The sequence below is a fragment of the Roseovarius halotolerans genome, assembly GCF_900172255.1.
Classification (GTDB): Bacteria; Pseudomonadota; Alphaproteobacteria; order Rhodobacterales; family Rhodobacteraceae; genus Roseovarius; species Roseovarius halotolerans.
This window is the reverse complement of sequence record NZ_FWFU01000002.1, coordinates 605,733-718,731: the sequence shown is the minus strand read 5'-3', so window position 1 is coordinate 718,731 and position 112,999 is coordinate 605,733. Positions and strand designations below refer to the sequence as shown.

Below are 112,999 nucleotides of genomic sequence, written 5' to 3'. Positions count from 1 at the left end.
GCATGGGCAAAGTGCGCGCGCAACAGGGCTTCTTCACGGTCGAACGCACCTGTCCCACCTGTTCGGGTCTGGGCCAGATCATCAAGAACCCCTGCAAGACCTGTCATGGCCAGGGCCGCGTCGAGAAAGACCGCGCCTTGAACGTCAACATCCCCGCCGGTGTCGAGACCGGCACCCGGATTCGTCTCGCCGGCGAAGGCGAGGCCGGGATGCGCGGCGGTCCTCCGGGCGACCTCTACATCTTCATCGAGGTTGCAAAGCACGACATATTCGAGCGTGAGGATAACAACCTGTTCTGCCGCGTGCCCGTCTCGATGACCGATGCCGCGCTTGGTGGCGACATCGAAGTGCCCACCATCGACGGTGGCCGCTCGCGGGTGAAAATCCCCGGCGGGTCGCAATCCGGTCGCCAGATGCGACTGCGCAACAAGGGGATGCCTGCGCTACGTGGCGGCGGCTATGGTGACATGTTCATCGAACTGGCCGTGGAAACGCCGGTGAACCTGACCAGCCGCCAGAAAGAGCTCCTGCGCGAATTCGACTCTCTCTCCGAGGACAACAACCCCGAGAGCAAGAGCTTCTTTTCCTCCGTGAAAAGCTTCTGGGACGGCATGAAGGGCTGAACGGGCGGTGCGCGGCGGCACTGCATTCGTCACCGTGATCCATTTGAAAGGGGCGTGCCACAGGCGCGCCCCTTTTGTTTTACCAGCCGCCAAACCGTTAACGCGCGCCGGGCCGACACGATACCGACACAATACAGACGTGATACCGACGCGACGCCGAAGCCGTTTTTCACTCTCCGTTAACCTTTTTCTAACCCTCTCGGCGCACCCTCTCCTCATGTCAGATCCACGCGCCTTTTCCGAAATGTCCCTACCCCTTTTCGGCGCCGACGAGGCCCCCTCCGGCCCCGCCCCAGCCCCCGCACGCCTGCCCTCCTATATCCGCGATCACCGCCAGCGCCTGCGCGAACGCTTCCTCACAGGCGGCGCCGATGCCATGCCCGATTACGAGCTGCTTGAGCTGCTCCTCTTTCGCGCCATCCCGCGCCGCGACGTCAAGCCAGTAGCGCGCCAGCTCCTTGATAAGTTTGGGGATTTCAACCACATCCTCTCGGCGCCAATCCACCAGCTGCAAGAGGTGTCAGGCATCGGCGATGCCGTCATTTGCGAGCTCAAGATCGTCGAGGCCGCCGCCCACCGCCTCGCGCGCGCACGGGTCATGCAGCGGCAGGTGATCTCGTCCTGGGATGCGCTGCTGGATTACTGCCACACCACGATGGCGCATCGCGAAACCGAACAGTTCCGGGTGTTCTTCCTTGATCGCAAGAACATCCTGATCGCCGACGAAGCGCAGGCCAGCGGCACTGTCGACCACGTTCCCGTCTACCCCCGCGAGGTCGTGAAACGGGCCCTTCAGCTGAACGCCAGTGCATTGATTCTAGTGCATAATCACCCCTCGGGCGACCCCACGCCATCCGAGTCCGACATTACCATGACCAACCGTATTCAGACTGCGGCGGACGCTCTCGGGATCACCCTGCATGACCATCTCATCATCGGCAGATCCTGCGAGCTCAGCTTTCGTGCCGCGGGCTATCTCTAGCGCACCCAGACCTCCACGCGCCGGTTCACCTGTCGGCCCCACTCGCTGTCGTCGCACGCCATCGGCATCGCCTCGCCAAATGCCTCCGTCTCGATCGCGATGCGCGACAGGTTCGCTGTCTCGGCAGCATCGCTCACCGCGCGCCGCACCGCCTCGGCCCTTCGCATCGCGATCGCACGATTGCTCTCGGCAGGTCCCTCACCATCGCTGAAGCCCACAAAAACAAGCCGCCGCGCGTCATAGTTCCCAACCTCCAGCGAACGCGCCAGTTGCTGGACATTCGAGCGCGACTGCGCATCCAGCCTTACCGAACCGGCCTCGAACCGAAAGGTCGTCGTCAACCGTTTCATCGGCGAAAGCACTCGCACCATGCGCTGAAGTTCCGCCAACTCCACCTCGTCCCCCGCCTGCGCAATCGCGTTCGCAAAACGGTCCCCCTGCAGGCTGATCGCGATCTCCTCGGGTGCCTGATCCACGAACCCGGCCCGGCGCACCACCAGCTGCGCCGAAGGATCGCGCAGATAGGTCAGAAAGTCGCGCATCAGACTGGGAAACCTCCGCGCCGGCAGGTAAAGAAACAGTGGAGTCGTCAGCGGGTAATCCTCGGTCTTCACAGCGCGCCGGGTCGCCCTAAGCGAGAAACCACAGGCGCCTTTCAGCGCCAGTTCCCATGTATTTCCCGTCTCCGACCGACTGGTCACGCCAAGCCCGAATGGGTCGCGCTCCAACGCTTGAACCAAAGCCAGACCGTCCTCATGCCGCTTCGCCTGATCGGTCAGAGCCGACCCCGTCGGGGTAAGCAGTCGGTCGACCGTGGCCTGCCCCAGTCCCGACCGGCCACTGACCACATGCACCGTGATCGGCGCATCCGGTCCGCCCAGATCGGCCCAGTTGGCAATCTCGCCCGACAGCACCTGCGCCAGCTCTGGTGTCGTGATTCCCTGCACAGGATTGCTGGCGGCAACCACCGGCACCAGCGCGTCCAATGCAACGATCCGGCTGCGCCCGCTTGCCGCCAGGTCGCCCATTCCGGCCGCACGCGCATGCGTGCGCTCGTCGCGTCGCACCTCACGCAGCGACATCACCATATCCGCCTCATTGGCCAGCAGGTCGGCAAAGCCCTCATCGGTATTCGACAGCTTGACAGTGAACTCGCCCAGCAACCTGTCTGACTCTGAATCCGTCAGCGAAAAGAGGATTTGCCGCTCGTCGAGATCGGTCCGTTCAAGATCATAGTCGTAGCGGATCGCAAAGGCTTCGAGCAGCGCGGGAATCAGCACGCGCCCGATCACCGGCGCCCCCGACAGCGTCACGCGCGCGACGTAGTTCTCAAGGTTGGGGCATCCCGGCCCCTCGCACAACACGCCCGATCCATCCACCGTCAACTCGCCATAAACGGTATCGACACGGTAGAACTCACCGTCATAGCCAAGCAGGTTTCCCGATATCTCGACATCGCCATCGCGCGAGATAAGGGTCACATCCTGCGCGACACCCGGCAGGGCGAAGGCAAACAAAAATAGTGCGGCGATGATCGCCGCACGCACCAATGGCATCAGACACCCCCCAGTTGCTGCGGATTACTTCCGCGCGATCTTCAAGTCATTGACGAGGTTTTTCAACACCAGAAAATCACCCGTAGCGTCGCAGCCCGGCATGGCAAGGACAAGATCCTGAACCAACGGCTTGCCACCGGCGGAAATCTGGATGGTCTGCGCCTCGACATCACGGTCGCAATTGTTCTGTGTCACCTCGGCCTCGACGCTGAGTTCCACATCGCCCTCGCGGTCCATAAGGCCCGCGGGAAAGGTATAGACCTCGGCCATCAGCGCCGTGTCCATGCCGCCCCGGCCATGGCGTGTCACGAATCCGCCCTTGCCTTGGGCGGCGGCGGCCATGTCGCGCGGTGCTCCGGCCCAGACATGCCCTTCATCGCCATATCCGGCGCCGTATTCCAGCGCGTGAATCTGCAAACCGCTCTGGCCCTTCCATTGAACGACAACGCGGTCGTAGTAATCCATCGACGTCACCTCGGTCGTCGCCACCGCACCTTCGCCATTCGCGAAAGACACCATGTAGACCGCGCTGCGCGTCAGTGCGGGAACCACCAGATGTTGCGCACCATCCTGGTTGGTGGCTTCGGTGAACATCATGCCATGATGGTGCAGCGTAAATCGTTCATTCGCCATGCAAGGCGCATCCAGTGTCAGTTCCACCAAGGCCGCGGCGACCGGTTTGGCCTCAAGCGATATCTCGCAAGAGAATGTCGGCGCCGGTTCTTCTCCCGGCAGCTCCGTGATGCGTCGCTCGTCAAAGGCGGCGGGGGCAATCTCGGCGCGCGCCACGGGTGCGCTTGGCAACAGCTCTGGTTGGGGAGCAACTTCCGGCGGGATCGGTGCCGAAGTCGAGACGACGTTGGTCACAGGAAGCGGCGCGTCTTCAGCCGTATGCGCCGCCGATTCCACGACAGGTGACGCAGCGGCCGGTTCGGGGCTGCCCGCCATGCTCTGCATGATGAAACCCACGCCAAGCGCGCTCATGAAAGTGCCACCGGCAATTGCGATACGCCTTGTCCTGGACATTCTCACCACTCCTGAATCCACATCAGACCAAGGAATAGTCTAGACAGGGAAAGCGGCGTCTCTATGGCGCGCTTGGGGTGGCAATGGGACGCCGAAACGCCCCGTTCAAAGCCCTATTGAGTGCCGGAAGACATCAGTCGGCGTCAGGCCAGGCGACCATGACAATGCTTGAACTTCTTGCCCGACCCGCAGGGACAAAGCTGATTGCGCCCCGGATTCCCCCAGGTGGAGGGATCGTTCTCGTCAAATCCGGCAACGGCCGCGCCCTCGACAGCACCCAGCGAAGAGTCATCCGGCCCTTGCGTTGTGGCCGCGGCTTCCATCGCCTGACGTTGCTGCGAAATCTCACGCATCATGGCCTGTTGCTCGTCTTCGGTCATCGGGCGGATCTGCGACAGCTTCTGGGTCACGTCCTGACGCAGACTGTCCAGCATGGTTTCAAACAGCTGGAAGGACTCGTTCTTGTATTCATTGAGCGGATCGCGCTGCGCATAGCCCCGGAAGCCCACAACGCTGCGCAAATGCTCCAGAGTCAGAAGATGCTCGCGCCACTTGGCGTCGATGGTCTGCAGCAGGATCTGCTTTTCGATCGAGCGCATGTTCTCGGGTCCAAATGCGGCGGCCTTTTGCGCCATCATCTCGTCGGCGGCCTTTTCCAGGCGCTCAACGATGTCCTCATCATCGACGCCCTCTTCGCCGGCCCATTCGGCAATCGGCTGGTCCAGGTTCAGCTGCTCCAGAACGGCGTCATGAAGACCGTCCGTATCCCACTGATCGGCATAGGTCTTGGGCGGCATATAGGTATCGACGAGGTCGTCGATCACCTCGTTGCGCATGTCCTTGACGATCTCGGACAAGTCGTCGGCCCTCATGATATCGAGCCGCTGCTTGAAGATCACCTTGCGCTGCTCGTTCATCACGTCGTCGAACTTCAAGAGTTGCTTGCGGATGTCGAAGTTGCGCCCTTCGACCTTCGCCTGCGCGCGCTCCAGTGATTTGTTCACCCAAGGGTGAATGATCGCTTCGCCCTCTTTCATGCCCAGGGTCGCCAGAACCTTTTCCAAACGCTCCGAGCCGAAGATGCGCATCAGATCGTCTTCGAGGCTGAGGAAGAATGCCGACCGGCCCGGATCGCCCTGACGGCCCGAACGACCGCGCAACTGGTTGTCGATGCGACGGCTCTCGTGGCGCTCGGTGGCCAGAACGAACAGCCCACCGGCGTCCTTGACCGCCTGCTCGCCCTCGGAGTGCTCTGCCTCGATCCGCCTGCGGATTTCTTCGGGATCAGCATCGGGATTGGCGTCCAGAGCCTCCATGATGGTGAAGTCGAGGTTGCCGCCCAACTTGATGTCAGTACCGCGCCCGGCCATGTTCGTGGCGATGGTGACCGCGCCCAGCTTGCCGGCATCGGCCACGATCTGCGCCTCTTTCTCGTGCTGGCGCGCGTTCAGAACATTGTGCTTGATCCCCGCCTGCGTCAGCAGCCCGCTGAGCATTTCGGATTTCTCGATCGAGGTGGTGCCCACCAGGATCGGCTGGCCATTTCCGTGCGCCTCGTGGATCGTTTCGACGATTGCGTCGAACTTCTCTTTCGCCGAGCGATAGACTGCGTCGTCCTCGTCCTTGCGCGCGATCGGCCGGTTCGTGGGAACTTCAACCACGCCCAATCCGTAGATTTCGGCGAACTCTTCGGCCTCGGTCGCGGCGGTGCCGGTCATACCGGCCAGCTTGTCGTAAAGGCGGAAATAGTTCTGGAAGGTGACGCTGGCCAGCGTGACGTTCTCGGGCTGGATGTTGCAGCCCTCCTTGGCCTCGATGGCCTGGTGCAGACCGTCCGACAGGCGCCGTCCCTGCATCATCCGGCCGGTGAACTCATCGATCAGCATCACCTCGCCGTCGCGAACGATGTAGTCCTTGTCCTTCAGGAACAGCTTGTGTGCGCGCAGACCCTGGTTGACGTGATGCACGATGGTCGTGCTTTCCGGATCGTAAAGCGACTGCCCCTCTTCCAGCAAACCCTTCGCGTGCAGGACCTCTTCAAGGTATTCGTTGCCTTCGTCGGTAAAGGTGACGTTGCGGGTCTTTTCATCGATCGTGTAGTGCTCTTCGGTCAGCTCGGGGATGAGCTTGTCGATGGTCACGTAAAGTTCGCTGCGATCCTGTGCGGGGCCCGAGATGATCAGCGGCGTGCGCGCCTCGTCGATCAGGATGCTGTCCACCTCGTCGACGATGGCAAAGAAATGCCCGCGCTGGTTCATTTCCTCGAGCGAGGATTTCATGTTGTCGCGCAGATAATCGAAGCCCAGCTCGTTATTGGTGGCATAGGTCACATCGGCGGCATAGGCCGCCTTCTTCTCGCCCTCAGGCTGCTGGGGATAGACGACGCCGGTGCTCAGCCCCAGGGCGCCGTAAACCTTGCTCATCCAGTCGGCATCGCGCCGCGCCAGATAATCGTTGACCGTGACGATATGCACGTTCCCGCCCGTCAGCGCATTCAGATAGGCAGGGAAGGTGGCAACCAGCGTCTTGCCCTCGCCGGTCTTCATCTCACTGATATTGCCCTGATGCAGGAAGATCCCGCCCATCAGCTGCACATCGAACGCCCTGAGGCCAAGCGCCCGCTTGGCGGCCTCCCGGCAGTTGGCGAAAGCTTCGGGCAACAGCGCATCAAGGGGCTCGCCATCCTGCAACCGCTTCTTGAACGCCTGGGTCTTTTCGATCAGCCCCTCGTCGCTCAGCGCCTCGAACTCGGGTTCCAGCGCGTTGATCTGTTCGACCAGCGGGCGGGTCGCCTTGATCTTGCGGTCATTCGGTGTGCCGAAGATCTTTCTGGCGACAGTTCCGATACCCAGCATATTCTATCCGTTCCGGTGTTTGTGCATATCCGTGAAAGGCAATTGCTTGCCCCGCCTCCCGCACCACCCTAGAACGGGCACAGAATGGCGGTTCCTTGGTCCAGAGCCGATGTAAGGGGCCGCCGTTGGAGTGTCAACGTCGCGCAGGCGCGCGGCACCCAAAGCAGCAATGCAAAGGAAGGACCGCATGGCCATTCGTCACACCCTGTTCCCGGCTCTCGCGCTGATCGCCGCCACGACCTTCGGGCAGTCCGCCACGGCTCAGGACAGCCCCGATTCCGCAACCGTGGTGGCCACCGTCAACGGTACCGACATCACGCTTGGCCACATGGTCGCCCTGCGCGCCAGCCTTCCTGCGCAATATGGCCAGCTGCCTGCCGAGACCCTGTTCAACGGCATCCTTGACCAGCTGATCCAGCAGACCTTGTTGATGCAGAATTTCGAGGGCGACCTTTCGCGCCGCAGCGAATTGCTGCTTGAGAACGAACGCCGCGCCATCATCGCCTCCGAAGCGATCGAAACCGTCATGAGCGACGAGTTGAGCGATGCCGAGATTCAGGCGGCCTATCAGGAGCAATATTCCAGCGCGGAACCCGAAACCGAATACAAGGCGGCGCATATCCTTGTCGAAACCGAGGAAACCGCGCTCGACCTCGTGGCTCAGCTTGAGGATGGCGCCGATTTTGCGACGCTCGCGCGCGAAAACTCCACTGGCCCCTCGGCCAGCAGCGGCGGCGACCTTGGCTGGTTCGGACCCGGCGTCATGGTCGAATCCTTTTTCGAGGCCGTTTCCGCACTTGAACCGGGCGACGTGTCGCAACCGGTTCAGACGCAGTTCGGCTGGCATGTCATCAAGCTGAACGAGACCCGGCTCACCGACGTTCCGACGCTTGACGACGTGCGCGCCGAGATCGAAGACAGCCTGCGTCAAGCCGCCTTCGACGCCCATGTCGAAGCCCTTACCGAAAAGGCACAGATCGAGCGCATGAGCACCGGCGAGATCGACCCCGAAAGCATCGGCAACCTAGAGCTTCTGGAGAACTGACAATGGGTGCGACCCCTCCGCTGTCCCCGCTTGCCCCGGCATCCTTTCCCAAGCTGCCGAAAATCGGCGGCGTACGTTTCGCCACCGTTCAGGCCGGGGTGCGCTACAGCGGCCGCGACGACGTGATGCTTGCAACGCTCAGCCCCGGCACAACTGTTGCCGGCGCTTTCACCCGTTCCTCCACGCGCTCCTCGGCCGTGCTGGACTGCCAGGAAAAGATCGGCGTCGTCAGCGATGCAGGCGCCGCCTTCCTGGTCAATTCGGGCAATGCCAACGCCTTTACAGGCCGTCATGGCACGGCATCGGTCAAGGCCGTAACCGAAGCTGCCAGCGAGACTCTGAAACTGCCGGAATCGCGTATTTTCACCTCTTCCACCGGGGTGATCGGCGAACCCCTCCCACATGATCGCATCACCGCGAAACTGGCGGATCTTTCGGGCGCGCTGTCGGCGGACGGTATCGAGACAGCCGCGCGCGCGATCATGACGACCGATACCTTTCCCAAGGGAGCCGGCACCACCGTCACCATCGACGGGCAGCAGATCCATATCGCCGGCATCGCCAAGGGTTCAGGCATGATCGCCCCGGACATGGCAACGATGCTGGTCTATATTTTCACCGACGCGGTTGTCGATCAGCCGGTGCTGCAATCGATGGTCTCGGCCCTGAACAACAGCACGTTCAACTGCATTACCGTCGATGGCGACACCTCGACATCTGACACGCTTCTGGTCGCTGCAACCGGGGCGTCCGGCATCCGCGTGACCGAAGACAGCGTCGGATTCATGCAGGGGCTTCGCGAAGTCATGCTGGACCTCGCACATCAGGTCGTGCGTGACGGCGAAGGTGCCACCAAGTTCGTGGAGATCTCGGTAACGGGCGCCTCCAGCGATACCGACGCGCGCACTCATGCCATGGCGATCGCCAATTCGCCCCTGGTCAAGACCGCCATCGCCGGAGAAGATCCGAACTGGGGTCGCATCGTCATGGCCGTAGGCAAATCCGGTGCCCCGGCAGATCGCGATACCCTCTCCATCTGGTTCGGACACATCCCTGTCGCGCGCGATGGCTGGGTCGACCCCGACTACAGAGAGGAAGAAGGCGCGCTCTACATGAAACAGCAGGATCTGACGATCCATGTTGATCTGGGCCTCGGCGGCGGCACATCTGTCGTCTGGACCTGCGATCTGACCCACGGCTATATCGACATCAACGCCGACTATCGCTCATGAAGACCGTTCTGGTCTCTGCCGTTGCCTTGATTGATGTCGACGGGCGCATCCTGCTGACGCAACGCCCCGAGGGCAAATCGATGGCCGGACTCTGGGAGTTCCCCGGCGGCAAGGTCGAACCGGGCGAAACCCCCGAGAACGCGCTGATCCGCGAGCTCGAGGAAGAATTGGGCATCGACACCTGGGCCAGCTGTCTTGCGCCGCTCACCTTCGCCAGCCATAGCTACCCGGATTTCCACCTTCTGATGCCGCTCTTTGCCTGCCGCAAATGGCAGGGTGCGCCGCAGGGACGCGAGGGGCAGGCTCTCAAATGGGTCCGCCCGGACGCGCTGCGCGATTATCCGATGCCTCCCGCCGACATCCCGCTGATCCCGATCCTGCGCGACTGGCTATAGGTCGCAAGCCTCGGCAGGCATGAAAAAAGGGGCTGCCCATGGCAGCCCCTTTCGTCAGTCTCTGTTCCGGCGCGGATCAGTCAAGCTTGCGCTCGATCTCCTCACGCTCGAAGATCTCGATCACGTCGCCGGGGCGCACATCTTCGTAGTTCTCGAAGGCCATGCCGCATTCCTGGCCCGACTGGACCTCGGCCACTTCATCCTTGAAGCGCTTGAGAGTCTTCAGCGTGCCTTCGTGGATCACCACATCGTCGCGCAGCAGGCGCACACCGGCCGAGCGGCGCGCAATGCCCTCGGTGACAAGACAGCCCGCCACCTTGCCGACGCCGGAAACCTTGAAGACCTCCTTGATCTCGGCATAACCGATGAAGTTCTCGCGCACTTCGGCACCCAGCAGACCCGATGCAGCGGCCTTCACGTCATCCACAAGGTCGTAGATCACGCTGTAATAGCGGATTTCCACGCCCTTCTGGTTGGCGCTGTTGCGGGCAGGTGCGTTGGCCCGGACGTTGAAGCCCAGAACCGGCGCGCCGGATGCTTCCGCAAGGCCCACATCGGACTCTGTGATCGCACCGACACCCGAATGCAGCACGCGCACGCGCACCTCGTCGTTGCCGATCTTCTCCATCGCCTGAACGATGGCCTCGGCGGAGCCCTGCACGTCGGCCTTGACGAGGATCGGCAGCTCGCTGACGTTCTCGTCTTCCTTGGCCTTTGCCAGAAGCTGCTCCAGCGAGGTGCCTGCACCGGCGGCAGCGCGTTTCTCCTTGGCCGCCTGCTGGCGGTATTCGGCGATCTCGCGTGCCTGCGCCTCGGTCTCGACGACGTTCAGAACGTCCCCGGCCTCGGGCGTGCCATTCAGACCCAGCACCTCGACCGGCACCGACGGTCCAGCGGTTTTCACCCGTTCGCCCCGATCGTTGATCAGCGCGCGGACCTTGCCCCACTGTTCGCCGACGACAAAGATGTCGCCCTGCTTCAGCGTCCCCTTCTGCACCAGAACGGTCGCCACGGGGCCACGGCCCACGTCAAGCTGCGCCTCGATCACAGCGCCCTCGGCGGCACGGTTGGGGTTGGCCTGGATTTCCAGGATCTCGGATTGCAGTGCGATCGCTTCCAGCAGGTCATCAAGCCCCTGCCCGGTATGCGCCGACACTTCGACATCCTGCACATCGCCCGACATCGCCTCGACAACAACCTCGTGCTGCAGCAGGTCGGTGCGCACCTTGTCGGGGTTCGCCTCGGGCTTGTCGCACTTGTTGATCGCCACGATGATCGGCACCTGCGCGGCCTTCGCGTGGTTGATCGCTTCGATGGTCTGGGGCATCACGGCGTCATCCGCCGCCACCACCAGCACCACGATGTCGGTCACCTGCGCACCGCGTGCGCGCATGCTGGTGAACGCGGCGTGGCCGGGCGTATCAAGGAACGTCAGAAGCGTGCCAGAGCTGGTCGTCACCTGGTAGGCGCCGATATGCTGGGTGATGCCGCCGGCCTCCCCCGACACCACCTTGGCGTCGCGGATCGCGTCCAGCAGCGAGGTCTTGCCGTGGTCCACATGGCCCATGACGGTGATCACCGGCGGGCGCGGCTTCAGATCGGCGGGCTTGTCCTCGACCTGGTCGATCACGTCTTCCACATCCGAGTCGCTGACCCGCACCACCCGGTGGCCGAATTCCTCGATGATCAGCTCGGCGGTATCGGCATCGATCGTCTGGTTCTGCGTGACCATCATGCCGTTGTTCATCAGCGCCTTGACCACATCGCCCACGCGCTCGGCCATGCGGTTCGCCAGTTCCGACACCACGATGGTCTCGGGAAGCTGAACGTCACGGACAACCTTTTCGCGCTCCTGGGCGCCGCCCATCGCCTTCTGGCGGGCGCGCTCCTGCTTGCGCTTCATCGCTGCAAGCGATTTCTGACGACCGCCTTCACCACCGGCCAGCGCCTGGTTGAGCGTCAGCTTGCCTGCGCGCCGACCACCGTCGTCGCCACGGCCCTTGCCGCGGCCACGGGTCTGGTCGCGATCCTTCTCGACCTTGTCCTGCTTGCGCGGCGGCTGCTTGGCCGGCCCGCGTGCGTCATCCCCGGCCGGCGGCGCGACAGGCTCGGGCGCCGGCGCTGCGGCCTTCTCGGCATCCAGACGCTTGCGCTCTTCTTCCTCAGCCTTGGCACGGGCGCGCTCCTCGGCCTCGCGCTGTTCGCGCTCCTTGGCCTCGGCCTCCTCGCGGCGACGCTGGCGCTCTTCCTCGCGCTGTTTCTCTTCGGCATCGCGGCGCGCGGCCTCTTCGACCTCGCGTCCCTTCGCTGCCTGCAACGCCTTCATTCGGCGTTCCATCTCCGCATCCGAAATCCCTGCCGGACGCTTGGCTGAATCGCCAGAAGACGCTTGCGAGCGCGCCGATCCCGCGCCGCTGGCAGCCGAGCTGCTAGACTGGGGCTTCACCACCCGCTTGCGCTTGGTTTCCACGACGACGTTCTTGGTACGCCCATGGCTGAAGCTCTGCTTCACGTTCCCCGAACGAGGACCGCCACGCACACCCAAAGTCTTCTTCTCGTCGTTGTCGCTCATCTGGTTCTACTTCCTTTCCGGCGGGTCTGTTCGCCGTTCAAGACGCGCAGGCCCTTCAACCTTGCCGCCTCATCTACAACACGTTGGGCCAAACCGCCAGCACCCAGTGCCGCGTGGATTGCTGATTGTCGCCCAAAGGCGCGCCCAAGTTCCGACGCCGTCAACCAGCCGATGAATGACCCTCGGTGAGGCGTGCTCAATTTCGTTTTGCCCCGTTCCGATCCGTCGCTTGCCTGGATCAGAACGGTGGCTTGTTCCTTCGAAAGCCAGTCCTTGACCTTCTCATAACCGGCCACCGCATTACCGCCCTTTCGAGCAAGACTGATAAGATTGACCACACGCTGCTCCAGCTGATGCTCGACCAGCGCCAAAAGATCGTCGGGCACGGTCACCGGCTGGCGCGCGGCACGGGCAAAAAGCCCCTTCTTCGCCGCCTTTTCCAGCGCGGCACGATCCGCGGACACCCAAATGCCCCGTCCCGGCAGCTTGCCCGCGATATCCGGGGCAATCTGCCCGTCGGGGCCAACCACAAAACGGATCAGCCCATTGGCTGGCTGTGCCTCGCCCGTGGCGATGCACTTGCGCTCGGGACCTTCACTCCGGTCCTTGGGTTGCCCACCGCGACCCATTCAGTGCTCCCGAGGCCTGACGGATCAGGCCCCGGCCTCCTGTTCTTCGCTCTCGACAGCGGCATCTTCTGCCTCGCCCTCGGCTTCGGCTTCCAGATCGGCGGGATCGACCCAGCCCAGCATCACGCGGGCGGTCATGACCATGTTCTGCGCCTCTTCCAGGGAAACGTCGAACGGCTCCAGGATACCGTCATCCTTGACGCGCTCGCCCTCAACCGTGGTCCATCCGCCCGCCAGCTCCCAGTCGGCGCAGGTGGCAAAATCGTCCAGCGTCTTCACGCCGTCCTCGGCCAGCGCAACAATCATCTGGGGTGTCAGGCCCTCGAAATCAATAAGGCTGTCCTCGGCGCCCAGCGCGCGGGCCTTTTCCAGTGCCTCGCGCGATTGCGCTTCCAGAACGTCGCGGGCGCGTGCCTGAAGCTCCTTGGCGGTATCGTCATCGACCCCGTCGATCACCAGCAGCTCGTCAAGCTCGACATAGGCGACCTCTTCGAGGTTGGTGAACCCTTCCGAAACCAGAAGCTGCGCAAAGAACTCGTCCAGGTCCAGCGTTTCCATGAACAGGCTGGTGCGTTCCTCGAATTCCTTCTGGCGACGCTCGGAATCCTCGGCCTCGGTCATGATGTCGATATCCAGACCGGTCAGCTGGCTGGCAAGGCGCACGTTCTGACCGCGGCGGCCGATTGCCAGCGAAAGCTGATCCTCGGGCACAACCACTTCGATCCGCTCGGCCTCTTCGTCCAGAACCACCTTGCTGACCTCTGCCGGCTGCAGCGCGTTCACAAGGAAGGTGGGCTGGTCCTCGTTCCAGGGGATGATGTCGATCTTTTCGCCCTGAAGCTCGTTCACCACCGCCTGCACGCGGCTGCCGCGCATGCCGACGCAGGCGCCAACCGGGTCGATCGAGTTGTCATACGAAATGACGGCAATCTTGGCGCGGCTGCCCGGATCGCGGGCCACGGCCTTGATTTCGATGATGCCGTCGTAGATCTCGGGCACTTCCATCTTGAACAGTTCGGCCATGAAATCCGGCGCGGTGCGGCTCAGGAAAATCTGTGGCCCGCGCGCCTCGCGGCGGACATCCTTGATATAGGCGCGGATACGGTCGCCATTGCGATAGCTCTCGCGGCCGATCTTCTCGTTGCGGCGCAGGATCGCTTCGCCCCGGCCCACGTCGACGATGACGTTGCCGTATTCCTCGCGCTTGACGACACCGTTTATGATTGTGCCCGCTCGATCCTTGAATTCCTCGAACTGGCGATCACGCTCGGCTTCGCGGACCTTCTGCAAGATCACCTGCTTGGCCGATTGCGCGGCGATCCGGCCCAGATCGACGGGCGGGATTTCCTCGATATATTGATCGCCGACCTTCGGATCGTCGAGATACTGCTTGGCCTGCTCGACGGTCAGTTCGGCCTGATAATTCTCAAGCTCATCATCCTCGACCACCGTGCGCACGCGCGTGAAGGTCGCCTTGCCGGTCTTGCGATCGATGCTGACCCGAATGTCCATCTCGGCGCCGTAGCGGCTCTTGGCTGCACGGGCGAGGCTTTCTTCCATCGCTTCGACCACCAGTGATGGTTCGATCATCTTCTCGCGGGCCACGGCCTCGGCGGTTTGCAGCAGCTCAAGCTGGTTTGCAGAGGTAATTGCCATTTTCAGTCCTCCTCAGACCGTTCGGTCTCGATCTCGTCAAACGCGTCTTCATTCAGTTCGCCGGCGGCCTTGCGGGCTTTCAGCATTTCCTTGATCAGCTCATCGGTCAGCACCAGCTTGGCGTCGCTCAGCCAGTCGAACTTCAGGCCGACGGTGCCTTCGTCGATATTGATCAGCACCTCGTCATCCTCGACCCCGGCCAGAACGCCCTTGAACCGTTTGCGTCCGTCAATCAGCTCGGATGTCTCCAGCTTGGCCTCGTAGCCTTCGTATTCCTCGAAATGCGACAGCCGGGTCAGAGGCCGGTCGATACCGGGGCTCGAGACCTCCAGCGTGTAGGTATCGGTGATCGGATCTTCGACATCCAGAACGGCACTGACCGCGTTCGAGATTTCGGCACAGTCGTCCACCTCGATGGCGCTGCCGGGTTTCTCGGCCATGATCTGAAGGGTGTGGGTCTTTCCCCCCATCAGACGCACGCGCACCAAAGCATAACCCATATCCTCGATGACAGGGGTAATGATCTCGGCAAGGCGCCGGTCGATTGCTGTTTTGGCTATCAGGTCGTTGCTCATGGGTCTTTCAGGCACAAAAAAACGGGCTCGCGGCCCGTCATACTTGTCCGGTGGAGCCTGCCGGTGTGGACCCGGAGGCGCCGCTGTTGAAAAGCCATATACGCCCCATGCGCCGAGTCTGCAAGAGCGCGCTACAATGAATCGCCGTCCGGCCCATGAATTTTTGACGTCTCGGCCCGGACCGCCCCGCGCACCGACAGGATACCGACGTCATACCGACGCGATACCGACAATTCGTTTTGGCTCCCTTTCAGGCAGTCAATTCTCCTGCGCCAGGTGGGTCATCACCTTGATGAGCTCCGCACTGATACCCGGCTCGGACAGCGCGTGCCCCGCCACCGGGATCATCCGCAAACTGGCCTTCTCCCACGCGCTCGCCAGTGTATATGCTGCCTGCGGCGGACAGATCATGTCATAGCGACCCTGCACGATCGTTCCCGGAATATGTGAGATTTTTCCTATTTGATCAATGATTTGGCCGTCATACTCCAGAAAGCCGTCATTGATGAAATAATGGTTCTCCAACCGCGCGAAGGCGCGCGCGTATTCCGGCGGGCTGTCACCGGCCGCGCCATTGGATTGCACCGTCGCCAGCGCGTTTTCCCATGCCGACCAGGCCCTCGCGTGGCGCACCTCCTCGGCCTGATTCCCCGAGAACAACCGCCGATGATAGGCCGCGATCATGTCGCCCCTTTCCTCGGCTGGTATACGCTCTTGAAACTTATGCCATGTTTCCGGCCAAAACCGCCCAGCGCCCCCGCCATAGAACCAGTCCAGCTCGGTCTGCGTCATGGTAAAAACACCCCGCAAAACCAGATGCCGCACATGATCCGGATGCGCCTGCGCATAAATCAGCGCCAGTGTAGCCCCCCAACTGCCGCCGAAGACGATCCAATCATCGATCGACAATGCCTCGCGGATCCGTTCGATATCCGCCACAAGATGCCATGTCGTGTTCGCCTCGACGCTGGCATGCGGCCGCGAGCGCCCGCACCCGCGCTGATCGAACAGCACGACCCGATAGACATTCGGGTCGAAATACCGCCGCATCGCCGGGCTGCTGCCACCCCCCGGCCCGCCATGGAGAACCACAACAGGCAAGCCATCGCGCTTGCCCGACTGCTCGACATAGATCTCGTGCCCGTCACCCACATCCATCATACGCCGGTCGAAAGGCTCGATCGGCGGATGCAAATACTGGACTGCGCTCTTTTGGCCTGAGAATTTATCCATGAGAGTCCTATATTGAGGGCGCAGAAACAGATGAGCATATGGAGAGCAGAATGCAAGCCGCTCAAACCACGATCGATCCCGCCGAAGTCGCCAAGTTCGAGGCGATGGCCGCCGAATGGTGGGATCCGAACGGCAAGTTCAAGCCATTGCACATGCTCAACCCCTGTCGGCTGGACTATATCACGTCGCAGATCGCTGCCGAGTTCGACCGCGACCTGCAAAGCGATGCCCCATTCAAGGGGCTGCGTATCTTGGATATCGGCTGTGGCGGCGGGCTCCTGTCCGAACCGATGGCGCGGCTTGGTGCCGACGTCGTAGGGGCCGATGCTGCCGAGCGCAATATCCCCGTGGCCGAAGTTCACGCCCGGCAATCGGGACTCGAGATCGACTATCGCCACAGCTCGGCCGAGGCGCTGGCCGATGCGGGTGAACGCTTTGATGTGCTCCTGAATATGGAGGTGGTCGAGCATGTCTCCGATCCGCTCGCGTTTCTGAGCGCCTGCCAAACCCTGCTGAAACCGGGAGGCCTGCATCTCTGCTCGACCATCAATCGCAATGCAAAAAGCTTCGCGATGGCGATCGTTGGTGCCGAGTATGTCATGCGGTGGCTGCCGAAAGGCACGCATGAATGGAAGAAGTTTATCACCCCGGAAGAACTTTACCGCCTGCTCGAACAGGCCGGGCTGAATCCGGTGGATCGCAAGGGTTTCGTCTTTAACCCCGTCGCCTGGAGTTGGTCACTGTCGGCCAGCGATTTGAGCGTGAACTACGTCACCGCATCCGTGAAGCCCGCCTGAGCGTCAATCCGTCTCAAGTTTGGCGCGCAACTCTCGCAGGACCGGAAGCGTCGCACGCACCTTTTCGTCGCCAAGCTCACCGACGAGTTCCGAAATCATCGGCGCGATTGCGGCGATGGCGGAGTCGCGCGCCTGTCGTCCCGCCGGGCTGATTGCTATCATCTTGCGGCGGGCATCATCCCAATCGGGGCGAATATGCACATATCCCGCCCATTCCAGTTTGCTCAGGGTGTTGGTCATCGCACCGCGCGTGACGTGAAAGCTCTTGGCCAATTGTGCAGGGCTGCGCTCGTCACCGGCACGCGCAAGGTGATTGAGGACCGAGAAATGGCTGATCTCCATCCCCTTTGGCAGAACCCGGCTCAACCGGTTCCGAATCAGCTGGTCGTTGGTCAGGATCTCACTGAACAGGGCCACGGCCAGGGAATTGCTGCTGTTGTCATTCATTCATGGGCCGTCGAATTCGGATGCCGCGTGTAGCGACGGGATACGTTGACGCGCTTGTGCCACCTGCGGGAGGTCAAGATCTACGTATACGACACCCGGCTCCTGACCACCATCGGCCAGTATGTCCCCCCACGGCCCGACCGCCATGGAGTGCCCGTGGGTCTTGCGTCGCTTACCACGTGTCGCGGGATGCTCCCCCGTCTGCGCGGGCGCAAGAATATATGCCCCGGTTTCAATCGCACGCGCACGCAGGAGCGATTCCCAATGCGCCGCGCCGGTCACGGGCGAGAATGCGGAAGGTATCGTGAGAATCTCCGCTCCTGCCTGCGCAAGGCCGCGATAGAGATGCGGAAAGCGGATATCGTAGCAGATCGTCATGCCAATCCGACCGAGCGGCGTCTCCACGAGTGTGCTTTTGCGCCCTGGACGGTAGCCAGCTGATTCGCGGTAACTTTCGGTTTCCGATACCTCGACATCAAACATGTGAATCTTGTCGTAGCGCGCCGCGATTCCGCCGTCCGGGGCGATCAGGAACGACCGGTTCGCAAAACGCCCGTCGCTATCGTCGGTCTTGAGCGCGAGAGACCCGATCAGCAGCCAGATGCCAAGCTCATGCGCCTGCGCCCTCAAGGCCGCCAGGGTGGCGTCGTCTTCCTCGGTCCGAAGCACTTCTTGCTGCCGCGTCCGGCTGGCCGAGACGCAATTTGTCACCTCAGGGGTCAGAACAAAGGTCGCTCCACCAGCGCTGGCCTGTCCAATCAGTTGCTGCGTGACCGGCAGGTTTGCAGCCGGGTCATCGCTGCTGTTGAGCTGAAGAAGCGCGGTCCGCATCCCGGTCAGGCCGCAAGCAGCGCATCAAGCTTACCAGCACGCTCCAACGCATAGAGTTCGTCGCAGCCCCCAACATGCGTGTCGCCGATAAAGATCTGTGGCACGGTTCGCTTGCCGCCTGCCCGCTGAATCATCTCGGGCTTGCGTGACGCATCGGCCAGCACGTCTACCTCGCTGAAGCTGACGCCTTTCTGTTTCAGAAGGCGTTTGGCCGCATGGCAAAATCCGCAAAGCGGAGAGGTGTAGATTTCAACTGGTTGCATGGTTTGTTTTCCGTAACGCTGTTTGGGATGAACTTATGCATCCTTCGCCACGCGCGCCAGTGCCAGCACGCGCACATCCGCTGCGCCTGCAGTGAAACATGCCTCGCTCGCCGCTGCCAGCGTCGCACCAGTGGTCATCACATCATCGACCAGAAGGATTGTTCTGCCTTCAATGTGATGTTGTCGGCCGGGATGCGCCTTGATCGCTCCACTCACCGCACCAAAGCGCCCATCCCGCCCAAGCCCATCCAGAACAGGGGTGCGCCGCCTGCGCACCAGCAGATCGGGACAGCAGGACACATGCAGAAGTTTCGCAACGGCCTGCGCCAGCAAGGCGGATTGGTTGAATCTCCGACGCAGGAATCGGGTCCAATGCAGCGGCACCGGCGCTATCGTCATGTCAGCGCACAAGAGCGGAGCAGCCGCGCCCGCCATCCAATGCGCGGCAGGGCGGACGATATCGTGCCGATCACCATGTTTGAGCGCAAGAACCAGCTTGCGCCCGTTGTCACGATAGAGAACCGCAGCGCGCCCCTTGCTCCAGGGGCGGGCAGTGGTCAGGCAATCGTCACAGAATTCGGCTTGCCCCGACCCCTCCCCTGGCAGCGGAACGCCGCAGGTTTCGCAGCATAGCCCCGATATCAGCGGCGTGTCCCGCCAGCACGGGCCGCAAAGCCCGAAGTCGCTTTCGACAGCTTCGCCGCATGTCGTGCAGCGCGGCGGGTAAAGAAGCCGCAACACAGTTTGAAAAGCCTGGCCGCGCATCCTATTCTTTCCGCATGATGAACCATATCACCGACCGAGCCGCGCTTGTCCGCAACCGCCAACGGGCCTTGCGCGCGCCGACGCTTTTCCTTCATGAAACCGCCGCCGACGAGATCGAGGATCGCCTCTCTCTGGTTAACAGGTCGTTTACGGATATCGCGGTGATCACCGGTTTCCCCACTTTCTGGGAAAATCGGCTACCCCAGGCCCAGTTTTATACGGATGACGAGACGCTTGCGATTTCCGAAGGCAGTGTCGACCTGCTGGTTCATGCGATGTGCTTGCATTGGGCAAATGATCCGGTGGGTCAGTTGATCCAGTCACGCCGCGCACTTCGCCCCGATGGCCTGTTCCTCGGCGTGTTTTTTGGTGGCACCACCCTGCATCAGTTGCGCAGCGCACTGGCTCAGGCCGAATCCGACATCTCCGGCGGGCTCTCGCCGCGCGTGGCGCCAATGGGTGAGATACGGGATCTCGGCGGATTGCTTCAAAGAGCCGGGTTCGCGCTGCCGGTCGCAGACCATGTGCAACTAACGGCGACATATCCTTCGGCGCTTGATCTGATGCGCGACCTGCGTGCGATGGGAGAAGCGAGCGCGCTTTCGGCCCGCCCCAGGAAACCAATGCGCCGCGACGTGATGCGCCGCGCCTGTGATATCTACGCCGACAGCTTCGGTCATGCCGACGGTCGGATCCCTGCGACCTTTGATCTGATGATGCTGACAGGCTGGGCGCCGGATGCAAATCAGCCACAACCACTCCGGCCGGGCTCGGCTTCGGCGCGACTTGCCGACGCACTTGGCACGAAAGAAACAGCGCTCAAGGATTGACGATACTATTAAGCCGCTATCTTGATGCGTAATCCGCCACAATGAGGTACTGAGAATGCTTGACGCAGGCACCAACGCGGCGCGCCCGGACAACGCTCCGGCCGATCATCCCGCCATCGCGGCACCCAAAACGGGTGTTCTTCTAGCCAATCTGGGAACTCCGGATCACTACAGCTATTGGCCGATGCGCCGGTACCTTAACGAATTCCTCTCGGATCGTCGCGTGATCGACTACAGCCCGTGGAAGTGGCAGCCGCTTCTCCAGCTGATCATCCTGACGAAGCGCCCCTTCACCAGTGGCGAAGCCTACAAATCCATCTGGAACGAGGAGAAAAATGAAAGCCCGCTGATGACCATCACGCGCGACCAGACAGCAAAGATGGCCGACGCGATGCGTGAACGCTATGGCGATCAGGTGATGGTGGATTTCTGCATGCGCTACGGCAACCCTTCGACCAAATCGAAGGTGCGCGAGATGGTCAAGGCAGGCTGCACGCGGATCTTGTTCTTCCCGCTCTATCCGCAATACGCGGGTGCAACCTCAGCCACCGCGAACGACCAGTTCTTTCGTGCGCTGATGGACGAACCCTGGCAGCCGATCGCACGCGTGGCAGAGCCTTATTTCGACAAGCCGGAGTATATCGAGGCACTCGCGAAATCCGTCGAGGATGCCTATGCGCAGACCAGCAACCGCCCGGATATCCTGGTGGTGTCATATCACGGGATGCCCAAGCGCTATCTGATGCAGGGCGATCCCTATCATTGCCAATGTCAGAAAACGACACGCCTGCTAAAGGAAAGGCTTGGCTGGGACGACACCCAGATCACGACAACGTTCCAGTCAGTCTTCGGCCCTGAAGAATGGCTGAAGCCCTATACAGTGGAACACGTTGCCGAGTTGGCGCGGCAGGGCAAGAAGAAGATTGCCGTCATTGCGCCCGCCTTCTCTGCCGACTGCATCGAAACACTGGAAGAGATCAACGAAGAGATCCGTGAGAGTTTCGAGGAAGCAGGCGGCGAACAATTCACCTACATTCCCTGCCTGAACGACAGCGAGGCGCATATCAAGGCGCTTGCCTCGGTGGTCGAAACCAACCTCAAGGGATGGCTTGACTGAGTCGGAGGCGCGCGACCTCGGACTCGACAAGATCAAAAACGAAAAGGCAGTGGAACATCCACTGCCTTTTCATAATTTCAACCGTGGCTGAAAAAATCAGCTGTCAGCAGCAATCGCTGCCACAACGATGGCCAGGATCGTCAGCGGAATCCAAACGCCCGCTGCGGACGAGCTTGCAGTGGTTTCCTCAACAACAACCGGTGCTTCCATGACCGGCTCTTGCATGTTGCCGGCGAAAGCGGTCGAAGCAGCAGCAGTCAATGCGGCGGCGAGAACGAGTTTCTTCATTTTATCCTCCTGATACAGGCTTGCTGCCGTTCAGTATGACAACAAGCACCCAAGACTAACCTCGTGAAATTCTCTATGCAGCAATCCAGTTGATTTGCAAATGCAACATTACCCTGCACAGAAAAAGACAAAATCCATTTCGTCAAATTAGCAACACTTGTGTGCCAATCTTCGCCATCTTGAAAAGTTCGGAAATATGTTCGTTGTAGAGTCCGATGCACCCATTCGACGAGCGCCGTCCGATTTTGCGCGTGTCGTGGGTTCCGTGTATCCGATAGTAGGTCCAGCCCAGATAAAGCGCGTGGGTACCAAGCGGGTTATCAGGGCCAGGGCCCACATATTCCGGCCACTCCGGGTTACGCTTGAGCATGGCCGGCGTCGGCCGCCAGCTTGGCCCTTCGACCTTACGCACGACACTGGTCCGGCCACGGCGCGTAAGATCCTCGGAAAGCGGCACACTCGAAGGGTAAAGCTTGTAGGTTTGACCGTCTTCGGACCAATAGTGCAAGGCGCGAGACGAAATATCTACCAGGATCGCACCGTTGTTCAGATTGGAGAAATACGGTTGCCAATCCAGCGCCCGGAAACTCGAGATATTCCGGCGGACCGCGTGCTTGACGCTTTCTTCGATTTCAACTGTTTCGTCGCCATCAAGGTTCTGCGCGAAGGCGGGCACCCCTGCTGCTGCTGCGCTTCCGGCCAAGAACATTCGGCGGTTTAGCGACTTTGCGAACTTGGAAGCCATTTCTCAACTCCGGCTTGGATTCTGTCATAGACTCAAGAATATATGGCGCGCGGGCCGCAGTCGCAATTCAAAGCGGCGCGATTTCGCAAATCGTATGGGATGTGGGTTTGAAACCCGCCGCAACCCGCGCTAGAGCTTGTGAACGGAAATTTGGCAGGATGGCAATCATGGTGCGCGTTTTTATATTGCTTCTCTCGGCACTTCTGGCGCTTTCGGCTTGTGCCGCACCGCCCCCTGAGCCGCAACTTGGCCCTGATGGCAAGCCCCTGCCCAAGGTTTATCGTATCCGTGACAACGAGACTGCGCAGATTCAGTATCGCATGCTTGATTCGGTAAATTCATTGCGTCAGGCCGCAAATCATCCGCCCGTGCAGCTCAATTCCAAGCTCACCGCGGCAGCGGCGACACATTCTCGTGATATGTCTATCCAGAACCGGCCCTGGCACTTCGGGTCGGACGGGTCTTCGCCGATCGACCGTGTGCGCCGCGTCGGGTACGAGGGCGAGCTGGTCGGCGAGAACATATCGGAGACTTACGAGACCGAACTGGAAACTCTCGCCGCGTGGATGGAGGAATCCACGACTCGGGATGTCATCCTTGCGCCCGATGCCAGAGATATGGGCTTTTCCTGGCTACAGGAAGACAGCGGCAAGATCTGGTGGACCCTCGTTCTGGGCAAGTGATCCTGCCCGTCAGGGATAGATCGAGATCATCGTCCCGTCGCGAACCATCGCATAGATATCCTCCATCTCGTGATCCTTGACCGAGATACAGCCGGCGGTCCAGTCGCGCTGCCTATTGCGCGAATCCTGCGGACCCCCATGAATGAAGATGTCTCCGCCCGGGCTCATTCCGACGGAAGCGGCTCGCGATACATCCATCTCGTTGGGGTAGGAAATCCCCAATGACAGATGGTAGCTGCTGTTGGGGTTGCGACGGTCTATGACATAGTCGCCCTCGGGTGTTCGCCCGTCGCCTTCGACTTCCTTGTGACCATCCGGGGCGAAACCGAGATCGATGTCATAGGCCTCGAGCACCTTTTCGTGGTGCAGCAGATACATCCTGCGGTCGCCCTTGTTTACAATGACCCGTGTCACCTCGGGTCCGTTGTAGGTCTTGAATTTGGACGCGCTGCAACTGGCCAATGCTGCCAACAAAAGCCCGCCAGCAATCAAACGGATCACATTCATTTTCTTGTTTCGCCTGTCTTGTCTGCTCGCCGCCGATTTTACCGCATCTGTCGATTTTTCAAAGCAACGTTTTGATGTCTGGCACATCAGCGCCGAAATGCGGCGACAAGCTCGACATGTGCGGACCAGCGGAACTGATCGACTACCCGGACGGCATCCAGCTGATAGCCGCTTTCGACAAGTGTTCTGGCATCCCGCGCGAAGCTGGCGGGGTTACACGACACGTAGGCGATTGTCGGCACCGATGCGGCGCACAGCTCGGCGACCTGCGCCTGCGCGCCTGCGCGGGGCGGGTCGATCACGACAGCGTCGAACCGGGCAAGCTCGTCCGGCAGCAACGGCCTGCGGAAAAGATCGCGTGCTTCATGGGTGACCGCCTTCAGCCCTTCGCTTTTGCGCCAACCCCTGTCGAGCGCCTCAATCATCGCCTTCTCGCCCTCGACAGCATGCACCGCGGCGTGGCGAGCGAGGGGCAACGCGAAGGTTCCACATCCTGAAAACAGATCCGCCACCTTTGTGGCCGTGCCGACGATAGCGACTACGTCCTGTCGCAAGGCGTCTTCGCCCTCCTGCGTGGCCTGAAGAAACGCGCCAGCCGGCGGCACAACCGCCACCCCGTCGAAACGCTGCTCCGGTGGCAGGCGGGTCGCTATAACCTCATCCTCCCATGACAGCCGCGCCAGATCCTGTTGCCCGGCCAGTGCCGCCAACTCTAGGCGCAATGGTCCGTCCAGCGGCTTGCCGCCCGAGATCGATATGTCCAAACCGTTCAGCGACGTCGTGGCCGCGACCGAAAGGCTATGCTTGCGACTGGCGCCTGCACAAGCAAGCATCTCTGCCACCGGCAGGGCCCGCATCAGATCCGGGTGCAGTAGTTGGCATTCCGGTATTTCGACGATCACATCCGAACCGCGCATGTGAAATCCAGCCATCGCGCCCTTTTTGGTGCGCCGCGCGGAAAACGTGGCGCGCCGACGCGAGCGCGGCGGCGAAACGGCAATCGGAAGAAACTCGGCCGTAAGGTCGTTCGCGGACAGTGCAACCCTCACGACGTCCTGTTTCCACGCAGCCAGAAAATCATCCGAAGCGTGCTGCAACTGGCAGCCGCCACAGGACTTGAAATGCCGACAGGGCGGCGCGACGCGATCAGGGGAAGGCTCGATAATGCGGATATCACTCAAGCGGTCATCGTCGCCCTCTGCCTCGATCACTTCTCCGGGCAAGGTCAGCGGTGCATAGACCGGTCCGTCGCCGATCCCGTCGCCATGATGCCCCAGCCGATTGATCTGAATGCGTTTCATCTCGCCACCTTATCCTGCAAGCAACTCATCGCGGGACAGGCGAAAGCCCGAGTCGATCCAGCGCCGCTCAAGCTCTGCCAGCCGCATCCCGAGCGCTGGCCCGCTATAGGCGGGCATCAGGTCATGCGGCGTGACCGGCAAAGTTGCTTTTGCCGCGTGGGCAACGCGGGCGCAAAGGGCGGGATCAAAGGGAACCTCCAGCAAGGCAGAGCGCAGAAGCAGGACATCCACACCAGTTTCGGCCCCGTGACGATAGCCAAGCTCGTCGGCGCTCGTGATGCTTGACGCTTCCCTCCGCAGCAGGGCCAGACGCTTGGACTGCGCCTTGCTCAGACGCAGGCGGTCGGCCACGCCATCCCCACCAAGCGCCGCCAGGCGGCGTATCGGCTCGGGTGTGATACCAGCCTGTTGCTCATGATGTACAAGCGGCGCCACCCCCCTGTCATCCGACCCCGGCAAAACCGCCACAAGCACACCGCACGCACGCATCGCCGCCACTGAAGGTGCCGGGTCGGGCGCGCTCAGCAACTTTACGATCTCGGCGCCGACCCGTTCGCGCGATAGGTCCGACAGTCGGTCGGCATGCGTCGCCACTGCCGCCAGCCCCTCGAGGTCGAGCCCCGCCACCGGATCGCCATACCAGGCGTGAAACCGAAAGAACCGGAGGATCCTGAGGTAATCCTCGCGAATGCGCTGCTCGGGATCGTCGATGAACCTGACATGACGCGCCTGCAGGTCCCTCAACCCATTCAGTGGGTCGATCACCGTGCCGTCAGGGCGCGCATAGAGCGCATTCATCGTGAAATCGCGGCGTCGCGCATCCTCGGCAACATCCTCGGAATAGGCCACGACAGCATGCCGTCCGAAGGTTTCGACATCCCGGCGAAACGTGGTCACCTCATGCGGAACATGATCCGAAACCACCGTGACCGTGCCATGCTCCAGACCGGTCGGAACAGGTTTCAACCCCGCGGCCTCGGCAAGGGAAATGACCGTTTCGGGATGGGCATCCGTGGCGATGTCGATATCGTTGACCGATGCGCCCAGGATGGCGTTGCGCACACAGCCGCCGACGAACAAGGCTTGATAACCACCTTGCTCGATCATCCGGCACACCGCCTGCGTGGCGGGTCGTTCAATCCAGTCGCCGGTCAGCTTCATCTTGCCTCCGCCGCATCGGCCATCACGCGCAAGATGCGCGCGGTTGCCCCCCAGATGTAATAGGGACCGAAGGGAACCGTATAGTATTTTCGCCAGCTTCCCCGCCAGCGCCGCGCCTGAACGCTGAACTGTGCGCGGTCCAGGAGATGCATCAATGGAACCTCGAAGACCTCGTCGACCTCGCCCGGCTCAGGCCGGACTTCGAACGGTGCCCGGACACGCGCCACCACTGGTGTGACCATGAAACCCGTGACCGTTTCATGTGCGGGCATCATGCCCAGAACCTCGACATTGCCGGGGTCCAGCCCGATTTCCTCATGCGCTTCGCGCAGCGCGGCCGCGATGACATCCTTGTCGGTGTCGTCCTGCTTGCCGCCGGGAAAGGCGATCTGGCCGGGATGATGCCTTAGCGCCGAAGATCTCTTGGTCAGGAACAGCTGCGCCCCTTCTCCCTCAAACAGGATCGGCACCAGAACGCCCGCCGGCCGCAGCTTGCGGTCCGGCGGCAGCTTGGTGTCGGGGTTGAGATCATAATCCGACGACGCGGTGCTGGCACGCTCAAGCGCCTTGGAAACCAACCTCAGCGGATCACGCATCGTCACCCGGCGCCTGCTCGGACTCGAATCCCAAGGTCTTGGGGTCCAGCCGGTAATGCGCGCCGCAAAACTGGCAATCAGCGGTCACGATCCCCTCGTCAGTGGTCATCCGGGCGATATCCTTGGCCGAATAGATCGAGAGGCTGTTTCGCACACGTTCTTCGGAACAGGTGCAGCCAAATCGCACCGCCTGAAGATCGAAGACCCGAGGCATCTCCTCGTGAAAGAGGCGCACCAGAAGGTCAGTGGGCGCGACCGAGGGGCCGATCAGTTCCAGATCGTCAACGGTGTCCAGAAGCATGTTGACGCGATCCCAGTTCTCTTCGTCATCCTCGTCTACGATGTCCGCCATCCCAGACACGCCGTTCTCGCCGGTGTCGTCCTGTACATGATACGGCGACATCTGCGGCATGTGTTGAAGCATGACGCCCCCCGCGCGCCAATGTTCGGCGCTGTCGGTCTCGGTCGACTTGCCGAACGAAAGGGCGAACCGGGTCGGCAGCTGCTCGGACTGATCAAAGTAGGACTCGGCACAGGCGCTCAGTCCACCCTCCGCGAGTGCGGTGATTCCCTGGTAAGGTTCCGAGCCCTTGCCCTGATCGATGAGCACGGCGAAATATCCCTCGCCGATATGCGAATAAGGCGTGCTGTCGGTGATGCGATCACGGTCGAAGCTGGCATAAGCCCGAATCCTGGCGGGTTCGCCTTCGACCTCGGGAGCGAAATAATCGGTGGCGATCATGCGAACCGGCCCCTTGGATTGCACCTGAAGGGACAACTTCCATCGCAGCTTGATCGTCTGGCCGATCAGCGCGGTCAACAGAGCCATCTCTGCAACCAGCGCCTCGACCGGGGCGGGATAATCGTGCTGCTTCAGGATTCCGTCGAGAACCCCGTCAAGGCGCGCGACACGCCCTCGAATGTCCGCATTGTCCAATTGGAACGGCAGGATCGTATCGTCCCACGCGATTTTCTGTCCAAGTGTCATGGAATTTCCTTGTGTGCCGAAGTTGGCATATCGCGTCTATATAGGCAGGGCAACACGCCGTCCAAGGGCGCGGCACGCAAGCGTGACTGCAATCGCCGCGCTCAGAGCCCCGCCACTGGCGGTTTGAATTCCAGGAGAACCGCCGAGACGTCGTCTTGGAAATCATCGGCGCCCGAGAACTCCGTCAGCTTCCAGATCAGCGATTCCAGCAAGGCCGGCCCGTGCGAGTGTCGCATGTCGCGCAGGATGGCTTCCAGCCCGTCATCCCCAAGAAGCCTCCCTTGTGCATCGGAGCATTCCACGATTCCATCCGAATGGATCAACAGTCTTTCGCCCGGCGCCATATGGAATTTCACCTGGTCGTACTCCGCATCGGGCAACAAGCCGACAGGAAGCCCGCCGCATCCCACCAGACATACCGCCCCATTGCGCCGCTGCACGGCAGGGTGCGGATGGCCAGCCTGTGCAAGGATCACTTCGCCACGGGCAAGGTCGACATCCGCCAGGACCATCGTGAAGTAATGCTCGGTGTCCATTTCATCCAGGATCAGCCGGTTCAGTGCCACAATCGTTTCAGCGGGTGGGCGCATTTGATAACTGCCCCCCCTGGTGCGGAAGAGGGCAATGTTCTGATCGGGCGCCGAGGCCGAGAGATACCCGGCGAGGCGCGCTGTCATCAGGGCTGAGCTTATGCCATGCCCCGACACATCGATCCCATAGAGACCGATTCTGGATTCCCCGACGGGAAACATCCCCACAAGGTCGCCACCCACATGCCCGCTGGAACGCAGGAGAAGCGAGACATCGGCCACACCAAGGTCGCGATACCTGTCACTGACAAGCGATTGCTGCAGCTTGCGGGCCTCGATCAGGTCACTGTCGAGGGAGTCATAGAGCTTCTGCAGCTCCTCCAGGGTCGAGGCGATCAGACGGTTCTTGTCGATCAGCTCCCGTTCCATGCGGAGGATTCGATCTCCGGCAGCGATCCGCGCCCGCAGTTCGGCGGCGTTGACGGGCTTGGTCAGGAAATCATCGGCGCCCGCGTCAAGCCCGCGCGCGATTTCCTCCTTTTCACTCTTTGAAGTCAGAAGAATGAAGTACCCGTAATCCTCGCGCGGAAGACCGCGAAATTCCCGGCAGAATTCAAGCCCGGTCATGCCCGGCATCATCCAGTCGCTCAGGACAAGGTCAGGTGGCTCCAGGCGGCAAATTTCAAGGGCTTCTGCGGCGGAATCCGCCTCTCTCACGCTGAAACCCCAGCGTCTGATGGAGGCGCTGACGATCTTGCGCTGGACGCGACTGTCATCGACGACGAGAATCCGGCGGATGGCCTGCCCGCCGGATTGGAGTTCTTCGATCGTTTCGACGGATTCGCCCAATTGTGCCACCTTTTTGCCTTTGCAATCCTCGGTAGCGCATTGTGCTTTAACGCGGTGTGAATGCTAAAATTGCAGTCTTCTTTCCGCTCGCTTTTGCGATGCATTAACGGGTTCGCCTGCATTCTCGACCTGCCCGGAGAGGGGATGACATCATGATCGATTGGAACAGAATCAGTGAACTGCAGGCCGATATCGGCGCCGATGAGTTCGACGAGATCGTCGGCCTGTTCCTTGAGGAGGTCGAGACCGAGATCGACGACCTGCGCAGCGGCGCGGCCCGCGACAACCTCGAGGCGCAATTGCATTTTCTGAAAGGCAGCGCCCTTAATCTCGGGTTCTCGGATTTTGCGGGCCTGTGTCAGTCGGGCGAGACCGCGGCAGCACAAGGCTGCGCGGACCAGGTCGATCTGAACGCTATCGTCGCAAGTTACGAACAATCCCGCGTGGTCTTCGCCGCCGGATGCAAGACGCCGATCAAGACGGTTTAGATCAGGAACTCTGCCAAGACCTGATCGTCGGTAATGTCGCGATACTCGAAGCCCGCAGCCTCAAGCTTGCGCTGGATGTGCGCGAAGTTCTCGGGCTGCGTGGTTTCGATACCGATCAGGACCGAACCGAAATTTCGCGCTGATTTCTTGAGGTATTCAAAACGCGCGATATCGTCTTGCGGCCCCAGGATCGTCAGGAAATCCCTCAGCGCCCCTGGCCGCTGCGGCATCCGCAGGATGAAGTACTTCTTGACCCCTGAATAGCGTTGCGCGCGTTCTTTCACTTCGGGCAGGCGCTCGAAATCAAAATTGCCGCCCGAGGTTACGCAAACCACGGTCTCACCGCGGATGACATCGGCAAGATCCTTGAGCACATCCACGGCCAGCGCGCCCGCGGGCTCAAGAACGATCCCCTCGATATTGAGCATCTCGAGCATGGTCGTGCAAAGCCGGTCTTCGCTGACGGTCAGAACATCCTGCGGATCTATCCCGGATAGGCGGGCAAAGGTCTTTTCCCCGATCTGCGCGACGGCGGCGCCATCGGCGAAACTGTCCACATGACCAAGCCGCGTTGGCTGCCCGGCGCGAAGGGCGGCCCCAAGACAGGCGCCGCCCGATGGCTCGACCAGTGTCAGCGCGGCGCGGTGACCGATGTAGCTGCGCACACCGGCCGAAAGTCCGCCGCCGCCAACCGGCATGATGATGCGATCGGGCATGACCTCCGACTGTGCCTCGATCTCGACCCCGACCGAAGCCTGACCCTCAATGACGTCCTCGTCGTCGAAGGGTGACAGGAAATGTCCCTTTATTTCAGCGCAATAGGCCTGCGCGGCGGCCAATGTATCGTCGAAGTAGTCGCCGGTCAGCCGGATCGTCACCGCGTCTCCGCCGAATTTCTCGGTCTTGCCGACCTTCTGCTGGGGCGTTGTGACGGGCATGAAAATTACGCCCTTCACTCCGAAGTGCCGACACATGAAGGCGACACCCTGCGCATGATTTCCAGCGCTTGCACAGACGAATTGCGAGACCTCGGAATCCTGAGCCAGGCATTTGCGCATTGCGTTGAAGGCACCGCGCAGTTTGTAGGAACGCACCGGCGAGAGGTCTTCGCGCTTGAGCAGGATGTTGGCACCGTAACGCTCGGACAGGTGATCGTTGCGCTGAAGGGGCGTGGGCTCGAACACGTCGCGCATCGCGGTTTCGGCGGCTTGGGCAAGGGTGCGGAAATCTGTCATGGTCCTTGCTTGGCGCAATGTTTGCGCGCTGGCAAGGGTGGGGCGCAAAGCATACAAGGGAATACCGGAGAGCGGGGGCGGCATCTTGCCCCTGCGGGCAAAACCGGCTAAGCGCCGAGCGCATATTTGACGGAAGGAAAAGCGATGTCCGCGCCCAAGAAAGTCGTGCTGGCCTATTCCGGGGGGCTTGATACCTCGATCATCCTGAAATGGCTGCAAAGCGAATATGGTTGCGAGGTGGTGACCTTTACCGCCGATCTGGGCCAGGGAGAAGAACTTGAGCCGGCGCGCCAGAAGGCGGAACTTCTTGGAATCAAACCGGAAAACATCTTTATCGAAGATGTCCGTGAAGAGTTCGTGCGCGATTTCGTCTTTCCGATGTTCCGCGCGAATGCGGTCTATGAGGGGCAGTATCTGCTGGGCACCTCGATCGCCAGGCCCTTGATTTCAAAGCGTCTTGTGGAGATTGCCGAGGAAACCGGCGCGGATGCGGTGGCGCATGGGGCGACGGGCAAGGGCAACGACCAGGTGCGGTTTGAACTGGCGGCCTATGCGCTCAATCCTGACATCAAGGTGATCGCCCCCTGGCGTGAATGGGATCTGACCAGCCGCAGCAAACTTCTTGATTTTGCTGAGAAAAACCAGATCCCCATCGCCAAGGACAAGCGCGGCGAGGCACCGTTCTCGGTGGATGCGAACCTGTTGCACACGTCGAGCGAAGGCAAGGTGCTGGAGGACCCGGCGGTGGAAGCGCCGGACTATGTTTATCAGCGCACTGTGCACCCCGAAGATGCGCCGGATACGCCGGAATTCATCGAGATCGGGTTCGAGAAAGGCGACGCGGTCAGCATCAATGGCGAGGCGATGAGCCCTGCTAACATATTGACAAAGCTCAACGAATTGGGCGGCAAGCACGGGATCGGGCGGCTTGACCTGGTCGAGGGCCGCTTTGTGGGCATGAAGTCTCGCGGGATCTATGAGACTCCGGGCGGCACGGTGTTGCTGGAGGCGCATCGGGGGATCGAGCAGATCACGCTGGACCGGGGCGCGGCGCACCTGAAGGACGAGCTGATGCCGCGCTATGCGGAGCTGATCTATAACGGGTTCTGGTACAGCCCCGAACGCGAGATGTTGCAGGCCGCCATCGACAAATCACAACATCATGTGACCGGGACGGTGCGTCTGAAGCTCTACAAAGGCCTGGCGCGGACGGTCGGGCGCTGGTCGGAGCACAGCCTTTATTCCGAGGCGCATGTGACCTTCGAGGATGATGCGGGCGCCTATGATCAGAAGGACGCGGCGGGGTTCATCCAGCTGAACGCGCTGCGGCTGAAACTTCTGGCTGCGAGAGACCGCCGCCTGAAGGGCTGAACACCGTACAAAACAGACGTTTTGTACGCCGCTTTTGTACGACCTTCGGCCAGCGCGCCGAAGGTTTCGTACAGAATGCGAAATACGGCTCAGATGGCGACGGCGCTAAGGGCTTCGTAGGCGGGCATCGCATCGCGCGCGAGCGTGGCCGCCGACCCCTCGAGATCGGGAAGCGGACCTTCGGCGGGGGCAAAGCCGGTCGAGCGGTGAACCGCGCCATACCAATGCGCGGCCCAGACCCCGTCCGAAGCGTGGCCACCGGCGGGCCATGAAAGCATCGCCTCATCCCACTCCAACCCGATCGAATCGCAAAGGCGGCGCAGCATGGTTTCCGGGTCGCGCCGGATATCGGATGAATCGATCACCACGGGGGCAGCGCCTGCCGAGGTAAGCGTTTGGTAAAGTTCGTGCTGTTGGATGAACCCGATCTCGGCAAGGGTCGGGTTTTCATATTTCGCCGAGAAACTGGCGGCGACACGCGCGGGGTGACGAATGAGAAACACGTTGACGACATCTGACATCCAGTCACGCGGGATGCCGGGGATCATGTGCTGTGTCATGTGCTTTTGGTAGAAATGCGCCTTGCCGCCCGGCACCGGCCCCAAAAGCTGTGCAGCGACAACATCCGGATCGGTGGGCTGGGATGCGATGATCTGGTCCCGCATCGGGTGGTTGAGGCCGGTTTTCGCGAGATAGGCGGCGTAGAAGGGCTCATCCGTCACGGCACAGTCGGCGCGCGCACCGAACGCATACATCATGGCCGTCGAAAGGTTGCGCGGCCCGGACCACATCGCGATCCGCATCAGGCCGTTTCCCGCTGGATCAGAGCCTTATACAGGCCTTGCAGACGTTTCGTCACCGGCCCCAGCGCGCCATCGCCGATCTGTCGTCCGTCGATCTGGCCGACAGGGGTCTGCGCGCCGAATGTGCCTGTCAGAAAGGCCTCGTCTGCGCCGTAGGTATCGACCAGCGAGAAATTGCGCTCGTAGACCGGGATGTCATTTTCGCGGCACAGGTCGATCACCTTTTGCCGGGTGATGCCGTTCATGCAGTAGTCACCGGTGCTGGTCCAGACTTCGCCCTTGCGCACGATGAAGAAGTTGCAGGCGTTGGTCGTGTTCACGAAGCCATGCACATCAAGCATCAGCCCCTCGTCAGCGCCGGCCTTTTCGGCGGCGATGCAGGCCAGGATGCAATTGAGCTTGGAATGGGAATTGAGCTTGGGATCCTGCGTCATGGGCAGCCCGCGGATATGGGGCACGGTCGCGAGGTGGATCGGCCGCGCGATGCTGGGCCTCGAATGTTCCATGATGATGGCGATGGTCGGTCCCTGCTGGCTGAGCGAAGGGTGCTGGAATGGCCGGGTCTTGGGGCCGCGCGTCACCATCAGGCGGGCATGGGCGTCGGTTTCCATGTTATTGGCTTTTTGTGTCTCTATCACGGCCTGAAACACCTGATCGCGGGTCATGCCGATATCGAGATCAATGGCTTTTGCGGCCTCGAAAAGCCGATCCAGATGCTCGTCGATGAAGGCCCAATTGCCGTTATAGAGGCGAAGCCCCTCCCATACACCATCGCCCAGCATGAAACCGCTGTCATAAACGCTGACGACGGCCTCGTGACGGGGAACGATACGACCATTCAGCCAGATCCCGATCTTTTCATTACGGGCGTCTTCTTCGGCCTGATGGGTTGTCTGATGGTCGGTCATGGCGCTCTCTCTCCTGCGGTTTTGCGGCGACGCTAAGGGGCGCGTGCGCCGCTTCCAAGGGTAAAATGGCGATCACCAAGGCGTGAGGACACGGGGGCGTGAATTGGCGCGGGCGCTGGCATGGGTCAGATTGGGGTCAAATGGAGGGCACCATCATGGGAAACCGCACAAGAACCATAAAGGCCGGGCTGCTGGCGATGCTGATCGTGATCGGCCTTGGCATCGAGCATGGCAAGGCGCGCGCCGCCGAAACCCAGGTCCTGACCGTGGCCGGGGGGTGCTTTTGGTGTGTGGAAGCCGATTTCGAGAAGGTCGAGGGCGTGATCGAGGCCGTGTCGGGCTATACCGGCGGCAATGTGAAGAACCCGACCTACAAGGAGGTCACGCGCGGCGGCACCGGGCATTACGAGGCGGTCGAGATCCGGTTCAACCCGGACAAGGTATCGGCACGCCAGCTGTATGACCTGTTCTTCCGCTCGGTCGACCCGCTGGATGCGGGCGGGCAATTCTGTGACCGGGGAGACAGCTATCGCACGGCGATTTTCGTCTCTGATGCAGCGCAAAAGCAGGCTGCCGAGGCCGCCAAGGCGGACGCGGAAAAGGAGCTTGGCAAGCGCGTCGTGACCCCGATCCTGAATGCCGGGCCGTTTTACGAGGCCGAGGATTATCACCAGGATTATTACAAGGGTGACAAGCTGATCCTGACGCGGTTCGGCCCGAAATCCCAGGCGTCGGCTTACAAGCGCTATCGCGAGGCCTGTCAGCGCGACGCACGGGTGCGCGACCTGTGGGGACAGGATGCGCCCTTCGTGAACTGATCGGTTCCGTCAGCCGACCTTGCAGGCCGCCAGCACCGCCATGTTGAGGATGTCGCTGGCGGTCGCGGTGGTCGAGCAGATCTGAATCGAGTTGTCGAGCCCGGCGAGAATCGGGCCGATCACCGTGGCGCCGGCCATTTCCTGCATCAGCTTGACCGAGATCGAGGCCGAGTGCCGCGCTGGAACCACGAGGATATTCGCGGGGCCTGTGAGGCGCTGGAACGGGTAGGCATCCTGCGCCAGCGTGTTGAGCGCCACGTCGACGGTCATTTCGCCCTCGTATTCAAACGTCACGCCACGGCGCGCCAGAACGCCGGGCGCGAGGTGCATTTTCTCGGCGCGTTCGGATTTCGGATAGCCGAAGGTCGAGAAGCTGACGAAGGCGACGCGCGGCTCAAGGCCGAGGTGGCTGGCGACATCGGCGGCACGGGTGGCGATATTGGCGAGGTCATGCTCGTCGGGCCATTCATGCACCAGCGTGTCGGCGATCAGGACGATCCGCCCCTTATGCAAGAGCGCCGTGACCCCGGCGACGCCATGTTCGGCATCGGCGTCGAAAACGTGGTTGATCCGCTCCATCACATGGGCGGATTTGCGGGTGGCGCCGGTGACAAGCCCGTCGCCATGCCCATGCGCCAACATCAGCGCGGAATAGACATGCCGGTCACGCGCGGCCATGCGGTGAATGTCCTGACGGTCATGGCCCTTGCGTTGCAGGCGGGCATAGAGAAATTCCTTGTAGTCCTCGAGGCGGTCGCTTTTGGCGGCGTTGGTGACTTCGATCTCGCGGACGGCATCGCCGAGGCCTGCGGCCTCGAGCTTGGCTTTCACGTCGTCGTCGCGGCCCACCACAATCGCCTTGCCAAGGCCCGAGCGCTGATACTGCACGGCGGCGCGCAGCACGCGGGGGTCGTCGCCCTCGGCAAAGATCATCCGGGCCTGGGCGTTGCGGGCGCGGGCATTGATCGAGCGCAGGATGCTGGCGGTCGGGTCGAGACGGGCCTTGAGCGATTGCTCATAGGCTTCCATGTCGACGATGGGACGGCGGGCGGCGCCGGTGTCCATGCAGGCGCGCGCCACGGCGGGCGGCACGGTGTGAATGAGGCGCGGATCGAAGGGCGTCGGGATGATGTAATCGCGCCCGAAGGCCAGCTTGCGGCCATAGGCCATCGCGACCTCGTCGGGCACATCTGCGCGCGCAAGGCTGGCGAGGGCCTCGGCGCAGGCGATCTTCATCTCGTCGTTGATGGCGCGGGCGTGGACATCGAGCGCGCCGCGGAAGAGATAGGGAAAGCCCAGCACGTTGTTGACCTGGTTGGGGTAATCCGAGCGGCCGGTGGCGACGATCGCGTCGACGCGGACCTCGTGGGCCTCTTCGGGAGTGATTTCGGGGTCGGGATTGGCCATCGCGAAGATCACGGGATTATCGGCCATGCTGGCGACCATGTCCTGGGTCACGGCGCCCTTCACCGAAACGCCGATGAACACATCGGCATCCTTCATCGCCTCTTCGAGGGTGCGCAGGTCGGTCTTGACGGCATGGGCCGATTTCCACTGGTTCATGCCATCGGTGCGGCCCTGGTAGATGACGCCCTTGGTGTCACAGGCGATGCAGTTCTCGGGGCGCGCGCCCATGGATTTCAGGAGTTCGATACAGGCGATGCCCGCCGCGCCCGCGCCGTTGAGGACGATGCGGCAATCCGCCAGTTTCTTGCCCGAGATATGCAGCGCGTTGATCAGGCCGGCGGCGCAGATGACCGCCGTTCCGTGTTGGTCGTCGTGAAAGACGGGGATGTCCATCTGTTCCTTGAGCGTCTGCTCGATGATGAAACATTCGGGCGCCTTGATGTCTTCGAGGTTGATGCCGCCGAAGGTGGGCCCCATCAGGCGCACGGCCTTGATGAATTCGTCGGGGTCCTCGGTGTCGAGCTCGATGTCGATCGAGTTCACATCGGCGAAGCGCTTGAAGAGGACGGCCTTACCCTCCATCACGGGCTTGGAGCCCAGCGCGCCAAGATTGCCAAGGCCCAGAACCGCGGTGCCGTTCGAGATCACCGCGACGAGGTTGCCCTTGTTGGTGTAATCATAGGCCAGTTCGGGATTGGCGGCGATTTCCTCGCAGGGGACAGCGACGCCGGGGGAATAGGCCAGCGACAGATCCCGCTGCGTGGTCATGGGCACGGTGGCCTGGATCTCGAACTTGCCGGGCGAGGGTTCGAGGTGGAAGGTCAGTGCCTCTTCGCGGGTGAATCTGGGTCTGGACATGGGGCGGCCTTATGCAATTCCGTCGGTCGGTCGTTCTGTTTCGCTTCTCCATAGCGGGGGTTTGCCGCCGCCTCAACTGCTAGCCGGATTTCGGGTTTCCGCCCGCGCCGGGGCTTTGTAAGGTTCACGCCAATCAGACGGGGGTCGAAGTGACATCAGCGCAATCCGCCGTGACGCCGATGATGGCGCAGTATCTTGAGATCAAGGCCGGCTATCCGGGGGCATTGCTGTTCTACCGGATGGGCGACTTTTACGAGCTGTTTTTCGACGACGCTGTGGCGGCGGCCGAGGCGCTGGATATTGCCCTGACGAAACGCGGCAAGCACCTGGGCGACGATATCCCGATGTGCGGCGTGCCGGTACATTCGGCCGAAGGTTATCTGCTGACGCTGATCCGCAAGGGGTTTCGCGTGGCGGTCTGCGAACAGATGGAAAGCCCCGAGGAGGCGCGCAAGCGTGGCGCGAAATCGGTGGTGCGGCGCGAGGTGGTGCGGCTGGTCACGCCCGGCACCCTGACCGAGGAAAGCCTGCTGGAAGCGCGGCGGCACAATTACCTGGCGGCCTTTGCGAGGGTGCGTGGCGAAGGCGCGCTGGCCTGGGTGGATATTTCCACCGGCAGTTTCCACGTCATGCCGCTGGCGGATATCCGGCTGGGACCGGAACTTGCGCGGCTGGCGCCGAGCGAGGTCATCCTGGCCGAGGGTGAAAGCGCCGATCTGAGCGGAATCGTAACTGAATCGGGCGCATCGAGCAGCGAGCTGGGGCGCGCGGCCTTCGACAGCGCGGGCGGCGAGAAGCGGCTTTGCGATCTGTTCAAGGTGGGCACGCTGGATGCGTTCGGCACGTTCACGCGGCCTGAACTGGGCGCGATGGGCGCGATTGTCGAATACCTTGAGATCACGCAGAAGGGCAATCTGCCGCTGCTGCAAGCCCCCCAGCGCGAGGCGCAGACACGGGTGATGCAGATCGACGCCGCCACGCGGCGGAACCTGGAGATCACCCACTCCATGAGCGGGGGCAAGGCCGGGTCTCTGTTGGGGGCGGTGGATCGCACGGTGACCGCCTGTGGCGGGCGTCTTTTAGAGCGGCGGTTATCGAGCCCCAGCCGGGTGCGCGAGATCGTGCAGGAGCGGCTGGATTCCGTGGCGTTTGCGGTGGAACAGGCTCGATTGAGTGAGGCGTTGCGCAGCGCGCTGCGCAAGGTGCCGGACCTCGATCGCGCGCTGTCGCGGCTGGGCTTGGACAGGGGCGGGCCGCGCGACCTTGCGGCGATCCGCAACGGGCTGGCGCAGGCCGAAGAGATCGCCGGGATCCTCCGGGATCAGGACCTGCCGAGCCTGCTGGCCGCGGCGGCGGGCGATCTGTCGGGACATGACGCCTTGCTGGACCTTCTGGACCGGGCGCTGGTGGCCGAACCGCCGCTATTGGCGCGCGACGGCGGGTTCATCGCGCCCGAATATGACACGGAACTCGATGAGGCGAGAAAGCTGCGCGACGAAGGGCGCGGCGTGATCGCGGCGATGCAAAGCGAATATCAAGAGCTGACCGGGATCCAGAGCCTGAAGGTCAAGCATAACAACGTGCTTGGCTATTTCGTGGAAGTGACCGCCACCCATGCCGACAAGATGTTGTCGGCGCCGCTGAACGAGACGTTCAAGCACCGCCAGACCACCGCGAACCAGGTGCGTTTTACCACCGTGCCGCTGAGCGAGATGGAAACCCGCATCCTGAACGCAGGCGGACGGGCGCTTGAAATTGAAAAGCGGCTCTATGACAGCCTGAAAGCCGCAATTCTGGATGAATCCGCAGGGGTGTCTCAGGTGGCGCGGGCGATGGGGGAACTGGATCTTGCGACCGCGCTGGCCGATCTGGCGCGCGGCGAGGATTGGTGCCGCCCCAAGGTGGATGACAGCCGTGCGCTGGAAATCGAGGCGGGACGCCATCCTGTCGTGGAACAGGCACTGCGGCGAGACGGTGCGCCCTTTATCGCCAATGACTGCCATCTGGGCGGCGAAAGCGATATCTGGCTGCTGACCGGGCCGAACATGGCGGGTAAATCCACCTTTCTGCGCCAGAATGCGCTGATTGCGCTATTGGCGCAGGCGGGCAGTTTCGTGCCCGCGCGCAAGGCGCATATCGGCATGGTCAGCCAGCTGTTCAGCCGGGTCGGGGCATCGGACGATCTGGCGCGGGGGCGTTCGACCTTCATGGTCGAGATGGTGGAAACCGCCGCGATCCTCAACCAGGCGGACGAACATGCGCTGGTGATCCTGGACGAGATCGGGCGCGGAACGGCGACCTATGACGGGTTGTCGATTGCCTGGGCGACGCTGGAACATCTGCACGGGGTCAACGGATCGCGGGCGCTTTTCGCGACGCATTACCACGAGCTGACCAATCTGAGCGACAAGCTGGAGCGGGTCGAGAACGCCACCGTCAGCGTCAAGGAACATGACGGCGAGGTGATTTTCCTTCACGAGGTGCGGCGCGGTGCGGCTGATCGCAGTTACGGCGTGCAGGTCGCCAAGCTGGCGGGGCTGCCCGATGCGGTGGTCGAGCGGGCGCGGGTGGTTCTGGATGCGCTGGAAAAGGGCGAACGCGAGGGCGGCACCGCGCAAAAGGCGCTGATCGACGATCTGCCACTGTTTTCCGCGACACCGGCGCCCCCCGCGCCATCGCCCGCGGTGCGGACATCAGGCGTAGAGCAGCGTCTGGCGGATATCCTGCCGGATGAACTGACCCCGCGCGAGGCGCTGGACCTGATTTACGAGCTGAAGACGTTGACGCAAGGGTGAGCCGGGCGGGATGCCCGGCCCCGGCAGGGCGTCACCCCTTGTTCGACGAAACCCCGACCTGCGCGGGGCGCAGGATGCGGTCATGCAGCAGGAAACCTTCGGTCGAAACCTGGATGATCTCGCCGGCGTTGGTGCCGGGCACGGGGGCTTCGAACATGGCCTCGTGATGCTGGGGGTCGAACTTGTCGCCGACCTCGGGCGAAATCCGCGTGATCCCGTGCTTGGAAAACACGTTGAGCAATTCGCGCATGGTCAGTTCGATCCCCTCGATCAGGGCGGCGGAGACCTCTTTCTGCTCTTCGGTCGCGGCCTCGAGCGCGCGTTTCATGTTGTCATACACGGGCAGCATGTCGCGCGACAGCTTGGAGCCGCCGTAATTCTCGGCCTCGCGGCGGTCCTTCTCGGAGCGCTTGCGCGCGTTCTCGGCATCGGCAAGGGCGCGCATGAACTTGTCATGCAGCGCGGTGCGTTCGGCACGAAGCGATTCGAGCTCTGCCTCGGTGTCGGAAATCTCTTGCTCGGCGAGGGCGTGTTCCTCGGCCTCGGCGTCTTCGATATCGTCAAGAAATTCGTCGTTCTTCGGCTCTGCCATGTCTCACCTCTAGCTCCGGTCCGCGATCAGTCTGCCAACCAGCTGCGCCGTGTAGTCCACGATCGGCACGATGCGTCCATAATTCAGGCGGGTGGGACCGATGACACCCACCGCACCAATGATCTTTCGGTCTGCGTTCATATATGGAGAGACCACCAGAGAGGAACCCGAAAGTGAGAAAAGTTTGTTCTCGGAGCCGATAAAAATGCGCACACCGTCGCCTTCATCGGCCAGTTCGAGGAATTCGGCGATGTCGCGCTTGCGTTCGAGGTCATCGAACAGCGTGCGGATACGTTCGAGATCCTCCTGCTCGGCGCTGCTTTCCAACAGATTCGCCTGGCCGCGCACGATCAGGCGCTCGTAGTTTTCGCCGTCGCCGTCCCATACGGCGAGGCCGCTTTCGACAAGATCCTGCGCCAGCTTGTCGATTTCCTGGCGCCGGTCGGTGATCTGGCTGGCGATGACGCGCTGCAGTTCGCTGAGCGTGCGGCCCTCGGCCAATGCGTTGAGGAAATTCGCGGCCTCGCGCATCGAACTGGGGGTCTGGCCCGGCGGCGGCGTGAAAATGCGATTCTCGACATGGCCGTCGCCAAAGACCAGAACCACAAGGGCGCGGTCATGTGCGAGGCTGACGAACTCGATATGCTTGATCGGGGCCTCGTGTTTTGGCGCAAGCACAAGGGAAGCGCCCTGCGTGACGCCGGAAAGCGCCGAACCGATGCGGTCCAGCATACCGGTCACGTCCTGCGAGTTGCTGCCGAGGGTAGCGTCGATCATCTGGCGGTCGGTGTTCTGAAGGTCGCCCACCTCGAGCAGGCCATCGACGAACATGCGCAGCCCCTCCTGCGTGGGCACGCGGCCGGCGCTGACATGGGGGCTTTCCAGGAGGCCGAGATATTCGAGATCCTGCATCACGTTGCGGATCGTTGCCGCGCTGACCTTTTCGCTGAGGTCGCGGGTCAGCGTGCGCGACCCGATGGGCGCGCCCGAAATGAGATAGGATTCGACCACGCGGCGAAAGACTTCGCGCGAGCGTTCGTTCATCTCTTCGAGTATCTTTCCGCTGTCGGTCATGTCTCGGGCTGTCTGCTCTGATCTGCCATTAAAGGCGGGCGGTGGAAAAGGTCAATCGGGGTTGCTATCTGGTTGGCGCGGGCTGTATCCCCGGCTTTGGTTCATAAAGGAAAGACATCATGCGGCCTTCGGGTAGAGATTTAAGTGAGATGCGCGCCGTTTCAATCGAAACGGGCGTCACGAAACATGCCGAAGGGTCTTGCATGATCCGGATGGGCGACACCCATGTTCTGTGCACCGCCAGCCTGGAAGACCGCGTGCCGCCCTTCATCAAGGGTTCTGGCCTTGGCTGGGTGACGGCGGAATACGGGATGCTGCCGCGCTCGACCTCGTCGCGGATGCGGCGCGAGGCGACGACGGGCAAGCAAGGCGGGCGCACAGTTGAAATCCAGCGCCTGATCGGGCGGTCGCTGCGCGCAGGCGTTGACCGCGTGGCTTTGGGAGAGCGCCAGATCACTGTCGATTGCGATGTGATCCAGGCCGATGGCGGCACGCGCTGTGCGTCGATAACGGGCGGCTGGATCGCATTGCGGCTGGCGGTGAACAAGCTGCTGAAGGCAGGCGACATCATCAGCGATCCGCTGGTCGATCCGGTCGCGGCGGTGTCCTGCGGCATCTATGCCGGCCAGCCGGTGCTGGACCTCGATTATCCCGAGGACAGTGAGGCCGGGGTGGATGGCAATTTCATCATGACCGGATCCGGCCAGCTGATCGAGGTGCAGATGAGCGCCGAGGGCGCGACATACAGCCGGGAGCAGATGAATCAGCTGATGGACCTGGCCGAAAAGGGCGTCGGTGAGCTGGTATCGGCGCAGAAGGCAGCCGTGAATGCGTAAGTTCGATGGCGATACCCTGCTGGTGGCGACGCATAACGCGGGCAAACTGGAAGAGATCGCCAATCTGATCGCGCCTTTTGGCGTGACGGTTGTGGGCGCCGCTGAAAAGGGCCTGGGCGAACCCGAGGAAACCGAGACGAGTTTTCTTGGCAACGCCCGGATCAAGGCCCATGCGGCGGCGCGTGCCACCGGGCTGCCCGCGCTTTCGGACGATTCGGGAATCGAGATCGACGCGCTTGACGGCGCACCGGGAGTGTTTACCGCGAATTGGGCTGAGACCGGCAAGGGCCGGGATTTCATCATGGCGATGGGCAAGGCCCATGACCGGTTGCTGGAAAGCGGCGCGCCGCAGCCGTGGCGCGCGCGGTTCTGCTGCACGCTGGTTCTGGCCTGGCCCGATGGCCATGACGAGGTTTTCCCCGGCACCGTCGAGGGACAGATCGTCTGGCCGATGCGCGGGCATGAGGGCCACGGATACGACCCGATCTTTCAGCCCGAAGGCTATGAGCAGACATTCGGCGAGATGGATCGATGGGAGAAGAACCGCATCAGCCATCGCGCCGATGCCTTTGCCAAGCTGGTCCAGGGCTGTTTTGGCTGAGGATTGGCAACAGGGGGGCTTTGGCCTTTATATCCATTGGCCATTCTGCGAGGCCAAGTGCCCCTATTGCGATTTCAACAGCCATGTGCGCAGGGAAATCGACCAATCGCGCTGGCTTAGAGCCTATTTATCCGAGATCGACCGATATGCCGCCCTGTTGCCGGGGCGGGTCCTGAATACAGTGTTTTTCGGGGGCGGAACCCCCAGCCTGATGGACCCGGAGGTGGTCGGCGCGACCCTTGAGCGCGTGCGCCAGGCCTGGCCGGTGGCGAACGACCTTGAGGTGACGCTGGAGGCGAATCCCGGCTCGGTCGAGGCGGGGCGGTTTCGCGGCTATGCAGATGCGGGCGTTTCGCGCGTCTCGATGGGCATTCAGGCACTGAATGATACGGACCTGCGACGGCTGGGGCGCATTCATAGCCTGGCTGAAGCAACGCAAGCCTTTGATATTGCAAGAAAAACCTTTGATCGAGTCAGTTTTGACCTGATCTATGCACGTCAGGATCAGAGCCTGCGCGACTGGCAGGCGGAGCTGGGCGAGGCGTTGGCGATGGCGGTCGATCATCTGTCGCTTTACCAGTTGACCATCGAACAGGGCACCGCCTTTGGCGACCGCTATGCCAAGGGCGGGCTGCGAGGCCTGCCTGAGGATGACCTGAGTGCCGATATGTATGACGCCACCCAGGAAATGTGCGAGGCGGCGGGCATGGGCGCCTACGAGATTTCGAATCACGCGCGTCCCGGCGCGGAATCTCGGCATAACCTGATCTATTGGCGCTATGGCGATTATGCCGGGATCGGGCCGGGCGCGCATGGCCGTATCACCCTTGATGGCCAGCGCCGTGCGACCGAAGCCTGGGCCAACCCCGAAAAATGGCTGGAGGCGGTTGGGCGCGGTTGCGCCGAAAAGGCGCAGGCGGCCATTTCGCCCACCGATCAGGCCGATGAATACCTTATGATGGGTCTGCGGCTGCGCAGCGGAATCGACCTTGACCGCCACGCCGCACTGGCGGGCAAGCCGCTGGCGAAGGAGCGGCTGAATGAATTGCGGGACCTTGGAATGATCGAGACCGATACGCGGCATCTGCGCGCAACGGCCAAGGGGCGGCCCGTGCTGAACGCGATCATCCGCGCCCTGATAGGGGACTAGGGGATGCGGACGGTTTGGGCCGTTTTGGGCTTGATCAGTGTCGCATTGGGCATGGCGGGGGTAGTTCTGCCGCTGCTGCCGACGGTACCCTTCATGCTGCTGGCGGCGTTTTGCTTTTCGCGTTCTTCCGAGCGGCTGCACAACTGGCTGGTCAGCCATCCGCGGTTTGGCCCTGCGATCGTGGATTGGCACGAGCGCGGGGCGATCAACCCACGCGTCAAGCGCATCTCGACCATCGCGATCGTCGCGGTGTTCGTTCTGTCGGTGATGATCGGGCTGAAACCGCTGCTGTTGGCGATTCAGGGCGCGGTTCTGGCCTGCGTGATGCTGTTTATCTGGACTAGGCCGGGTTACTGACGCTGAGAATGCGGCAAAGGGTGTCGAGCTCATCCAGAGATTCGTAGCTGATGGTGATCTGGCCCTTTTCCTGCCCCGGCTTGTGGTTCAGCGCCACCTTCATACCCAGATTGGCGGACAGATCGCCTTCGAGCGCCTTGGTGTCGGCGTCTTTCTCGGGGTTCGGGCGCTGCCTGGCCTTGCTGCCATCAGAAAAGATATTGCCGACGGGCTTTTTCGCCAGTTTCTCGGTTTCGCGCACCGAAAGGCCCTTTTTGATGACTTCGCGGGCCAGGGCGGCGGGATCGTCGGCGGTGATCAGCGCGCGAGCATGGCCCGACGAGAGCTTGCCGTCGCGGAGGTAGGTCTGCACTTCGTCGGGCAGGGTCAGAAGGCGGACGCAATTGGCGATGTGGCTGCGGCTTTTGCCCAGAACGTCGGAGAGTTTCTCCTGCGTATGGCCGAATTTCTCCATCAGCTGGCTGTAACCGGCGGCTTCTTCGACCGGGTTCAGATCGGCGCGCTGGATGTTCTCGATAATGGCGACTTCCAGCACTTCGGTGTCGTTGAACTCGCGCACCAACACGGGAATTTCATGCAGCTTGGCGATCTGCGCCGCGCGCCAGCGGCGTTCGCCGGCGACGATTTCAAAGGAACCCGGCTTGCCGGGGGCGGGCCGGACGATCAGGGGCTGAATGATGCCCTTTTCCTTGATCGAATTGGCCAGATCCTCGAGCTGTGCCTTATCAAAGCTGCGGCGCGGCTGATCGGGGTTCGGGTTGATCTTTTCGATCGGCACGCTGCGGTCGGCGGGCTTGGGCGCATCGCCGGTTGTGGCGGTGTCGTCATTCACATCCGCCATCAGGGCGGACAGGCCACGACCAAGGCCGCGTTGTCTGGTTTTCTTATCGGCCATCTGAGGGCTCCTTTATGCGGCTGCGCGCGTCTGGTTCGACATCAATTCCCTCGCAAGGTCGCGATAGGCCATCGCGCCCTTGGAGGTGGAATCGTATTGCAGCACCGGCAGGGAATACGAGGGCGCCTCGCTGACCCGGACATTGCGGGGAATGCGCGTCTTGAACACCATCGGGCCAAGGTTATCGCGGGCGTCCTGCTCGACCTGGGCCGAGAGGTTGTTGCGCGAATCGAACATGGTCAGAACGATGCCCTCGATGCGCAGGCCCGGATTGGCGGACTGACGCACCTCGCGGATGGTCAGCATGAGCTGCGACAGCCCTTCGAGCGCGAAAAACTCGCTTTGCAGCGGCACCAGCACGGAATGCGCGGCGACCATCGCGTTGACGGTCAGAAGGTTCAGAGATGGCGGGCAGTCGATCAGGATGTAATCCAGCCCGTAAACGTCCATCGCGTTCTGGCGCAGGGCGTCATGCAGAAGGAAGCTGCGCTTTTCACTGGCAATCAGCTCCATGTCGGCCGAGCTGAGATCGACCGTCGCGGGAACGATCAGCAAGTTGTCGAGTGCGGTTTCGCGGACCACCTCGCTCAGCTCGATTTCCTCCAGCAAAAGCTCATATGTTGTGTATTCACGGTCCGAAGGCGCAACACCTAGCCCGGTGGAGGCGTTCCCTTGGGGATCAAGATCGACGATCAGAACCTTCTGACCCGCCTCGGCCAGGGCGGCGCCAAGGTTGATGGTGGTCGTGGTCTTGCCGACGCCGCCCTTCTGGTTGGCGACAGCGATGATCTTGGGACCGCGTGGGCGGGTGGGATCAGACACGGGCGACTCCTGTGATGGTCAGAATGACGGGGCCTGTTTCGGTTTCGCTTGTAGCAATTCGATGGCTGAAGTTCCATGTTGTTTGCGCGGCCTGCAGCTCTTTCTGCCAGGATTCGCCCTTGGGGAAGATCGCCGTACCGTCGCTGCGCAAATGGCGAGCGCAAAAGCCCAGAAGTCCATCAAGATCGGTCAGCGCACGGGCCGATATCACATCGGCTTCGAGCGGCGGGATTTCCTCGATCCGGGCATTCACGACCGTCGCGGGCGCGCCGGTCTCGCGAATCACGGTGCGCAGGAAGGCGCATTTGCGCGAATCGCTTTCAACCAGCGTGACGCGGGCGGGCGAATGATGCTCCATCGCCATTATCGCGATCACGAGGCCCGGAAAACCGCCGCCGGATCCGAGATCGGCCCAATGCCCGACAGGGTGCGGGGCGAGGCGATATATCTGGGCGGAGTCGACAAAATGCCGGGCCCAAAGGTCATCGAGGGTGGAGCGGGCGACGAGGTTGATCTTTTGCGTCCATTTGCGCAGCAGCGCCTCGTAGGTCTTCAGCCGCTCGATTGTTTCACGTGAAACATTGAGCGTGGCGCCGCCGCTCATGCGGATTTCTCGCGCCGGGCCATGCGGAGCCGCGCGAGAATAAGCGTCAGCGCCGCCGGTGTCATGCCGTCAATGCGTCCGGCCTGCGCCAGATTGGCGGGGCGGGCGGCGGAAAGCTTGGTTTTCAGCTCGTTGGACAGCCCATCGACCGCCTGAAAATCGAAATCGGCAGGAATGTCCTGTGCCTCGTCGCGCTTCATCATCTCAACGTCGCGCTCCTGGCGGGCGATGTAATTCGCGTAGAGCGCATCTTTCTCAAGCTGCGCGCGCGAAAGGGCATCGACATCAGCGAGTGTCGCGTCAAGTTCGATCAGGCGCGCGAAGTCGATATCCGGAAAGGCAAGGAGCTGGAAACCAGTCCGGCGAGAGCCGTCCTGATTGACTTTGAGGCCAATATTCACAAGCTGGCGCGGTGTGTAGCTTTGGGACTCCAAGCGCGCGCGGGCGGCGCTCAGGCGCTCCATCTTGCCCTCGAAGGCGCGCGCACGCGCGGGGCCGACGCAGCCGAGTGCGGTTCCCGTAGGAGTCAGGCGTTGATCGGCGTTATCGGCGCGCAGGGAAAGGCGGAATTCGGCGCGCGACGTGAACATGCGGTAAGGCTCGCTGACGCCACGGGTAATCAGGTCGTCGATCATCACACCGATATAGCTGTCAGAGCGGCTGAAAATGGCCGGGTCACGGCCCATGACCGCGAGCGCCGCATTCAACCCCGCAACAAGGCCCTGGGCGGCGGCCTCTTCGTAGCCGGTAGTGCCGTTGATCTGGCCAGCCAGATAGAGCCCCGGAACGGATTTTACAGCGAGGGTAGCATCAAGGGCGCGCGGATCTACGTAATCATACTCGATGGCATAGCCCGGTTGCAGGATAACAGCGTTTTCGAGCCCGCGGATCGAGCGGACGTAATCGTGCTGCACCTCTTCGGGCAGCGAGGTGGAAATGCCGTTGGGGTAGACGACATTGTCCGAAAGGCTTTCGGGCTCAAGGAATATCTGGTGCGAGGTCTTGTCGGCGAAGCGCACGATCTTGTCCTCGATCGAGGGACAGTAGCGCGGGCCGATACCATCGATATGGCCGCCATACATGGCCGAGCGGTCAAGGTTCTCGCGGATGATCTGATGAGTTTTCTCGTTGGTATGGGTGATCCCGCAGGAGACCTGACGCGCGGAGACGCCGCCGGACATGAAGGAAAAGAGCACCGGGTCGTCATCACCGGGCTGTTCCTCAAGCTCGCCCCAGGCGATTGTCGCGCCGTCAAGGCGCGGGGGCGTGCCCGTCTTGAGGCGGCCAAGGTCGAGATCGAATGAATCGATGCGCTCTGCCAGCTTGATCGAGGGCTTGTCGCCCATGCGGCCGCCGGGACGGGACACGTCGCCGATATGAATGACGCCACGCAGGAAGGTGCCGGTTGTCAGGACCACGGCGCCAGCGTGAATTTCACTGCCATCGGCCAGAACCACGCCGCTGACGCGATCCTCGGACATGAGAAAATCGGCGGCTTCGCCTTCGATGATCGTCAGGTTGGGTTGCGATTCCACTTCGGTCAGCATGGATTCGCGATAAATCTTGCGATCCGCCTGGGCACGGGGGCCTTGCACGGCGGGGCCCTTGCGGCGGTTGAGCAAACGAAACTGGATGCCGGCCTTGTCGGCAACGCGGCCCATGACACCATCCAGCGCGTCAATCTCGCGTACGAGGTGACCTTTGCCCAGGCCGCCGATCGCCGGGTTGCAGGACATCACGCCGATGCCGGATTTGTTCAGCGTCACAAGGGCGGTGGACGCCCCCATGCGCGCCGAAGCATGCGCGGCATCCGCGCCTGCATGGCCTCCGCCAATGACAACGACGTCAAAATGTTTCACGTGAAACACTCCTCATTTCCCAAGGCAGAAACTTGCGAAGATTTCGTCCAGGACGTTTTCGATATCTATGCGTCCTACCAGAGAATCAAGAGCGCGGATAGCGGTGCGCAGCTCTTCGGCGGCAAGCTCGGAAGCCACGTCACCCTGCGGAAGAAGGGAAAGCGCAGCCTGAAGCGCGGCGAGGCCCCGCTCCATCGCCTGTTTGTGGCGGGCGCGGGTGGCGATCCCTGCGTTCGAGGCCCGCCCGGACAGAATGCGGGTGATCCGGGCGATGAGGTCAGAGAGGCCAAGGCCGGTCTTTCCCGAGATAGCGTCGCGTGGGTCGGCAAGGCGGTCACCCTTGGCGCGCAAGACGATATCGTCGGCCTCGGGCGGGATGTCGGGGGTTGTTCCATCCTCGACCAGAAACACACGCAGATCGGCCAGCGCCGCGCGGCTGCGGGCGCGCTCGATCCCGATGGATTCGACGGCATCCTCGGTATCGCGCAAACCGGCGGTGTCCAGCAGCGTGACAGGCAGCCCTGCGAGATCCATGCGGACTTCGATCACGTCGCGGGTTGTCCCGGCATATTCCGACGTAATCGCCGCGTCACGTCCTGCCAAAGCATTGAGAAGTGTAGATTTCCCGACATTCGGCGCACCGACGATAGCCACCTCGAACCCAGAGCGGATACGTTCGGCGGTGCCCACACCCGCGATCTCGTGGGTGAGGTCGGTGATTACGTCGCTGACCAATGCGCCGACCTCGGGCGTGACATCGACGGGAACCTCTTCGTCCGCAAAATCGATGGTCGCTTCAAGCAGGGCGGCGGCACGAATCAGGCTTTGCCGCCAGGTTTCGGCGCGCCGTCCCAGATCGCCGGACAGAACGCGAAGCGCCTGGCGGCGTTGAGATTCCGTTTCCGCGTCGATCAGATCGGCGAGTCCTTCGACCTGCGCCAGATCGAGCTGCCCGTTTTCGAGGGCGCGACGGGTGAATTCACCGGGATCCGCGGCGCGCAAACCGTCCATCCGGCCCAGCGCGTCAAGCAGGGCAGAGATGACGGCATTACTGCCGTGGGCCTGGAACTCGACGGTGTTTTCGCCTGTAAAGCTGTGGTTCTGGCTGAAGGTAAGCACCAGCGCCTGATCGAGCCGGATGCCGGTGCTGTCATGAAGAACCCGCAGCGAGGCCGTGCGCGGCGGCGGCACGTCACCGGCCAAAGCGCGGCAGGCATCAAAGGCCAGCGGCCCCGACACGCGGATCACCGCGACGCCGGCTTTGCCCTGCGCCGTCGAAAGAGCATAGATCGTGTCCATAGGGTTGCCCCCGCGACTGGCCGCGTCAGGTGTTCATGGAATCGAAGAACTCGGCATTGGTCTTGGTTTGCTTGAGCTTCGAGAGCAGGAATTCGATGGCGTCGGTCGTGCCCATCGGGTTGAGAATGCGGCGCAGGACAAAGGTTTTCTGAAGGTCGACCTTGTCGATCAGCAGGTCCTCTTTGCGGGTGCCGGATTTCAGGATGTCGATCGCCGGGAAGACCCGCTTGTCGGCGATCTTGCGGTCGAGGATGATCTCGGAGTTGCCGGTGCCCTTGAATTCCTCGAAGATCACCTCGTCCATGCGGCTGCCGGTGTCGATCAGCGCGGTCGATACGATGGTAAGCGAGCCGCCTTCCTCGATATTCCGCGCGGCGCCGAAGAAACGCTTGGGTCGCTGCAGGGCGTTGGCGTCCACACCGCCGGTCAAAACCTTGCCCGAGGAGGGAACCACTGTGTTGTAGGCCCTACCAAGTCTTGTGATCGAATCGAGAAGAATAACAACATCTCGTTTATGTTCGACCAGACGCTTGGCTTTCTCGATCACCATTTCGGCGACGGCGACGTGGCGGCCTGCGGGCTCGTCGAAGGTCGAGCTGACGACCTCACCCTTGACCGAGCGCTGCATGTCGGTGACTTCCTCGGGACGTTCGTCGATCAGAAGCACGATCAGGTAGCATTCAGGGTGGTTCTTTTCGATGCTGCTGGCGATATTCTGAAGCAGCACGGTCTTACCGGTGCGCGGCGGCGCGACGATCAGGGAACGCTGGCCCTTGCCGATGGGCGCCACCAGGTCGATTACCCGAGCGGAGCGATCCTTGACGGTGGGATCGTCGACTTCGAGGTTGAAGCGCTGGTCGGGATAAAGCGGTGTCAGGTTGTCGAAGGCGATCTTGTGGCGGGCGCGCTCAGGATCCTCGAAATTGATCTGCTTCACGCTGGTCAGCGCGAAGTAGCTTTCGTTTTCTTCCGGCTGCTGGATCTCGCCTTCGATGGTGTCGCCCGTGCGCAGCGAATACTGGCGGATCATGTCGGGCGAAACGTAGATGTCATCGGGACCGGGCAGGTAGTTGGCCTCTGGCGAGCGCAGGAAACCGAACCCGTCCTGAAGAACCTCGAGCACGCCATCGCCGAAGACGGTCCAGCCCTCTTCGGCGCGTTCGCGCAGGATCTGGAACATCATCTCGCCCTTGCGCATGGTCGAGGCGTTCTCGATCTCGAGCTCCTCGGCCATTGCGAGGAGATCCTTGGCGGCATGAGCCTTGAGATCGGACAGGTTGAGACGGTCTTCGGACATGGGAACGTTCCTTTTGACAAGGACGCGCAGCTATGGCGCATCTTCGTGTCGTCGGTCAGGATTGGAAAAACGGGCCACCAGGACAGGGGCTTGCCGCGCTACATACGCATCGGAGCGGCGCGAGTCAACGATGCTCAGAACTTGATGACGACCGAGAGCACGATGAGAACCATCAGAACGGTCGGCACTTCGTTCATCAGGCGGAACTGTCGGCCGGTCAGGCGATTTGAGCCGGTCATGAAATCCTTGCGCCGCGCGCCAAGCCATTCATGGAAACCCGTCATGGCGATCACGCTGGCGCCCTTAAGATAGGGCCAGACAGAGCCCCAGTCGACGATCCCCGGCGTAAAGACGAGCATCAGACCGAAAAGCCAGGTGGCGATCATGGCCGGAGTCATGATGACGCGCAGCAATTTCTGTTCCATCGTCTGGAACACCTCGTCGCGGCTGTCACCGGGCATGGATTGCTCGACGTGATAGACGAACAGGCGGGGCAAATAGAACAGACCGGCCATCCATGAAATGACCGACATGATATGAAACGCCTTGGTCCATGGGTAAAGCGTGATCAGGATATCCGTCATCATGGCCCTCACTGTTCCTGGTCATCTCTATAAATAAAAATATAGATAAGAAAGGTGGTTGTTTTTGGTAGGGCGAGGGAATCCTGTGGATTACTGAATTGTCCGCGGGTTATCGACAGGTGGAGGGATCTGTGGACAAACCTGTTCAGGAATCGATAGGAACTAGGCCGAGCCCATGAAAACATATATTTATCAATAATTTATATAAGTTCGACCGAGGAGCGTTTGACAGTCTGAAACGATGCCGGAGCGGATTATACAGAGGCTCGACTTGTTCAAATCCACCGTGGGAGGAATGGCCTGAAGCGAGGTGAAATGAGCGCCGTTTGGTGGATACCGTGATCGGGATGGATTTTTCGCCGATCTGTTCTTAAACACTGGTCAAGATATCCAAGGGGTTGTCCACAGCATGACCGAGATCATCCTCGCGTCCGGTTCGGAAATTCGGCAGATTCTGCTTCGCAACGCGGGGGTCGATTTTCGCGCGGTGGTGGCGCGCGTCGATGAAGACGCGATGCGAGACGGCATGTTGGCCGAGGGGGCGAGTGCGCGCGACATAGCCGATGCATTGGCCGAGATGAAGGCGCAGAAGGTGAGCGCCAGGCATCCCGAGGCGCTGGTGATCGGCTGCGACCAGGTGTTGAACCTGCAAGGCGCGATGTTGACCAAGCCGGAAAGCCGGGAACACGCCCGCGAGCAACTGATGCAGTTGCGCGGCAAGCGGCATGAGTTGTTGTCGGCCGCGGTGATCTGCGAGGCAGGCAAACCCCTCTGGCGGCATGTGGGTCAAGTGCGCCTGACGATGCGGATGTTCTCGGAAAGCTATCTTGATGCCTATATCGCGCGCAATTGGGACAGTATCCGTCACTCCGTCGGCGCCTATAAGCTGGAAGAGGAAGGCGTGCGGCTTTTCTCGCAGGTGCAGGGCGATTACTTTACGGTTCTCGGATTGCCGCTGCTTGAGCTGCTGTCATATCTGACGCTGAGAGGGGATCTGGACGGATGAGTCAGGAGAAAATTCCATTGGCGGGCGTGATCGGTTCGCCCATCGCGCATTCCAAATCGCCGCAGCTTCACGGGCACTGGCTGAGGGTGAATGGGATCAAGGGGTTTTACATCCCGATGGATGTCGCCGCTGATGACCTTGAACAGGTTTTGCGCACGCTTCCGAAGGCCGGGTTTGTCGGGGTCAACGTGACCGTTCCGCATAAGGAAAAGGTGATGGATCTCGCCGATCTGGTCACGGACCGGGCCACGCTGATCGGGGCGGCGAATACGCTTATCTTTCGCAAGGATGGGCGTATCCATGCCGACAATACGGATGGTTACGGGTTCATCCAGAACCTGCGGCAGAACGCGCCGGGCTGGGACCCAAAGGCCGGGCCGGCCGCAGTGCTGGGCGCTGGTGGCGCGGCAAGGGCCGTGGTGGCGTCGTTGCTGGATGCGGGGGTGCCCGAGATCCTGATTTCAAACCGCACCAGGGTGCGCGCCGAAGCCTTGCAAGCGGATTTCGGCAATCGGCTGCATGTGGTGGACTGGGTGCAGGCGGGCAATATGCTGGATGATGCGATGACGGTGGTGAACACGACGTCACTCGGCATGATCGGCAATACGCCGCTTCGGGTGCCGCTGGACGGGTTGCGCAAGGATGCCGTTGTGACGGACCTGGTTTATGCGCCGCTGAAAACCCGGCTTCTGGAAGAGGCCGAAGCGGCGGGCTGTGTCACCGTCGATGGCCTTGGAATGCTGCTGTTTCAGGCGGTGCCGGGTTTCGAGCGCTGGTTCGGCGTGCGTCCCGAGGTTGACAGTGCGGCGCGGGCGGCAGCCCTGAGATGAGCTTTCTGCTTGGCCTGACGGGTTCGATCGGGATGGGGAAATCCACCACGGCGCAGATGTTCGCCGAGGAGGGATGTGCCGTATGGGATGCGGATGCGGCGGTGCATCGACTTTACGGCGAAGGGGGCGCGGCGGTGGCGCCGATGGGTGCGGCCTTTCCCGAGGCGATTGAAGGCGGCGCGGTGTCGCGCGACCGGCTGAAAGAGGTGATCGCGCGGAAACCGGAAGCCTTGCAGCGGATCGAGGCCATCGTTCATCCGCTGGTCGCGGCGGATCGCGCCGCGTTCATCAGTCAGGCGACTGCGGATATCGTGGTTCTGGATATACCGCTGCTGTTCGAGACCGGGGCGGATGCCGGGATGGATGCGGTGGCCTGCGTGACCATCGCCCCGGAGATTCAGCGCCAGAGGGTGCTTGACCGCGGCACGATGAGCGCGCAGGCGTTCGAGGATATCCGCGCGCGCCAGATGCCGAATGCGGAAAAATGCCGCCGCGCCGATTATGTGATCGAAACCGACACCCTTGAGAATGCCCGGCGGCAGGTTCAGGATGTGGTCAGGGATATAAGAGACAGGCTGTTGCATGCGTGAGATCGTTCTGGACACCGAGACCACCGGGTTCGACCCCGAACAAGGCGACCGGATCGTCGAGATCGGGGCGCTTGAGCTGTATAATCACATGCCCACGGGGCGCAGTTTTCATGAATATATCAACCCAGAACGGGGCATGCCGGACGAGGCCTTTGGCGTGCATGGCATTGGCCCCGACCTGCTGAGCACGCCGCGCCCGCCGCGCGATGGCGAGGTCACGCTGAGGGACAAGCCGGTCTTTCGGGATGTGGCGCAGGCGTTCATCGACTTTGTCGGCGATGCCAAGCTGGTGATCCACAATGCCGCTTTCGACATGAAGTTTCTCAATGCCGAGCTGGGCTGGCTGAAGCTGCCTGCGCTTCCATGGGAGCAGGCAATCGATACGCTGGCCATCGCGCGCAAGAAGTTTCCCGGCTCGCCGGCGTCGCTGGATGCGCTGTGCCGGCGGTTTGCGATCGACAACGCGGCGCGCACGCTGCATGGCGCGCTTTTGGATTCCGAGATCCTGGCCGAGGTTTACCTGGAGCTGATCGGCGGGCGGCAGCCGGATTTCGCGCTGTCGGCCGGGCCTGCGGGCGGCGCGGGTGTGGCTGGTGGTGCGACGGAGTGGCGGGCCTATCCGCGCCCCGAGCCGCTGCCATCGAGGCTGAGCGAAAAAGAAGCCGCCGCCCATGCCGCATTCATCGAGGGCATGGGCGACGGCGCGCTTTGGAACAAACTGCGCTGATCAGGCGTCAGGCGTTTCTTTCTGGGCGCCCTGTGCCTGCTGGCGGCGGGCGATCTCGTTGCGATAAAGCTGAACGAAATCGATGTTTTCGAGGTTGAGCGGCGGGAAGCCCCCATCGCGGGTCACGTCGCTGACGATGCGGCGGATGAAGGGGAACAGCATCCGCGGGCATTCGATCAGAAGGAAGGGGTGCATCTGGTCCTCGGGCACGCCTTCGATGTGGAACACGCCGGCATATTCCATCTCGAGAACGAACAGCGCCTCTTCGGTGCCCTTGTTCTTGGAATCGACGCGCATCTTGACGATGACCTCGAACTGGTGGTCCGGGGTGCGTTTCTTGGCGTCGAGATTGACCGAGACCTGAACGTCGGGCGAAACTTCACCGCCAGAGCCGCGCTGCGAAAGGACGTTTTCAAATGAAAGGTCGCGGATGAACTGTGTGAGGGTGCTCATCTTGACCTGGGGCTGTTGCTGATCTGCGGCCCCGTTTTCCTGTTCGGCCATCGTGCTTCTCCAAATAAGGCTGAAAGTTGCGCAGAGGATTAGCAGGAAGGCGTGGGGGCCTCAATGCCTTGTGGTCCAGCCCGATGTGCCGGGGCCTTTCGGCGAATTTGCCGGGTCGACCTCGTGGTAGTCGCCCTCGATCACGCCGGGGTCGCGGGGGCGGCGCGGGCCTTTGGGGTTGCGTGGGCCGTCGGGACCCATTTCAAAGCGCTGCACATGGACGCGCCTGCGCAGGTGATCGAAGGCCGCGCGGCGCACCGGCGGCATCAGCAGCGCGAAACCGATCGCATCGGTAAAGAATCCGGGCGTCAGAAGAAGCGCCCCGGCGACCAGGATCATCGCGCCATGCGCCAGCGGCTCGGTCGGGTCGTCGAGCTCGGAAAAGGATCGCCGCAGGTTGCCCATTGCCATCAGGCCCTGGGTGCGCACCAGAAAGGTGCCGAGAATGGCGGTCAGGACAACGATCCCGAGTGTCGGCCACAGACCGATCGCACCGCCGACCTGGATGAACAGGGCGATCTCGATCAGCGGGATCGATAGAAAGGCCAGGAACAGCCACATGGTGAAACTCCCTTCTCACTCGCGCTTGCAAGGTGGACTTGGGCGCGCCTGTCACCTACATAAGTGCGAGATGTGCATGATGCCATGCCGCAGGACACGAGGTGCCAATGAATTCCCCTATCCTTCAGCTTCTGGTGCTTGCCGGAATCGCGATTTTCTTGATCCTGCGATTGAAAAGCGTTCTTGGCACCCGAGACGGGTTCGAGGGGCCGCCGCGCAGCCAGCAGGCGCCGGGTGCGCCACAACGTCGCGACTCCTTCGAGGTGATCGACGGCGGACCTGATTACGACATCATCGACAACGTCGCCGAGGATTCTGACAGCGCCAAGGCGCTGGCCGAAATGAAGCGGGTCGAACCGGCGTTCAATGTCACCGAATTCCTGCAAGGTGCGCGCGGCGCCTACGAGATGATCCTGCTCGCCTTCGAGCGCGGCAAGCTGGACGATGTTGCGCCGTTTCTTGACGAAGACGTCTACGAGGCTTTTGCCCAGGTTCTCGACGCGCGCGAGGAACAGGGGCTGAGCGTCGAGGCGGAGTTCCTTGGAATGCGCGAGACCAAGCTGACCGAAGCGACGTTCGGACAGGATGATTTCCGTGCCGCGATTACCGTGCGTTTCGTCGCCGAGATGACGTCTGTCGTGCGGGACAGCAACGGCGAAGTTGTCGAGGGCGACCCGCGCCAGCCCAAACGCCAGAAGGACATCTGGACCTTCGAGCGCGTGATGGGATCGGATGATCCGAATTGGCGGCTTGTTGCCACGGGCGAATGACCCGGACGCTTTGGGTTGTCCTGTCCGTCTGGCTGTCTGTCGCAGGCAGCCTCTGGGCGGATGAGGGCACCCATAGCATCGTGGAATTCGGTGATCTCGACGGCTGGGAGCAGGATGACCATGCCAGCGCGCTGGCGGTGTTTCTTGAAACCTGTCCTGATATGGTCGATCCGGATTGGAGCGCCCTGTGTGCGCTGGCCGGGCAGAAGCCTGACGCCAAGGCGTTTTTCGAGCTGTTCTTTCGCCCTGTCCTAATCGAGAACGGCCAGAAGGCGCTGTTCACCGGTTATTTCGAGCCGGAACTGGACGGGGCGCTCAGCCCTTCGGAGCGGTTTCGTCATCCTGTCTATCGCCAGCCGCCCGAAGCGCGCCGATCAAGCCCCTGGCTGAGCCGCCGTGAGATCGAGACCGGCGACGCGATGCAGGGTCGGGGGCTTGAGATTGCCTGGGTCGATGATCCCGTCGAGCTGTTCTTTCTCCAGATCCAGGGCTCGGGGCGGATCCGCCTGCCTGACGGAAGGGTGGTCCGGGTCGGCTATGGCGGCAAGAACGGGCATGAATACCGTTCGGTCGGGGTCGAGATGGTGCGGCGTGGGATCTACAAGGTGCACCAGGTATCCGCCGAGGTGATCAAGAACTGGGTGCGACGCAACCCCGAAGCCGGACGCGAACTGCTGTTTCACAACCCGTCCTACGTGTTCTTTCGCATCGTCGACAAGATACCGGCGGCGGCTGGCCCGCTGGGCGCGATGAACCGATCCGTGACGCCGGGGCGTACGATTGCCGTCGATCCGGCCTTTGTGCCGCTGGGCGCGCCTGTCTGGATTGAGAAGGACGGCGCGGACCCGATGCGTCGCCTGATGGTGGCGCAGGATACCGGCTCGGCGATCAAGGGACCGCAGCGCGCCGACATCTTTTTCGGCACCGGCGATGACGCGGGCCGCGCAGCAGGCAAGTTGCGCGATCCGGGCCGGATGCTGGTATTGATGCCGATTCAGCGCGCCTTTGCGATGCTGTCGGAGTCGTTGCGGTGACACGACGGCGGCTGAAGCCCGAGGAACTGGAGCTCTGGCGCAAGGTCGCCAAGACCACCGAGCGCCTGAACCCCGAGCGCACCCGCAGCGAAGCGCCTCTGCCAGGCCCCCAGATATCCGGGCGCAAGGAGGAAGCGCCCGCCAGGACCAAGATCGAAGGATTCAGGATCGGCGACAAGGCAGCGCGGCGCATGCCGGGGCATGACCTGCAACCGGGCCTTCCCGAACGCCTCGCCGGTCAGCCTGTGAGGATGGACAAGAAGGCGCATGGCAAGCTGAAGCGCGGCAAGATGGTGCCCGAGGCACGCATCGACCTGCATGGCATGACCCTTGATCGCGCGCATCCCGCCTTGATGGGCTTCATCCTGCGCGCCCACGCAGGGGGCAAGCGGCTGGTTCTGGTGATCACCGGCAAGGGCAAGAGAGGTGACGATACCGGCCCGATGCCGGTGCGGCGCGGCATCCTTCGCCACAACGTGCCGCAATGGCTATCATCGCCGCCGCTGGCGCAGGTTGTCCTTCAGGTGACCGAGGCGCATGTCAGCCACGGGGGTTCCGGCGCCTATTACGTCTATCTGCGTCGTCAGCGCTGAGCGTCAGGACAGGCGTGGCTTTTCCATCATGAGAAAGGTCATCATTCCCACCGGCGGCAGCGAGGATTGCTGCGCCACCGAAAGATCGTCACGCAGGACGGTTTCGATCCTGAAATCCGAATGCCAGCCGAGCACATTGGCGAAGGGCGCGGTGATGCGTTCGAGGAACGCCAGCACGCCGCGTTTGCGCACGAAATGGTTGGTGATGATCACGCGCCCGCCCGGCGCGCAGACGCGGGCGATCTCGGCCATGACCTTTTCAGGTTCGGGAACGACCGACAGAACATGCATGGCCACGATCGTATCGAAGCTGTTATCGGGGAAATCCAGCGCGCGGGCATCCATCTGGCGCAGTGCCTTGACATGGTCGAGCCCGCGTTCCTCGACCCGGCGGCGGGCCTTGGCGAGCATATCCTCGCTGAAATCGATGCCGGTGACGTCGCAATCCGCGTCATAGAGCGGCAGCGCAAGGCCGGTGCCGACGCCCACTTCAAGCACCCGGCCGGGATGCGCGTTTACCGCGGCGACCGCACGGCGGCGACCGATGCTGGTGACAGCGCCGAAGGTGGCGTCGTAGATGGGCGCCCAGCGGGCGTAGGAGGATTCAATCGCTTTGGGGTCCATCAAGTCACTCGAGTTCGGAAGATTTGCGCCATTCGGTCAGGAAGGAACGAAGCACCATCATCAGGTAAACGGTGCTCATGGCCAGAAGCGTGACCCACTCGAATGCAATGAGCGCGAGCAGAAGCAAGAGCCCGCCGAAGGCGACGGCCAAGCGGCTTTCCTGTGGTATCCTCAGACCCTTGAGAGAGGGCGTCGGCACGCGGCTGACCATCAGCAGGCCGACACCCAGGAGATAGAAGCAGACCAGCAGCGGCGGCAGCGCCGGGCGGTCGACAAAGGCGAAGGCGAGGAACATCGGCGCCATCGCCAGGAATGCCCCGGCAGGTGCGGGGACGCCGGTGAAATGCGTGCAGGGACCGGGCGCGTCGGGATTGCGGGCCATCACGTTGAACCGTGCCAGGCGCAGCACGCAGCAGATAGCGAAGGCCAGCGCGGTGCTCCAGCCGAAGGCACCCATGTCCTGAAGGCTCCAGAAATAGACGATGACTGCCGGTGCGACGCCGAAATTGAGGAAATCCCCCAGCGAGTCGAGCTCGAGCCCGAACTGGCTGTCACAGCCCACCATGCGCGCCACACGGCCATCCAGGCCGTCAAGGATCGCGGCCAGCAGGATCAGCGATACTGCGGTGGTGTAGTTATCCAGCATAGCAAAGCGGATCGCGGTCATTCCGGCACAGATCGCGCCCAGCGTCATCATGTTGGGCAGCAGTCTGACCAGCGTCAGATCAGTGATGGACTTTCCAGGCAGTTGCGTCATTGCTCCGTGGTCTTTTGGGGCGCGATGGCGCCGGTTTCGGCGAGTATGGTCTCGCCAGCGATCATGGTCTGGCCGACCCGGACAAGGGGGCTGACCCCGTCGGGAAGGTAGACATCGAGCCGCGATCCGAAGCGGATCAGGCCGAACCTCTCGCCTGTACCTACACGATCCCCGCCCTTGACGAAACACACAATCCGTCGAGCGACCAGCCCGGCGATCTGCACTACGGCAAGATCGCGCCCATCCTCCATGCGGATCAGCAGGCTGTTGCGCTCGTTATCGGCGCTGGCCTTGTCGAGCGAGGCGTTGAAGAATTTGCCGGGGCGATAGGCGATGGCGGTGACCTCGCCGGCGGTGGGGGCGCGGTTGATGTGGCAGTTGAAGACGGACATGAAGACGCTGACGCGGGTCAGGGGTTCGTCGGGGAGGCCGAGTTCGGCCGGGGGAATGGCGGGTTCGATCAGGGAGACGATGCCATCCGCCGGGCTGACGATCAGGCCGGGGCGGTCAGGGGTGACGCGCTCGGGGTCGCGGAAGAAGTAGTAGCACCAGACGGTCAGGCCGACGCCCGCCCAGCCCAGGACATCCCAGATCAGGAACAAAACAAGGGTGATCGCCGCGAAAATGGCGACGAATTTATGCCCCTCGGGATGCATCGGCTTGATGAAGGTGGACATCATGTTCATGGCAACGGCCCTGGCTGGATTGCGATCACGGGGAGATACGCCAAAATCCGCGCCTTGCATAGAGCCTCCCGGCGGGGCGGGCATCGCGGGGAGGGAATCACCCCTCAACCCATTGGTTAATATACCAAAACCCCCTTCGGTATCGCATATGCATCACGTCGGTATCCCGTCGGTGCCGCGCACCGAATGGGGCCGGGTTAACACAGCGCGCGGTGGGAGTCTGTACGGAAGGGGGGTGGGTTTTGTACGGGGTGGGCCATTCAATGCTTAGGCGAGATCAAATCTGTTTTGAGCAAAGGCAGATGCCATAACTACCGAAATTCGCTGGATACTTCTGCTTGAAGGGGTGTCGTTAAGTCGGGTACACTTTGAAATTGAACTGGGATTTGGAAAACGAGGCAATTTGGATGGGGGGTAATCAAAGCCAAGATGAGAGTATGCGGATTGCGCATCTGACAATGCTGCAAGGGGTTATCTCAAGAATGGGGGCAAATTCGTTTACCCTCAAAGCTCTTGCCGCGACTTTCGGGAGCGCGGCAGTTGCTGTCATGGCGACCGTTGAAACACCTTCTCCTTACTATGCAGTTGCTGCAATCGTGCCTATGGTAATTTTCTGGCTCATGGATGCCCAGTATTTGCGCTTCGAGCGTGCCTATCGTGACCTCTATGATCACGTGCGAAAAGGCGAAGAGGTTGAAGCTTATAGCCTCGAAGCAACTCCCTTCATGAAGGATACGGCGTCAGTCTTGCGGCTAGCTTTGTCGTGGTCGGTAAGCTGGTTTTATGTAGCAATATTTCTTTCTTTAGGCACTGTCGCGGCTTTGATTTTTTGTGGGGTTTAAATGGCAAGTATTTTTGGCGCAATGCCTGCTCAGATAAACAAACGTCGAGTTTTCTTTTCCTTCCATTACCAGAACGACATTTGGAAGGTGAACCAGGTTCGCAATTCATGGCGATACAACCACGAGAACACGCGCGAGTCGGAGGGCTTCTTTGATGGCAGTATCTGGGAGCGCTCTCGGCGAACAGGACCGGAATCTCTCAAAAGTCTTATCCGCGAGCGGATCAAAAACACTTCCGTGACTTGTGTTCTCGTTGGCGCGGCAACGTATGAGCGCCGATGGGTTCGCTACGAGCTTGCCAGGTCAGTCGTCAAAGGAAACGGGCTGTTGGCCGTAAAAATTAATCTCATGGGAAATCAGCAGGGATATGTATCCCAGGAGGGGCCTAATCCACTCGATTACCTGGGCGTCTACAACTCTGCTGGCGCGATACGCCTAGCGGAGATTAAGGGCGGGAAATGGGTGAGGTATGAAGACTATACTCAGGCGGTGGATCTTCCTGCCACATGGATCAAGCCGCACGATACGACCGTGATTAGGCTGTCTCGCTATGCCGGGTTGTACTGCTACAAGACGCAGAACGGGGGCGCCAATTTTTCGTTCTGGGTGCGGCAAGCTGCGGCAGATGTCGGGAGGTAGATATGATCAAGCAGTCTTCTATCCTCGCATATTCTGGCAGCTATGATGTTCGGAAGTCAGAGCGTATTGTTGAGGAGGCTTGGCGGGCAGGAAAGCAAACAGCTTTTCTCTCTCATAGCCACAAGGATTCGGTGTTGGCAAAAAGCCTTCAGGGTTTTCTTCAATCCAAGCGCTGGCTCGTTTACATCGACTGGGAAGACACGTCGTTGCCTTCAAATCCCAATCGCGAAACGGCAAAGAGGATCAAGGATAAGATCACTCGCTTTGATTGGTTCCTTTACCTAGCAACGGCCAACTCGGCTTCGAGCCGATGGTGTCCGTGGGAGATTGGATACGCGGACGGTGTAAAGGATATCGACAAGATCGTGATTGTTCCGACCTGCGACAGCGCTGGCCATAATCATGGGAAAGAATACTTGGACCTGTATAGGTATGTGAAAGTCTCCCAGAGCGGGGGCTATGGCCTTTTCTTTCCAAACAAAAGTGGCATGTCGCTAGAGAACATTCGGCGCTAAACCTTCCAGCTAACCGCTCGCAAACCCTGAACAGCGCTTACTTAGAAACGCGGACTTAGAGGGGTGCAGGTCGCCCCCTTCTCCCCCGGCGCGAAACAGCGGCCGTCAGGCCGCCGCGCATCGCCGGGCCGCCCCCCGGCACGGCGATTGGGTGAGGTGGGCGCTCCATTCCGGGGTTCTTCGGATTTGGCCGGGATAAAGTGTGATCCGCTGGTGTCGGATCGCCGCGCCGCGGCCCGGAGATGCGCGGCTTGGGTGCGGTTGGTGCTGGGCGCTCCGTTCCGGGGTCTCTCGGGTTTGGCCGGGATAAAGTGCAATGCGCTGGCGTTGGGTCGCCGCGCCGCGGCCCGGTGATGCGCGGCTTGGGTGCGGTTGGTGCTGGGTGCGCCGTTTCGGGGTCTTTCGGATTTGGCCGGGATAAAGTGTGATCCGCTGGTGTTGGATCGCCGCACCGCGGCCCGGAGATGCGCGGCTTTGAGGGGCGCCCGTTCAGAGCGCCCCGGACCCCCTAAAGCACGTAGCGCGAGAGGTCGGCGGATCTCATCAGCTCGCCCAGGTTGTCATCGACGAAACCGGCATCGACCGTCACGCTGTCGCCGGTGCGGTCGGGGGCGGTGAAGCTCAGCTCCTCGAACACCCGTTCCATCACGGTATAGAGGCGGCGGGCGCCGATATTCTCGACCGACTGGTTCACCTCGGCGGCGATGCGGGCGAGCGCGGCGATGCCGTCCTCGGTAAAGGTGACGGTCACGTTCTCGGTGCCCATGAGGGCGGTATACTGACGGGTCAGGGCGTTGTCCGTCTCGGTCAGGATACGCACGAAATCCTCTTCGGTGAGCGCGCGCAGTTCGACGCGGATGGGCAGGCGGCCCTGCAATTCGGGCAGAAGGTCCGAGGGCTTGGCGATATGGAAGGCGCCCGAGGCGATGAACAGGATATGGTCGGTCTTGACCGGGCCGTGCTTGGTGGACACGGTGGTGCCCTCGATCAGCGGCAGGAGGTCACGCTGCACCCCCTCGCGCGAGACATCGCCGCCACGGGTTTCGGACTTGGCGCAGACCTTGTCGATCTCATCGAGGAAGACGATGCCGTTCTGTTCGACGGATTCGAGCGCGGCCTTGGCGACGGCCTCGTCATCGAGGAGCTTGTCGGCCTCTTCGCCGATCAGCGCCTGATAGCTTTCGGCGACGGTCATCTTCTTGCGCACGGTGCGCCCGCCGAAGGCCTTGCCGAAGAGATCGCCGAGATTCATCATCCCCATCTGGCCGCCGGGCTGGCCGGGAATGTCCATCATGCCCATCGGATTCGAGCTGTCGGCGATATCGAGTTCGATCACGGTGTCATCGAGCAGCCCGTCGCGCAGTTTCTTGCGGAACATCTCGCGGGTGGCCTCGCGGGCATCCTCGCCGGCGATGGCGGCGATGACGCGTTCCTCGGCATTGGCGTGGGCGGTCGATTTCACGTCCTCGCGCATGAAGTCGCGGGTCTGGGCGATGGCGGAATCCACGAGGTCGCGGATGATCTGTTCGACATCGCGGCCGACATAGCCCACTTCGGTGAACTTGGTGGCCTCGACCTTGATGAAAGGCGCGCGGGCGAGTTTGGCGAGGCGGCGGGAGATCTCGGTCTTGCCGACGCCGGTGGGGCCGATCATCAGGATGTTCTTGGGGTAGACCTCATCGCGCAGGTCGTCCGAAAGCTGCTTGCGCCGCCAGCGGTTGCGCAGGGCGACGGCGGTGGCGCGCTTGGCCTCTTTCTGGCCGATGATGAAACGGTCGAGTTCGGAGACGATCTCGCGCGGGGTCAGGTCGGTCATTTGGAGATGCTTTCTACGGTCAGGTTGCCGTTGGTGAAGACGCAGATATCGGCGGCGATGGCCATGGACTCGCGGGCGATCTGTTCGGCGGTTCGGTCGCTGTCCATCATGGCGCGCGCGGCGGCGAGGGCGTAGTTGCCCCCCGAGCCGATGGCGGTGCAGTCATGTTCGGGTTCCAGAACGTCGCCCGCGCCGGTGATGACGTAAAGCTGGTCGCCATCGGTGACGATCAGCATGGCCTCGAGTTTCTGGAGATACTTGTCGGTGCGCCAGTCCTTGGCGAGTTCGACGCAGGCGCGCTGAAGCTGGCCGGGGGTCGCTTCGAGCTTGGATTCGAGCCGCTCGAGAAGCGAGAAGGCATCGGCGGTGGAGCCTGCGAAACCGGCGACCACGTCATAGCCGCCGGGCGAAAGGCGGCGCACCTTGCGGGCGCTGCCCTTGATGACTGTGTTGCCAAGGCTGACCTGGCCGTCTCCGGCGATCACAACCTTGCCGCCTTTCCTGACGCCGACGATGGTGGTGCCGTGCCAGCCGGGGAATTCGTTGCTCATGGGGCCTCCATTCGGTTCCCGCCTATATGGAAGGGCGGGGATCGGGGTGCAAGGGGCGCGTCAGCCCAGAAGATCGCGGGCGACCTGGGAAAAGATGCGCGTGCCGATGGGGATCAGATCATCGGGAAAGTCGTAATCGGGGTTATGCAGAGCCGCATGGGCGCGGCCGGCGCCGAGGAACAGCATCGACGATCGGGCGCCGTGGCCGAAGCGGCCGAAATCCTCGGAGGCGCGCATCGGCAGGCCGGATGCGTCATGCGGGATGCCCAGGGCATCGAGCGCGGCAAAAAGCAGCGAGGTGGCCTCGGGGTGGTTTTCGCAATGGAAGAAGACATCGTGGAAATCGTGCTCCACGCCCAGCCCGTGGCGCGTGGCGGCGTCCTGCATGAGGGCGAGAGCGGTCTCGCAGAGCGCCGACATGCGGTCATCGGTGAGGGTGCGCAGCGTGGCGTATAGCGTCGCCTCGCCTGGCGCGATGCCGAATGCTGGCGCGCCCATCGCGGCATGGGTCACGGTGACGAGGGTGAAATCGGCATCCTGCGTGCTGCCCTGACTGAGGGCGGTTAGCGCGGGCATGAGGTCAGACAGCGCGCCCATCGGTGAGGTGCCGTTTTCGGGTTCGGAAGCATGGGCGGATTTGCCGGTGAAGCGCATCGACAGCCCGCGCGAGGCGCAATTGACCGGGCCGGGGATCAGCCCGACATGGCCCAGCGGCAGGCCCGGCATGTTATGCAGCGAAAACGCGAAATCGGGTGAAACAGTATCGAATCCGGAATCGGCGATCACGGCGGCGGCCCCGGCCCCGGTTTCCTCGGCCGGTTGGAACATCAGCACCACGCGCCCGCGCGCCGGGCGGCGACGAGACAAGAGCCGCGCCAGCCCCATCAGGATCGCGCTGTGCCCGTCATGGCCGCACAGGTGACCCTTGCCCGGCACCTGCGAGCGGTGCGGCGCATCGGAACGCTCCTCGATCGGGAGCGCATCGAGCTCGGCGCGAAAGAGAACGGTCGGCCCCGGTGCGGTGCCCTCGAACACGGTGGCGACCCCGTGGCCGCCAAGGCCGGAAAGAACCCTGTCCGGTGCGAGCGGCACAAGCGCGGCAAGAACCCGGCGCGCGGTTTCGGATTCCTCGCCCGAGAGTTCGGGGTGGCGGTGCAGATCGCGGCGAAAGGCCGTGAGTTCGGCGATATCGGAATTGGTCAGCGTCATGCGCCCATGTTCCGCAGTTTCGGGCAAAAGAAAAGGGCCGCGCGATGGCGGCCCTTTGGGATCAACACGCCCGAAGCGATCAGATGCTGTCTTCGATCCAGCTTTGCAGCGCGGCCTTGGGGGCGGCGCCTGCGCGGTTGGAGACGACTTCGCCATCCTTGAAGATGAACAGCGCCGGAATGCCGCGCACGCCCATGGCGGCGGCAGCGTTCGGGTTGCTGTCGACATCGACCTTGGCGATCTTGATCTTGCCGTTCATTTCGGAGGCCAGCTCTTCGAGGGCCGGTCCGATCTGTTTGCAGGGGCCGCACCATTCGGCCCAGAAATCCACCACGACGGGGATATCGGAATTCTTTACTTCGGCGTCGAATGTTTCGTCGGTTACGGCAACGGTGCCCATGATCTATTCTCCTGAAGGGGTGTGCTTGGCATGAACCTAGGTAGGCGCGCGAGACGCGTCAAGCGATGAGGGTGTCGCAGAGGGTGCGCGTCACGAGATCGTGCGGAAGGCGCATCAGCGTGGCGGTGCGGGTCCAGAGCAAAGCGGTTTCAATCCGGCGATCCGGGTAGATTTCGCCAAGGGCATGGGCATAGGCGCCCATCTGCCGCAACAGCGCGTCCGGCGTGGCCTCTGGCGTCGCCGGGACGGTGGCGTTGGTCTTGAAATCGACTGCAAGCACATGATCGGGCGAGACGATCAGCCGGTCGATCGTGCCATGAATGCGCCGGCCTTTCAGCGCCGCCAGAGTGGCGGTCACGGGCACCTCGGCCAGGGCCAGCGGCGAAAAGAGCGGTTGCAGTTCGGGCGTGTTCAGAACGGTCTCTGCCTCGGCCAGCAGATCGGCCAGGGTGTCGCCATCGGCGGCGTCGGGACCGGAGGCGAGGAGCCGCGCGGCCATGTCGGGCCAGTCGGCTTGCGGGGCTTCGGGGAGATATTCAAGCAAGCGGTGGATCTGGCGGCCCCGGCGCGTGGCGGCGTCTTCGTCAAGGCCCGCATCGCCGGGCAGCGCCTTGGCCCCGCCAAGCTGGGAGGGGCTGAGCGTTTCGGCCTCGGGCGTGAGCCGTGGCGCGGGCTGGCGGAAATGGGCGGGCAGGAGGACGCCCGGATTCTGCGAAGGTGGCGCAATATCAGAGCCTGTTTCACCCCAGTCACCGTGTTCCAGCCGAAGCCCCGCCCCGCCGTCGAAATCGTATGGCTGCGCGCCTGCGGCCTGAAGCCCGGTGCGCACCTTGTCATACCAGGCATCGCCTGATGACCCCAGATCACCCGCTGCGGCGACGATCAGCCATTTCTCGGCACGGGTCATGGCGACGTAAAGCAGGCGCTCGCGCTCGGCGCGCTCGGCCTCGCGGGCGGTGTCGTTCGCGTCGCTGATGACGCGGGGCGAGTCCCCGGCGGGGGTGCGCCAGAGGGCGGTGCCATCGGCGACGGCGATCTGGTTGCGGATGCGGATATCGCGCTTGCCGGTGTCGGGCAGGATCACCAGAGGCGATTCAAGCCCCTTGGCGCCATGCACCGTCATGACGCGCACGCGATCCCCGGCGCTGTCCATCTGGCGCTTGATCTCCAGATCGTCGGTTTCCATCCAGACGAGGAAGCCTGTGAGGCTGTCCACCGCGCGTTGTTCATAGGCCATCGCCTGTGTCAGCAGCGCGTCGATGCCATCTTCGGCCTCGGGGCCAAGGCGCGCGAGCAGTTTGCGGCGCCCGTCATGGCGGGTGAGGATGCGCTCGATCAGGTCATAGGGGCGCAGGAACTCGGCCTTGCTGCGCAGGTCGTTCAGAATGGCGAGCGTTTCGGGATGGGTATCGACCTGTCCGCGCAGCTCGGCCCAGAGGTATTTCTGGCTGCGGCCGTGGGCGAGGCGGTAAAGATCGGCCTCGGACCAGCCGAACAGCGGCGAGCGCAGCGCGGTGGCCAGCGACAGGCTGTCTTCGGGGGTCGAGAGGAAGGACAGCAGCGCGGCCAGGTCCTTGACCGCCAGTTCCGCGCCGACCTTGAGCCGGTCGGCCCCGGCGATGGGCAGGCCCTGCGCCTTGCACTCGCGGATGATCTCGTGGAACAGGTCGGCGCGGCGCTGCACCAGGATCATCACGTCTCCGGGGCGCAGCGGGCGCATCGTGCCGTCTTCGCCGGGGATGGGCTGTTTCTCGTCCACCATGCGCCGGATCGCGCGCGCCACCTGCCGTGCCAGCAGCGTGGCGGGATCGTTGGGGGCCTTCACATCGACGGGGTCGTGCCAATCGGGATCGTCATCACGGTCGGGCTTTTCGATCAGCGGCCAGAGGTCGACCCGGCCGGGCAGGTCTGATTTGAACGCCTTGTGACCCTGTTCCGGCGTAAAACCGCTTTCGCGGCTGCCCGCAAAGCAGTGATCCACCAGGTCCAGAATGGCACGCGAGGAGCGGAAGGAGTATTCCATCTCCATGTCCTGAAGCGGCTGCCCGGTGGCCTGAAGGCGGGCGGCGAAATCGGCTTTCATGCGGTCGAATTCGCGGGGATCGGCGCCCTGGAAGGAATAGATCGACTGCTTCTTGTCGCCGACGACAAAGATCGTGCGGGTGACATCGGGGCGCGCGCCCTCGCCGCTGGTGAATTCCTGCGCGAGGCGTTCGATCACCTGCCATTGGGCCGGGCTGGTATCCTGGGCCTCGTCCACGAGGATGTGGTCGATCCCGCCATCGAGGCGGAAGAGAACCCAGGCGGCGACGGCGGGATCGGTCAGAAGCTGGCGGGCGCGCAGGATGAGGTCGTCGAAATCGAGCAGGCCGCGCAGCGCCTTGGCCCGCTCATAGGCGGGCAGGAAGATCGCGGCGAAACCGTTGAGCGCGCGGGCCTTGTCCATCGCGGCAAGCGCAAGGCGGGCGTCGCGGGCGGATTCGACGCGGGCCATGAAGTTGTCGAGTTCATCGAGGAACGGGGCAAGCTGTTCGCGGCAGGCTTTGGTGGGGAAAGACCCTGTTTTGGCGGAAAACGGCTGTTTTGCGCCCGGACCGGTCAGAAAGACGTTTTCAAGCACGGGCAGCGCCGAGAGGTCGAGCGCGCCGAGTGCCTGCAGCTTCGCGCCTGCCTTGGAATCGTTCGTGCCGCTGGCCAGAAGGGCGGGAATGAGCCGGTCAAGCAGCGCGCGTTCACCGCCGAGAAAGACGCCGGAGGCGATCGTTTCCGCCGAAAGGGTGGCGGGCTGGTTGAAGATGGCAGCGATCTGCGCATCGTTCGGGGGGCTGTCGAACAGGCTGCGCTGGCGGACGATCTCGGATGTCAGATCGTCCAGGGTCTCGCCGCCATGATGGCGGGCGATGGCGCGCAGGGCGGGCGCATCGGGGCCGGTGGCGATCTGGTCGACGATCTCGGCGCGCAGCAAGCTGGCGGTGCGGTCCTCCATTTCGGTGAACTGGGGGCTGACGCCAGCCTCGAGCGGGAAGCGGCGCAACAGCCCGGCGCAGAAGGAGTGGATCGTCTGGATCTTGAGCCCGCCCGGCGTTTCGATGGCGCAGGCGAAGAGGCGGCGAGCATCGCGCAGGGCGGCACCGTCGATGGTGCCCGCATAGCCCAGTTCGTCAAGCTGCCGGGTCAGGGCCGCGTCGGGCAGCATCGCCCATTCGCCGAGGCGGCGGAACAGGCGGTTCTGCATCTCGCTGGCGGCGGCCTTGGTGTAGGTCAGGCAGAGGATGTGCTGTGGATCGACCTTGTCGAGCAGGAGCCGCGCGACGCGGTCGGTCAGCACGCGGGTCTTGCCAGACCCGGCATTGGCCGAGAGCCATGTGGAGCGGCCGGGATGCGCCGCGTCGATCTGGCGCTGGGTGGCCTCGTTGCGCGCCATCAGCCGACTCCTTGCGTCTCGGGTGGGTCGGTGATGTCCCATTCGCCGAAGCGGGCGAGCTGGTCATAGTCGCCCCGGTCGCTTTTCATGTGCATCGCGCGGCGCGAGGGATAGCCGCGGTCGGGTTCCATATAGGCGCGGATCAGGGCCTGGAATTCCTGCCAGACCGCGTCGGGCGGAGCCTCGGACAACGGCGCATCCACCAGCTTGCCGCCGCTGCCAAGCCCGATGAAGGTGGCGCGGGCGACGGGCGCGGGCGCAATCCCCTCGAAACCGGCACGTTCGGCAATGGCGGCTTCCAGAAGAAGCTGGCGGTCGAAATGAAGCTGCTGGTCCTTGGTGGGCGGCGCGCCGGTCTTGTAATCGTAGATATGCAGCGCGCCGGATGCGTCGATATCGACCCGGTCGGCTGTGGTCCTGAGGGTGAAGTCCGGATCGGAGAGCCAGGCCTTGCCGCGCGCCTCGAGTTCGGCAGGCGTGGCGATCTGACGGCGGGCAAGCTCGGTCTCGATGAACCAGTCGGCGACGCGTTCCATGCGCGCATACCAGATCACGCGGGCCTCGGCCCAAGGGACATTCTGGGCAAGAACAGTCTCTGTTTTTGCCATGAGGGCGGCGCGGGTGCACAGCGAGGGATCGCCAAGCGTGTCCTTAATGAAAGCTTCGAGGATCTCGTGCAGGACGGTGCCGCGCAACAGTGCATCGGGCAGCTTCATCAGCGGATCAAGCGGGCGCAGGCGCAGAACATGGCGCGCGTAGATCGCGTAAGGGTCGCGGATCAGGCGCTTGATCTCGGTAACGGAGAGAGAGCGGGGGCGCGCGGTGACGGGCGGCGCGGGCGCGGGCCGCATTTCGGGTGCGGTCTGGCCGGGTTCTTCGAGCGCTTCTGCCAGTGCAAGCCAGTGTTGTCCGCGTGCGATCATGGCATCGAGCGCGGCCTTGCCGCCCTGTTCGGGCAGGCCGGCGAGAAGGTTCTTGATCCGGTTGAGCCAGCGCGAGGGCACCGTTTCGGCATCGTCCGAACGGATCGAGCGTGTCAGCCAGACTTCGGGCGCGCTGGCGGCCTGCTGGAAATCATGCGCCGAAAGGCCGATGCGCCGTTCGGGCAGCAGGAGCCCGGCGCGATGGCGCAGCGCGCGGTTCAGCCACGGGTCCGGTTTGGGCGCTTCGGGCCAGCTGCCCTCGTTGAGCCCGGCGAGGATCAGGAGATCCGCGCCCTGGACGCGAGCTTCGAGCGTGCCCCAGATCAGGATCTGCGCGTGAGGCGTATCGGGGCGGCGCACATCATGGGTGGTGAGGATGCTGTGAAAGAGGCTGCAATAGTCGGTCGCGCCGATCTGCCCGCCATGTTCGGCATTTTCGCTAAGCGCGGAGACAGCCTTCCACGCCTCTTCGCCCGCGTCCTCTTGCCAGAGTTGATGCGCGGAATCGGCGCTGGGGCCTTGGGCGATGCGCGTGGCCAGATCGAGGTGCAGTGCCACGAAATCGGTGAGCGGCATGTCCCCGGAAAGCGTTTTTGCGCAGAAACAGTCACTGATCCAATGCGCCCAGGCGAGCGCGTCATCGTCATCGAGCGCGCTGGCCCATGCAATCAGTTGAGCGCCCTCGGGATAGGGCGGGCCATGCCGGCGCAGGTGCAGTTCGAGTTCGCGCGTCAGACGCAGATGGGGGCCGCGGGCGGGGCCGCTATTGGCCAACGGGTGCTTGAGCAGTGTCAGCAGCAATTCGGCGGTAAGCGGTTCACGCAGGAGGTCGGCCACATGGCGCAGAAAGCGCCCCGGTGGCGAGAGGTGAAGCGGCATCCCGGCGCTGTCATCGGGCAGTATGCCCCAACGGTCCAGCGCGGCCGTGACCTGCCGCGAAAGGGTGCGGTCGGGGGTGATGAGGGCCGCCGCCCTGCCATCTTCGGCGGCCTGGCGCAGGCGCATCGCGATGCTCAGCGCCTCGGCGCGGGTCGAGGGGGCCTCGAGCAGGGTGATGTCATCGGTGGCGCGGTCAAGATCGCTGAGGGCGGGACCGTCCGTCAGCCATTGGTCGGTGACGGGCGCGGGGCGCAGGGCCAGCGACAGGAGCCGGTTGCGCGCGCTGTTGGCCGGGGCGTCATGGCTCCAGCGTGCGATCTGATCCGGGGAAAGATCGAGCTTTTGCATCAGATCGGCAAAGCGGTATTGCGGGTGATCCTCGTGGAGCATGGCATTGTTCATCGCGCCCCAGACATCCGGGGGCATGTCGAAATCGAACCCCGGAAGGATCACTGCCCCCTGCGGAAGCCGCGAGACGGCCTCCATCAACAGCCGGGTCGCCCCGCGCGAGCCGGTGGACCCGGCGACGATCACGGGGTGATCGGGCGGTGTTTCGTGCCATGACTGCACGAGGTGCTCGATCACCAGCCGCTGCCGGGTTTCGGTATCGGGGCGGTCAGTGCCTGTCTCGAAATAGTGTCTGACAATGCCCAGGAACGCCGTGATCCGCTCCCAGTGGCCGGATTGGTCAGTGATATCGAGCTGGTCGATCGCGCCGGGCGAGACGCCTTCGCCATGCATTTCGTCCATCAGCGCGGCAAGGCTGTCGGCCAGAGCGTAGAGCGAGGAGCGCGGCGCGATATCGGGCTGGCGATCAAGCAGGGTCGATACAAGCTGTGTCAATTCCAGCCGACGACGCAGGCGCGGCACCGGGTCGGGGATATGGGCCATGTCCCAATGCTCGCCAAGGTCGGTCAGCAGATCGACGCGCGGCAGAAGGCGGGCTGGCCCCTGGTCAAACAGGGTGCGGATGCGGCGCGCCATGCGGCGGGTGTTGACGATGATGCGCACCCGCGCCAGCGATTCCGGCGGTAGATGCCCGTGGCGCGCGGTCAGCCCGTCGACCAGCGCGCGGGGGAAATCGACACCAAGGGGCACGCCGAAGACGCGAGGGTGATCGCAGGGCTCAAACATTGCGGTATCCAAGCATCTCTTCGGCCAGCGCGATACCCTCGGGGCGGCCCACATCGCACCATCTGCCGGGATAGCTGGCGGCAAAGAGGCGGTTGCGGGTCAGCATCCTGTCCCACAGCACATTGAGCGAGAATGCGCGGTTCTGAATGTCATGCAGGAGGTCGGTTCTGAGGATCTGGAGCCCGGTATAGATCTGCCCCGGCCCGCGGCGCGCGGGGGCGTCGCCGCGCACGATGAAATCGCCCTGACCGCTATGCCCGATGGCGTTCTGGCGCGGCACGCAGAGCAGAAGCGCGTCCATGCGCGCGGGCTGCCAGAGGTCGAAAAGCAGGTCGAGCGGGTTCGGACCGGACCAGACCGCATCGGTATTCATGGTAAAGACCGGCCCCTCGCCCAGATGCGGCAAGGCGGCGCGCAGCCCGCCGCCGGTTTCGAGGATGTCGGGGGTTTCATGCGAGATGATGACCTCGCTGCCCTCCAGGTGGCGGATCAGGGGATCGGGGCGGTAATGGACATTGGCGACGATGCGCTCGGGGCGGTGCGCGCGAACCAGCGAAAGCGCGTGGTCGATCAGTGGCCTGCCCGCGACCTCGATCATGGGTTTGGGGCGCTCGGCTGTCAGGGCGCCCATCCGCGTGCCGAACCCGGCCGCAAACAGCATTACCGAGCGGGGGCGGTCGGGCATTGCGCTTTCACCTTTGCGAGATTGGCAGGGGTCGGGCGGGGCAGGCTGTGTTCGAGAATGCGCGCGAGGGGGTCGAGGACGGGATCGGCAAGGTCGCGCTGAAGGTGGTCCCAGACGCGCGGGATCAGGTCGACATAATGGGGCTTGCCGTCGCGGATGCAAAGGCGGGCGAAGACGCCGATGATACGCAGGTTCCGCTGTGCGCCGAGCACGCGATAGGCGGTGCGGAATGCAGCGCTGTCCATGCCGGTGCGGTCGATATAGCGGGTCAGCATGGTATCTTCGACCGGGCGGGACACGTCGCGGCGCGCGTCCTGAAGTAGGGAGACGAGGTCATAGGCGCGGTGACCCAGCATGGCGTCCTGGAAATCCAGCAGCCCGACGCGCGCATCGCCCGCGCGATCAGGCAGCCAGAGGAGGTTCTGGGCGTGATAGTCGCGCTGAATCAGGACATCGGCGTCGCTGGCATGGGCCTGGAGCGCCGCGCGCATCGCGGCCTCTGCGCTGGCGCGGGTATCGGGCGCGGGATCGGCCAGCGCGGCGTGATACCAGTCGAAGGCCAGCATCGCGAGATCGGCCATCAGCGCGGGGGAATAGGGCGCAAGGCCGGGCGGTGGGGGATGGTCGTGCAACGTGCCAAGGAGGTCAGTTGCAGCGCAATAGAGACTGTTTTCCAGCGACGGATCGCGGGGGATCACATTGGCGAAAAGGTCATCGCCAAGGTCTTCGAGCAGGAGCAGCCCCGCCTCCATGTCGGCCGCAAGGACGCGCGGGGCGCTGAGGCCGATCTTGCCAAGATAGCGCCCGATCTCGACGAAGGGGCGGACATTCTCGCCACGTTCGGGGGGTGCGTCCATCAGCACCGCGGTTTCGCCGCTGGCGGGATCGCGCAGGCGCAGGTAGCGCCGGTTCGAGGCATCCCCGGCCAGTGGCGCGACGCGCGCGCCTGCCCAGTCGCTCTTGTCGATGAAGGCGCGGATCAGCGCGTCGCGCTCAGTCATCGGCTATGTCCTTGAGCTTTTCGTCCCATGATGGATCGCTCCATGTGAGGTGCATTACGCGTGTATCATCCCGCGCTGGCGTCTCAAGCGAGAGATGCAACGCGCCGGGCGGCGCCAGGTCGCCCAGCCGCGCGGGCCATTCCACAAGACAGATGGCGTCTGAAAAGGCCTGGATCAGGCCCAGCTCCTCGATCTCGGAAATGTCACCGAGACGGTAGAGATCGGCGTGCCAAATCTCGCCCTGGCGGCCCGGATAGCTTTGGACAAGCGTGTAGGTGGGCGAGGGCACGTCCTCGGGAAGATCGAGCGAGGCGAGGATCAGGCAGCGGGCGAAATGCGATTTGCCCGCGCCGATCTGACCCGACAACAGGATGACATCGCCGGGCCGAAGCCGCGGCGCGAGCGCCTGCGCGATGGCGCAAGTCCGTTCCGGATTGGCGATATGCAGTGTCGCGACCCTGTCTGACATGGGGCGACACTACACGCACCGCGCGTGCCTGCAAGCGGCATCAGCCTGCCGCCTTTCGACGCTGTGCAAGGGAAAAGCCAATGGGTTGCGCCGCCAGCGTCAGCATGGCCGCGCCGCCGGGCAAGGGGACCAGACGACAGAGTGTCTCGGGCCCTGCGCCGTGGCGGATGGTGGTTTCCATCGCCGTTGAAAGGGCATGTGCATGGAGCCGCTTTTCCGCCTCGGACCAGAACCCTTCCTGCGGCAGCACATCGGCACAGATCGCAAGGAAGCGGGCAGTGTTGATTTCGGCGAGGCTGTCATCGGGATCGACCCCGAGCAGCGCCGAACAGCGCGCGTTGCACAGAAGCAGAAGGTTGTTGGACGAGATCACCGCGACGGCCTCGTTCAGGTTCTCGAGCACCGCCTGACGCAGGTCGAGCTGTGCACGAAAGCGGCGCGTCAGAGAGACCTCGTCGGAGATATCCTCGAACAGGAAGGCGATGGCGCCGTCGGGATGCGGGCGACCCGTAACCCGGAAGGTCAGCCCCGAGGGCAGGGTCCAGGTATCCTGGAACAAACCGCCCGAGGCGGTGGCGACCATCTTGCCGATCTGGCTGCGCCAGTTGGCGTAGTTCCTGGGTTCGGGCATCACCTGCCGGTCGCGGAGATTGTCGAAGACGCTGATGAGGTCGGGCTGTGCGCTGAGAAATTCCGCGCTGAGCCCGGTGAGGTCCACCAGAGCGGGATTGAACAGGGCCAACCGGTGATGGCGATCGAATACGGCCAGCCCGGTGGTGAGATTGGCAAAGGTCTTGGTGAGGGTCTGGACGAATTCACGCCGCACGGTTTCGGCCTGAACCACCTTGGAGATATCGGTGACATGGTGGAACAGGTCCGCTCCGATGCGCGCCGAGCCGATTTCAAACCAGCGGGGCGCCGCGCTGCCTTCGCCCTCTACCGATATGCGTTCGGTCAGGGTGGCGCCGTGCTGCACGACCCTTTCGGCATCGGGCAGAAGACGGGCGCGTGTGGCGGCGGGCAGGGTGGCGAAAAAAGTGTTGTCCCAGCGGGTCTGCCCGGCACCGTCGCTGATGCAGAGACCGAAAGGTGCGTTGCGCAATGCACTGTCCCAGTTGCCAAGGCGCGTGCCGAGGCGGCGGCGGTCATGGTTTTCAGCGACGTTGCCGGGCGCGGGATCATGAAGGGTGATGTGACAGGCATCGCCGATCCGTTGCAGGCAAAGCGTTGCGGCATCGTCAGGCAGGACCGAGACGACGTTCATGCATTCGCCTGCGGGGATTTCATCGGGGGCTTCGGGAAGCGCGGGAAACCGGAAGGCGAGCCATGCGCGGAGCGCCGTCCAGTCCGTCATCCCCGGCGGCAGATGGCGTTCCGTCTGATCGTGATCCGAAAGCTCGCCATCGCGGAACAGGAAGCGGGCGGTGCCCTCGTCGTTGGCGGCGGGCGCTGTCACCGGGGGGTGCGCGGGCGCAAGGCGACCAATCAGCCAGACCACCCCAAAGGCGATCGCACCCGACAGCAGGGGCAGCAGCAGCCACCCGTAAGCGGGAATCGTCATGACAATCCTTTCCGGTATCCTGTCGACAGGCGCAGGTTGGCCGGAAGTGGTTAATCGACGGTTAACAGGGTCAGGCGCGGAAGGGCAGGTTCTCGCCGCTGGGGCGGCGGTCATCGGCGGTTTCGGCCTCGATCCGCGCGCGTGGCCATGTCAGCTGCACCACCGCGCCGACGGCGTCGGGATGGTGACCCGCCTCGCTGGTCGCATCCGACGCGTTGGCGAAGCTGAGATCGGCGCCGGACCGTTCAAGGAGCGTCTTGGCGATGAACAGCCCAAGCCCCATCCCCTCATAGCCGGGACGGCGCGTATCGTCGCGCGCGCCACGGCGGCGCATGAAGGGTTCGCCGATGCGGCTGAGGACATGTGGCGAATACCCGCGCCCGTCATCCATGATGCGCACTGTGATGCTTGTGTCATCCCACCAGCATTCGATCCAGACGTTGGCACGGGCGAAATCCACGGCGTTCTGGATCAGGTTGCGCAGCCCGTGAACGACCTCGGGGCGGCGATAGATGGTCGGTTGCGTCTCCAGTGGACCGGAGGGAGAACCCTGGACGAAATGGATACGTTTTCCGCGGTCGATATGGGGTTCGGCGGCTTCGTCCAGGATGGCGGTCAGCGGCGCCTTGCGCAGGTGCATGTCGTCCTTTCCCGCGCGCCCCATCGAGCGCAGGATGTCGCGGCAGCGATCCGCCTGCTGGCGGATCAGGAGCGCATCGTCGCGCAGCTCGGTATTATCCGAGAGTTCATCGGCGAGCTCGGCGCTTGTCAGTTTGATCGTGGCCAGCGGGGTGCCGAGCTCATGCGCGGCGGCGGCGATGACACCGCCCAGATCGGTCAGTTTCTGTTCGCGTGCCAGCGCCATCTGGGTGGCCTGAAGCGCGTCGGACATGGCGTCCATCTCGGAAACGATCCAGCGGGAATAAACGCCAAGGAAGATGATGGCGATCACGATGGCGGCCCAGTTTCCGAACAGGAACAGATCGGGCATGCGCAGGACAAAGTCCTGCTCGGTGCGCAGTGGCAGGTGGAATTGGGTCAGTAGCGAGACCGTCAGGATCGCGGTCAGTCCGAGGAACATGGTGGAGCGCGACGAAATCGCCGAGGCCGAGACGGTTACCGGTCCGACGATGAGGATCGAGAACGGGTTGTTGAGGCCGCCGGTGAGAAACAGCAGCAGCCCCAGTTGCAGCATGTCGAAAAGCACGACGAGGAGGGTCTCGCTTTCGGACAGGCGCTTGTTCTCGGGGTAGATGAACGCGGCGACCAGGTTGGAGACCACGGAAACCCCGATCACGAGGAAACAGAGGCCGATCTCGAGGTCGAGATTATAGAGGCGCTGGGCCACGATCAGGGCCGTGACCTGCCCGGCGATGGCCCACCACCTGAGCACCACCAGCGTGCGAAGCCGGATCCAGTTGCCGCGACTGCGGGACTTGAATGTGCCGGGGGGGATTTCGGACATCTGCGCGCTTCGGTCCCGTTGCATGTTCCGCTTGTGGTGTTAGATGTGCCACAGAGCGCGAAAGATGCCCAGAACAATGAGGAACCCCCGATGACACGGATGATCGCGATTGCCGCAGCAGCGGTCCTGGTGGCGGCGCTGGCGGCGCATTATTTCCTGAGCTTCGGGTCGGGGGGCGAGGACCGCTTTGCGCAGTGCCGCGAAGGCAAGATCGGGGGCGGCGCCAAGATCGGCGGGCCGTTCACCCTGGTGGATGAGAATGGCGAGACGGTCACCGACGAAGATGTGATCGACCAGCCGACACTGCTCTACTTTGGCTATACCTTCTGCCCGGACGTCTGCCCGCTGGACATGTCGCGCAATATCGAGGCTGTCGAGGTTCTGGAGGAAAGGGGCCGCATGGTGAAGCCTGTCTTCATCTCGATCGACCCCGACCGGGACACGCCGGAAATGCTGACCGACTTCACCGACAACCTGCATCCGCGCCTGTTGGGGCTGACGGGATCGTCCGAACAGGTCCGCGCGGCCAGCCAGGCCTATCGCACCTATTACCAGAAACAGGAGCCTGCCGAGGGCGACGAGGACTATTACCTCGTGGACCATTCGACCTTCACGTATCTCGCCTTGCCCGAAATTGGCTTTGTGGAGTTCTTCCGGCGTGATATCGGACCTGACCGGATGGCGGACCGGGTGGAGTGTTTTCTGGACGCGATGTGACGTTGCGCGAGAGTTTGACGCCCCCACCGGTCGAGGATAGAACTGGCGTATACCAGTGTGCGCGAACGAGAGGAGGGTCGGCATGACCGGCGATTTGCGCGAGATAGGGGGCGACAAGTCGCTTCTTCTCGTTGACGATGACGAACCGTTCCTGCGCCGCCTTGCAAAGGCGATGGAAAGAAGGGGTTTCGAGGTTGAAACAGCTGACTCCGTCGCCGCCGGCAAGGCCATAGCAACCGCCCGCCCGCCCGCCTATGCGGTCTGCGATCTGCGGCTTGAGGATGGCAACGGGCTGGACGTGGTCGAGGTGATCCGCGAACGCCGCCCCGACAGCCGTGTCGTTGTGCTGACCGGCTATGGCGCCATTGCCACGGCCGTGGCCGCGGTCAAGATCGGGGCGACCGATTACCTGTCCAAGCCCGCTGATGCCACGGATATCACCAATGCCCTGCTGGCCACCGGAGATGAACTGCCGCCGCCACCGGAAAACCCGATGAGCGCGGACCGCGTGCGCTGGGAGCATATCCAGCGGGTCTATGAGCTGTGCGATCGCAACGTGTCGGAGACGGCGCGGCGGCTGAACATGCATCGCAGGACTTTGCAGCGCATCCTGGCGAAACGCTCGCCCAGATAGCGCGGACCGCGCCCCGCCGAAGGGCTGCGCCCGTGCAAGGCGCCGATTCGCGCCGGTGCCGCAATTCGCAATGATGACAATGGATCATTCCCGTAAGCGTTGCTTGCGGTGAGACAGAGCGCAATCCTGACGGGATCGCTTCTGCCGGAGGTTGCATAATCGCCATCCAGAAAAAATTGATCTGGGGAATGAGGCGAGAATGTGTCAGAATGTTCGGATTAACATTTTCACCTTTGCATCTGACTCTTGTGAATTTCTGTCAGGTGCACAGCCCAATAAATTTAGACAGCAGTTTCGTATTGGAGACGTTTGAATGAAATCACTGATGCATATTTCATTTGTTTTGATCGGTGGATTGGCGTGCACGGGGTCTGACGCGCAAGCAGCTACCTTCCAGCTTACCGGAGCAGGTGTCGACAGCGGTCAGGGCGGAAACTACTGTGAGAAGTTCAAGTCCGGCGGTGGCGACACGGTGTGCAATGTCGACAGTTCGCCCTGGATCGTGAAGTACGAATTCAATGAGAACACGTCTGGCTGGGATTTGGCCGAGTTCAATTCCTATTTCGGATCTTCGAGCGACTTCGGTGGAATTTCCATCGTCGACGAGGGCGGTGGAACCTGGAGCTGGGCCTACAATAACGATGGCAACGATCCGGGAATTACCGCATTTGCCGCCAAGGGCTCGAAGGCGCACAACCTGTATGAATGGGATGGTGCGGGTGCATTTGCCGGAGGCGGCAAAGTGTACTTCGAGTTTCCGCAGGGAAACTCCAACATCACGTTTTTCGACAGTGTAGGCGTTGTCCCGCTGCCTGCCGGTCTGCCCCTGTTGCTGTCGGCGCTGGGACTCGGCGGGTTGCTTCGCCTGCGTCAGCGCAAGGCCGCCTGAACCAAAAGACCCTGACTAGTGAACCAGAGAAGGGCGCTCTTGATGGGCGCCCTTCTCGTTTTCAAATCTCCACCAAACCCGGCGGGGCGATGGCATTGTTTGCGGGGGCAGGAAAATCGGCGATATCGTGAACAGGTCGGGGGACGGTTTGGCATGGCTTTTGAGCCTGAAATCCAGTAAAAATACAAGCTATTGCGCGGGGCGTTCATGTGCCCCAATGGTCTCGTTTTTTTACTCGATATATAGATTGAGGGTTCATTCATGTCTGATACCGGCTCCATTTCGCGTTTTTCGAGAGTTTCGGGCGATTATTTTCACTGGGGCAGCCTGTGGCTGCTGCTTGCGACGCTGGCGGCGGGGCTTTTCTTCTGGGAGGGAATCGCCGAGTTGCTGGCCGCCTGGAAGATGCCGGAATACAGCCACGGCCCGCTGATTCCGGTTCTGTCGGCGCTTTTGTTCCTGCGCCAGCTCAAGACCGTGCCGGTCAATGACGGGCCGGTGCATGACCGCTGGCCGGGGGTGATCCTGCTGATCGTGGCAGTTCTGCTGGGTGCGGCCGGCAAGATGATCGATATTCCCGACATCGTCGCCTATGCCTTGATCCTGTGGGTCGGTGCGGTGCTGTTGATCAGTTTCGGCTGGAAAACGGGCAAGCATTTTTGGCCGCCGGTGGTGCATCTGGTGTACATGCTGCCCTTGCCCGGCGCGATCTATTACGGGCTGTCCACCTATCTTCAGGGCATTTCATCCGAGCTGGGGGTCTATTTCCTTCAGCTGATGCGCGTGCCCGTCTACCTGGAAGGCAACATCATCGACCTCGGCGTGTTCAAGCTGCAGGTCGCCGAGGCCTGTTCGGGGCTGCGCTATCTGTTCCCGATCCTCAGCTTTTCCTACATCTTCGCGGTGCTCTACCAGGGGCCGATATTGCACAAGGCGCTGCTGTTGATTTCGGCGGCGCCGATCACGGTGTTCATGAATTCGGTCCGGATCGCGATCGCGGGGTGGATCGTCAACAATTACGGGATGGAGCATGTCGAGGGATTCTCGCATTTCTTCCAGGGCTGGGTGATCTTCATCTCCTGCGTGCTGATCCTGTTCGTATTCGCATGGCTGCTGGTGAAGTTGCGGCGCGACCGGATCGGGCTGATCCAGGCGCTGGATCTGGAAACAGAGGGCCTGGGCACGCAGGCGAAACGCATCGGGCTGGTCCGTCCGTCCGTGGCGCTTATCTTCGCGGCGGTGCTGGTTGGCGGGCTGGCTGCCGGATGGCAGGCATTGCCCAAGCGTGAGGCGGCTGTCGTGGAGCGCGACCCGCTGGTGTTGTTCCCACCAAAGGTGGGCGATTGGGCGGCGACCGCACATGGCGCGCTGGACCCGGCGATCGAGAATGCCCTGAATGCGGATGATTACCTGTCCGCGACGCTGGCGCAGGCAGGGATGGCACAGAATGTCGAACTGTTCATCGCCTGGTACAGGGATCAAAGTACCGGCGGCGTTCATTCACCGGAGGTCTGTCTTCCCGGTGCTGGATGGGAGATCGCCAAGCTGGAGCAGATCGAGGTTGCGGCGAATGGCAGGCCGGATGCGCCGTTCTCGCTGAACCGCGCGATCATCCAGAAGGGTGTAAGCCGGATGTTGGTCTATTACTGGTATGAGCAGCAGGGCGAGCGCACGGCGTCGATGTATGCCGCCAAGATGCACCTGATGATGGGCAAGCTGCGCGACGGTCGCGACGACAGCGCCATCGTGCGTCTGATCACGCCCATCGGTGAAGACGAATCCGCGCAGGACGCCGAAGCCCGTTTGCAAGACAGCATGCAGGCGCTACTGGACAAGCTGCCGCGATTCGTGCCGGGGGCCTGATGGCGGGGAACGACAGGAAAATGCGACACCTGAAGCCAGGCGCCGCATCGGGTTTCCGTTAAAGACTTGAAACAGGGGGCGGTCGCTAGACCGCCCGCGCCTGAAGCTTACAGATCAAAGATATCCATCACGATCGTGCCCTTGGAAAGAACGCCGTTATCGTCGGCGGCCCAGTAATCGAAGCTTTCGGACCCAACCTTGTTCTCGTGCGGCTCATAGAGCAGCGTGCCATCGTCCTGTAGCGACACGTTGGCATGGAACGGGTTGGTGAAACCATCGATCTCCAGCATGGCGCCTTCGGGATCGAAGTCATTGGCCAGCGGATCGATCACAATCGCCGAGCCCATGGTCGTGGTGAAATGATCGTCCTGCGTGACCGGTGCCTGGCTGTTCAGGTCGATGAACCCGTTGTTGACGGCGCCGATCTTGTTCAGCATCTCAAGGCTCGACTCGATGGTGACGACATGGGTGAGCTTGAGCAAGTCACCGGTCGCGCGGTCGGCGATGTAATCCTTGACCAGCATGACGTAGTCACCGCTTTTGGTCTCGTAATACCCGTCCTTCTGCAGCATCGGGGTCAGCCAGATCTTTTGCTCGTCATTCACGAACTGGCGATCACGAGACCCGATGGAGTCGGTCTTGATTCCGTCGAGGTATAGGTTCTCTCCGGCAACGACAGCGATGTTGGTGGAACCCTGCATGTCGAAGGAAAGACGCCCCTCGACCAGGTCATCGGAGGTAAGCCACATGTGGCGATCGGGATTGAAACCGTTGACGTCGACCACATTGTTGGTGAATTCGGCGTCGATGATGACATGGCCGTAATCCGCGTCAGTCCAGGTGTCCTCGGCACGTTGATCGAGTTCCATCCCGAGTTCGAAGCCTTCGGCCTTGAACCCGTTCAGAACCAGATCGAAAGTCAGTCCGCCGAATTTGAACCCGGTATCGGCCCTTGAGATCTTGTCTGTGTTCGTGGTCCCGAGCAGGTCGAAGTCCTTCAGCGTGTAATGCGACGTATAGGTGAGGTTCACCCCTTCGGATGTTTCCCAGTTCGTGAAGCCGTCCATCACGGTGCGGACCTCGTGGCCCTGCCAGGTGCTGCTCTTGATGACGATCATGCCGACCTGGGTGCCGAATGCCTCGTTATCGTGAAATCCCTGGATCGGAATCTGGTCATTTCCTCGCGGTTCGCGACCGTAGAAGGCATCGGGATGATCCAGTTGCTCGGCGGTCGGATTGGCATCGGCGGCGCGAAGCATCCAGACATAACCGTGCGTGGTGTTCGCCGCGATGTTGTGGCCGGATTCGACGGCACGGCCGCCGAAGAAGAACCCGTCGCCGGTGCGTCCGACATCATCACGATGCACATCGTCGCCCGATTTTGCTTTCGCATCGCCATAGCCGATGCCCTCGGACTTGATGGCCATGTTCTCCCACCAGAGCCCGGTTTCATCACCGTCCTCGGCAACGAAAGCCGCGCCGAAGACGTCAAAGGCGATGTTCTGGACGAACTCGGCGTGGCTGGAATGGTGGACATAGCCCCAGCCCGGCGAACCGCTGACCGTATTGCCGAAGGCGATGGCGGGATTGTCCTGATCCTCGGTACCGGTTTTATGGAAATGGAGCGAGTACCGGGCTTGGATGTTGGTGTCGGCCTCGACGGTGTCCAGAGTTTCGACATGGAAGGCCGGCTCGGACTTGTCTGTTCTGCCCAGATCGTCGAAGGCGGCATAGCGAACATCGACATCGTCGTTATGCATGAACATGACGTGGCCGCGATGATGGACCTCCGTGGCCTCGCCATCCTCGCTGGAGAAGGTGACGCTGCGCGACATGTTGGCCACATAGGCCGACAGGTCATCGCGCGGTGCGTCATGATCGTATTGCAGGGCGCGGTCGATGGTGACGGTACTGCCGTTGATCGCGGAGATTACCACCTCTTCGTCCTGGCTTTGGATATGTTCCTTTTCCTGACCGTTCCAGGTCCAGCCGGTCTTGTGGGTACCGGTGAGAACGATGGTGTCGCCCACCGACCAGTTATCGGGTGTTTCGGCAAGATGGATCTCGTTGTCGCCCGCCATGGGAGCGGCAGCGACCTTGGTGTAGGCTGTCTTCGCTGCGCCATGGATCTCGGCCTCTCCATGGGAGATAACGCCGCGCGAGAGCAGCGTCGGGTCCCAGCCGACATCGATATCGCCGTTATTGGCAATCACGATCTCGGCCCGTACATCGTCTTGCACCGGGTTGTCTTCAGTACCGATTTCAAGACGGCCCGACGTTGATATGGCCATCGTATCCAGAAGCATCTTCGTGTCGGTATCGGTGGCGAAGGACAGTTCGCCGTCGACCCGGACGGTAAACAGCGACTCGTCGCTTTCGCCGTCATAGCGCACCGAGACGCCCTTGGGGATCAGGACCTTGGCACCCGCATCGGGGATGCGGCCCTCATACCACGTGTTTGGGTCGAACCAGTCACCGTCACGCACGGCAACATGGGTCGCCTCGGAGCGCGGCACGAGATCGAGAAGCTGTCCGTGCTCCATGGCTTTCATGTCGTCGTCGGCATGGGCTGCATGGCCGGAATGATCCGGCTCACTCTTCACGGCCGCGACGAAGGCGTCTTCCTCTTCGGCTGTCATGGGCTGATCATACACCGAATCGTCGCCATTTGCATGGTCATGTCCACCGTCGCCCATGTCGTGGCCGCCATCCATGCCGCCATCGTGGTCTCCGGACCCGTCGCCCATGTCGTGGTCGCCATCCATGCCGCCATCGTGGTTCCCGGACCCGTCGCCCATATCGTGGCCGCCATCCATGCCGCCATCATGATCCCCGGACCCGTCGCCCATGTCGTGGTCGCTGCCGTCGGTCACAGGTTCTGGGGGCGCCTGGGTCAGGTGGTCGGCACCAAGAGTGCCGCGCGCGCCGTTGGTGTCGGGGCCAGACCATTCCATCGTCAGCGTCTGTGCGCCGAAATTCTCGAAATAGCGCACTTCGATCGCATGCGCGCCGGCGCCGAGTTCAAGTTCGACATGCTGCATGACATCGCCGTGGGGATTGTCGTTGTCGAGCACCTGAACGCCATCGATATAAAGCGCCGAGCCGTCATCGGATGTGAGATAGAAACTGTAGGTCCCCGCCTTTTCGACATTCAGTTTGGCGCTGTAGCGCGCTGCGAAATTGTCGGTTGGCCCACCTTTCCAGAATGGGTTGTCCGAGGCGCGCGCCATGTCGAGTGCGGCCACCGCGCCGGTTGCATCAGGCGTTGCGTCGAAGTCGACCTTCGAAAGGGAGTCGACGCTTGAATCAAGTCTGAAATAGCTTGCGAGGAGCCCCGCGCCGTTATCCGTTGCGTCGCCGTCATCGGCCGGAGGCGTATCCTTGGGCGGGGTGTTGTCACCCTTGTCACCCTTGTCGTGCTTCTTGTCGCGCTTGTGGGGTGTAGATTTCCCGGGTTGCTTGATGATGAAGGGCTGGCCGAAGAAGCTGAAGCTCGGGGTATCAAAGAACGAGGTGCCGCTGAAGACGCTTGGCTGGAAAATGTTGGTCACGGGGGCGAGCGAAGAGATGCTATTGCCCGACCCGCCAACGGGGCTCCAGAAACCATTCATGCCGAAAGAATTCGACTTGAAACTCGTACCGAAAAAATCTGTTCCGTTGTTTTCACCGAAAGGCATTTTCGATGCTCCTGTAATAAGGACGACGCTTGCGCCCCTCGATGACTGACCAACTTTCGTGTCCATTTCTGGGCGGGCCGTGGGTCAAAAAAAGATACAATCCCCAAGAATGTGTCCACTTTCGAACGGCTTAGGCCGCACGTCTTCAGGGAGACGCGGGTTGGCACAGCCGCATCCTTCCAGGGAACCCGAAACGCATTTCGGATCCGTGTGAAAACATCCAGTGATGGGACTCACCGCTACCTCGCGCCGGGCATTCTGCGTCCCGACATAATTTGTAACGATCTGTTACCCGAGCCCTGCCGAGGCAACAAATACCCGTGGAGAGCGTCAGCGAAACAAGCGCTTTTCTGCCCAGAATAGGCTGTATGTGGGGGTTTTCTGCCGATCCCTATCCATTGGATGAGGTTGCCAATCGGCACCTGATCATGCGGGTATTGGCGGTTTCAGAGATTGAAGTGAAAATCGTCCGAAGACAGGACTTCGTTGAGGATCGAACTGCCACGTTCAGGCGGTGGCGCAGGCTCGAGCTGTGGTGCCTGGGCGGTTCTGTGCGCGGGCGCCGCTGGGCGTGCGGGCCTGGCCCTGGGAAGGTCCTGGGTCGCGCAGTGATCCTCGACCGGCGGGCAGACGCCGGACGTGAGCAGGAAGAACAAACCTTGACGGGTTCCCATCAGGTGTTCGGGAACTCTGTTCTGTCGCATCGTCTGAGTCATCACATCGTCTCGACTGTCGAAGCCGGAGAGATTCCGGCGCTCGAAGCAGGAGAAACAGATAAAACTGGCGAAAAAAGGGCGCTCCGCCGGGCGCGGCAAAGTTCTGGTGCATTGGGTCTGGGTATCATCGGGCACTGCTCCCTGCCGATGCGGACGCGGACTCAGCGATGTGCCGTCAGCGCCTCGTGATAGATTTCTAGGATCCGATCGATCTTCTTCTGCCAGTCGAACCGGCTTTTTATCTTCTGTATGCCTGCCTCGCTCATATTGTGGCGTGTTTCGGGGTCGTTGGCCAAGGTTAAAATTGCCTGCGACAATCGATGGTGGAAATCCCGCCGAGGGGCGGGTGCCACCAGGATGCCGCAGGTCGGGTCTATGTAGTCCGCGGGACCACCCCAATCGGCGGCGATAACCGGGCGGCCCATGCTCATTGCCTCGAGCACCACGGCCCCGCCGCATTCCCGCAGGGAGTTGAGGATCAGTGCATCCGATGCGCGCAGCACTTCGGCACAATCGCGTTGCGGCCTGAAACCGTGGAAGGTGACATGCCCGGCAAGGCCGGCCTCGCCGATCCGTTTTTCGAGCCTGGCGCGTTCGGGGCCGTCGCCCAGGACATCGAGGGTGACATCGGCGCCGCGTTCACGCGCAAGGCGGATGGCTTCGATAGTGAAATCCAGGCCCTTGAGGGGGATGAGGCGACCCATGAAGACCAGCCGAAGGCGGCCCGGTGATGCGGGAGCGCGCGGCGTATCGTCTGTGGACCAGACCGAAAGATCAACGCCATTCTCGACCAGCAATTCAGCGCGGGTGCGATCGGGCACGGGCAGCCCATCGCGGGTGCGCTCATTGGCGACCAGCAGAACATCGGCGCGCCGCTTTCCGGGGATCGCAAGGTTGGCGAACATGCCGAGCGCGCGCGCCGCCGGGATAAGGAGCCGTGTCGCGCGGCTTTCGTAATCCTCGTAGCCCTCGGGATAGGACATGTTGCCATTCATCGGCCCGATGACCACGGGCACGCCGAAGCCGTGAATGCGCGAGGGCGCGCGCGGTGAGACGGGGATCGGTTGATGAATGATATCGACGCGTCCCTCGCCGACGAGCCGGCGGATCAGACGCGCCTGGTAATACTCGTTGATCTGGTTGAGCAGGTTGCCGATCAGCACCGGGCGCAGCGCGGCCGGGAGATACCTGCCGATATTCCAGGTTGCCCGGTGAAGGGCGGTATCATCGATGAAATACATGTCGTCGGTGAAATCGGGCAGCGCCTCGGTCAGCTCGTGGCGGTTGCGGCTATGGGCGATCAGTGTCGCCGGGATGCCGCGCTGCTTGAGAATCTCGAAATACTTGAGCGGCAGGAAGGCTTCGCCACCCATGCGAGCCGAGGCGTTCTGTGCAACGATCAGAACCTTGGGGCCGTAATCCGGCGTCGGTGAAACGGGGTTCTCGCAAGCTGGTTTTTGGTCCATAAAATTGGCACTGTCTTATGAATTTGAAAATGGTCGGTCCCATCGCGGCCGGATGTCATGACCTTACGAGAGGCAAGCGTTTTTCCAATGGCGTTTTTTAGTCCTTTTTCCGAACAGACCGCGTTTCCAGAATGACGGCAACGCTGAAGACGGTCGCAATCAAGGCCAGCAATTCTCTGGATTTCCTCAAACACGCCTTTCGCCTATATGAAAGCGGCGCACCGTTCACGGTAGAGCGCGCGGGGCTGGACCTGTCCCATTATCCCGGTCTCGATATCACCGAGCGGCTGGCGACATCCCCTGGCGGCGGCTGGGGGCAGCACGCTTTCACGCCGGGTATGTCGGATGCGCCTGCGCAGATCCTGTTCTCGTCGGGCACCGAGGGGCATCCGAAACCCATCGTGCTGAGTCAGCGCAACATTTCGGATGTCGTGATGCGGTTGAATGCGGCGATGGAGCCGGATGAGTCCATCCGAGAGTATATCGGTGTTCCGGTGACCTATTCATTCGGATTGGGGCGCGTGAGGGCCGTATCGGCGGCGGGCGGGCGCTTTTTCCTGCCCGAGCGTTTCGACCCTGTCGAAATCCGCGAGATGCTGGAGCGGGGTGAGATCAACGCCGTCTCGGCTGTGCCGACGCTCTGGCGGCTCGTGCTGAGCGCGCCGGATGCGATCGGCGACGCAGGCCAGGCGGTGAAATGGATCGAGATCGGCAGCCAATACATGTCAGGCGACGAGAAGCTGGCGCTGAAAGCCCTGTTTCCCAATGCGCGCATCGTGCAGCATTACGGCCTGACCGAGGCATCGCGCAGCACGTTCCTGGACGTATCAAGAAGCGATGAGGCGTTGCTTGAAAGCGTGGGAACGGCAAGTCCGCCAAGCGAGGTCCGGATCGGAAGTAAGGGCGAAATCTGTATCCGCGGCGATCACGTTGCGCTGGGCGTTCTGAACGATGCCGGGGGGATCGATGCGATCTCGGACAGTGACGGTTGGCTGCACACGAAGGACGAGGGCGCGATCCGTGACGGAGCACTCTACTATCTCGGGCGACTGGACGACCAGATGAATATCGCCGGTGTCAAGTTGAACGCCGAGAACCTGGAGCGCGCGATCATCGATCTGTGCGGCTGTGAGGGCCGGATCGCGGTCAGCTCGATATCCGACCCCTTGCGCGGCGACGCTGCCCTGATCGCTGTCGATGACAGCATCGCCGAAAGAGCGCCCCTGATCGAAAAGGCGGCTGAGCTGGCTTTGAAGGCATCCGGGGTCGATCAGAGCGGTTGCGTGCGGCTGTTTCCTGTGGAGGCGATTCCGGTGACGGGAACAGGCAAGATCCAGCGGCGCAAGCTGCGCGCGCTATACGAGGCGCGAGGCGAAGCCATATCCGCTGAGAGCACGAGCGAAGCGCCTGAGGGCCGGACATTGACCCAGTCGGAAGCGAGGGTTGCCGAAGCCTGGCGCAAGGTGGCTGGTGCGCGTGCGATTACGCGAGACGACACCTTCTATGATGTGGGCGGGGACTCGCTGAGCGCCGTTCAGATCGGACTTGTGATGGAGCGGCAGTTCGAGCGCGCCACCGTACGGGCCACGCTGGAAGGGCGGACGCTGAGCGAGGTCGCGGCAACCGAGGATGCCGCGGGCTCGGGTGATGCGACGGGTGCCCCCGGCACAGTCGCGCTGCCGGAAAGAACCACGGCGACTTGGTCGATCAACGTCACCCGCGCGATCATGGCCATTGCCGTAATGTTCGCGCATTGGGGGCCGGGGTTCTTTGAACGGCTGGGTATCGCGGAGGAGGTGACTTATTTCCTGGGCGGTTTCATGCGAATGGGCACCGAGGGTTTCGCCACGGTCTTTGGCGTGGGGCTTGGGTTCTTTTTCCTGCCCGCCTATGGCAGCGACCCGGCGTCGGTGCACAAGCGGTTGCGCATCTCGTTTCTGCTGGTGCTGTCAGGGCTCGGCCTGCTGGGGGCTGTGCATCTCTTGCTGCTGATGATCGAAGGACAGACGATCACCGGCCTCAGCGTCGCTCGCGCGTTCTACAACATCTTGGCATATTACGTACTGGCCTTCGCCACGGCAGGCATCTGGCTGCGCTATCTGAGCGGCGGACAGAGCGTGATTTTCCGGGCGCTGGTGGTCGTCGTGCTGGCTTTGCCGGTGACCTGGGCGATGCGGGCGATCCTGCCGGATCAACAGTTGAACAGCATCCTGGAATGGCCTCGGCTGATGGCAGTGGCGGGCTACAGCTACTTCCAGCTATCGGCACTGGTCTTCGGCGGGATCGCCATTGGCCACTGGTATTCGAAGCAGGATGACCTTCACGCGGCAAGCAGGGCGCTGGCGGTGGCCGGTGCCTGTGGCATGGCGTTGTCGATGATCGTGGGGCTGGACGTCCTGCCACCCAATCCCTTTGCCACGGGCAGCTCGCCGTTTTTCATCAGCCTGCTCGGCTATGTCTTCTATTTCTTCGCGACGGTGTTTCTGGTCGGGATTTTCGATCTGCTTCTCAGGCATTGGAGCGGACTGGGGAGCATCGCCCGTGCCGTCCTGCAGATCCTGATCGTTATCGGGGGTCTGGCGCTTCCGATCTACGCGTTTCATGGGATCGTCATCCCGATGAAGGATATATTGCTGCTCATCGGACTGCCCAGCGCCGCCGCCCTGGTCCTGCCTGTAGCCGCATTCTTTGCGGTGATGGTTTATCTTGGATGGAGGCTCAGGCGGATGTATTTTGGCTAGTGTGCCGAAGTCGCTTGAGCCGGCGCGTGTTCGCGTGCAGCCATGGCCGCGTCGTTCCCTGGATTATCGTGCTAGATGCCTCACAATATAAGGCTCAGTTTTCCACAGCGCAGATGCGGGAACAATCCTTCAGTCGGTGGGCGTCACCTTCATCGAAAGGATGCGGTCCTGTTTCTCGCGCTCAAGCGTATAAGTGACGGTGCGGCCATCTTGGATGCGGCCCTGCCCCGATAGCTCAAAAACACCGTCCTTGGTTTCGCGCAGCAATCCCGTGGTCGCGCCGGCATCGTCATAGCGGATCACGTCTTTCCAGGGCGCAGACCAGTGCAATAGCGGGTCATAGTCGGCCCGACGGGCCTTGGCGTCATAATCGACCGATTTCAGTCTCATGCCGCCATCATTGGGCGAGGGTTCATATATGCGCTTTTGGTGATTGGGAAAACTGATCGAGATGATCGCAGGCGCGCTTTCATGTGCACCGTTCCAGGCAAAGACACCGATATCCACACGGTCGGTTGTGCGCGGCTCGTCCGGATCCGCCTTGAACCTGTCATGCCAGTCTATGCTGATCTCTGCGCGTGCGGCGCCAGGCGCCTCGGGCGTGATGCGAACGCGCGAAGGGTCGCCCTGAAGCAGAACCCAGGTGAACTCCAGGTCGCGGCCGTTGGGGTCCTCGGTATCGGCGGCCGAGACCACCATGTGCCTCGAGTATTCCGGCCCGCGCCAGATGCGCGCAATCGACGACGGTGTATTGAACAGTTGTTCCGGCATTCCCGCAAGCCCTGCCCTGACGCGGAAATCCTCTTCCTCGACCCTCAGCCGAACCATGGGGGGAATTTCATCGGGTTTAAGGGACGCCGCCAGAGCGACCATACGCTCGGGGGCAAGCCGACCCTTGGCAAACACCGCGCGGTGCGCCGGCCCGGCCTTGTAGGCGTCGCGCGAGTAGATACCGGGTTGGGAGCGGCGCATCACCATCTGAAGGGTGGGCACGATCAGAGATTCCTCTCGCAGCCGATCGCGCGTTTCGGGCGTCAGCGCGGCGACACTCATCAGGAACGCCCTCATGAAGGGCTTGTCGGAATGCGAAGACCCCTCCGAGATGACCGTATAAGGCCAGTTTACCGGGAATCGGTCATGCCCGTCGTAATCCCGGTGTTCAGGGTAGATATAGAGCTGATTGCTGACATAGCTGAGAAACGCGCGCTTGCTGTAGCGTGGAACCGTCATGGCAAGACGTCCCTGGCTTCGCGGGATGTCGCCGCGCGTGATCGCGGTCGAAGAATTACCGATCACGATGGCAGGCAGCACGACCTGACCGGCGACACCGTAATCCATGTCTTGCTTGCGCAGCTCCGGGCCGAACTCAAGCCTGATCAGCCGCGGAAACATGCCGGGCGGCACCAGGGAGTGACCGCGATCACGATTGTCGTAGAGCACGCCGTCGAAACCGGCGGCCTTGCCCGCATTGTCCAGCCGACGCAGCAGCGCGGCCTCGGGCGAATTGTCCGATGCTTCGATGATGGGCAGCCCGCTTTCCGGCTCGGGCATATCAAGGCCCGTCGCAACCCATCCGATACCCCCCAACTGGAACAGGTCTCCGGCCTCGAGCAGGACGGACTCCGCCCACGCGGGCAGGGGCAGGGTCGACGCCATTCCGGCAATCAGCGTCGCGCAAAGACAAAGGGCTTTTTGCAAATGCAGCATGGCGCAAGTCTTGCCCATGGCGCCCGGCGCTGCCAAGCCTTTTCTTTTACTCAGGCTACCATCTCTTGGCGATCACGCGCGCCGGGATGCCCACGGCGATAGCCGCCTCGGGAACGTCTTGAACCACGACAGCATTGGCGCCGATGATCGCGTGGTCCCCGATCTTGACCGAGCCAAGAACCCGCGCACCCGCACCCAGCTCAACGCCGCCACCAATCTCCGGCACCCCGGAACGGGTCGACGAGGTGCCAAGCGTGACCTGTTGGAAGATGATGCAATTCGGTCCGATTCGCGCGCGCGGATGAACAACAACGCCATTCGGATGGGGCAGCTTCAGCCCCCCCCCGATATCGCAATTGAGCGGGATCTCGGCCTGGGTGACAAGTGACCAGAACCGGTGCTGAAGAGCCCGCCATTTACGCAGCCATTTTGCGGCGAATCCCGATCTCGATCTGGCGGCCTGATAGCGCCGCTGGCACTGAAGGAGTCTGCGCGAAGGATCCCAGAGCGCCCGAGGGCGTTCTCGCGTCCAGTCGGGCGTGTCGGCGCTAACTGCCGGTGTTTCGCTCTGCATGTCGTTCATGAGTGGGCCTGCGGCGGTTCCGGATCAGATCAAGCTTTTCACAGTATTCATTTGGGTCCAAGCTGCTAGTGTATTCTGCTCGCGTTCACGTTAAGGGCTGGGAGATGATGACCAAGCCTATTGTTGCCGCAAATCTCCTGCGGAGGGAAAATGTTTCACCCCGCCTCGCTATTACATGAAGGGGTCAAGGAATCGCCCAATCCCCGCCATGCCTTGCCGGTAGTGCTCAGGGCAATTGTGGGACGCTGTTATGACTGATGTATTCAAGAAAATAATGACTCTTCTCAGCCGCCGCGAACGGCGGCGGTTCTACGTTCTTGTCGGGATCATGATCTTTGTCGCCTTTGCCGAGGTGTTCGGGATTTCTGCATTCCTGATCCTGCTGCGGGTGCTGGCCGAACCAGAGAGAATCTTTGAAAATCCCTATCTTACATGGGGTTATAACGCTGTCGGTATCGAAGATCCCTTCACTTTCCAGGTCGTGATGGCCGTCGCGGTTTTTCTGGTGATGGCTCTCAGCCTTGTGATCAAGGCGGGTGGCAACTACGCGATCATCCGCTTTTCCACGATGCGCGGCTACACGATCTCCAGTCGCCTGCTCCAAGCCTATCTGCACCAGCCCTACGCCTGGTTCCTGCAACGCAATAGTGCCGATGTTGCGAAAAGTGTCTTGGGTGAAGTGCAGAACGTGGTCAACAAGATCATCACGCCCGGAGGACAGCTGCTGGCGAATGGAATCCTGACCATCACCATCATCGGCTTCCTGATCGCGGTCGATCCGGTTATCGCCGTGATGGCGGCCTTGCTGCTGGGTGGCGCCTATACAGGGATATATTTCTGGCTGAGAGCCAAATTGCTGGTGATAGGCGAAGGCCTGCTCAAAGCCAATACCGAACGGTTTCGTCTGACCAACGAGGCAACGGGTGGCTTCAAGGAGGTCAAGCTGATGTCGCTCGAGAACCGCTATGTCGAGCGGTTCCGCGAACCGGCGCAGGCACTGGCCAGGAACGCCGCGCTTTCGCAGGTGATGAACCAGATTCCAAGATTCGCGCTGGAGGGCCTGACATTCGCGGTTCTGTTCGGCATCATCCTTGTGATGTTGTTGCGCAGCGAGGGCAATCTTTCCACTGCTATCCCGGTGCTTGGGGTCTTCGGTATCTCGGCAATGCGGCTTTTGCCCGCCATGCAGCAGGTCTATGGCGCCTTTGCCAACATCCGTTCTGCAAAACCGGTGCTCGACAATATCTACCGCGATTATACCGATGCGATTGCACACGGGACCAACCCCCCGCGCGGCCCAGGCGATGACGCCGACCTCTCGCTCGACCGCGATCTGGTCCTGAAAGGAATCGGATTTTCCTATGCAAGCGGTGACAGGCCGGCGGTTCACAACGTGGATATGGAGATCCCCGCATTGAGCACGATCGGTATCGTCGGCGGAACCGGGGCGGGAAAGACCACTTTGGTTGATCTGATTCTCGGACTACTGATGCCGGATACCGGCCAGATCATTGTTGATGGCGAGCCCTTGACCGCTGATAACATGCACCGTTGGCGTCGCTCGATCGGATACGTGCCGCAGACGATCTACCTGACCGATTCCTCGGTCGCTCAGAATATCGCCTTCGGTGTCCCCGAAGAGGCGATAGACCCCGAGGCCATGGAACGCGCCGCACGCGCTGCTGCGCTGCATGACTTCGTGATGGAAGAGATGCCGCAGCAGTATGACACGATCGTGGGCGAACGCGGCGTGCGCCTGTCTGGCGGCCAGCGCCAGCGCATCGGCATCGCGCGGGCCCTCTATCACGATCCGTCGCTTCTGATCTTCGACGAGGCGACATCGGCGCTGGACAATCTGACCGAGCGCGCGGTGATGGATGCGGTGCAACGCATCCGCAATACCAAGACCGTCATCATGATCGCCCACCGGCTGAGCACGATCCGCAAATGCGACCGGATCTTCCTCCTGGAACACGGCACGGTTCAGGCCTCGGGCAGCTACGAAGACCTGGTTGACGAGAACGAGACATTCCGGAAGATGGCCGCGGTCTGAACTTTGGGCGATCAGCCCTTGTCGAGCGGATCCCGATAGAGTCCCAGCTTCTGCTTGAGAACGTCAAACAGGAATGGCGGATCCTGAAGCAGGTAGCGCCGCCAGCGTTGCCGGGGCTCCTTGATCAAGCGATAGAACCATTCAAGGCCCATGCCCGTGACCCAGGGAGCGGGCCGCTGCAGTGTCCCCGCCTCGTAATCGATCGTTCCGCCAAGCGGCAGAAACAGTTCCACATCGGGCAGCCGGTCGCGGTACCTGAAAATGAATTTCTCTTGACGCCCACCGCCGAGCCCTACCAGAAGCGCCTTGGCACCGGAGCTGTTCACAAGGTCCAGCATATGGTCGATTTCGTCGGGCCGGTCCTCGAAATCAAAGGACGGTGCGTATGTGCCGCAAATGAAGTCCCGCCCAACCTTGGCATTGATCCGCTCTGCCGCAATCTCGGCAATCCCGGGCTTGCCGCCCAGCATGAACACGGTCATCTCGGGATTTTCCCTGTGATGCTCATAGAAGCGCGGAAAGAAATCCGACCCTGAAACGCGTTCGCTTACCGGCGTGCCAAGGAACTTCAAGGCGAAATACATGATCTGGCTGTCGCAGGTCACCAGATCGAACCGTCTCAGCAAATCGTAAAATTCGCGATCTTTCCGGAGCTTGATCATCATGTCGACATGCAGTGTCAGCATCACGCCGCGATCGAAATGCTCCACCACTTGGTCCATCGTGACATCGTGAACGAAGGCATTCAGCAACCGCACCTCTCGGAGCGGCGCCCGAACGGACGGGTTCTGCTCAGCCTCATGGGCCGGTTGCGCATGCATCGCTTCATCATCCATGACAGAAATTCTAGCACCTATCGGGTATCTGTGTTCTGTTTCGGTTCAGGCCGGTTTGAAGGGCTGGACCGGGAACATCACTCTTCTCGGTTTTTATGTCTGAATTTTGGCACGAAATAATCGTTTCGGAGAAACCCCATCATTGTCAGGTTCGCGGCGATGTCGCGCATCAGATTACCTCCATCGCCAGTTCGAGGGATTGCAGGTCGATTTCAAAAGACTGCAACGAATACTTCAGGAACGGTTTTGTCAGATCGTAGGCTGGTCCGACATGCTCGGGTTTTATCTTGCCACGCACCCCAATCCATTTGCAGCCGACCTGATGACACATGACACGATAGACGTCCGTCATGTGCCCGCATGGGAAAAGCTCGACCAAGCTCTCCAGCCGCGAGGCGCGCGAGCGAAACAAGAGCGGCGCAAGGGCTGCGCCGTGGATCGAAACGATCTGCTGGGCCTGTTCGAACAGCTTGAACTGGTCGGTGACGGACAATTCCTCTGGATAGACCTTGGTGAATCCGCGTTGAGCCAGGAAGGCTTCGACTTCGGCCTCATTCTCGAGGTGGCGCGTCTTGCGCCGCGAGATGAAGACCCTGTCGGGCAAAGCGCCGTGCGCCCCGTTGCGGATGCCCGCCATTTCCAGTGCCGCCCCAACGAATGGCAGGCGCACCCATTCACTGCGCATGGCCCGGATTCCTGTCCAAGGCGAGACGTCAAAGTCGATGGCAGCGCCCTGCACCGCCGTATCCGTACAAAGCGTTTCAATCCCGAACAATTCCGCGGCACGGCGGATGTGGCCGGGCGTGTTTCCGGGCAGGACCACAAGAATCTCCGAAGGGTCGAACCCGCCTTGCTGCGCGATGACGAACAGGATCGGCAGGTGATTGTTCAGGAAATGCGCCCAGTTCTGGGGAACGTTGCGACGAAAATCGATGAAGGTCTTCTCTGTGCGCCGTTGCTTTACCGTGGCGGGACCAAACGAGAGAAAGCGGCGCTTCGCGCGATTGGGCGGCTGCGCCACCAACGCCTTCTTTTCGAAAGAGACCGATCCGCCGCCCACGCGCTTTGCCGGAAGCGTGATGCGCTCGCAATCCGGCACGAAGCGATCGACAAGATGCGAACGCGCCGTGATCAGGCGATCCTCGGGGCAATCGTAAGGGTCGACCGTGACCTTCCCGGAAATCTGCTTCACGCTGGGTTCATCCTTCCCTCGGACGCCGCACATGCGCCGGGTATCGCGGTGCTTCGCGCTCTGGCTTCATGGCGGGAACCTCTTGTGGCGCCGCGCTGCTGCGACGCGGTTCGGTACCGGCGCGCGCAGCCTGCGGGTTTAGCGCTTTCGCTCCTGCGACAGCGGTCTGATAGCGCCCCATCAGCGCGCCAGCCAAAAGCCAGACCACTGGTGAGGTTGTGGCATTCGGAATAAGATCGATCAGCGCAGCCGCGAGAACAACCGTCAATCCCACTGTCGCCGGAGATAGGTTCAGACGGCTCTTGTTGAACGCCAGAAGAACTGGCGCCGCCGCAAGCAAGCCGAACTGCGCGATATAGCCCAGCCAACCGTAAACGCCGATCACGATCACCCAATAACCATCCGTCGCGGCGGCATCTCGTCCCGAGTCATTGCTGACGCGGTTTCTGCCCCAACTTCCCCAGCCCGCAAGTGGCTTCTGGTTCGCCCGCTCAAGCAGCAGATCCTCGGCATTGAATCTGTACTGCAGGGTGCTCGCCCTGTCGGTGTCTATTTTCGAGAAAAATGAATGAATTCGGTCGGTCGGGACAAGATCGGCACCACGCAGGATCGGATAGGTCATCACCGTAGCCGCGATCAGGGCGGCGCTCATAAGCTGCATGCGCGCCCCGAAGAACAGCAACATGGGCAAAAGCAGAAACGCGATGGCGATGGCGCCGACGGATTTACACAAAATCAGCACCCCCAAGAGCCAGAGCGAGGCCAAGAGCCATTTCCCCGCAGACCCGTGCCTGAGTTGATCACGCCAAAGTGCAGCCGAGGCCAGCACGCCAAGCGTGAACAGGATGGCCACCCAGATCCCGTGGTTCAGGAAAAGGATCGGTCGATACCCACCATAGCGGACATGCTGCGACCAGCTATGGCCGAAGAACCCGTAGATCTCGCGGTTCAGCCGCGGACTCATGCGCACTTCCCACAGTGCCAGCAGGGAATACGCCAGGCAGGCAAGCGCCAGAACCTTCAGCAGGGTCACATGGCTTTCCGGGCTTGCCAGGAAGCGGCGCGCCAGAAAGAACGGTAACAAGGACACAAGCAGATCAAGGTTCATCGAGAAGCTGTCATAAATGCGCATCCCCGATATGAAGCGGAACCCCTCCGAAACCGGTTCGCGGTTTGTGATTGCCGTAATGAATGGCGATCCGAACAGCAAAAGCAGCAACACCCAAAACAGAACACGCCCGCGTTGCACGGTGAAGTCGTCTATCGAGAATGTCCTTTGCACGTCACGTCGCTGAGCAGGCGCGCGCGCCACAGCTGGACCTGCGGCATGCGCCTTGTGCATCTGTAGCATCGTATAGCACATGATCGCCGCGAACAGGCTTGGCACCAGCTGCTTCCCCCATGCCGGCAGCACCGGCAGGTCAAATGCGGTGATCTCGGGCAGCAGCATGTAACCTGCGATGATCGACCAGGCGAGCGCCTCGTTCACGGGACGCTTCGTGAACAGGATGAAGACGACAACGGGCCAGAGAAACAGGGCAAGATAGGCGAAATTCGATGGCATATGTGTCTATTCGTTTCTCGTCGCGGAACTGCGGTCGGCCTGAAATTGGCTTCTGTTCCATTCATACGAGGTTTCGGCCGCGCGCGAAACATCCGGATTGGTGATATGCCAGGTTGGCATACGTTTCCGGCCAACAATTCGGATTTGCCCTGCCCGATTGTTTCTCGAAATGTTGCAGGCCTTTACGAAACCGGTGCCGCCTACCTATAGTCCCGGATGAACCGGCATTTTTTGCGCGCATGAATTTCTGAACCGGACCCTGACGTGACGGAGACTGGCATTTCCTCTTCGCCATCACACAAGCTCGTTGTCTCGATCATCAATTATCGGACGGCAGAGATGACCATTTGCTGCGTCCGCTCGGTGCTGGATGATATCGGCGGTATCGATGCGCATGTGGTCGTCGTCGACAACCTGTCGGGCGACGGATCGGCCGAGGAGATCGCCGCCTGGATCGCCAGCCTGCCAGCCGATACACCGGTCAGCCTGATCCGATCCGATACGAACTCCGGCTTCTCGGGCGGGCACAATCAGGGTATCGGAGCGCGCGAGGCGGAATTCTACCTTGTGCTCAATTCCGATACGGTCGTGCGGCCCGGCTTTCTTGAGACGATCCTGAACACCGCCGATGCCAACCCTGATGCGGGGTTCCTGGCGCCTTGTATCGAATATGACGATGGCGAGCAGCAGGTCAGTTGCTTTCGCTTCCCCTCACCCGCAAGCGAGCTGATACGCGGTGCGCGAAGTGGCCCCGTCAGCCGGGTTCTCGCATCGCGCGAAGTGTCGCTCACCATGCCGCCCCGAAGCGACCAGATCGACTGGGCCAGCTTCGCCTGCATCCTGCTGCGCGACAGGATGATCCGACAGGTCGGTCCGATGGACGAAGGTTATTTTCTCTATTTCGAGGACGTCGAGTATTGCTGGCGTGCGCGGCGCGCTGACTGGCGGATCGCCTATGTGCCGGAGGCACGCGTCGTCCATTTCCGGGGTGGCAGCGGTCCGCTCAAGGCCCTTGCAAGCGGTCGCAAACGTCTGCCTGCCTATTACTACGCCTCTCGCACCCGCCTGTTTCGCCAGCTTTACGGGCCGCTTGGCCCTTTGCGGGCGAATGCCGCATGGCTTCTGGGGCGCTTGATCGCACGGCTGAGGGTTCTTGCTGGCAAGGAGGTTCCACCCAGCAACGCGGGCGAAGCGCGCGATATCTGGACCAACATCCTGTCGCCCCTCGGCGACCGGCATGCGCGGGAGAGCTGAGCCATGGCCGGACCCGATTTCATCATCATCGGCGCAATGAAATGTGGCACCAGCACTCTCGCCGCGCAGCTTGGCCTGCAACCCGGCATCTTCATGACCGATCCGAAGGAGCCGAATTTCTTTTCCGACGACGCGGTCTTTGCGCGCGGTCAGGGTTGGTATGAGGCGCTCTTCGCTGATGCCGCAGATGGGGACATCAAGGGCGAGGCCAGCACGCATTATGCCAAGCTGCCGACCCATCCCCACACGCTGGCGCGGATGTCTGAGATGCTGGAGTCGCCAAAGCTGATCTACCTGATCCGCGACCCGGTCGCACGGGCGGTCTCGCATTACATTCACGAATGGTCGATGGGCGTGATGTCGGGAGATATCGACAAGGCCTTCGCACAGCACGATGCGCTGATTGACTATAGCTGCTACGCGATGCAGATCGCGCCCTATGTGAAACAATTCGGCAAGGCCAACCTGCTGATCCTCAGCCTCGAGAAGATGAAGCAGGCTCCGCAGGCTACGCTGGAACAGGTTTGTGAATTTCTGGGATATGGCGGCACTGCCCAATGGCGCGAGGAAAGCGCGCAGGTCAACGCCTCGGCCGAACGCATCAGGCGCTTTCCCATGCATAAGCTGATCTTCGACAACCCCGTAGCCACCCGGTTGCGCCGCGCGCTGATCCCCCAGGCCCTGCGCGACCGGATCAAGGCGGCACGCCAGATGCATGAACGGCCCGAACTTTCCGCCGCATTACGCGCCGGTCTGGAGCAGCGTTTTGCTCAGGATTACGTTGAGCTGCGCAAGATATTTCCAGAACGCGACGACCTGTGCGCCAGCTATCCTTTCGTGACCGATGTCCGCTGATCCGCATATCGGCGCGGTCGTCATCGGCCGCAATGAAGGCGCGCGATTGATCCGTTGCCTCGACTCGGTGCTCGGGCGTGTAGCGCATGTGGTCTACGTCGATTCAGGATCAAGCGACGGCAGCGTCGATGCGGCCCGCGCGCGCGGCGTCACGGTGATTGAACTGGATCTCGATACGCCCTTTACCGCGGCGCGCGCCCGCAATGCCGGGCTGGAGGCGCTGCTGGCGCTGACGCATGTGGATCATGTGCAGTTCATCGACGGTGATTGTGAGCTTCGTGAAGGCTGGATCGAGACGGCACATGCCTTCCTGATAAGCGCCGATGATGTGGCAGTTGCGTTCGGGCGCAGGCGCGAACGCTTCCCGGAGGCGTCCGTCTATAACCGCCTCTGCGATTGGGAATGGGACACGCCGATCGGCGAATCCGGTGCCTGCGGAGGGGATGCACTGATGCGTGTGAGCGCCCTGCAGGAGGTAGATGGATTCAATCCGGGGCTGATCGCCGGGGAAGAACCCGATCTCTGCGTACGGCTGCGCGGGCGTGGCTGGCGGATCTGGCGGCTGGATCATGAAATGACGCTGCACGATGCGGCGATGTCACGTTTCGGCCAATGGTGGAAACGCACGCGCCGCGCCGGACATGCCTTTGCCGAAGGCGCGGCAATGCATGGCGCCGGGCCTACAGGACATTGGAGGCGGGAAACGCGCAAGGCGCTGGCTTGGGGCGCGGTTCTGCCAGCGGCGATCCTCATCGCAGCAATTGCGCTTGGCCCTGTCGCGCTTCTGGCGGTGCTGATCTATCCCGCACAGATCCTGCGCCTGGCCATCCGCGAGGGCCTTGACCGAACCGCCTGGGAGCGTGCCCTTTTTCTGGTTCTCGGGAAATTCCCCGAGGCGCTCGGCGCCCTTTCATACTGGCGCGGCCGCCTTCTGGGCCGCCGACGCGGGTTGATCGAGTATAAGTGAAAACGAATCCCGAAGAACGACGCTTGAGTCGGATCAATAGATTGGAGTCAAAGGTTGCATTTCATCAACTCAGCCGATCTTGTCAGTCAAGATTGGACCTTTCTTCAGCCTTTTTGCCTAGACCGCTCGATCAGTTGGGAATTCCATGTAGGTCGCCCACGGACAAGCATGGAGCGGATCGTCAGGAAGCCCAATCTAGCGCGATGGCGCGCAGCCTACCAATCAGCAAGATGTGCGGCGCGGGAAGAGCGCTCGGTTCTGGTCTCACACCTCCCGCGCATGAGTGCGGCAACCAACCTCTTTCGCAAGCGGTTCTGCCCGCAGGTTCCGCAGATCGCGTTTGCCTTCAACTTCACTGATATGCCGGTCAAGATGGATTTCAGGCGGCTGCGGTCCATGCTGGCAGGAATCGACGAGTTTATAGTCTTCTCGCAATATGAACGCAGTCTCTATTCTGAATATTTCGGATTCCAACCTGAGCGCTTTCGTTTTCTTCACTGGGCGATGGAAGCACCACAGCCTGGTCCGGAAAATCCTGTGAGCGGTCCAGACTCCTACCTGTGTTCCATCGGTGGAGAGGGGCGTGACTACAGGTTGCTTGCTGAGGCGATGCGTGCGCTTCCCGACGTTGCAATGGTCGTCGTCGCAAGGCCGCATAGTATCCGGGGCATCAATTTCCCTCAGAACGTCAAAGTTTTCACCAATCTGCCTGCACGACAAACCTGGCGCATCGTTCAGGACAGCGCGGGCGTGGTGATTCCGCTGCGGAGTGACAAGACCACCTGCGGGCATATCACTATTGTCGGGTCGATGTTGCTTGGTCGCGCAATGGTCATCACGGATTCACTTGGTGTAAGCGACTATGTCGAAGATGGGGTGAACGCTCATCTGGTTCCTGCAGGTGACACAGCGGCGATGATCGCTGCTGTGCAAGGCTTGTCGCATAATAGCGCAGCGATGCGCGATCTCGGAGCGCGCGCTTCGGCGCGCGCGAGAGAGAAACACGCGCTGTCGGGCTGGGTTTCATATTTCACCGAAAAGAGTGCCGAATACGAAGCACGCCTGCCTTAGCCTAGCGCAGCCATCTGCGGCGTTGCCGAGCGAGCAGCACCCTTGCCATTGGCGCCGCCAGGATTGCGCGTAGGGCAGCGTATCTGTCATGCGACGTGCCGTCCAAGGCTGGTCTGTCGTATCCAAAGCGCCTGTAATCCTCGGCGTAGAACTCATGCACTAGGTCCAAGTCCTGACGGAACAGGCGCGGCCTGGGCTTTGGTTGCTTCAGAAGATGCCGAATTTCGGCTTCGGAGTCCGTTGTTCCAAATAGTTCGTCGATGCGTTGGAGCACTGGCTGAAATCCGTTTTCGAAATAAAAGACCTCCGCCGCTTCGGGAACAAGATCACTTTGCGGTCGAATATGATTGTCATAGACGCGCGGGTCACGCCTTGCCGCTGAAAAGACCAGCCTGAGCCAGGTCGAAAACCCAAGGCTGCTCGCTTTCGATATGCCGGACTGGAACCGATATTCGCTGACGATGCGTTCCACCGGGTCTCTTACGATCGCAAAACAATAGTGGATATCGGGGGGCAGCAATAAGTTCAGTTCGCGTGCTGTCAAATGTTGCACTGGCTGTATCACGTCGCGCTGAAAGGCCGTGTCGCGCGTCCCGGCGTCTTCCAGAAGGCTAATCCCGCCGAACCGCTTTATCAGGTAATCCTCGATGCTTGTGCCGCCGGTTTTTGGAACATGCGCGAAGAAAATGTGACCCATTGGGGAAGTGACGAGTGGCATGGAATGACTTTCATTATCTTGTTTGATCGTAAGCAGCTCTCGTGTGTGCCTCCAGCTCCTCCTATCGCCCGCGCGCCCAATCGCTGCGGGATTTGCGCAGGCGGACGGCGAGATGAACCGATGCATAGACCATGAAGGCCAGGGGCATTCTTGCCAATAGTCCAAGAATATCGGCGCGGCCCAATGGTGCCTTGCCCTCGCGGGCGGGCAGGTCGGGATAAAGGCGGTGAATCTCTTTGACCCCATCATCCTGCCGGCGTCGCACGCGCACAAGCCTGCGAAACCCTTCCACCATCGGCCAGTGATAGCACGCCGGGACCTCGACGCGCTCATCGGGCGTGAACTGGAGCCGCACGAAGGTATCGTCCGATATGATTTCCGGAAATGCGCCCCAACGTCTGCGGCCGCTATGGTTCACCGCGAAAAGCCCCGCCCCCACGGCGCCGCCCTGGACAAAGGGCAATGCCTGCCAAAGCCGCGCATACTGGCGCGTGACCCATGTCCGCGCCGGTGCGACCCGCAGCGTCCCCGTGGCATAGCGCGGTGCATCCCCTGCCAGCGCGGCACGCAACTGACCCAGCATTTGAGGGTCAAGCCGGATATCGGCGTCGAGGAACACCAACACCTCACCCGTGGCCGCACTGTCACCCGCGTTGAGCGCCTTCACCTTGCCGGGTGCGGGCACGTCGAGGATCTGCAGGCTCCAGCCGCGCGCCTCGATGGCCGGGGCAAAGGATGCGGCAACGCCCACCGTATCATCGGTGCAGGCATTCGCGGCCAGGATTACCTCAATCCGCCCTGCCGCCTCGTCCTGATCGAGAAGAGATTGCAGGCATGCCCCGATATAGTCTTCCTCGTTGCGCGCAGCGATAACGACAGAAAGCTGCGGTGCCCGCGCCTCTGTCCCCTCCGTTGTCGTCGTCCGCGCTGTCATCTGGCTTCTGGTCCTCATCCGGGCGCAACGCCGGTGCTGCATACCGTTACCTGTTTGGATGCCGCCTTGTCGATAACTTCGGCCCCCGGCCGTGCGCCGGCCTGCCGCCACTTCTGAAATGTTGGACGCATCCGCAAGGCTGGTTTACACAGACGGTCATATTTCAGGACGATAGACCCGAAGGTTACACATTGTTTTTCGACGGCGTGAATTTCCCCATTGCGGCCACAGTCCTTACAAGGCCCCTGTGCAGAACAACCGCATGATCAGGATCGGCATCATCGGCACCGGCTTCGTGGCGGATCTCTACATGCGCTCTCTGGCCACGCTCGAGGGAATAGACCTGATCGGCGCGCATGACTTGCGCAGCGACAGGCTTTCGGCCTTCTGCGCCTATTGGAAGGTGGCCGCCTTCACGGGTCGCAACGACCTGCTGGATGCGCTCGGCCCCGGCGGGATCGTTCTCAACCTCACGAACCCTTCCGCGCATTTCGAAATCAGCACGTTGGCGCTTGAATCAGGCTGTCACGTCTATTCCGAAAAGCCACTGGCCATGAGGCTCGAGGATGCGCAGACGCTCCATGCGCTGGCAGCGCGGAAGGGGCTAATGCTGGCCTCGGCGCCATGCAGTTTCCTTGGCGAAGCGGCGCAGACGGTCGCGGCGGCGGTTCGGGCCAAGGTGGCGGGCAAGGTTCGCCTGATATATGCGGAGCTCGACGACGATTTCATCCCGCAGGCGCCCTATACCAAATGGCTGAGCGAGAGCGGCGCGCCCTGGCCTGCCGGAGACGAGTTCAATGTCGGCTGCACGCTGGAACACGCAGGGTATTACCTGACCTGGCTTATCGCGATCTTCGGGTCGGTGCGGACGGTAGTGGCGGCCTCGGCCTCGCTGGTGGCGGATCAATTGCCGGTGGACGATCCCGCGCCCGATCTCTCGGTGGCGACGCTGTTTTTCGATTGCGGGGTCGTTGCGCGGCTGACCTGCTCGATCATCGCACCGCATGGGCACGGGCTGCGCATCATCGGCGACAAGGGCGTGATCGAATTGGACGAGGCCTGGAACAACGCTGCCAAAGTCCGGTTCCGCCGCCGCTTCACACTGCGCCGACGGCTTGTGAATGCCCCGGTCGCGCGACGTCTGCGGTTGTCTGGTGAAACCCATCCCAAGGTGGGCCGCTGGGGCGCGGCGTCGATGAACTTCATGCTGGGTATCTCTGAAATGGCCGATGCCCTGGCTGCCGGACGGCCCTCACGCATCTCCGCCGACTTGGCCTTGCACCTGACCGAAGTGACGCTTGCCATCCAGAACGCAGGCGAAACAACGGGCGCGCAGACCATGCAGACACGTTGTGATCCTGTTGCGCCAATGCCCTGGGCGCAGAACTTGAAGGGGGCCTGAGATGACACAACCGATCAGATTGGGCATTGCTGGGACCGGGCGCATGGCGGCACGGATGCTCCGGGCGCTTAAGCATGATCCCGACGTCACCGTGACGGCCATCGCCTCGGGCGATGGAGCGCGCGCGCGCTGGTTTGCCGATCAGTGCGGTGTCGCCGAAGCGACGGGCAATCTTACCGACATGGTGCAGAACGAGCAGGTCGATGCGGTCTATGTCGCCGGACGCACCCGCGACCATGCCGCTGCTGCGCTACAATCGGTAAAGGCCCGAAAGCCGGTGCTCGTCGAGAAACCGCTTGCCCTGACCGCCGACCAAGCGCGCACGCTTGCCGAGGCGGCACGCGAAAGCGATTGCCTCGTGATGGAAAACCTCTGGTGCCTCGCGCTGCCCGCCTACCTCGCGTTGCGCGATCAGTTGGCGGGAGGTGCCTATGGCAGCCCTGTTCACCTGCATTTCGATTTCGGCTACCCTGTGCAGCCCGAAAACCACGCTTCGTTGTTCGACCCCGATGACGGCGGTGTGATCCTTGACCGCGCGGTCTATGGCGTGGCGCTGGCGCTGAATCTGCTCGGGCCGGTGACAGATGTGGACTGCAACGCGCAAAGAAATGACCGGGGTGTCGACGTGATGGCCGACCTTCGCCTGCACCATCAATCCGGTGCGGTCTCGCATGTCGCTGTCGCGCTCAATGCCCTGATGTCGAATACCGCCTCGCTGGCCTGCACCCATGGCCATCTGGGTCTTGGCGCGCCTGTGGTCGGTGCCGAAGTCCTGACCGCATCGCAGATGCTCCCCGCAGCGGAGACAGAGGCCCGGCCCGGCGCGCAGGTCGGACTGACGGACCGGATCCGTGCATGGCCCCGCGCCAGGAAAATCAAGCGCAAGCGCGATATGTCTGCGGGCCGGTTTCTTGGCTACGGGGCAGATCCCTATCTGCCTGTTCTGACGCATTTCGTCGAGCTGATCCGGGGCGGGCAGCGCGAAAGCGGTCTCATCCCGCTCGATCTGTCGGTCAGCACGCTCGAGATCCTGCAACAGGCCCGCGGCCGGACCGTGGAGGGGTAGAGACATGCGGATCGGATACCTGATGAACGCCTACCCAATGACCAGCACGACCTTCATCCGGCGCGAGATTCACGCGCTTGAAGCCACCGGGGTCAGCATCGCGCGATATGCGATCCGGCCCTGGTCTGAGCCACTGGTCGACGATCAGGACAAGGCCGAGCAGCACAAGACATTCTATCTCCTGGTCGGTCGCCTGCCCGCCTTGCTGGCGGATTTCGCCGCCGAGACCCTGGCCAATCCCAAGGGGCTCTGGCGCGCGCTTCAAGGCTGGTGGCAACTCTGGCGCAATGCGGGGGGCGGGTTCGTGCCGCATGTCGCCTACCTGCTCGAGGCCGTTTCCCTCAAACGGCGTGCGATACGGGACGGGATCACCCATCTGCACACGCATTTCTCAACCAATTCCGCCGCCGTCGCCATGCTGTGCCACCGGCTTGGTGGACCCGGATACAGCTTCACCGCTCACGGCCCGGACGAGTTCGTCGATTGGGGCCGCTCCTCGCTGGCACTCAAGGTCAGTGAGGCACGCTTTGTTGTCGCGATATCGGAATTTTGCCGGGTGCAGCTGGCCCGCGCCGCGGGCATGGCGCACTGGGACAAGATCGAGATCGTCCGCTGCGGCATCGACCCGTCAGAATTCGCGCCCAGTAACGCGCCCTTCGATGCAGAGGCCCCCTTCGTCACGGTCGGGCGGCTATGCCCGCAAAAGGCCCAGACGCTGATCGTCGAGGCAGCTGCGCAGGTGGTCGTGCGCCACCCCGATCTCCGCATCGTCCTGATTGGCGATGGCGAGACGCGCGGCGCAATCGAAGCCGCCATTGCCAGGCACGGTCTTCAGGATAATATCACGCTGCTCGGCTGGCGCGACAATGCCGAGGTGCGCCGCCAACTCGAAGCCGCCCGCGCGCTTCTGCTCCCCAGCTTCGCAGAAGGGCTGCCCGTGGTCATCATGGAGGCGCTCGCGCTGGCCCGGCCCGTAATATCGACCTACATCGCGGGCATTCCCGAATTGGTGGACGATTCCTGCGGCTGGATCATTCCTGCCGGATCGGTCGACGACATTGCGGCGGCGATGGACAGCGCTTTCGAAACCCCACCTGAATCCCTTGCCCGGAAGGGCGCCGAAGGCTGCCGCCGGGTCGAAGCACGGCACGATGTCAACAAGAACGCCCGACAGCTCAGGGCGCTTTTCAACGCGACCGAAGGAGGTGCCGCAAATGGAAAGCCTTCGCCGGACTGTCTTGATGCCCGAAAGGAACCCGTACAGTGAAGATCACGTTCATCTGCACCCCTCCTAACCTTTCCGGCGGCAACCGCGTGATCGCGATCTATGCCGACCTGCTGACAGAGATGGGTCATGACGTGACGATCGTGGCACAGCCTCATCCCCATGTCAGCCGAAAGCAGGCGCTCAAGCGATTCCTGAAAGGCCAGAGGCCACAACCCCGCCCGGAGAAAAGCCATTTCGATAACATGAAGGCGCGGCTGCATCTTACTCCGAATACTGAACGGATCACCGATGACGATGTGCCTGACGGTGACGTGGTGATCGCGACTTTCTGGACCACCGCCTACATGGTCGCAAACCTGTCCGCGGCAAAGGGCCGGAAATTCTATTTCGTGCAGCACCACGAGATCCACAATCCTCTCTATTCCGAGCTTGGTGCAGCTTCCTATCGACTGCCACTCAGGAAGATCGTCGTCTCAAACTGGCTGCGGGATGTCATGAGGTCCGAGTATGGCGAGGGCGATGTGCCTGTTGTGCCCAATGCTGTGGATCACGAACAATTCGTATTCCACCCGCACGACAAACGAAGTGTACCGACCGTCAGCCTGATGTATTCCGGCAAACTCTTCAAAGGCATGGATATCAGCCTCAAGGCTCTCGATATCGTCAAGAAACGTCTGCCCGAACTTTCGCTTTTGGCTTTCGGCACCATCGACCCCCTCGAACGGCTGCCGCTGCCCGGATATGCGACCTATCACAAATCGCCACCACAGACAGATATCCCGCGGATCTATGCTGCCAGCGATGTTTATCTTTTTGGCAGTAGTTCAGAAGGATTCGGCCTTCCGGTGCTCGAGGCGATGGCCTGCGGTTGCCCGGTCGTCGCCACGCGCACCGGCTGCGCCCCTGATGCAATAAGAGATGGCTTCAACGGTTATGTTGTCGATATCGACGATGTCGAAGCCTTGGCGGACCGCTTGGTCAGAGTGCTATCCGCAGCACCTGATGTCTGGAAAACCATGTCGCAGAATGCCGCGAACGCGGTTGAGTCCTATTCCTGGAAAGACAGCGCACGCATATTCGCTGCCTGCCTGGAGGAGCATTGAAATAGGGTGACCGAAGACAGTGCCTCGCCCTCCTGCCGATACGTCCGACTGATCAGAGATGTTCATGCCATGTCAGTTAGATATGATCATGGTTTGCGCGCGCTGCACGCCGTGGGGTCGTCCGGTGGCGCGATGCAGATAACTCAATACCCGTATTCCTTGCCATATTCCTCGTGTCGGCTCAGGTAACGGCATTTATTGAGGACAACGCCCAGAACATTCGTGCGCGCGGCCAGTTCCTGTTCGCATTTGTCGATATCCTCGATCGTGGATTTTTCAGCCTCTGCGATCAACAGCGCGCAGTCCACCTGGTCAAGAAACGCCATCGTGTCGTCGCCCGCAAAGAGCGGCGGTGTGTCGAAGATCATGATATCCGGCCTGAACTGCGCTTCGATCTCGTCCACCACATGAGCGGAGCGTGAGCCTTGCAGGAGCTCGGCCGGGTTGCGTTCAGGGGCGCGATTGGCGCCGAAAATCAGGTTCTTGCCATAACGGCGCATGTGTTTCTCGGGCGCTTCATCGCCGGCAAGGGCGCGGGCGAGTTGACACGAGTCTGTCAAACCCAGCATTCGCGCCATGCTGGGGCGGCGCATGTCGAGCTCGAGCAACATCGAATGAACGTCGCTTTGCCGCGAAAGGCTGAATGCCAGATTGATGCATGTCATCGTCTTGCCCGCACCCGCCGTTGGCGAAGTGATCGCGATACGTGTCCAGTTCTTGCTGCGCATCTTTTGCAGCAGCTTGGTGCGCATCACGTCATAGGGCACGCTTTCTGGGCAGGAGCGGTGACTGATTATGCGATTGCGGTTCAGGAGGCGGTCAGAAGGCTGGAACGGTTGCACCGCCTTCCAGATTTCATCGCGATCACCAAGAGCCATATCCTCGTGAAGGATCAGAGTGTCGTTGCTCTTGTTTTCGCTACGCGGCTTGACCTGTGCATCCGGTCGTTCGCGACCCTGCTCTCCACGGCTCTCGCGAGCTTTCTTCAACGCTGCCTGAATACGTTCCATTGGGTTCTTACCTTGCCTAGAATGCGCTTCGGATCTGCTCGACGATGTCTGAAAGGCCGGTTTTCTCGAGGCCTTTCTCGATCAGAAGATCCATCGGCAAATACAACAAATGAACGAGGTAGAGCCCAACGGGGATCCCCACCGTGACGAAGATCAATGCGGTAATGATGATGCTTCGCCGGGTTAACGCCTGACGCCGTGTGCGAATGTAGGGGATCGACACGAAGGGCGTGATACCCAGCCGGTTCGTCAGATCCGCCGGGCGGCGGATGGAACGGTTCAGCATCTCTATCAGGACTACGAAGGCCGCGCCGAGACCGATACCACCTGCGACGCCCGCCGCAGCGATTTTCTTGCGCGGCGGACTGGTGGGTGCTCGCGGAACCGTCGCCTGCTCGACGACGGCGATCCGTTGGCCGCGCGACTGCGCCTCGATCTGGTCACCGGTGCGGGCTGCAGCAAGATCGCGTGTGGCCTGTTGGTATTGCACCTGGAGGTTCTCGTAATCGCGCTCCAGCGTGCCGAGGGCGATGGCGTTTTCCGGCGTCTCGTCGATGGACTTCTCAAGCGCAGTCAGTTCCTCGACCAGCGAGGCCTTCTCCTCCAGGATATACTCCATCTGGGCGTCGAGATCGGCCAGCTGAATTTCATAGGCTGAGAGAGCCTCGGTTCCCTCGCCTTTCCGGCGACGCTGTTCCATCACGATCTTTTCGGCCGCTTCGGCCTGCGCGCGCAGCGCTTTGACCCGCGGGTTCTGGTCCGAATAGAGCACCAGGGCCGACGCAAGCTGGTTTCTGAGCTCCTGAAGGCGGGATTCTTCGGGTGTCAGGTCCTCGGCGTCTGTTACCACCTCTCCGGTGCGCTCATAAAGGTCGGTCAGCCGGGCGCGACGATCGCGCAGTGCCGAAAGTTCACGCTCCATTTGCAGCACGCGTTCCTGCACCGACGCCTGACGACTGCGTCTGAAATCAAGGCTGTCAGGCAGAGCCCCCTGATTATTCCTCTTGAATTCGAGAATCTTGGCGCCTTGAACGGACATTTCCCGATCCAGCCGGGCAACTTCCTGCTTGAAGAATTCGAGCGTCTGGCCGGTGACCGACGTCCTCAGACGCCGGTTCTCGTCGAGAATACGAGTCACCAGTTCGTTGGTGACCTCGGCAGACATTCGGCCGGAATCCGATCTAAAAGACACGTAAACGAACGAGGCCGCATCGCGCCGCCTTGGCAGATCGATTCCGATACGGCTTCGCATATCGTTAACGATGTCATCAGCGCTGATATTCGGGCGATCGCTATAGACATCGAACTCGCGCGCCATCTCCAGCATTTTGGCACGAGTCTGGATGCGCTGGGCAATGATCTGCAAGACTTCGTCGGTTCCGGCTCGGACTGTGGACTCGGCCATGTCATCGGGAATCTGCGGAGACTCGACCAAGAGTGTCGCGCGGGCGCTGTAGCTGGGCGGCAGCGTGTAGGCCACGGTCAAGCCGACGGCGGCGACAGCCAGTGCAACGATCAGGAAATAATGAAGCCGTCGCAAAAAGAGCGAAAACATGAATTTGAAATCAGGGAGCATCAAGCCCTCTCGTCATTGTCAGAAATGGAACCGGCCGCAAAAAAAGTGCCATCATCAAGAACTTCCTGGACGGTTGCCAGAGTTACCGTCTTCTGATCCTTGGTAAAGGCATAAACCATTGAAAGGTCGCAGAGTTGGTTAACCAGACGCGGCACACCGCCGCTTTGCTGGTGAATAAGCTTGCAGGCGGCTTCGGCAAAAAGATTTCGGCTTGCCCCTGCGACGCGCAGCCTGTGCGCGATATAGGAGATAACGGTTTTCTCGTTCATCGCGTTCAGATGAAAACTGGCGGCGATTCTCTGTGCGAACTGCTTGAGGTCGGGTCGGCGGATCGTGTCGCGCAGCTCGGGCTGTCCGACCAGCACCAGTTGAAGCAACTCGTCCTTGTTGGAATTAATGTTGGTGAACATCCTGAGTTCTTCAAGGGACTCGATGCTCAGGTTCTGGGCCTCGTCGATGATCAGGATCACCCGATGGCCTTGCGCGTATTCTTCGATCAGATATCGCTGGAAGGCATCGAACAGATCAACATAGGTGGCGTTCCTGTCAGCCGGCTGATCCAGCGCCATCAGCACCCAGCGCAGCAACTCGCCGCGAGAGCCACTGGCATTGGACACGAGTCCGATTTTCACATCGTCGCCGATCCCCTTGAGAAACTTGTGCAGGAGCGTGGTCTTGCCGGCACCAACCTCGCCAGTGATCAGTGTGATTGGAGACCCCGTAAGCGTGCCATATTCAAGCATTGTGTAGGCGCGTGTATGCGCCGCCGACCAGAAAAGAAAGTCAGGGTCCGGCACGAGGGTAAAGGGACGGGCCGTGAGGCCAAAATGACTTGTGTAAATATTTAGCGCGCCGTTCATGTCGCTCATGTAACTTGAATCACCTGTTCCATCCACCGATTTGAACCCGTCTTGATCCGATACGCCACGGTCAATCGGGGCTTTGGACATCGCAAGGTTGTTGCGGCGTCGCGAGTCGGCATTGCGCAGAGTACCGTTGCAAGCCTTGCGGACACTTCGAAACAGGAGTGCAACGTCCGAATGTGGCGTCCGGGCTTGCGTTTGAGGCTGCGTCTGGGCCGGAGGGCGCCTGCCTTCCTTCAGAGCCATGACGCGTTCCTTGATGCGCACGCTGATGCGCGACCCCGCCTCTACCAAAGGTTTGCCAATCTGTCGTGTCGAAGTGCCGTCGCTGTACATGGCGATCCTTTAAACTGAATAAAACAACTTCGGCCAAGCCACTGGGGCAGACC

Annotated in this window: 103 protein-coding genes (1 of these 103 running past the window's edge); 41 read left to right on the top strand and 62 right to left on the bottom strand. The window is 61.8% G+C overall.

Annotated features, from left to right (window positions below):
* Together dnaJ and radC are read left to right on the top strand one after the other, a co-directional pair.
* Positions 1-623: the 3' portion of a molecular chaperone DnaJ gene (dnaJ, locus tag ROH8110_RS10515; protein ID WP_085817688.1), read on the top strand. 544 nt of this gene lie to the left of the window's left edge; the window shows 623 of its 1,167 coding nt (coding positions 545-1,167); its start codon lies off the left edge, out of view; its stop codon occupies positions 621-623.
* 217 nt (positions 624-840) lie between these two features.
* Positions 841-1,605, top strand: a complete 765-nt coding sequence (gene radC, locus ROH8110_RS10510) for a RadC family protein (RefSeq protein ID WP_085817687.1) — start codon at positions 841-843, stop codon at positions 1,603-1,605.
* On the opposite strand, the gene ROH8110_RS10505 is transcribed toward radC, so the two are convergent.
* From ROH8110_RS10505 to secA, 3 genes are all read right to left on the bottom strand, one after another.
* Complete coding sequence (locus ROH8110_RS10505) at positions 1,602-3,161, bottom strand: substrate-binding domain-containing protein (RefSeq protein WP_085817686.1); 1,560 nt, start codon at positions 3,159-3,161, stop codon at positions 1,602-1,604. The two genes, radC and ROH8110_RS10505, sit on opposite strands and share 4 nt — an antisense overlap.
* 24 nt (positions 3,162-3,185) lie before the next feature.
* The gene (locus tag ROH8110_RS10500; RefSeq protein WP_085817685.1) at positions 3,186-4,187 is read right to left on the bottom strand and encodes a hypothetical protein; all 1,002 of its coding nucleotides are present in this window, start codon (positions 4,185-4,187) and stop codon (positions 3,186-3,188) included.
* Positions 4,188-4,330: 143 nt separating this feature from the next.
* Positions 4,331-7,042, bottom strand: a complete 2,712-nt coding sequence (gene secA, locus ROH8110_RS10495) for a preprotein translocase subunit SecA (RefSeq protein WP_085817684.1) — start codon at positions 7,040-7,042, stop codon at positions 4,331-4,333.
* A gap of 187 nt (positions 7,043-7,229) precedes the next feature.
* Here secA and ROH8110_RS10490 point away from each other — a divergent pair, with 187 nt between their 5' ends.
* Genes ROH8110_RS10490 through mutT form a run of 3 tightly spaced genes read left to right on the top strand, consistent with a single transcriptional unit; the run spans position 7,230 to position 9,714 of the window.
* On the top strand, positions 7,230-8,087 hold the full coding sequence (locus ROH8110_RS10490; RefSeq protein WP_085817683.1) for a foldase protein PrsA: 858 nt from the start codon (positions 7,230-7,232) through the stop codon (positions 8,085-8,087).
* Positions 8,088-8,089: 2 nt separating this feature from the next.
* On the top strand, positions 8,090-9,319 hold the full coding sequence (gene argJ / locus ROH8110_RS10485) for a bifunctional glutamate N-acetyltransferase/amino-acid acetyltransferase ArgJ (RefSeq protein ID WP_085817682.1): 1,230 nt from the start codon (positions 8,090-8,092) through the stop codon (positions 9,317-9,319).
* Positions 9,316-9,714 carry an 8-oxo-dGTP diphosphatase MutT gene (gene mutT / locus ROH8110_RS10480; RefSeq protein WP_085817681.1) on the top strand — a complete coding sequence of 133 codons (399 nt, stop codon included), beginning with the start codon at positions 9,316-9,318 and terminating at the stop codon, positions 9,712-9,714. Before argJ ends, mutT begins: the two co-directional genes overlap by 4 nt.
* A gap of 76 nt (positions 9,715-9,790) precedes the next feature.
* On the opposite strand, the gene infB is transcribed toward mutT, so the two are convergent.
* The 5 genes from infB to pip form a co-directional block, all read right to left on the bottom strand.
* Complete coding sequence (gene infB, locus ROH8110_RS10475) at positions 9,791-12,286, bottom strand: translation initiation factor IF-2 (protein WP_085817680.1); 2,496 nt, start codon at positions 12,284-12,286, stop codon at positions 9,791-9,793.
* Positions 12,283-12,915 carry an RNA-binding protein gene (locus tag ROH8110_RS10470; protein WP_085817679.1) on the bottom strand — a complete coding sequence of 211 codons (633 nt, stop codon included), beginning with the start codon at positions 12,913-12,915 and terminating at the stop codon, positions 12,283-12,285. Before ROH8110_RS10470 ends, infB begins: the two co-directional genes overlap by 4 nt.
* 24 nt (positions 12,916-12,939) lie before the next feature.
* Positions 12,940-14,571 carry a transcription termination factor NusA gene (nusA, locus tag ROH8110_RS10465; protein WP_085817678.1) on the bottom strand — a complete coding sequence of 544 codons (1,632 nt, stop codon included), beginning with the start codon at positions 14,569-14,571 and terminating at the stop codon, positions 12,940-12,942.
* A 2-nt stretch (positions 14,572-14,573) separates the two neighbouring features.
* Positions 14,574-15,146, bottom strand: a complete 573-nt coding sequence (rimP, locus tag ROH8110_RS10460; RefSeq protein WP_085817677.1) for a ribosome maturation factor RimP — start codon at positions 15,144-15,146, stop codon at positions 14,574-14,576.
* Positions 15,147-15,404: 258 nt separating this feature from the next.
* A complete protein-coding gene (pip, locus tag ROH8110_RS10455; RefSeq protein WP_085817676.1) occupies positions 15,405-16,379 on the bottom strand; it encodes a prolyl aminopeptidase in 975 nt (324 codons plus the stop codon).
* 50 nt (positions 16,380-16,429) lie between these two features.
* On the opposite strand from pip, the gene ubiG reads away from it, so the two are divergent.
* The gene (ubiG, locus tag ROH8110_RS10450; RefSeq protein WP_085817675.1) at positions 16,430-17,176 is read left to right on the top strand and encodes a bifunctional 2-polyprenyl-6-hydroxyphenol methylase/3-demethylubiquinol 3-O-methyltransferase UbiG; all 747 of its coding nucleotides are present in this window, start codon (positions 16,430-16,432) and stop codon (positions 17,174-17,176) included.
* 3 nt (positions 17,177-17,179) lie between these two features.
* Here the strand turns inward: ubiG and ROH8110_RS10445 are convergent, their stop codons facing one another.
* The 4 genes from ROH8110_RS10445 to ROH8110_RS10430 are packed head-to-tail and all read right to left on the bottom strand — an operon-like array spanning position 17,180 to position 19,482.
* Complete coding sequence (locus tag ROH8110_RS10445; RefSeq protein ID WP_085817674.1) at positions 17,180-17,623, bottom strand: MarR family winged helix-turn-helix transcriptional regulator; 444 nt, start codon at positions 17,621-17,623, stop codon at positions 17,180-17,182.
* Positions 17,624-18,454, bottom strand: a complete 831-nt coding sequence (locus ROH8110_RS10440) for a carbon-nitrogen hydrolase family protein (RefSeq protein WP_085817673.1) — start codon at positions 18,452-18,454, stop codon at positions 17,624-17,626.
* A gap of 5 nt (positions 18,455-18,459) precedes the next feature.
* Positions 18,460-18,717 (bottom strand): glutaredoxin 3, encoded by a 258-nt coding sequence (grxC, locus tag ROH8110_RS10435; RefSeq protein WP_085817672.1) that lies wholly within the window; start codon positions 18,715-18,717, stop codon positions 18,460-18,462.
* 33 nt (positions 18,718-18,750) lie between these two features.
* Positions 18,751-19,482, bottom strand: a complete 732-nt coding sequence (locus tag ROH8110_RS10430; protein WP_085817671.1) for a ComF family protein — start codon at positions 19,480-19,482, stop codon at positions 18,751-18,753.
* A gap of 17 nt (positions 19,483-19,499) precedes the next feature.
* Here ROH8110_RS10430 and ROH8110_RS10425 point away from each other — a divergent pair, with 17 nt between their 5' ends.
* Positions 19,500-20,312, top strand: a complete 813-nt coding sequence (locus ROH8110_RS10425) for a class I SAM-dependent methyltransferase (protein ID WP_085817850.1) — start codon at positions 19,500-19,502, stop codon at positions 20,310-20,312.
* Positions 20,313-20,367: 55 nt separating this feature from the next.
* Positions 20,368-21,429: a ferrochelatase gene (gene hemH, locus ROH8110_RS10420; protein ID WP_085817670.1), complete on the top strand. Its 1,062-nt coding sequence runs from the start codon at positions 20,368-20,370 to the stop codon at positions 21,427-21,429.
* Positions 21,430-21,525: 96 nt separating this feature from the next.
* Here the strand turns inward: hemH and ROH8110_RS10415 are convergent, their stop codons facing one another.
* Both ROH8110_RS10415 and ROH8110_RS10410 read right to left on the bottom strand, forming a co-directional pair.
* The gene (locus ROH8110_RS10415; protein WP_085817669.1) at positions 21,526-21,717 is read right to left on the bottom strand and encodes a hypothetical protein; all 192 of its coding nucleotides are present in this window, start codon (positions 21,715-21,717) and stop codon (positions 21,526-21,528) included.
* Positions 21,718-21,859: 142 nt separating this feature from the next.
* Complete coding sequence (locus ROH8110_RS10410; protein ID WP_085817668.1) at positions 21,860-22,462, bottom strand: L,D-transpeptidase; 603 nt, start codon at positions 22,460-22,462, stop codon at positions 21,860-21,862.
* A gap of 167 nt (positions 22,463-22,629) precedes the next feature.
* Here ROH8110_RS10410 and dalA point away from each other — a divergent pair, with 167 nt between their 5' ends.
* Positions 22,630-23,145, top strand: coding sequence for a divisome-associated lipoprotein DalA (dalA, locus tag ROH8110_RS10405; protein WP_085817849.1), 516 nt, complete (start codon positions 22,630-22,632; stop codon positions 23,143-23,145).
* 9 nt (positions 23,146-23,154) lie between these two features.
* Here the strand turns inward: dalA and ROH8110_RS10400 are convergent, their stop codons facing one another.
* From ROH8110_RS10400 to ROH8110_RS10375, 6 genes are all read right to left on the bottom strand, one after another.
* Positions 23,155-23,652: a L,D-transpeptidase family protein gene (locus ROH8110_RS10400; protein WP_085817667.1), complete on the bottom strand. Its 498-nt coding sequence runs from the start codon at positions 23,650-23,652 to the stop codon at positions 23,155-23,157.
* Between the two features lie 86 nt (positions 23,653-23,738).
* Positions 23,739-24,953, bottom strand: coding sequence for a class I SAM-dependent RNA methyltransferase (locus tag ROH8110_RS10395; protein WP_085817666.1), 1,215 nt, complete (start codon positions 24,951-24,953; stop codon positions 23,739-23,741).
* A gap of 9 nt (positions 24,954-24,962) precedes the next feature.
* A complete protein-coding gene (locus ROH8110_RS10390; protein WP_085817665.1) occupies positions 24,963-26,114 on the bottom strand; it encodes a CCA tRNA nucleotidyltransferase in 1,152 nt (383 codons plus the stop codon).
* Positions 26,111-26,710, bottom strand: a complete 600-nt coding sequence (locus ROH8110_RS10385) for a CoA pyrophosphatase (protein WP_085817664.1) — start codon at positions 26,708-26,710, stop codon at positions 26,111-26,113. Before ROH8110_RS10385 ends, ROH8110_RS10390 begins: the two co-directional genes overlap by 4 nt.
* Positions 26,703-27,698, bottom strand: coding sequence for an Hsp33 family molecular chaperone HslO (gene hslO / locus ROH8110_RS10380; protein WP_085817663.1), 996 nt, complete (start codon positions 27,696-27,698; stop codon positions 26,703-26,705). The genes ROH8110_RS10385 and hslO overlap by 8 nt, the downstream gene beginning before the upstream one ends.
* A gap of 101 nt (positions 27,699-27,799) precedes the next feature.
* Complete coding sequence (locus ROH8110_RS10375) at positions 27,800-29,077, bottom strand: PP2C family protein-serine/threonine phosphatase (RefSeq protein WP_245962832.1); 1,278 nt, start codon at positions 29,075-29,077, stop codon at positions 27,800-27,802.
* Positions 29,078-29,229: 152 nt separating this feature from the next.
* Here ROH8110_RS10375 and ROH8110_RS10370 point away from each other — a divergent pair, with 152 nt between their 5' ends.
* Positions 29,230-29,565: an Hpt domain-containing protein gene (locus ROH8110_RS10370; RefSeq protein ID WP_085817662.1), complete on the top strand. Its 336-nt coding sequence runs from the start codon at positions 29,230-29,232 to the stop codon at positions 29,563-29,565.
* On the opposite strand, the gene ilvA is transcribed toward ROH8110_RS10370, so the two are convergent.
* Positions 29,562-30,800, bottom strand: coding sequence for a threonine ammonia-lyase IlvA (gene ilvA / locus ROH8110_RS10365; RefSeq protein ID WP_085817661.1), 1,239 nt, complete (start codon positions 30,798-30,800; stop codon positions 29,562-29,564). The two genes, ROH8110_RS10370 and ilvA, sit on opposite strands and share 4 nt — an antisense overlap.
* Positions 30,801-30,944: 144 nt before the next feature.
* Here ilvA and ROH8110_RS10360 point away from each other — a divergent pair, with 144 nt between their 5' ends.
* Positions 30,945-32,171: an argininosuccinate synthase gene (locus ROH8110_RS10360; RefSeq protein WP_085817660.1), complete on the top strand. Its 1,227-nt coding sequence runs from the start codon at positions 30,945-30,947 to the stop codon at positions 32,169-32,171.
* 89 nt (positions 32,172-32,260) lie between these two features.
* Here the strand turns inward: ROH8110_RS10360 and ROH8110_RS10355 are convergent, their stop codons facing one another.
* Positions 32,261-32,974: a sulfotransferase-like domain-containing protein gene (locus ROH8110_RS10355; RefSeq protein WP_085817659.1), complete on the bottom strand. Its 714-nt coding sequence runs from the start codon at positions 32,972-32,974 to the stop codon at positions 32,261-32,263.
* Positions 32,974-33,882 (bottom strand): D-amino acid aminotransferase, encoded by a 909-nt coding sequence (locus ROH8110_RS10350; RefSeq protein WP_085817658.1) that lies wholly within the window; start codon positions 33,880-33,882, stop codon positions 32,974-32,976. Before ROH8110_RS10350 ends, ROH8110_RS10355 begins: the two co-directional genes overlap by 1 nt.
* A gap of 155 nt (positions 33,883-34,037) precedes the next feature.
* On the opposite strand from ROH8110_RS10350, the gene msrA reads away from it, so the two are divergent.
* Positions 34,038-34,700 (top strand): peptide-methionine (S)-S-oxide reductase MsrA, encoded by a 663-nt coding sequence (msrA, locus tag ROH8110_RS10345; protein WP_085817847.1) that lies wholly within the window; start codon positions 34,038-34,040, stop codon positions 34,698-34,700.
* A 9-nt stretch (positions 34,701-34,709) separates the two neighbouring features.
* On the opposite strand, the gene ROH8110_RS10340 is transcribed toward msrA, so the two are convergent.
* Positions 34,710-36,965: an NADP-dependent malic enzyme gene (locus ROH8110_RS10340; RefSeq protein ID WP_085817657.1), complete on the bottom strand. Its 2,256-nt coding sequence runs from the start codon at positions 36,963-36,965 to the stop codon at positions 34,710-34,712.
* A 179-nt stretch (positions 36,966-37,144) separates the two neighbouring features.
* Here ROH8110_RS10340 and mutS point away from each other — a divergent pair, with 179 nt between their 5' ends.
* On the top strand, positions 37,145-39,760 hold the full coding sequence (gene mutS / locus ROH8110_RS10335) for a DNA mismatch repair protein MutS (RefSeq protein WP_085817656.1): 2,616 nt from the start codon (positions 37,145-37,147) through the stop codon (positions 39,758-39,760).
* A 31-nt stretch (positions 39,761-39,791) separates the two neighbouring features.
* Here the strand turns inward: mutS and ROH8110_RS10330 are convergent, their stop codons facing one another.
* Positions 39,792-40,352, bottom strand: coding sequence for a nucleotide exchange factor GrpE (locus ROH8110_RS10330; protein ID WP_085817655.1), 561 nt, complete (start codon positions 40,350-40,352; stop codon positions 39,792-39,794).
* 9 nt (positions 40,353-40,361) lie between these two features.
* On the bottom strand, positions 40,362-41,426 hold the full coding sequence (gene hrcA, locus ROH8110_RS10325) for a heat-inducible transcriptional repressor HrcA (protein WP_085817654.1): 1,065 nt from the start codon (positions 41,424-41,426) through the stop codon (positions 40,362-40,364).
* 119 nt (positions 41,427-41,545) lie between these two features.
* Here hrcA and rph point away from each other — a divergent pair, with 119 nt between their 5' ends.
* Genes rph through ROH8110_RS10305 form a run of 4 tightly spaced genes read left to right on the top strand, consistent with a single transcriptional unit; the run spans position 41,546 to position 44,370 of the window.
* Complete coding sequence (gene rph, locus ROH8110_RS10320) at positions 41,546-42,262, top strand: ribonuclease PH (protein WP_085817653.1); 717 nt, start codon at positions 41,546-41,548, stop codon at positions 42,260-42,262.
* Positions 42,255-42,863, top strand: a complete 609-nt coding sequence (gene rdgB, locus ROH8110_RS10315; RefSeq protein WP_085817652.1) for an RdgB/HAM1 family non-canonical purine NTP pyrophosphatase — start codon at positions 42,255-42,257, stop codon at positions 42,861-42,863. Before rph ends, rdgB begins: the two co-directional genes overlap by 8 nt.
* Positions 42,826-44,013 (top strand): radical SAM family heme chaperone HemW, encoded by a 1,188-nt coding sequence (gene hemW, locus ROH8110_RS10310; RefSeq protein WP_085817651.1) that lies wholly within the window; start codon positions 42,826-42,828, stop codon positions 44,011-44,013. The genes rdgB and hemW overlap by 38 nt, the downstream gene beginning before the upstream one ends.
* A 51-nt stretch (positions 44,014-44,064) precedes the next feature.
* A complete protein-coding gene (locus tag ROH8110_RS10305; RefSeq protein WP_306372208.1) occupies positions 44,065-44,370 on the top strand; it encodes a YbaN family protein in 306 nt (101 codons plus the stop codon).
* Here the strand turns inward: ROH8110_RS10305 and ROH8110_RS10300 are convergent.
* The 7 genes from ROH8110_RS10300 to hemJ all read right to left on the bottom strand — a co-directional run bounded on the left by ROH8110_RS10300 (position 44,354) and on the right by hemJ (position 51,730).
* The gene (locus ROH8110_RS10300) at positions 44,354-45,265 is read right to left on the bottom strand and encodes a ParB/RepB/Spo0J family partition protein (protein ID WP_085817649.1); all 912 of its coding nucleotides are present in this window, start codon (positions 45,263-45,265) and stop codon (positions 44,354-44,356) included. The two genes, ROH8110_RS10305 and ROH8110_RS10300, sit on opposite strands and share 17 nt — an antisense overlap.
* 12 nt (positions 45,266-45,277) lie before the next feature.
* Positions 45,278-46,087, bottom strand: a complete 810-nt coding sequence (locus ROH8110_RS10295; RefSeq protein ID WP_085817648.1) for a ParA family protein — start codon at positions 46,085-46,087, stop codon at positions 45,278-45,280.
* On the bottom strand, positions 46,080-46,691 hold the full coding sequence (gene rsmG, locus ROH8110_RS10290; protein ID WP_085817647.1) for a 16S rRNA (guanine(527)-N(7))-methyltransferase RsmG: 612 nt from the start codon (positions 46,689-46,691) through the stop codon (positions 46,080-46,082). The genes ROH8110_RS10295 and rsmG overlap by 8 nt, the downstream gene beginning before the upstream one ends.
* The gene (gene mnmG, locus ROH8110_RS10285; RefSeq protein ID WP_085817846.1) at positions 46,688-48,550 is read right to left on the bottom strand and encodes a tRNA uridine-5-carboxymethylaminomethyl(34) synthesis enzyme MnmG; all 1,863 of its coding nucleotides are present in this window, start codon (positions 48,548-48,550) and stop codon (positions 46,688-46,690) included. The genes rsmG and mnmG overlap by 4 nt, the downstream gene beginning before the upstream one ends.
* A 12-nt stretch (positions 48,551-48,562) precedes the next feature.
* A complete protein-coding gene (gene mnmE, locus ROH8110_RS10280; protein ID WP_085817646.1) occupies positions 48,563-49,849 on the bottom strand; it encodes a tRNA uridine-5-carboxymethylaminomethyl(34) synthesis GTPase MnmE in 1,287 nt (428 codons plus the stop codon).
* 25 nt (positions 49,850-49,874) lie between these two features.
* The gene (rho, locus tag ROH8110_RS10275) at positions 49,875-51,146 is read right to left on the bottom strand and encodes a transcription termination factor Rho (RefSeq protein ID WP_085817645.1); all 1,272 of its coding nucleotides are present in this window, start codon (positions 51,144-51,146) and stop codon (positions 49,875-49,877) included.
* Positions 51,147-51,280: 134 nt separating this feature from the next.
* Positions 51,281-51,730 carry a protoporphyrinogen oxidase HemJ gene (gene hemJ, locus ROH8110_RS10270; RefSeq protein WP_085817845.1) on the bottom strand — a complete coding sequence of 150 codons (450 nt, stop codon included), beginning with the start codon at positions 51,728-51,730 and terminating at the stop codon, positions 51,281-51,283.
* Positions 51,731-52,139: 409 nt separating this feature from the next.
* Here hemJ and ROH8110_RS10265 point away from each other — a divergent pair, with 409 nt between their 5' ends.
* From ROH8110_RS10265 to dnaQ, 4 genes are read left to right on the top strand one after another with little or no spacing between them, the layout of a single operon-like run.
* Positions 52,140-52,736, top strand: coding sequence for a Maf family protein (locus ROH8110_RS10265; RefSeq protein WP_085817644.1), 597 nt, complete (start codon positions 52,140-52,142; stop codon positions 52,734-52,736).
* Entirely contained in the window at positions 52,733-53,566 is an 834-nt protein-coding gene (locus tag ROH8110_RS10260; protein WP_085817643.1) for a shikimate dehydrogenase, read from the top strand. The genes ROH8110_RS10265 and ROH8110_RS10260 overlap by 4 nt, the downstream gene beginning before the upstream one ends.
* Positions 53,563-54,156 carry a dephospho-CoA kinase gene (gene coaE / locus ROH8110_RS10255; RefSeq protein ID WP_085817642.1) on the top strand — a complete coding sequence of 198 codons (594 nt, stop codon included), beginning with the start codon at positions 53,563-53,565 and terminating at the stop codon, positions 54,154-54,156. The genes ROH8110_RS10260 and coaE overlap by 4 nt, the downstream gene beginning before the upstream one ends.
* On the top strand, positions 54,149-54,883 hold the full coding sequence (gene dnaQ, locus ROH8110_RS10250) for a DNA polymerase III subunit epsilon (protein ID WP_085817641.1): 735 nt from the start codon (positions 54,149-54,151) through the stop codon (positions 54,881-54,883). The genes coaE and dnaQ overlap by 8 nt, the downstream gene beginning before the upstream one ends.
* Here dnaQ and secB read toward each other — a convergent pair whose 3' ends face one another.
* Together secB and ROH8110_RS10240 are read right to left on the bottom strand one after the other, a co-directional pair.
* Positions 54,884-55,387: a protein-export chaperone SecB gene (secB, locus tag ROH8110_RS10245; RefSeq protein WP_085817640.1), complete on the bottom strand. Its 504-nt coding sequence runs from the start codon at positions 55,385-55,387 to the stop codon at positions 54,884-54,886.
* A 60-nt stretch (positions 55,388-55,447) separates the two neighbouring features.
* Entirely contained in the window at positions 55,448-55,948 is a 501-nt protein-coding gene (locus tag ROH8110_RS10240; protein ID WP_085817639.1) for an FxsA family protein, read from the bottom strand.
* A gap of 107 nt (positions 55,949-56,055) precedes the next feature.
* On the opposite strand from ROH8110_RS10240, the gene ROH8110_RS10235 reads away from it, so the two are divergent.
* Genes ROH8110_RS10235 through ROH8110_RS10225 form a run of 3 tightly spaced genes read left to right on the top strand, consistent with a single transcriptional unit; the run spans position 56,056 to position 58,345 of the window.
* Positions 56,056-56,718 carry a Tim44/TimA family putative adaptor protein gene (locus ROH8110_RS10235; protein ID WP_085817638.1) on the top strand — a complete coding sequence of 221 codons (663 nt, stop codon included), beginning with the start codon at positions 56,056-56,058 and terminating at the stop codon, positions 56,716-56,718.
* A complete protein-coding gene (gene mltA / locus ROH8110_RS10230) occupies positions 56,715-57,752 on the top strand; it encodes a murein transglycosylase A (RefSeq protein ID WP_085817637.1) in 1,038 nt (345 codons plus the stop codon). The genes ROH8110_RS10235 and mltA overlap by 4 nt, the downstream gene beginning before the upstream one ends.
* Positions 57,749-58,345: a Smr/MutS family protein gene (locus ROH8110_RS10225; protein WP_085817636.1), complete on the top strand. Its 597-nt coding sequence runs from the start codon at positions 57,749-57,751 to the stop codon at positions 58,343-58,345. Before mltA ends, ROH8110_RS10225 begins: the two co-directional genes overlap by 4 nt.
* Before the next feature lie 3 nt (positions 58,346-58,348).
* On the opposite strand, the gene ROH8110_RS10220 is transcribed toward ROH8110_RS10225, so the two are convergent.
* Genes ROH8110_RS10220 through ROH8110_RS10210 form a run of 3 tightly spaced genes read right to left on the bottom strand, consistent with a single transcriptional unit; the run spans position 58,349 to position 60,412 of the window.
* On the bottom strand, positions 58,349-58,969 hold the full coding sequence (locus ROH8110_RS10220) for a class I SAM-dependent methyltransferase (RefSeq protein WP_085817635.1): 621 nt from the start codon (positions 58,967-58,969) through the stop codon (positions 58,349-58,351).
* A 4-nt stretch (positions 58,970-58,973) separates the two neighbouring features.
* On the bottom strand, positions 58,974-59,726 hold the full coding sequence (pssA, locus tag ROH8110_RS10215) for a CDP-diacylglycerol--serine O-phosphatidyltransferase (protein ID WP_085817634.1): 753 nt from the start codon (positions 59,724-59,726) through the stop codon (positions 58,974-58,976).
* A complete protein-coding gene (locus ROH8110_RS10210; RefSeq protein WP_085817633.1) occupies positions 59,723-60,412 on the bottom strand; it encodes a phosphatidylserine decarboxylase in 690 nt (229 codons plus the stop codon). The genes pssA and ROH8110_RS10210 overlap by 4 nt, the downstream gene beginning before the upstream one ends.
* A gap of 374 nt (positions 60,413-60,786) precedes the next feature.
* On the opposite strand from ROH8110_RS10210, the gene ROH8110_RS10205 reads away from it, so the two are divergent.
* From ROH8110_RS10205 to ROH8110_RS10195, 3 genes are read left to right on the top strand one after another with little or no spacing between them, the layout of a single operon-like run.
* Positions 60,787-61,254, top strand: a complete 468-nt coding sequence (locus tag ROH8110_RS10205; RefSeq protein ID WP_139837404.1) for a hypothetical protein — start codon at positions 60,787-60,789, stop codon at positions 61,252-61,254.
* Positions 61,255-61,893 carry a TIR domain-containing protein gene (locus tag ROH8110_RS10200; RefSeq protein ID WP_085817631.1) on the top strand — a complete coding sequence of 213 codons (639 nt, stop codon included), beginning with the start codon at positions 61,255-61,257 and terminating at the stop codon, positions 61,891-61,893. It begins immediately after the preceding gene.
* Positions 61,894-61,895: 2 nt separating this feature from the next.
* On the top strand, positions 61,896-62,408 hold the full coding sequence (locus ROH8110_RS10195; RefSeq protein ID WP_085817630.1) for a toll/interleukin-1 receptor domain-containing protein: 513 nt from the start codon (positions 61,896-61,898) through the stop codon (positions 62,406-62,408).
* A gap of 508 nt (positions 62,409-62,916) precedes the next feature.
* Here the strand turns inward: ROH8110_RS10195 and hslU are convergent.
* The 11 genes from hslU to regB form a co-directional block, all read right to left on the bottom strand.
* Complete coding sequence (hslU, locus tag ROH8110_RS10190) at positions 62,917-64,224, bottom strand: ATP-dependent protease ATPase subunit HslU (RefSeq protein WP_085817629.1); 1,308 nt, start codon at positions 64,222-64,224, stop codon at positions 62,917-62,919.
* Positions 64,221-64,775, bottom strand: coding sequence for an ATP-dependent protease subunit HslV (hslV, locus tag ROH8110_RS10185; protein ID WP_085817628.1), 555 nt, complete (start codon positions 64,773-64,775; stop codon positions 64,221-64,223). Before hslV ends, hslU begins: the two co-directional genes overlap by 4 nt.
* 60 nt (positions 64,776-64,835) lie before the next feature.
* Entirely contained in the window at positions 64,836-65,984 is a 1,149-nt protein-coding gene (locus ROH8110_RS10180) for an amidohydrolase (RefSeq protein ID WP_085817627.1), read from the bottom strand.
* Between the two features lie 79 nt (positions 65,985-66,063).
* Positions 66,064-66,384 (bottom strand): thioredoxin, encoded by a 321-nt coding sequence (gene trxA / locus ROH8110_RS10175; protein ID WP_085817626.1) that lies wholly within the window; start codon positions 66,382-66,384, stop codon positions 66,064-66,066.
* 58 nt (positions 66,385-66,442) lie between these two features.
* The gene (gene addA, locus ROH8110_RS10170) at positions 66,443-69,808 is read right to left on the bottom strand and encodes a double-strand break repair helicase AddA (protein ID WP_370738114.1); all 3,366 of its coding nucleotides are present in this window, start codon (positions 69,806-69,808) and stop codon (positions 66,443-66,445) included.
* Positions 69,808-72,744 (bottom strand): double-strand break repair protein AddB, encoded by a 2,937-nt coding sequence (addB, locus tag ROH8110_RS10165; RefSeq protein WP_085817625.1) that lies wholly within the window; start codon positions 72,742-72,744, stop codon positions 69,808-69,810. Before addB ends, addA begins: the two co-directional genes overlap by 1 nt.
* Positions 72,737-73,429, bottom strand: a complete 693-nt coding sequence (locus ROH8110_RS10160; RefSeq protein WP_085817624.1) for a nucleotidyltransferase family protein — start codon at positions 73,427-73,429, stop codon at positions 72,737-72,739. The genes addB and ROH8110_RS10160 overlap by 8 nt, the downstream gene beginning before the upstream one ends.
* Positions 73,405-74,430, bottom strand: coding sequence for an aminoglycoside phosphotransferase family protein (locus ROH8110_RS10155; protein WP_085817623.1), 1,026 nt, complete (start codon positions 74,428-74,430; stop codon positions 73,405-73,407). Before ROH8110_RS10155 ends, ROH8110_RS10160 begins: the two co-directional genes overlap by 25 nt.
* Positions 74,423-74,899, bottom strand: a complete 477-nt coding sequence (tsaE, locus tag ROH8110_RS10150) for a tRNA (adenosine(37)-N6)-threonylcarbamoyltransferase complex ATPase subunit type 1 TsaE (RefSeq protein ID WP_085817622.1) — start codon at positions 74,897-74,899, stop codon at positions 74,423-74,425. The genes ROH8110_RS10155 and tsaE overlap by 8 nt, the downstream gene beginning before the upstream one ends.
* A gap of 40 nt (positions 74,900-74,939) precedes the next feature.
* Complete coding sequence (locus ROH8110_RS10145; protein ID WP_170156478.1) at positions 74,940-76,460, bottom strand: PAS-domain containing protein; 1,521 nt, start codon at positions 76,458-76,460, stop codon at positions 74,940-74,942.
* A 70-nt stretch (positions 76,461-76,530) separates the two neighbouring features.
* Positions 76,531-77,925, bottom strand: coding sequence for a sensor histidine kinase RegB (gene regB / locus ROH8110_RS10140; protein WP_085817843.1), 1,395 nt, complete (start codon positions 77,923-77,925; stop codon positions 76,531-76,533).
* Between the two features lie 90 nt (positions 77,926-78,015).
* On the opposite strand from regB, the gene ROH8110_RS10135 reads away from it, so the two are divergent.
* The 4 genes from ROH8110_RS10135 to xrtD all read left to right on the top strand — a co-directional run bounded on the left by ROH8110_RS10135 (position 78,016) and on the right by xrtD (position 82,028).
* The gene (locus ROH8110_RS10135) at positions 78,016-78,642 is read left to right on the top strand and encodes an SCO family protein (RefSeq protein ID WP_085817842.1); all 627 of its coding nucleotides are present in this window, start codon (positions 78,016-78,018) and stop codon (positions 78,640-78,642) included.
* A gap of 82 nt (positions 78,643-78,724) precedes the next feature.
* Positions 78,725-79,276 carry an ActR/PrrA/RegA family redox response regulator transcription factor gene (locus ROH8110_RS10130; RefSeq protein ID WP_085817620.1) on the top strand — a complete coding sequence of 184 codons (552 nt, stop codon included), beginning with the start codon at positions 78,725-78,727 and terminating at the stop codon, positions 79,274-79,276.
* A gap of 313 nt (positions 79,277-79,589) precedes the next feature.
* Positions 79,590-80,165 (top strand): hypothetical protein, encoded by a 576-nt coding sequence (locus ROH8110_RS18680; protein ID WP_176236592.1) that lies wholly within the window; start codon positions 79,590-79,592, stop codon positions 80,163-80,165.
* Between the two features lie 261 nt (positions 80,166-80,426).
* Positions 80,427-82,028, top strand: coding sequence for a VPLPA-CTERM-specific exosortase XrtD (gene xrtD / locus ROH8110_RS10120; protein ID WP_085817618.1), 1,602 nt, complete (start codon positions 80,427-80,429; stop codon positions 82,026-82,028).
* Positions 82,029-82,135: 107 nt separating this feature from the next.
* Here xrtD and ROH8110_RS10115 read toward each other — a convergent pair whose 3' ends face one another.
* The 3 genes from ROH8110_RS10115 to ROH8110_RS10110 form a co-directional block, all read right to left on the bottom strand.
* Positions 82,136-85,639, bottom strand: a complete 3,504-nt coding sequence (locus ROH8110_RS10115; RefSeq protein ID WP_170156479.1) for a G8 domain-containing protein — start codon at positions 85,637-85,639, stop codon at positions 82,136-82,138.
* A gap of 512 nt (positions 85,640-86,151) precedes the next feature.
* Positions 86,152-86,556 (bottom strand): hypothetical protein, encoded by a 405-nt coding sequence (locus ROH8110_RS18460; protein WP_139837403.1) that lies wholly within the window; start codon positions 86,554-86,556, stop codon positions 86,152-86,154.
* Positions 86,557-86,582: 26 nt separating this feature from the next.
* The gene (locus ROH8110_RS10110) at positions 86,583-87,887 is read right to left on the bottom strand and encodes a glycosyltransferase family 4 protein (RefSeq protein WP_085817616.1); all 1,305 of its coding nucleotides are present in this window, start codon (positions 87,885-87,887) and stop codon (positions 86,583-86,585) included.
* A gap of 131 nt (positions 87,888-88,018) precedes the next feature.
* Here ROH8110_RS10110 and ROH8110_RS10105 point away from each other — a divergent pair, with 131 nt between their 5' ends.
* Positions 88,019-90,628: an AMP-binding protein gene (locus ROH8110_RS10105; RefSeq protein ID WP_085817615.1), complete on the top strand. Its 2,610-nt coding sequence runs from the start codon at positions 88,019-88,021 to the stop codon at positions 90,626-90,628.
* Between the two features lie 129 nt (positions 90,629-90,757).
* On the opposite strand, the gene ROH8110_RS10100 is transcribed toward ROH8110_RS10105, so the two are convergent.
* On the bottom strand, positions 90,758-92,335 hold the full coding sequence (locus tag ROH8110_RS10100) for a hypothetical protein (protein ID WP_085817614.1): 1,578 nt from the start codon (positions 92,333-92,335) through the stop codon (positions 90,758-90,760).
* A 55-nt stretch (positions 92,336-92,390) separates the two neighbouring features.
* Positions 92,391-92,918: a serine O-acetyltransferase gene (locus tag ROH8110_RS10095; RefSeq protein WP_085817613.1), complete on the bottom strand. Its 528-nt coding sequence runs from the start codon at positions 92,916-92,918 to the stop codon at positions 92,391-92,393.
* 250 nt (positions 92,919-93,168) lie between these two features.
* On the opposite strand from ROH8110_RS10095, the gene ROH8110_RS10090 reads away from it, so the two are divergent.
* Positions 93,169-94,971, top strand: a complete 1,803-nt coding sequence (locus ROH8110_RS10090) for an ABC transporter ATP-binding protein (RefSeq protein WP_085817612.1) — start codon at positions 93,169-93,171, stop codon at positions 94,969-94,971.
* A gap of 11 nt (positions 94,972-94,982) precedes the next feature.
* Here the strand turns inward: ROH8110_RS10090 and ROH8110_RS10085 are convergent, their stop codons facing one another.
* From ROH8110_RS10085 to ROH8110_RS10075, 3 genes are all read right to left on the bottom strand, one after another.
* Positions 94,983-95,807, bottom strand: a complete 825-nt coding sequence (locus ROH8110_RS10085) for a WecB/TagA/CpsF family glycosyltransferase (RefSeq protein ID WP_121143671.1) — start codon at positions 95,805-95,807, stop codon at positions 94,983-94,985.
* A gap of 169 nt (positions 95,808-95,976) precedes the next feature.
* Entirely contained in the window at positions 95,977-96,999 is a 1,023-nt protein-coding gene (locus ROH8110_RS10080) for a glycosyltransferase family 61 protein (RefSeq protein WP_170156481.1), read from the bottom strand.
* A 7-nt stretch (positions 97,000-97,006) separates the two neighbouring features.
* Positions 97,007-98,488: a hypothetical protein gene (locus tag ROH8110_RS10075; protein WP_139837402.1), complete on the bottom strand. Its 1,482-nt coding sequence runs from the start codon at positions 98,486-98,488 to the stop codon at positions 97,007-97,009.
* 339 nt (positions 98,489-98,827) lie between these two features.
* Between ROH8110_RS10075 and ROH8110_RS10070 the strand changes: the two genes are divergently transcribed.
* The 4 genes from ROH8110_RS10070 to ROH8110_RS10055 all read left to right on the top strand — a co-directional run bounded on the left by ROH8110_RS10070 (position 98,828) and on the right by ROH8110_RS10055 (position 102,710).
* Positions 98,828-99,817, top strand: coding sequence for a glycosyltransferase family 2 protein (locus tag ROH8110_RS10070; protein ID WP_254903790.1), 990 nt, complete (start codon positions 98,828-98,830; stop codon positions 99,815-99,817).
* A 3-nt stretch (positions 99,818-99,820) separates the two neighbouring features.
* Complete coding sequence (locus ROH8110_RS10065) at positions 99,821-100,672, top strand: sulfotransferase domain-containing protein (RefSeq protein ID WP_085817608.1); 852 nt, start codon at positions 99,821-99,823, stop codon at positions 100,670-100,672.
* The gene (locus ROH8110_RS10060; protein WP_085817607.1) at positions 100,662-101,639 is read left to right on the top strand and encodes a glycosyltransferase family 2 protein; all 978 of its coding nucleotides are present in this window, start codon (positions 100,662-100,664) and stop codon (positions 101,637-101,639) included. The genes ROH8110_RS10065 and ROH8110_RS10060 overlap by 11 nt, the downstream gene beginning before the upstream one ends.
* A gap of 279 nt (positions 101,640-101,918) precedes the next feature.
* Complete coding sequence (locus ROH8110_RS10055) at positions 101,919-102,710, top strand: glycosyltransferase (protein ID WP_085817606.1); 792 nt, start codon at positions 101,919-101,921, stop codon at positions 102,708-102,710.
* Position 102,711: 1 nt separating this feature from the next.
* Here ROH8110_RS10055 and ROH8110_RS10050 read toward each other — a convergent pair whose 3' ends face one another.
* Together ROH8110_RS10050 and ROH8110_RS10045 are read right to left on the bottom strand one after the other, a co-directional pair.
* Positions 102,712-103,428 (bottom strand): sulfotransferase family 2 domain-containing protein, encoded by a 717-nt coding sequence (locus ROH8110_RS10050; RefSeq protein WP_254903789.1) that lies wholly within the window; start codon positions 103,426-103,428, stop codon positions 102,712-102,714.
* 61 nt (positions 103,429-103,489) lie between these two features.
* A complete protein-coding gene (locus tag ROH8110_RS10045; RefSeq protein WP_085817604.1) occupies positions 103,490-104,362 on the bottom strand; it encodes a glycosyltransferase family 2 protein in 873 nt (290 codons plus the stop codon).
* A gap of 262 nt (positions 104,363-104,624) precedes the next feature.
* On the opposite strand from ROH8110_RS10045, the gene ROH8110_RS10040 reads away from it, so the two are divergent.
* Genes ROH8110_RS10040 through ROH8110_RS10025 form a run of 4 tightly spaced genes read left to right on the top strand, consistent with a single transcriptional unit; the run spans position 104,625 to position 109,161 of the window.
* The gene (locus ROH8110_RS10040; RefSeq protein WP_085817840.1) at positions 104,625-105,764 is read left to right on the top strand and encodes a Gfo/Idh/MocA family protein; all 1,140 of its coding nucleotides are present in this window, start codon (positions 104,625-104,627) and stop codon (positions 105,762-105,764) included.
* Between the two features lies 1 nt (position 105,765).
* Positions 105,766-106,830: a Gfo/Idh/MocA family protein gene (locus tag ROH8110_RS10035; protein ID WP_085817603.1), complete on the top strand. Its 1,065-nt coding sequence runs from the start codon at positions 105,766-105,768 to the stop codon at positions 106,828-106,830.
* A gap of 4 nt (positions 106,831-106,834) precedes the next feature.
* Entirely contained in the window at positions 106,835-108,097 is a 1,263-nt protein-coding gene (locus ROH8110_RS10030; RefSeq protein WP_085817602.1) for a glycosyltransferase family 4 protein, read from the top strand.
* A complete protein-coding gene (locus ROH8110_RS10025) occupies positions 108,094-109,161 on the top strand; it encodes a glycosyltransferase family 4 protein (RefSeq protein ID WP_085817601.1) in 1,068 nt (355 codons plus the stop codon). The genes ROH8110_RS10030 and ROH8110_RS10025 overlap by 4 nt, the downstream gene beginning before the upstream one ends.
* A 143-nt stretch (positions 109,162-109,304) precedes the next feature.
* Here ROH8110_RS10025 and ROH8110_RS10020 read toward each other — a convergent pair whose 3' ends face one another.
* The 3 genes from ROH8110_RS10020 to ROH8110_RS10010 are packed head-to-tail and all read right to left on the bottom strand — an operon-like array spanning position 109,305 to position 112,946.
* Positions 109,305-110,171, bottom strand: coding sequence for a CpsD/CapB family tyrosine-protein kinase (locus tag ROH8110_RS10020; protein WP_085817600.1), 867 nt, complete (start codon positions 110,169-110,171; stop codon positions 109,305-109,307).
* A 16-nt stretch (positions 110,172-110,187) separates the two neighbouring features.
* Positions 110,188-111,726: a GumC family protein gene (locus tag ROH8110_RS10015; RefSeq protein ID WP_254903788.1), complete on the bottom strand. Its 1,539-nt coding sequence runs from the start codon at positions 111,724-111,726 to the stop codon at positions 110,188-110,190.
* Positions 111,727-111,746: 20 nt separating this feature from the next.
* The gene (locus tag ROH8110_RS10010; RefSeq protein WP_245962804.1) at positions 111,747-112,946 is read right to left on the bottom strand and encodes an ExeA family protein; all 1,200 of its coding nucleotides are present in this window, start codon (positions 112,944-112,946) and stop codon (positions 111,747-111,749) included.
* Positions 112,947-112,999: the final 53 nt, after the last annotated feature.

Excerpts from the sequence above, each read along its gene's own strand:
- hslV (WP_085817628.1), bottom strand. The coding sequence starts at position 64,775 with ATGAGCAACGAATTCCCCGGCTGGCACGGCACCACCATCGTCGGCGTC.
- trxA (WP_085817626.1), bottom strand. The coding sequence starts at position 66,384 with ATGGGCACCGTTGCCGTAACCGACGAAACATTCGACGCCGAAGTAAAG.
- ROH8110_RS10445 (WP_085817674.1), bottom strand. The coding sequence starts at position 17,623 with ATGAATGACAACAGCAGCAATTCCCTGGCCGTGGCCCTGTTCAGTGAG.
- ROH8110_RS10100 (WP_085817614.1), bottom strand. The coding sequence starts at position 92,335 with ATGCTGCATTTGCAAAAAGCCCTTTGTCTTTGCGCGACGCTGATTGCC.
- ubiG (WP_085817675.1), top strand. The coding sequence starts at position 16,430 with ATGCAAGCCGCTCAAACCACGATCGATCCCGCCGAAGTCGCCAAGTTC.
- tsaE (WP_085817622.1), bottom strand. The coding sequence starts at position 74,899 with ATGTCAGACAGGGTCGCGACACTGCATATCGCCAATCCGGAACGGACT.
- ROH8110_RS10055 (WP_085817606.1), top strand. The coding sequence starts at position 101,919 with ATGAGTGCGGCAACCAACCTCTTTCGCAAGCGGTTCTGCCCGCAGGTT.
- hemH (WP_085817670.1), top strand. The coding sequence starts at position 20,368 with ATGCTTGACGCAGGCACCAACGCGGCGCGCCCGGACAACGCTCCGGCC.
- ROH8110_RS10045 (WP_085817604.1), bottom strand. The coding sequence starts at position 104,362 with ATGACAGCGCGGACGACGACAACGGAGGGGACAGAGGCGCGGGCACCG.
- ROH8110_RS10155 (WP_085817623.1), bottom strand. The coding sequence starts at position 74,430 with ATGACTGAGCGCGACGCGCTGATCCGCGCCTTCATCGACAAGAGCGAC.
- ROH8110_RS10240 (WP_085817639.1), bottom strand. The coding sequence starts at position 55,948 with ATGTGGCTGTTCCTGGCCTTTCTATCGATCCCGCTGATCGAGATCGCC.
- infB (WP_085817680.1), bottom strand. The coding sequence starts at position 12,286 with ATGAGCGACAACGACGAGAAGAAGACTTTGGGTGTGCGTGGCGGTCCT.
- grxC (WP_085817672.1), bottom strand. The coding sequence starts at position 18,717 with ATGCAACCAGTTGAAATCTACACCTCTCCGCTTTGCGGATTTTGCCAT.
- ROH8110_RS10260 (WP_085817643.1), top strand. The coding sequence starts at position 52,733 with ATGAGTCAGGAGAAAATTCCATTGGCGGGCGTGATCGGTTCGCCCATC.
- ROH8110_RS10095 (WP_085817613.1), bottom strand. The coding sequence starts at position 92,918 with ATGAACGACATGCAGAGCGAAACACCGGCAGTTAGCGCCGACACGCCC.
- rsmG (WP_085817647.1), bottom strand. The coding sequence starts at position 46,691 with ATGAGCGGCGGCGCCACGCTCAATGTTTCACGTGAAACAATCGAGCGG.
- ROH8110_RS10355 (WP_085817659.1), bottom strand. The coding sequence starts at position 32,974 with ATGCGGATCGCGATGTGGTCCGGGCCGCGCAACCTTTCGACGGCCATG.
- ROH8110_RS10115 (WP_170156479.1), bottom strand. The coding sequence starts at position 85,639 with ATGAATGGTTTCTGGAGCCCCGTTGGCGGGTCGGGCAATAGCATCTCT.
- ROH8110_RS10020 (WP_085817600.1), bottom strand. The coding sequence starts at position 110,171 with ATGGAACGTATTCAGGCAGCGTTGAAGAAAGCTCGCGAGAGCCGTGGA.
- msrA (WP_085817847.1), top strand. The coding sequence starts at position 34,038 with ATGGGAAACCGCACAAGAACCATAAAGGCCGGGCTGCTGGCGATGCTG.
- nusA (WP_085817678.1), bottom strand. The coding sequence starts at position 14,571 with ATGGCAATTACCTCTGCAAACCAGCTTGAGCTGCTGCAAACCGCCGAG.
- rho (WP_085817645.1), bottom strand. The coding sequence starts at position 51,146 with ATGTCCGAAGACCGTCTCAACCTGTCCGATCTCAAGGCTCATGCCGCC.
- secB (WP_085817640.1), bottom strand. The coding sequence starts at position 55,387 with ATGGCCGAACAGGAAAACGGGGCCGCAGATCAGCAACAGCCCCAGGTC.
- ROH8110_RS10350 (WP_085817658.1), bottom strand. The coding sequence starts at position 33,882 with ATGACCGACCATCAGACAACCCATCAGGCCGAAGAAGACGCCCGTAAT.
- ROH8110_RS10180 (WP_085817627.1), bottom strand. The coding sequence starts at position 65,984 with ATGACGCTGACCAATTCCGATATCGCCGAACTCACGGCCTTTCGCCGC.
- ROH8110_RS10505 (WP_085817686.1), bottom strand. The coding sequence starts at position 3,161 with ATGCCATTGGTGCGTGCGGCGATCATCGCCGCACTATTTTTGTTTGCC.
- ROH8110_RS10330 (WP_085817655.1), bottom strand. The coding sequence starts at position 40,352 with ATGGCAGAGCCGAAGAACGACGAATTTCTTGACGATATCGAAGACGCC.
- ROH8110_RS10050 (WP_254903789.1), bottom strand. The coding sequence starts at position 103,428 with ATGCCACTCGTCACTTCCCCAATGGGTCACATTTTCTTCGCGCATGTT.
- coaE (WP_085817642.1), top strand. The coding sequence starts at position 53,563 with ATGAGCTTTCTGCTTGGCCTGACGGGTTCGATCGGGATGGGGAAATCC.
- ROH8110_RS10340 (WP_085817657.1), bottom strand. The coding sequence starts at position 36,965 with ATGTCCAGACCCAGATTCACCCGCGAAGAGGCACTGACCTTCCACCTC.
- ROH8110_RS10300 (WP_085817649.1), bottom strand. The coding sequence starts at position 45,265 with ATGGCCGATAAGAAAACCAGACAACGCGGCCTTGGTCGTGGCCTGTCC.
- ROH8110_RS10015 (WP_254903788.1), bottom strand. The coding sequence starts at position 111,726 with ATGTTTTCGCTCTTTTTGCGACGGCTTCATTATTTCCTGATCGTTGCA.
- ROH8110_RS10105 (WP_085817615.1), top strand. The coding sequence starts at position 88,019 with ATGACGGCAACGCTGAAGACGGTCGCAATCAAGGCCAGCAATTCTCTG.
- dalA (WP_085817849.1), top strand. The coding sequence starts at position 22,630 with ATGGTGCGCGTTTTTATATTGCTTCTCTCGGCACTTCTGGCGCTTTCG.
- ROH8110_RS10035 (WP_085817603.1), top strand. The coding sequence starts at position 105,766 with ATGACACAACCGATCAGATTGGGCATTGCTGGGACCGGGCGCATGGCG.
- ROH8110_RS10370 (WP_085817662.1), top strand. The coding sequence starts at position 29,230 with ATGATCGATTGGAACAGAATCAGTGAACTGCAGGCCGATATCGGCGCC.
- ROH8110_RS18680 (WP_176236592.1), top strand. The coding sequence starts at position 79,590 with ATGAAATCACTGATGCATATTTCATTTGTTTTGATCGGTGGATTGGCG.
- ROH8110_RS10210 (WP_085817633.1), bottom strand. The coding sequence starts at position 60,412 with ATGAACATGATGTCCACCTTCATCAAGCCGATGCATCCCGAGGGGCAT.
- hrcA (WP_085817654.1), bottom strand. The coding sequence starts at position 41,426 with ATGACCGACAGCGGAAAGATACTCGAAGAGATGAACGAACGCTCGCGC.
- pip (WP_085817676.1), bottom strand. The coding sequence starts at position 16,379 with ATGGATAAATTCTCAGGCCAAAAGAGCGCAGTCCAGTATTTGCATCCG.
- rimP (WP_085817677.1), bottom strand. The coding sequence starts at position 15,146 with ATGAGCAACGACCTGATAGCCAAAACAGCAATCGACCGGCGCCTTGCC.
- dnaQ (WP_085817641.1), top strand. The coding sequence starts at position 54,149 with ATGCGTGAGATCGTTCTGGACACCGAGACCACCGGGTTCGACCCCGAA.
- ROH8110_RS10410 (WP_085817668.1), bottom strand. The coding sequence starts at position 22,462 with ATGGCTTCCAAGTTCGCAAAGTCGCTAAACCGCCGAATGTTCTTGGCC.
- rph (WP_085817653.1), top strand. The coding sequence starts at position 41,546 with ATGCGGCCTTCGGGTAGAGATTTAAGTGAGATGCGCGCCGTTTCAATC.
- ROH8110_RS10265 (WP_085817644.1), top strand. The coding sequence starts at position 52,140 with ATGACCGAGATCATCCTCGCGTCCGGTTCGGAAATTCGGCAGATTCTG.
- regB (WP_085817843.1), bottom strand. The coding sequence starts at position 77,925 with ATGTCCGAAATCCCCCCCGGCACATTCAAGTCCCGCAGTCGCGGCAAC.
- ROH8110_RS10040 (WP_085817840.1), top strand. The coding sequence starts at position 104,625 with ATGATCAGGATCGGCATCATCGGCACCGGCTTCGTGGCGGATCTCTAC.
- ROH8110_RS10110 (WP_085817616.1), bottom strand. The coding sequence starts at position 87,887 with ATGGACCAAAAACCAGCTTGCGAGAACCCCGTTTCACCGACGCCGGAT.
- rdgB (WP_085817652.1), top strand. The coding sequence starts at position 42,255 with ATGCGTAAGTTCGATGGCGATACCCTGCTGGTGGCGACGCATAACGCG.
- ROH8110_RS10385 (WP_085817664.1), bottom strand. The coding sequence starts at position 26,710 with ATGCGTGATCCGCTGAGGTTGGTTTCCAAGGCGCTTGAGCGTGCCAGC.
- hemJ (WP_085817845.1), bottom strand. The coding sequence starts at position 51,730 with ATGACGGATATCCTGATCACGCTTTACCCATGGACCAAGGCGTTTCAT.
- ROH8110_RS10305 (WP_306372208.1), top strand. The coding sequence starts at position 44,065 with ATGGCGGGGGTAGTTCTGCCGCTGCTGCCGACGGTACCCTTCATGCTG.
- radC (WP_085817687.1), top strand. The coding sequence starts at position 841 with ATGTCAGATCCACGCGCCTTTTCCGAAATGTCCCTACCCCTTTTCGGC.
- ROH8110_RS10440 (WP_085817673.1), bottom strand. The coding sequence starts at position 18,454 with ATGCGGACCGCGCTTCTTCAGCTCAACAGCAGCGATGACCCGGCTGCA.
- hemW (WP_085817651.1), top strand. The coding sequence starts at position 42,826 with ATGCCTTTGCCAAGCTGGTCCAGGGCTGTTTTGGCTGAGGATTGGCAA.
- ROH8110_RS10415 (WP_085817669.1), bottom strand. The coding sequence starts at position 21,717 with ATGAAGAAACTCGTTCTCGCCGCCGCATTGACTGCTGCTGCTTCGACC.
- ROH8110_RS10145 (WP_170156478.1), bottom strand. The coding sequence starts at position 76,460 with ATGACGATTCCCGCTTACGGGTGGCTGCTGCTGCCCCTGCTGTCGGGT.
- ilvA (WP_085817661.1), bottom strand. The coding sequence starts at position 30,800 with ATGACAGATTTCCGCACCCTTGCCCAAGCCGCCGAAACCGCGATGCGC.
- mnmE (WP_085817646.1), bottom strand. The coding sequence starts at position 49,849 with ATGGACACGATCTATGCTCTTTCGACGGCGCAGGGCAAAGCCGGCGTC.
- ROH8110_RS10160 (WP_085817624.1), bottom strand. The coding sequence starts at position 73,429 with ATGCCCGACCGCCCCCGCTCGGTAATGCTGTTTGCGGCCGGGTTCGGC.
- secA (WP_085817684.1), bottom strand. The coding sequence starts at position 7,042 with ATGCTGGGTATCGGAACTGTCGCCAGAAAGATCTTCGGCACACCGAAT.
- ROH8110_RS10400 (WP_085817667.1), bottom strand. The coding sequence starts at position 23,652 with ATGAATGTGATCCGTTTGATTGCTGGCGGGCTTTTGTTGGCAGCATTG.
- ROH8110_RS10490 (WP_085817683.1), top strand. The coding sequence starts at position 7,230 with ATGGCCATTCGTCACACCCTGTTCCCGGCTCTCGCGCTGATCGCCGCC.
- ROH8110_RS10430 (WP_085817671.1), bottom strand. The coding sequence starts at position 19,482 with ATGCGCGGCCAGGCTTTTCAAACTGTGTTGCGGCTTCTTTACCCGCCG.
- ROH8110_RS10090 (WP_085817612.1), top strand. The coding sequence starts at position 93,169 with ATGACTGATGTATTCAAGAAAATAATGACTCTTCTCAGCCGCCGCGAA.
- ROH8110_RS10030 (WP_085817602.1), top strand. The coding sequence starts at position 106,835 with ATGCGGATCGGATACCTGATGAACGCCTACCCAATGACCAGCACGACC.
- pssA (WP_085817634.1), bottom strand. The coding sequence starts at position 59,726 with ATGACGCAACTGCCTGGAAAGTCCATCACTGATCTGACGCTGGTCAGA.
- hslO (WP_085817663.1), bottom strand. The coding sequence starts at position 27,698 with ATGACACTTGGACAGAAAATCGCGTGGGACGATACGATCCTGCCGTTC.
- ROH8110_RS10500 (WP_085817685.1), bottom strand. The coding sequence starts at position 4,187 with ATGTCCAGGACAAGGCGTATCGCAATTGCCGGTGGCACTTTCATGAGC.
- ROH8110_RS10085 (WP_121143671.1), bottom strand. The coding sequence starts at position 95,807 with ATGGATGATGAAGCGATGCATGCGCAACCGGCCCATGAGGCTGAGCAG.
- addA (WP_370738114.1), bottom strand. The coding sequence starts at position 69,808 with ATGGCGCGCAACGAGGCCACCCAGCGCCAGATCGACGCGGCGCATCCC.
- ROH8110_RS10425 (WP_085817850.1), top strand. The coding sequence starts at position 19,500 with ATGAACCATATCACCGACCGAGCCGCGCTTGTCCGCAACCGCCAACGG.
- mltA (WP_085817637.1), top strand. The coding sequence starts at position 56,715 with ATGACCCGGACGCTTTGGGTTGTCCTGTCCGTCTGGCTGTCTGTCGCA.
- mutS (WP_085817656.1), top strand. The coding sequence starts at position 37,145 with ATGATGGCGCAGTATCTTGAGATCAAGGCCGGCTATCCGGGGGCATTG.
- ROH8110_RS10220 (WP_085817635.1), bottom strand. The coding sequence starts at position 58,969 with ATGGACCCCAAAGCGATTGAATCCTCCTACGCCCGCTGGGCGCCCATC.
- argJ (WP_085817682.1), top strand. The coding sequence starts at position 8,090 with ATGGGTGCGACCCCTCCGCTGTCCCCGCTTGCCCCGGCATCCTTTCCC.
- mutT (WP_085817681.1), top strand. The coding sequence starts at position 9,316 with ATGAAGACCGTTCTGGTCTCTGCCGTTGCCTTGATTGATGTCGACGGG.
- hslU (WP_085817629.1), bottom strand. The coding sequence starts at position 64,224 with ATGACCGACCTGACCCCGCGCGAGATCGTCTCCGAACTCGACCGTTTC.
- ROH8110_RS10060 (WP_085817607.1), top strand. The coding sequence starts at position 100,662 with ATGTCCGCTGATCCGCATATCGGCGCGGTCGTCATCGGCCGCAATGAA.
- ROH8110_RS10390 (WP_085817665.1), bottom strand. The coding sequence starts at position 26,114 with ATGAAGCTGACCGGCGACTGGATTGAACGACCCGCCACGCAGGCGGTG.
- ROH8110_RS10360 (WP_085817660.1), top strand. The coding sequence starts at position 30,945 with ATGTCCGCGCCCAAGAAAGTCGTGCTGGCCTATTCCGGGGGGCTTGAT.
- ROH8110_RS10200 (WP_085817631.1), top strand. The coding sequence starts at position 61,255 with ATGGCAAGTATTTTTGGCGCAATGCCTGCTCAGATAAACAAACGTCGA.
- ROH8110_RS10065 (WP_085817608.1), top strand. The coding sequence starts at position 99,821 with ATGGCCGGACCCGATTTCATCATCATCGGCGCAATGAAATGTGGCACC.
- ROH8110_RS10470 (WP_085817679.1), bottom strand. The coding sequence starts at position 12,915 with ATGGGTCGCGGTGGGCAACCCAAGGACCGGAGTGAAGGTCCCGAGCGC.
- ROH8110_RS10235 (WP_085817638.1), top strand. The coding sequence starts at position 56,056 with ATGAATTCCCCTATCCTTCAGCTTCTGGTGCTTGCCGGAATCGCGATT.
- ROH8110_RS10010 (WP_245962804.1), bottom strand. The coding sequence starts at position 112,946 with ATGTACAGCGACGGCACTTCGACACGACAGATTGGCAAACCTTTGGTA.
- xrtD (WP_085817618.1), top strand. The coding sequence starts at position 80,427 with ATGTCTGATACCGGCTCCATTTCGCGTTTTTCGAGAGTTTCGGGCGAT.
- addB (WP_085817625.1), bottom strand. The coding sequence starts at position 72,744 with ATGTTTGAGCCCTGCGATCACCCTCGCGTCTTCGGCGTGCCCCTTGGT.
- ROH8110_RS10130 (WP_085817620.1), top strand. The coding sequence starts at position 78,725 with ATGACCGGCGATTTGCGCGAGATAGGGGGCGACAAGTCGCTTCTTCTC.
- ROH8110_RS10195 (WP_085817630.1), top strand. The coding sequence starts at position 61,896 with ATGATCAAGCAGTCTTCTATCCTCGCATATTCTGGCAGCTATGATGTT.
- ROH8110_RS10395 (WP_085817666.1), bottom strand. The coding sequence starts at position 24,953 with ATGAAACGCATTCAGATCAATCGGCTGGGGCATCATGGCGACGGGATC.
- ROH8110_RS10135 (WP_085817842.1), top strand. The coding sequence starts at position 78,016 with ATGACACGGATGATCGCGATTGCCGCAGCAGCGGTCCTGGTGGCGGCG.